At 72.2% G+C, this 115,343-nt stretch carries 95 protein-coding genes, 3 tRNA genes and 2 pseudogenes (1 of these 100 running past the window's edge); 54 read left to right on the forward strand and 46 right to left on the reverse strand.

The annotated features are described in order from the left end of the window. The 4 genes and pseudogenes from IE94_RS41700 to holA form a co-directional block, all read left to right on the forward strand. Positions 1-257: pseudogene (locus tag IE94_RS41700) on the forward strand (N-acetylmuramoyl-L-alanine amidase); the annotation flags it as partial. 721 nt (positions 258-978) lie between these two features. Next, a complete protein-coding gene (locus tag IE94_RS0109225) occupies positions 979-1,860 on the forward strand; it encodes a YceI family protein (protein ID WP_030180890.1) in 882 nt (293 codons plus the stop codon). A 25-nt stretch (positions 1,861-1,885) separates the two neighbouring features. After that, complete coding sequence (locus IE94_RS0109230) at positions 1,886-2,131, forward strand: hypothetical protein (protein ID WP_037922240.1); 246 nt, start codon at positions 1,886-1,888, stop codon at positions 2,129-2,131. 112 nt (positions 2,132-2,243) lie between these two features. Further along, positions 2,244-3,233, forward strand: a complete 990-nt coding sequence (gene holA, locus IE94_RS0109235) for a DNA polymerase III subunit delta (protein WP_209441050.1) — start codon at positions 2,244-2,246, stop codon at positions 3,231-3,233. Between the two features lie 258 nt (positions 3,234-3,491). Here holA and rpsT read toward each other — a convergent pair whose 3' ends face one another. Next, positions 3,492-3,758, reverse strand: a complete 267-nt coding sequence (gene rpsT / locus IE94_RS0109240; RefSeq protein ID WP_030180898.1) for a 30S ribosomal protein S20 — start codon at positions 3,756-3,758, stop codon at positions 3,492-3,494. A 237-nt stretch (positions 3,759-3,995) separates the two neighbouring features. Here rpsT and lepA point away from each other — a divergent pair, with 237 nt between their 5' ends. The 4 genes from lepA (at position 3,996) to hemW (ending at position 12,077) form a co-directional block, all read left to right on the forward strand. Continuing rightward, entirely contained in the window at positions 3,996-5,864 is a 1,869-nt protein-coding gene (lepA, locus tag IE94_RS0109245; protein WP_030180903.1) for a translation elongation factor 4, read from the forward strand. Between the two features lie 297 nt (positions 5,865-6,161). Next, positions 6,162-8,039 carry an AMP-dependent synthetase/ligase gene (locus IE94_RS0109250; protein WP_030180906.1) on the forward strand — a complete coding sequence of 626 codons (1,878 nt, stop codon included), beginning with the start codon at positions 6,162-6,164 and terminating at the stop codon, positions 8,037-8,039. Positions 8,040-8,225: 186 nt separating this feature from the next. Beyond that, a complete protein-coding gene (locus IE94_RS0109255) occupies positions 8,226-10,799 on the forward strand; it encodes an ATP-binding SpoIIE family protein phosphatase (protein WP_030180909.1) in 2,574 nt (857 codons plus the stop codon). 45 nt (positions 10,800-10,844) lie between these two features. Then, positions 10,845-12,077, forward strand: coding sequence for a radical SAM family heme chaperone HemW (hemW, locus tag IE94_RS0109260; protein WP_030180912.1), 1,233 nt, complete (start codon positions 10,845-10,847; stop codon positions 12,075-12,077). 115 nt (positions 12,078-12,192) lie between these two features. Here hemW and IE94_RS0109265 read toward each other — a convergent pair whose 3' ends face one another. Continuing rightward, positions 12,193-13,002, reverse strand: a complete 810-nt coding sequence (locus tag IE94_RS0109265) for a DUF3097 domain-containing protein (RefSeq protein WP_030180914.1) — start codon at positions 13,000-13,002, stop codon at positions 12,193-12,195. Positions 13,003-13,036: 34 nt separating this feature from the next. Beyond that, positions 13,037-13,771, reverse strand: coding sequence for an MBL fold metallo-hydrolase (locus tag IE94_RS0109270; protein ID WP_030180917.1), 735 nt, complete (start codon positions 13,769-13,771; stop codon positions 13,037-13,039). 149 nt (positions 13,772-13,920) lie between these two features. On the opposite strand from IE94_RS0109270, the gene hrcA reads away from it, so the two are divergent. The 4 genes from hrcA (at position 13,921) to IE94_RS0109290 (ending at position 18,035) form a co-directional block, all read left to right on the forward strand. Continuing rightward, the gene (gene hrcA / locus IE94_RS0109275; RefSeq protein ID WP_030180918.1) at positions 13,921-14,937 is read left to right on the forward strand and encodes a heat-inducible transcriptional repressor HrcA; all 1,017 of its coding nucleotides are present in this window, start codon (positions 13,921-13,923) and stop codon (positions 14,935-14,937) included. Next, complete coding sequence (dnaJ, locus tag IE94_RS0109280) at positions 14,938-16,074, forward strand: molecular chaperone DnaJ (protein WP_030180919.1); 1,137 nt, start codon at positions 14,938-14,940, stop codon at positions 16,072-16,074. Positions 16,075-16,209: 135 nt separating this feature from the next. Next, complete coding sequence (locus IE94_RS0109285) at positions 16,210-17,295, forward strand: nitronate monooxygenase (RefSeq protein ID WP_030180921.1); 1,086 nt, start codon at positions 16,210-16,212, stop codon at positions 17,293-17,295. Continuing rightward, positions 17,292-18,035: a 16S rRNA (uracil(1498)-N(3))-methyltransferase gene (locus tag IE94_RS0109290; protein ID WP_030180923.1), complete on the forward strand. Its 744-nt coding sequence runs from the start codon at positions 17,292-17,294 to the stop codon at positions 18,033-18,035. The genes IE94_RS0109285 and IE94_RS0109290 overlap by 4 nt, the downstream gene beginning before the upstream one ends. Positions 18,036-18,044: 9 nt before the next feature. Here IE94_RS0109290 and IE94_RS0109295 read toward each other — a convergent pair whose 3' ends face one another. Then, positions 18,045-18,422: a hypothetical protein gene (locus tag IE94_RS0109295; protein WP_030180927.1), complete on the reverse strand. Its 378-nt coding sequence runs from the start codon at positions 18,420-18,422 to the stop codon at positions 18,045-18,047. Positions 18,423-18,494: 72 nt separating this feature from the next. Here IE94_RS0109295 and IE94_RS0109300 point away from each other — a divergent pair, with 72 nt between their 5' ends. The 5 genes from IE94_RS0109300 to IE94_RS0109320 all read left to right on the forward strand — a co-directional run bounded on the left by IE94_RS0109300 (position 18,495) and on the right by IE94_RS0109320 (position 24,721). Then, positions 18,495-19,010, forward strand: a complete 516-nt coding sequence (locus IE94_RS0109300; RefSeq protein ID WP_030180928.1) for a hypothetical protein — start codon at positions 18,495-18,497, stop codon at positions 19,008-19,010. 90 nt (positions 19,011-19,100) lie between these two features. Continuing rightward, positions 19,101-22,304, forward strand: coding sequence for a S41 family peptidase (locus tag IE94_RS0109305; RefSeq protein WP_030180931.1), 3,204 nt, complete (start codon positions 19,101-19,103; stop codon positions 22,302-22,304). Positions 22,305-22,427: 123 nt separating this feature from the next. Then, the gene (locus tag IE94_RS0109310) at positions 22,428-22,781 is read left to right on the forward strand and encodes a histidine triad nucleotide-binding protein (RefSeq protein ID WP_030180934.1); all 354 of its coding nucleotides are present in this window, start codon (positions 22,428-22,430) and stop codon (positions 22,779-22,781) included. Between the two features lie 15 nt (positions 22,782-22,796). Then, on the forward strand, positions 22,797-23,702 hold the full coding sequence (locus IE94_RS0109315) for a ribonuclease Z (protein ID WP_030180936.1): 906 nt from the start codon (positions 22,797-22,799) through the stop codon (positions 23,700-23,702). Positions 23,703-23,722: 20 nt separating this feature from the next. Then, positions 23,723-24,721: an adenosine deaminase gene (locus IE94_RS0109320; RefSeq protein ID WP_030180939.1), complete on the forward strand. Its 999-nt coding sequence runs from the start codon at positions 23,723-23,725 to the stop codon at positions 24,719-24,721. Positions 24,722-24,737: 16 nt separating this feature from the next. Here IE94_RS0109320 and IE94_RS0109325 read toward each other — a convergent pair whose 3' ends face one another. Both IE94_RS0109325 and IE94_RS0109330 read right to left on the reverse strand, forming a co-directional pair. Further along, positions 24,738-26,087 (reverse strand): MFS transporter, encoded by a 1,350-nt coding sequence (locus IE94_RS0109325; protein ID WP_030180942.1) that lies wholly within the window; start codon positions 26,085-26,087, stop codon positions 24,738-24,740. Positions 26,088-26,260: 173 nt separating this feature from the next. Beyond that, positions 26,261-27,079 (reverse strand): IclR family transcriptional regulator, encoded by an 819-nt coding sequence (locus IE94_RS0109330; RefSeq protein ID WP_030180945.1) that lies wholly within the window; start codon positions 27,077-27,079, stop codon positions 26,261-26,263. A gap of 112 nt (positions 27,080-27,191) precedes the next feature. Between IE94_RS0109330 and IE94_RS0109335 the strand changes: the two genes are divergently transcribed. The 4 genes from IE94_RS0109335 (at position 27,192) to IE94_RS0109350 (ending at position 32,223) form a co-directional block, all read left to right on the forward strand. After that, complete coding sequence (locus tag IE94_RS0109335) at positions 27,192-28,169, forward strand: 5-dehydro-4-deoxyglucarate dehydratase (protein WP_030180948.1); 978 nt, start codon at positions 27,192-27,194, stop codon at positions 28,167-28,169. After that, positions 28,166-29,461 carry a glucarate dehydratase family protein gene (locus IE94_RS0109340; RefSeq protein ID WP_030180951.1) on the forward strand — a complete coding sequence of 432 codons (1,296 nt, stop codon included), beginning with the start codon at positions 28,166-28,168 and terminating at the stop codon, positions 29,459-29,461. Before IE94_RS0109335 ends, IE94_RS0109340 begins: the two co-directional genes overlap by 4 nt. Positions 29,462-29,552: 91 nt before the next feature. Further along, on the forward strand, positions 29,553-30,938 hold the full coding sequence (locus IE94_RS0109345) for an MFS transporter (protein WP_030180953.1): 1,386 nt from the start codon (positions 29,553-29,555) through the stop codon (positions 30,936-30,938). 142 nt (positions 30,939-31,080) lie between these two features. Next, positions 31,081-32,223 carry a carbohydrate kinase family protein gene (locus IE94_RS0109350; protein WP_030180956.1) on the forward strand — a complete coding sequence of 381 codons (1,143 nt, stop codon included), beginning with the start codon at positions 31,081-31,083 and terminating at the stop codon, positions 32,221-32,223. Between the two features lie 191 nt (positions 32,224-32,414). Here the strand turns inward: IE94_RS0109350 and era are convergent, their stop codons facing one another. Then, positions 32,415-33,368 carry a GTPase Era gene (gene era, locus IE94_RS0109355; RefSeq protein WP_030180959.1) on the reverse strand — a complete coding sequence of 318 codons (954 nt, stop codon included), beginning with the start codon at positions 33,366-33,368 and terminating at the stop codon, positions 32,415-32,417. Positions 33,369-33,815: 447 nt separating this feature from the next. Between era and IE94_RS0109360 the strand changes: the two genes are divergently transcribed. After that, positions 33,816-36,734, forward strand: a complete 2,919-nt coding sequence (locus tag IE94_RS0109360; RefSeq protein WP_030180966.1) for an SIR2 family protein — start codon at positions 33,816-33,818, stop codon at positions 36,732-36,734. 60 nt (positions 36,735-36,794) lie between these two features. On the opposite strand, the gene IE94_RS37815 is transcribed toward IE94_RS0109360, so the two are convergent. From IE94_RS37815 to IE94_RS0109375, 3 genes are read right to left on the reverse strand one after another with little or no spacing between them, the layout of a single operon-like run. Beyond that, on the reverse strand, positions 36,795-37,130 hold the full coding sequence (locus tag IE94_RS37815) for a PPC domain-containing DNA-binding protein (RefSeq protein ID WP_209441051.1): 336 nt from the start codon (positions 37,128-37,130) through the stop codon (positions 36,795-36,797). Between the two features lie 27 nt (positions 37,131-37,157). Further along, on the reverse strand, positions 37,158-37,910 hold the full coding sequence (locus tag IE94_RS39850) for a hypothetical protein (RefSeq protein ID WP_157849330.1): 753 nt from the start codon (positions 37,908-37,910) through the stop codon (positions 37,158-37,160). Positions 37,911-37,932: 22 nt separating this feature from the next. Continuing rightward, on the reverse strand, positions 37,933-38,907 hold the full coding sequence (locus IE94_RS0109375) for a fatty acid desaturase family protein (protein ID WP_030180981.1): 975 nt from the start codon (positions 38,905-38,907) through the stop codon (positions 37,933-37,935). Between the two features lie 980 nt (positions 38,908-39,887). Between IE94_RS0109375 and IE94_RS35340 the strand changes: the two genes are divergently transcribed. After that, complete coding sequence (locus IE94_RS35340; protein ID WP_342450750.1) at positions 39,888-40,184, forward strand: ATP-binding protein; 297 nt, start codon at positions 39,888-39,890, stop codon at positions 40,182-40,184. Here IE94_RS35340 and IE94_RS0109385 read toward each other — a convergent pair. Next, positions 40,171-40,527 carry a cytidine/deoxycytidylate deaminase family protein gene (locus tag IE94_RS0109385; RefSeq protein ID WP_030180982.1) on the reverse strand — a complete coding sequence of 119 codons (357 nt, stop codon included), beginning with the start codon at positions 40,525-40,527 and terminating at the stop codon, positions 40,171-40,173. The genes IE94_RS35340 and IE94_RS0109385 overlap by 14 nt on opposite strands. Positions 40,528-40,609: 82 nt before the next feature. Continuing rightward, positions 40,610-41,503 (reverse strand): helix-turn-helix transcriptional regulator, encoded by an 894-nt coding sequence (locus IE94_RS0109390; protein WP_030180985.1) that lies wholly within the window; start codon positions 41,501-41,503, stop codon positions 40,610-40,612. A 103-nt stretch (positions 41,504-41,606) separates the two neighbouring features. Between IE94_RS0109390 and IE94_RS0109395 the strand changes: the two genes are divergently transcribed. Next, positions 41,607-43,076, forward strand: coding sequence for an MFS transporter (locus IE94_RS0109395; protein ID WP_030180988.1), 1,470 nt, complete (start codon positions 41,607-41,609; stop codon positions 43,074-43,076). On the opposite strand, the gene IE94_RS0109400 is transcribed toward IE94_RS0109395, so the two are convergent. The 7 genes from IE94_RS0109400 to IE94_RS0109430 all read right to left on the reverse strand — a co-directional run bounded on the left by IE94_RS0109400 (position 43,038) and on the right by IE94_RS0109430 (position 49,137). Continuing rightward, a complete protein-coding gene (locus tag IE94_RS0109400; RefSeq protein WP_030180991.1) occupies positions 43,038-43,409 on the reverse strand; it encodes an MmcQ/YjbR family DNA-binding protein in 372 nt (123 codons plus the stop codon). The genes IE94_RS0109395 and IE94_RS0109400 overlap by 39 nt on opposite strands. Beyond that, positions 43,406-44,710 (reverse strand): hemolysin family protein, encoded by a 1,305-nt coding sequence (locus IE94_RS0109405; protein ID WP_030180994.1) that lies wholly within the window; start codon positions 44,708-44,710, stop codon positions 43,406-43,408. The genes IE94_RS0109400 and IE94_RS0109405 overlap by 4 nt, the downstream gene beginning before the upstream one ends. Continuing rightward, positions 44,707-45,204, reverse strand: coding sequence for an rRNA maturation RNase YbeY (gene ybeY / locus IE94_RS0109410; protein WP_030180995.1), 498 nt, complete (start codon positions 45,202-45,204; stop codon positions 44,707-44,709). The genes IE94_RS0109405 and ybeY overlap by 4 nt, the downstream gene beginning before the upstream one ends. 12 nt (positions 45,205-45,216) lie before the next feature. Further along, on the reverse strand, positions 45,217-46,296 hold the full coding sequence (locus tag IE94_RS0109415) for a PhoH family protein (RefSeq protein ID WP_063829708.1): 1,080 nt from the start codon (positions 46,294-46,296) through the stop codon (positions 45,217-45,219). 105 nt (positions 46,297-46,401) lie between these two features. Further along, positions 46,402-47,721 carry a GH1 family beta-glucosidase gene (locus tag IE94_RS0109420; RefSeq protein WP_030180998.1) on the reverse strand — a complete coding sequence of 440 codons (1,320 nt, stop codon included), beginning with the start codon at positions 47,719-47,721 and terminating at the stop codon, positions 46,402-46,404. Positions 47,722-47,778: 57 nt separating this feature from the next. Then, entirely contained in the window at positions 47,779-48,045 is a 267-nt protein-coding gene (locus tag IE94_RS0109425) for a protealysin inhibitor emfourin (protein WP_030181000.1), read from the reverse strand. A gap of 21 nt (positions 48,046-48,066) precedes the next feature. Continuing rightward, on the reverse strand, positions 48,067-49,137 hold the full coding sequence (locus IE94_RS0109430; protein ID WP_030181004.1) for a M4 family metallopeptidase: 1,071 nt from the start codon (positions 49,135-49,137) through the stop codon (positions 48,067-48,069). A gap of 351 nt (positions 49,138-49,488) precedes the next feature. Between IE94_RS0109430 and leuA the strand changes: the two genes are divergently transcribed. Next, positions 49,489-51,210, forward strand: a complete 1,722-nt coding sequence (gene leuA / locus IE94_RS0109435; protein WP_030181007.1) for a 2-isopropylmalate synthase — start codon at positions 49,489-49,491, stop codon at positions 51,208-51,210. Between the two features lie 184 nt (positions 51,211-51,394). Then, positions 51,395-52,090: a TerB family tellurite resistance protein gene (locus IE94_RS0109440; protein ID WP_030181010.1), complete on the forward strand. Its 696-nt coding sequence runs from the start codon at positions 51,395-51,397 to the stop codon at positions 52,088-52,090. Here IE94_RS0109440 and IE94_RS0109445 read toward each other — a convergent pair. Then, on the reverse strand, positions 52,087-52,632 hold the full coding sequence (locus IE94_RS0109445; RefSeq protein ID WP_030181013.1) for a GNAT family N-acetyltransferase: 546 nt from the start codon (positions 52,630-52,632) through the stop codon (positions 52,087-52,089). The genes IE94_RS0109440 and IE94_RS0109445 overlap by 4 nt on opposite strands. A 252-nt stretch (positions 52,633-52,884) precedes the next feature. On the opposite strand from IE94_RS0109445, the gene IE94_RS0109450 reads away from it, so the two are divergent. The 6 genes from IE94_RS0109450 (at position 52,885) to IE94_RS0109475 (ending at position 59,629) form a co-directional block, all read left to right on the forward strand. Then, positions 52,885-53,658, forward strand: coding sequence for an SCO2525 family SAM-dependent methyltransferase (locus IE94_RS0109450; protein WP_030181016.1), 774 nt, complete (start codon positions 52,885-52,887; stop codon positions 53,656-53,658). An 83-nt stretch (positions 53,659-53,741) separates the two neighbouring features. Then, positions 53,742-55,586: an SCO2524 family protein gene (locus IE94_RS0109455; RefSeq protein ID WP_030181018.1), complete on the forward strand. Its 1,845-nt coding sequence runs from the start codon at positions 53,742-53,744 to the stop codon at positions 55,584-55,586. A gap of 2 nt (positions 55,587-55,588) precedes the next feature. Beyond that, positions 55,589-56,506, forward strand: coding sequence for an SCO2523 family variant P-loop protein (locus IE94_RS0109460; protein WP_030181021.1), 918 nt, complete (start codon positions 55,589-55,591; stop codon positions 56,504-56,506). Continuing rightward, a complete protein-coding gene (locus IE94_RS0109465) occupies positions 56,503-57,468 on the forward strand; it encodes an SCO2522 family protein (protein ID WP_030181024.1) in 966 nt (321 codons plus the stop codon). The genes IE94_RS0109460 and IE94_RS0109465 overlap by 4 nt, the downstream gene beginning before the upstream one ends. A 1-nt stretch (position 57,469) precedes the next feature. Then, positions 57,470-58,450 (forward strand): SCO2521 family protein, encoded by a 981-nt coding sequence (locus IE94_RS0109470; RefSeq protein WP_030181027.1) that lies wholly within the window; start codon positions 57,470-57,472, stop codon positions 58,448-58,450. Positions 58,451-58,513: 63 nt separating this feature from the next. Next, the gene (locus tag IE94_RS0109475) at positions 58,514-59,629 is read left to right on the forward strand and encodes a hypothetical protein (protein ID WP_030181030.1); all 1,116 of its coding nucleotides are present in this window, start codon (positions 58,514-58,516) and stop codon (positions 59,627-59,629) included. A 31-nt stretch (positions 59,630-59,660) separates the two neighbouring features. Here IE94_RS0109475 and IE94_RS0109480 read toward each other — a convergent pair whose 3' ends face one another. From IE94_RS0109480 to IE94_RS0109490, 3 genes are all read right to left on the reverse strand, one after another. Continuing rightward, positions 59,661-61,160, reverse strand: a complete 1,500-nt coding sequence (locus IE94_RS0109480; protein WP_030181032.1) for an alpha/beta hydrolase — start codon at positions 61,158-61,160, stop codon at positions 59,661-59,663. A gap of 65 nt (positions 61,161-61,225) precedes the next feature. After that, positions 61,226-61,498: a DUF397 domain-containing protein gene (locus tag IE94_RS0109485; RefSeq protein WP_030181035.1), complete on the reverse strand. Its 273-nt coding sequence runs from the start codon at positions 61,496-61,498 to the stop codon at positions 61,226-61,228. Further along, positions 61,480-62,313 carry a helix-turn-helix domain-containing protein gene (locus IE94_RS0109490; protein ID WP_030181038.1) on the reverse strand — a complete coding sequence of 278 codons (834 nt, stop codon included), beginning with the start codon at positions 62,311-62,313 and terminating at the stop codon, positions 61,480-61,482. Before IE94_RS0109490 ends, IE94_RS0109485 begins: the two co-directional genes overlap by 19 nt. A gap of 114 nt (positions 62,314-62,427) precedes the next feature. Here IE94_RS0109490 and IE94_RS0109495 point away from each other — a divergent pair, with 114 nt between their 5' ends. Genes IE94_RS0109495 through IE94_RS0109510 form a run of 4 tightly spaced genes read left to right on the forward strand, consistent with a single transcriptional unit; the run spans position 62,428 to position 64,468 of the window. After that, positions 62,428-62,634, forward strand: coding sequence for a hypothetical protein (locus IE94_RS0109495; protein WP_030181040.1), 207 nt, complete (start codon positions 62,428-62,430; stop codon positions 62,632-62,634). Continuing rightward, positions 62,631-62,852 (forward strand): hypothetical protein, encoded by a 222-nt coding sequence (locus tag IE94_RS0109500; RefSeq protein ID WP_030181043.1) that lies wholly within the window; start codon positions 62,631-62,633, stop codon positions 62,850-62,852. Before IE94_RS0109495 ends, IE94_RS0109500 begins: the two co-directional genes overlap by 4 nt. A gap of 23 nt (positions 62,853-62,875) precedes the next feature. Then, the gene (recO, locus tag IE94_RS0109505; protein ID WP_030181046.1) at positions 62,876-63,622 is read left to right on the forward strand and encodes a DNA repair protein RecO; all 747 of its coding nucleotides are present in this window, start codon (positions 62,876-62,878) and stop codon (positions 63,620-63,622) included. Positions 63,623-63,634: 12 nt separating this feature from the next. Beyond that, positions 63,635-64,468 (forward strand): isoprenyl transferase, encoded by an 834-nt coding sequence (locus tag IE94_RS0109510; RefSeq protein WP_030181048.1) that lies wholly within the window; start codon positions 63,635-63,637, stop codon positions 64,466-64,468. A 112-nt stretch (positions 64,469-64,580) separates the two neighbouring features. Here the strand turns inward: IE94_RS0109510 and IE94_RS0109515 are convergent, their stop codons facing one another. The 4 genes from IE94_RS0109515 to IE94_RS0109530 form a co-directional block, all read right to left on the reverse strand. After that, on the reverse strand, positions 64,581-65,000 hold the full coding sequence (locus IE94_RS0109515; protein ID WP_030181050.1) for a Fur family transcriptional regulator: 420 nt from the start codon (positions 64,998-65,000) through the stop codon (positions 64,581-64,583). Between the two features lie 61 nt (positions 65,001-65,061). Then, complete coding sequence (locus tag IE94_RS0109520; RefSeq protein ID WP_030181053.1) at positions 65,062-65,964, reverse strand: metal ABC transporter permease; 903 nt, start codon at positions 65,962-65,964, stop codon at positions 65,062-65,064. Between the two features lie 13 nt (positions 65,965-65,977). Further along, on the reverse strand, positions 65,978-66,748 hold the full coding sequence (locus IE94_RS0109525; RefSeq protein WP_030181056.1) for a metal ABC transporter ATP-binding protein: 771 nt from the start codon (positions 66,746-66,748) through the stop codon (positions 65,978-65,980). A 39-nt stretch (positions 66,749-66,787) separates the two neighbouring features. Continuing rightward, on the reverse strand, positions 66,788-67,777 hold the full coding sequence (locus IE94_RS0109530) for a zinc ABC transporter substrate-binding protein (RefSeq protein ID WP_030181057.1): 990 nt from the start codon (positions 67,775-67,777) through the stop codon (positions 66,788-66,790). Between the two features lie 218 nt (positions 67,778-67,995). On the opposite strand from IE94_RS0109530, the gene IE94_RS0109535 reads away from it, so the two are divergent. Then, on the forward strand, positions 67,996-69,378 hold the full coding sequence (locus IE94_RS0109535) for a glycine--tRNA ligase (RefSeq protein WP_003976298.1): 1,383 nt from the start codon (positions 67,996-67,998) through the stop codon (positions 69,376-69,378). A gap of 159 nt (positions 69,379-69,537) precedes the next feature. On the opposite strand, the gene IE94_RS0109540 is transcribed toward IE94_RS0109535, so the two are convergent. Together IE94_RS0109540 and IE94_RS0109545 are read right to left on the reverse strand one after the other, a co-directional pair. Continuing rightward, the gene (locus IE94_RS0109540) at positions 69,538-70,611 is read right to left on the reverse strand and encodes a chitinase (RefSeq protein ID WP_030181061.1); all 1,074 of its coding nucleotides are present in this window, start codon (positions 70,609-70,611) and stop codon (positions 69,538-69,540) included. A gap of 123 nt (positions 70,612-70,734) precedes the next feature. After that, positions 70,735-72,180 (reverse strand): MFS transporter, encoded by a 1,446-nt coding sequence (locus tag IE94_RS0109545; protein WP_030181063.1) that lies wholly within the window; start codon positions 72,178-72,180, stop codon positions 70,735-70,737. Positions 72,181-72,290: 110 nt separating this feature from the next. On the opposite strand from IE94_RS0109545, the gene IE94_RS0109550 reads away from it, so the two are divergent. The 3 genes from IE94_RS0109550 (at position 72,291) to IE94_RS0109560 (ending at position 78,557) form a co-directional block, all read left to right on the forward strand. Then, a complete protein-coding gene (locus IE94_RS0109550) occupies positions 72,291-73,187 on the forward strand; it encodes an MmyB family transcriptional regulator (RefSeq protein WP_037922244.1) in 897 nt (298 codons plus the stop codon). Between the two features lie 108 nt (positions 73,188-73,295). Next, positions 73,296-74,141, forward strand: a complete 846-nt coding sequence (locus IE94_RS41705; RefSeq protein WP_209441052.1) for a hypothetical protein — start codon at positions 73,296-73,298, stop codon at positions 74,139-74,141. Between the two features lie 9 nt (positions 74,142-74,150). Continuing rightward, complete coding sequence (locus IE94_RS0109560) at positions 74,151-78,557, forward strand: cation-translocating P-type ATPase (protein ID WP_051777387.1); 4,407 nt, start codon at positions 74,151-74,153, stop codon at positions 78,555-78,557. Positions 78,558-78,906: 349 nt separating this feature from the next. Here the strand turns inward: IE94_RS0109560 and IE94_RS0109565 are convergent, their stop codons facing one another. Continuing rightward, positions 78,907-80,352 carry an MFS transporter gene (locus IE94_RS0109565; RefSeq protein ID WP_030181074.1) on the reverse strand — a complete coding sequence of 482 codons (1,446 nt, stop codon included), beginning with the start codon at positions 80,350-80,352 and terminating at the stop codon, positions 78,907-78,909. Between the two features lie 108 nt (positions 80,353-80,460). On the opposite strand from IE94_RS0109565, the gene dusB reads away from it, so the two are divergent. Then, complete coding sequence (dusB, locus tag IE94_RS0109570; RefSeq protein ID WP_030181077.1) at positions 80,461-81,627, forward strand: tRNA dihydrouridine synthase DusB; 1,167 nt, start codon at positions 80,461-80,463, stop codon at positions 81,625-81,627. Here dusB and IE94_RS0109575 read toward each other — a convergent pair whose 3' ends face one another. Then, complete coding sequence (locus tag IE94_RS0109575; protein ID WP_030181079.1) at positions 81,628-83,418, reverse strand: LTA synthase family protein; 1,791 nt, start codon at positions 83,416-83,418, stop codon at positions 81,628-81,630. Positions 83,419-83,900: 482 nt separating this feature from the next. Between IE94_RS0109575 and ppdK the strand changes: the two genes are divergently transcribed. Both ppdK and IE94_RS0109585 read left to right on the forward strand, forming a co-directional pair. After that, entirely contained in the window at positions 83,901-86,630 is a 2,730-nt protein-coding gene (gene ppdK, locus IE94_RS0109580) for a pyruvate, phosphate dikinase (protein WP_030181082.1), read from the forward strand. Positions 86,631-86,855: 225 nt separating this feature from the next. Then, a complete protein-coding gene (locus tag IE94_RS0109585; protein ID WP_030181084.1) occupies positions 86,856-88,064 on the forward strand; it encodes an acyltransferase family protein in 1,209 nt (402 codons plus the stop codon). Positions 88,065-88,095: 31 nt separating this feature from the next. Here the strand turns inward: IE94_RS0109585 and IE94_RS0109590 are convergent, their stop codons facing one another. After that, complete coding sequence (locus tag IE94_RS0109590) at positions 88,096-88,551, reverse strand: excalibur calcium-binding domain-containing protein (protein ID WP_030181087.1); 456 nt, start codon at positions 88,549-88,551, stop codon at positions 88,096-88,098. Positions 88,552-88,734: 183 nt separating this feature from the next. Here IE94_RS0109590 and IE94_RS0109595 point away from each other — a divergent pair, with 183 nt between their 5' ends. Then, complete coding sequence (locus IE94_RS0109595; protein WP_030181089.1) at positions 88,735-89,667, forward strand: oxidoreductase; 933 nt, start codon at positions 88,735-88,737, stop codon at positions 89,665-89,667. A 60-nt stretch (positions 89,668-89,727) separates the two neighbouring features. Here the strand turns inward: IE94_RS0109595 and nirD are convergent, their stop codons facing one another. Genes nirD through IE94_RS0109610 form a run of 3 tightly spaced genes read right to left on the reverse strand, consistent with a single transcriptional unit; the run spans position 89,728 to position 93,940 of the window. Next, positions 89,728-90,093 carry a nitrite reductase small subunit NirD gene (gene nirD, locus IE94_RS0109600; protein WP_030181092.1) on the reverse strand — a complete coding sequence of 122 codons (366 nt, stop codon included), beginning with the start codon at positions 90,091-90,093 and terminating at the stop codon, positions 89,728-89,730. Then, entirely contained in the window at positions 90,090-92,702 is a 2,613-nt protein-coding gene (gene nirB, locus IE94_RS0109605; RefSeq protein ID WP_030181094.1) for a nitrite reductase large subunit NirB, read from the reverse strand. Before nirB ends, nirD begins: the two co-directional genes overlap by 4 nt. Continuing rightward, a complete protein-coding gene (locus tag IE94_RS0109610; RefSeq protein ID WP_030181096.1) occupies positions 92,702-93,940 on the reverse strand; it encodes an NAD(P)/FAD-dependent oxidoreductase in 1,239 nt (412 codons plus the stop codon). Before IE94_RS0109610 ends, nirB begins: the two co-directional genes overlap by 1 nt. A 209-nt stretch (positions 93,941-94,149) precedes the next feature. Here IE94_RS0109610 and IE94_RS0109615 point away from each other — a divergent pair, with 209 nt between their 5' ends. Continuing rightward, on the forward strand, positions 94,150-94,932 hold the full coding sequence (locus IE94_RS0109615; protein ID WP_030181098.1) for a sulfite exporter TauE/SafE family protein: 783 nt from the start codon (positions 94,150-94,152) through the stop codon (positions 94,930-94,932). 53 nt (positions 94,933-94,985) lie between these two features. Here IE94_RS0109615 and IE94_RS0109620 read toward each other — a convergent pair whose 3' ends face one another. After that, a complete protein-coding gene (locus tag IE94_RS0109620) occupies positions 94,986-95,615 on the reverse strand; it encodes a class F sortase (RefSeq protein ID WP_030181100.1) in 630 nt (209 codons plus the stop codon). A 119-nt stretch (positions 95,616-95,734) separates the two neighbouring features. Beyond that, positions 95,735-96,283 (reverse strand): hypothetical protein, encoded by a 549-nt coding sequence (locus IE94_RS0109625; RefSeq protein WP_030181102.1) that lies wholly within the window; start codon positions 96,281-96,283, stop codon positions 95,735-95,737. A 164-nt stretch (positions 96,284-96,447) separates the two neighbouring features. Here IE94_RS0109625 and IE94_RS0109630 point away from each other — a divergent pair, with 164 nt between their 5' ends. Further along, on the forward strand, positions 96,448-97,035 hold the full coding sequence (locus IE94_RS0109630) for an NADPH-dependent FMN reductase (protein WP_030181105.1): 588 nt from the start codon (positions 96,448-96,450) through the stop codon (positions 97,033-97,035). Positions 97,036-97,164: 129 nt separating this feature from the next. Here IE94_RS0109630 and IE94_RS40945 read toward each other — a convergent pair. From IE94_RS40945 to IE94_RS0109640, 3 genes and pseudogenes are all read right to left on the reverse strand, one after another. Further along, a pseudogene (locus IE94_RS40945) lies at positions 97,165-97,365 on the reverse strand (sugar kinase); the annotation flags it as partial. Positions 97,366-97,539: 174 nt separating this feature from the next. Then, positions 97,540-99,720 (reverse strand): molybdopterin oxidoreductase family protein, encoded by a 2,181-nt coding sequence (locus IE94_RS0109635; protein WP_030181108.1) that lies wholly within the window; start codon positions 99,718-99,720, stop codon positions 97,540-97,542. 103 nt (positions 99,721-99,823) lie between these two features. After that, positions 99,824-100,510: a SanA/YdcF family protein gene (locus IE94_RS0109640; protein WP_030181111.1), complete on the reverse strand. Its 687-nt coding sequence runs from the start codon at positions 100,508-100,510 to the stop codon at positions 99,824-99,826. Positions 100,511-100,674: 164 nt separating this feature from the next. Here IE94_RS0109640 and IE94_RS0109645 point away from each other — a divergent pair, with 164 nt between their 5' ends. From IE94_RS0109645 to IE94_RS0109665, 5 genes are all read left to right on the forward strand, one after another. Then, positions 100,675-101,511 carry a sirohydrochlorin chelatase gene (locus IE94_RS0109645; protein WP_030181113.1) on the forward strand — a complete coding sequence of 279 codons (837 nt, stop codon included), beginning with the start codon at positions 100,675-100,677 and terminating at the stop codon, positions 101,509-101,511. Positions 101,512-101,547: 36 nt separating this feature from the next. Beyond that, the gene (locus tag IE94_RS0109650; protein ID WP_030181115.1) at positions 101,548-102,822 is read left to right on the forward strand and encodes a deoxyguanosinetriphosphate triphosphohydrolase; all 1,275 of its coding nucleotides are present in this window, start codon (positions 101,548-101,550) and stop codon (positions 102,820-102,822) included. Positions 102,823-102,992: 170 nt separating this feature from the next. Further along, on the forward strand, positions 102,993-104,258 hold the full coding sequence (locus IE94_RS0109655; protein ID WP_030181122.1) for an NAD(P)/FAD-dependent oxidoreductase: 1,266 nt from the start codon (positions 102,993-102,995) through the stop codon (positions 104,256-104,258). A 29-nt stretch (positions 104,259-104,287) separates the two neighbouring features. Beyond that, a complete protein-coding gene (dnaG, locus tag IE94_RS0109660; protein WP_030181124.1) occupies positions 104,288-106,213 on the forward strand; it encodes a DNA primase in 1,926 nt (641 codons plus the stop codon). Between the two features lie 323 nt (positions 106,214-106,536). Next, positions 106,537-107,727, forward strand: coding sequence for an RNA polymerase sigma factor (locus IE94_RS0109665; protein WP_030181126.1), 1,191 nt, complete (start codon positions 106,537-106,539; stop codon positions 107,725-107,727). A gap of 11 nt (positions 107,728-107,738) precedes the next feature. Here IE94_RS0109665 and IE94_RS0109670 read toward each other — a convergent pair whose 3' ends face one another. The 4 genes from IE94_RS0109670 to IE94_RS0109685 all read right to left on the reverse strand — a co-directional run bounded on the left by IE94_RS0109670 (position 107,739) and on the right by IE94_RS0109685 (position 113,344). Continuing rightward, a complete protein-coding gene (locus tag IE94_RS0109670; protein WP_030181127.1) occupies positions 107,739-109,667 on the reverse strand; it encodes an ABC transporter ATP-binding protein in 1,929 nt (642 codons plus the stop codon). Next, the gene (locus IE94_RS0109675; RefSeq protein WP_030181129.1) at positions 109,667-111,400 is read right to left on the reverse strand and encodes an ABC transporter ATP-binding protein; all 1,734 of its coding nucleotides are present in this window, start codon (positions 111,398-111,400) and stop codon (positions 109,667-109,669) included. The genes IE94_RS0109670 and IE94_RS0109675 overlap by 1 nt, the downstream gene beginning before the upstream one ends. Positions 111,401-111,546: 146 nt before the next feature. Continuing rightward, positions 111,547-112,995 carry a xylulokinase gene (locus IE94_RS0109680; RefSeq protein ID WP_030181131.1) on the reverse strand — a complete coding sequence of 483 codons (1,449 nt, stop codon included), beginning with the start codon at positions 112,993-112,995 and terminating at the stop codon, positions 111,547-111,549. A 43-nt stretch (positions 112,996-113,038) separates the two neighbouring features. Then, on the reverse strand, positions 113,039-113,344 hold the full coding sequence (locus IE94_RS0109685) for a YtxH domain-containing protein (protein ID WP_030181133.1): 306 nt from the start codon (positions 113,342-113,344) through the stop codon (positions 113,039-113,041). Between the two features lie 149 nt (positions 113,345-113,493). Here IE94_RS0109685 and IE94_RS0109690 point away from each other — a divergent pair. From IE94_RS0109690 to IE94_RS0109700, 3 genes are all read left to right on the forward strand, one after another. Continuing rightward, positions 113,494-113,566 (forward strand) — tRNA-Asn (locus IE94_RS0109690). A 5-nt stretch (positions 113,567-113,571) separates the two neighbouring features. Beyond that, a tRNA-Asn gene (locus IE94_RS0109695) sits at positions 113,572-113,644 on the forward strand. A 199-nt stretch (positions 113,645-113,843) separates the two neighbouring features. Beyond that, a tRNA-Ile gene (locus IE94_RS0109700) sits at positions 113,844-113,917 on the forward strand. Between the two features lie 47 nt (positions 113,918-113,964). Here IE94_RS0109700 and IE94_RS40315 read toward each other — a convergent pair. Then, a complete protein-coding gene (locus IE94_RS40315; protein WP_167343949.1) occupies positions 113,965-114,120 on the reverse strand; it encodes a hypothetical protein in 156 nt (51 codons plus the stop codon). Between the two features lie 68 nt (positions 114,121-114,188). Next, positions 114,189-115,343: the 3' portion of a sensor histidine kinase gene (locus IE94_RS0109710; protein WP_030181134.1), read on the reverse strand. 297 nt of this gene lie beyond the right edge of the window; the window shows 1,155 of its 1,452 coding nt (coding positions 298-1,452); its start codon lies off the right edge, out of view; its stop codon occupies positions 114,189-114,191.

The following is a 115,343-nucleotide window of genomic DNA, read 5'->3' on the forward strand; positions in this document are numbered from 1 at the left end:
CGCTGCCCCGGGACAACGAGGCGAACACCGACGGCAACCGGCACTTCTACGGCTTCGAGTGCGAGAACCTCGGCGACGGCGAGGACCCCTGGCCGGCGGTGCAGCTGGACGCGATCGAGCGGGCCGCCGCGGCCGTGTGCCGCCACCACGGCTGGAGCGAGCGCTCGGTGATCGGCCACCTGGAGTGGCAGCCCGGAAAGGTCGACCCGCGCGGGTTCACGATGGCCTCGATGCGCGCCCGGGTCGAAGAACGCCTCACCCACCCCGCCGGCTGGACACCCGGCGATCTCGAGGAGGAAGACATGCCGCGAGCGATCAGCCGATCGGACGGCGACGACCAGCGGATCACGCCCCGGCAGTGGACGACGCTCAGCGTGGACGGCGTGGACCTGCTGACCGGCGCGTCCCACTACCAGGCCACGGCCTACCTCCGGGCCGTCGTGCCACCCGGCTCCACGCTCCAGGGCCGCTTCTACCACCTCCGCCGGGACGGAAGCCGATGGACCGGCCCGATCGTCGAACGGGTGGGCACCGACGGCAGCAGCTTCCCGGACTTCGGGAACAGCGGCTCCATCGTCGCCGACGAACGGCTGCGCTTCGAGCTCATCTACTACCCGCCCGACTCCGGCGACGAGACCCCGGTCACGGTCACGGGCGCAAAGGTCCGCGGCCTGTACTGGGAGCGGTGACGCGACGGGGAACGCGAGGGGAAGGCGACGGGGAACGCGAGGGGGAAGGCGAGGGGGAACGCGACGGGGAACGCGACGGGGAACGCGACGGGGAACGCGAGGGGGAAGCGACGGCTACGGTGAAATCGGGTCACACATGATCACACGTGATCACACGGGGCCTCTCGTGCCCACTCCCAGCACATGTGATCGTTTCCCGCGATGTGGTCCCGTGTTGCCTCGAAAGCCACATCGGTGATCGAATGTTTCTCCGTCAACTAGTTTCGATGTCGTGCAGAGGGTGTCGCAAATGATCGGCCGCTTGCTGGGAAGCCGAACGAAGCGGATGCAACGGACGGGTCCCCTGGCGGCGGTGCGTACCCCGCCGGACGCCGGAGTGCTGAGCTGCCGCGTCCTCGACCCCGTCAACGACCCGGTGCCGGGCGCGGAGTTCACGGTCAGCGACGCCATGGGGCGCAAGGTGGTCGGCGGCGGTACGGACCCCTTCGGATCGTTCGTGGCGGCGGTGCCCGCGGGCGAGTACCGGCTCGCCGTGTCCGCCGAGGGGTACACCCCGTACCGCGCCTCCGTGACGGTCGTCGAGGACTCGCTGGCCTCGCTCGGCGACGTCACGCTCCAGGTGGCCCAGCCGCCGGAGCTCCCCGCGGCGGGCGACTGGGAGATCGAGCCGGCGCACTCCTCGATCGCGTTCACCGCGCGGCACATCGGGCTGGCCCGGATCCACGGCCGGTTCAACTCCTTCGCGGGCGCGGTGCGGATCGCCGACGACATGGAGCACTCCGCGATGCACGTCGTGATCGACGCGGCGTCCATCGACACCAACGTGAAGATGCGCGACGACCACCTGCGCTCGGCCGACTTCCTGGACGTGGCGAGGTTCCCGACCCTGGAGTTCTACAGCGACCGGTTCACGCACCGCGGCGGCAACCGGTGGGCCGTCACCGGGGCGCTGTCCCTGCACGGGGTGACGCGCACGGTCACGCTGGACACTGAGTACCTCGGACTCGGCAACGGCATGGAGGGCGAGACGCGGGCGGCCTGCCGCGCCACCACCGAGCTGCACCGCGACGACTTCACGGTGAGCTGGCAGACGATGCTGGCCCGCGGCATCGCCGTGGTCGGCCCCAGCATCCGCATCGAACTCGACGTGCAGACCGTGCCCAAGGGCTGACCGGAGCTGACCGACAATGGCACCCGTGAGCGACGTGAGACATGTACTGGTGCTGCCCGACCGCGACGCCGCCGAGGAGGCCGCCCAGGAGCTGGGGGAGCGGTTCGGCATCGACGAGGAACCGCGGATCCTGAGGGACGCCCTGGCAGGCGAGGACGACGCCGAGGACGCCCAGTGGCTCGTCGTCCTGCGGGACGAGCGGGAAGCGCTGGACCCCGGTGAGCTGGACGCGTTCGCCGGGGAGTGGGAGGGCTGGCGCGAGGAGCCGTAGCCCCGCCCCCTTCCGGCAGCCCCCGGCAGGGGCCGTCCAGCACACCGTGCAGCAGCATCCGTCCAGCAGCACCCGTCCGGCGTTGTCAGTGGTGCGTGCGATGCTTGTCGCGATGGCCAGGAAGACTGCGAACGACGACCCTCTCGCCCCGGTGACCCTTGCCGTGGGCCAGGAGGACCTCCTGCTCGACCGTGCCGTGCAGGAAGTGGTGGCCGCCGCCAAGGCCGCCGACGTCGACACGGACGTACGCGACCTCACCCCCGACCAGTTGCAGCCCGGCACCCTCGCCGAGCTCACCAGCCCCTCGCTCTTCGCCGAGCGCAAAGTCGTGGTCGTACGCAATGCGCAGGACCTGTCCGCCGACACGGTCAAGGACGTCAAGGCCTACCTCGCCGCCCCCGCCGAGGAGATCACCCTCGTCCTGCTGCACGCGGGCGGAGCCAAGGGCAAGGGCGTGCTCGACGCCGGCCGCAAGGCGGGCGCGCGCGAGGTGGCCTGTCCGAAGATGACGAAGCCCGCCGACCGGCTGGCCTTCGTGCGCTCGGAGTTCCGTACGGCCGGGCGGTCCGCCACCCCCGAGGCGTGCCAGGCCCTGGTCGACGCGATCGGCAGCGACCTGCGGGAGCTGGCCTCGGCGGTGTCCCAGTTGACCGCGGACGTCGAGGGGACCATCGACGAGGCGGTCGTCGGGCGGTACTACACCGGGCGGGCGGAGGCCTCCAGCTTCACGGTCGCCGACCGCGCGGTCGAGGGGCGCGCGGCGGAGGCCCTGGAGGCGCTGCGCTGGTCGCTGGCGACCGGAGTGGCACCGGTGCTGATCACCAGCGCGCTGGCGCAGGGCGTGCGGGCCATCGGCAAGCTGTCCTCCGCCCGCGGCGGACGCCCCGCCGACCTCGCCCGCGAGCTGGGCATGCCGCCGTGGAAGATCGACCGCGTCCGGCAGCAGATGCGCGGCTGGACCCCGGACGGCGTCTCCGTGGCGCTGCGCGCGGTGGCCGAGGCGGACGCGGGGGTGAAGGGCGGTGGGGACGATCCCGAGTACGCCCTGGAGAAGGCCGTGGTGACCGTCGCCCGGGCGGCGCGTTCACGCGGACGGTCGTAGACCCAGCCGCTCGGCCTCGGTCTCGGTCTAAGGTCTCGGCCTCGGTCTAAGGTCTCGGCCTCGGTCTCGCACGCGCCGCAGACCGAAGGCCCCGGTGGCCGTCCTGGGGAAGGACGGCCACCGGGGCCTTCGGATCAAGCTCGCGGATCCATGCCCGCGTGGCGAACGCAGGCCGCGCATGGATCCTGGGTGCCGGACGGGAGCGGATGAGAGAGGGCCCGCTCTGGGTCCTTCCGGCGATCAGACCAGATAAGGGGTTCAGCCCTTGAGAGCGCCGACCTTCTGCGCCAGCGCCGACTTCTTGTTGGCGGCCTGGTTCTTGTGGATGACGCCCTTGGAGACGGCCTTGTCGAGCTGGCGCGAAGCGACGCGCTGGTACTCGGTGGCCTTCTCGACGTCACCCGCGGCAGCGGCCTCACGGGCCTTGCGGATCGCGGTCTTCAGAGAGGACTTGACGGCCTTGTTGCGCAGCCGGGCCTTCTCGTTGGTCTTGTTCCGCTTGATCTGGGACTTGATGTTCGCCACGAATGAGCCTTTGCAGGTTCAGGCACGAGGCCGCGAGGGTCCCGTGCCGATGATTTCTTGAAGGAGTGCCTCGCGCTGAGAGGGCAAGAGACACAGCCACCCACACTACCAGCGGGTCGTGAAGGGTCCCAAACCCATACCGGCTCCCCACCCGTGGGACCATGGAGGCTACGTATCGATCCGACCCGAGACCCGAGACCGCAGACACTGCGGACGCCTCAAGAATCAGGACCCTGCGTGCCCGCGATCCCCAGCCATGTGCCCGAGCCGAGCCGTACCGACCCGGCGCTGATCCGCAACTTCTGCATCATCGCGCACATCGACCACGGCAAGTCCACGCTCGCCGACCGGATGCTCCAGCTGACCGGTGTGGTCGAGCAGCGGCAGATGCGCGCCCAGTACCTCGACCGCATGGACATCGAGCGCGAGCGCGGCATCACGATCAAGTCCCAGGCGGTGCGGTTGCCGTGGGCCCCCACCCACGACAAGAGCTCCACGCACATCCTCAACATGATCGACACCCCGGGGCACGTCGACTTCACCTACGAGGTGTCGCGGTCGCTGGCCGCGTGCGAGGGCACCATCCTCCTCGTCGACGCCGCCCAGGGCATCGAGGCCCAGACCCTCGCCAACCTCTACCTGGCGATGGAGAACGACCTCACGATCATCCCCGTGCTGAACAAGATCGACCTGCCGGCCGCGCAGCCCGAGAAGTTCGCCGAGGAGCTGGCCAACCTGGTCGGCTGCGACCCCGACGACGTGCTCAAGGTCTCCGCCAAGACCGGCCTCGGCGTCGACGCGCTGCTGGACAAGGTCGTCGCCGAGATCCCGGCCCCGGTCGGCGTCAAGGACGCCCCCGCCCGCGCGATGATCTTCGACTCCGTCTACGACTCCTACCGCGGCGTCGTGACGTACGTCCGTGTCATCGACGGCCAGCTCAACAAGCGCGAGCGGATCCGGATGATGTCCACCGGCGCCACCCACGAGCTGCTGGAGATCGGCACCAATTCGCCGGAGATGCTCTCCGCGGACGGCCTCGGCGTCGGCGAGGTGGGTTACCTGATCACCGGTGTGAAGGACGTTCGCCAGTCCAAGGTCGGCGACACCGTCACCAGCCAGCACAAGGGCGCCGAGGACGCCCTCGGCGGCTACAAGGACCCCAGGCCCATGGTGTTCTCCGGCCTGTACCCGCTCGACGGCTCCGACTACCCCGAGCTGCGCGAGGCGCTGGACAAGCTCCAGCTCAACGACGCCGCCCTGGTCTACGAGCCGGAGACCTCCGCCGCCCTCGGTTTCGGCTTCCGCGTCGGTTTCCTCGGTCTGCTCCACCTCGACGTGATCCGCGAGCGGCTGGAGCGCGAGTTCGGCCTCGACCTCATCGCCACCGCGCCCAACGTGGTCTACCGGGTGGTCATGGAGGACGGCACCGAGCACACCGTCACCAACCCGAGCGAGTTCCCCGAGGGCAAGATCAACGAGGTGTACGAGCCGGTCGTGCGGGCCACGATCCTCGCGCCGACCGAGTTCATCGGCTCGATCATGGAGCTGTGCCAGACCCGGCGCGGCACCCTGCTCGGCATGGACTACCTCTCCGAGGACCGGGTGGAGATCCGCTACACCCTCCCCCTCGCGGAGATCGTCTTCGACTTCTTCGACCAGCTGAAGTCGAAGACCCGCGGCTACGCCTCGCTGGACTACGAGCCCACCGGCGAGCAGACCTCCAGCCTGGTCAAGGTCGACATCCTGCTGCACGGCGACAAGGTGGACGCCTTCTCGGCGATCACCCACAAGGACGCGGCGTACGCGTACGGCGTACGGCTCGTCGCCAAGCTGCGCGAGCTGATCCCGCGGCAGGCCTTCGAGGTGCCCATCCAGGCCGCCGTCGGCTCCCGGGTCATCGCCCGCGAGACCATCCGCGCCATCCGCAAGGACGTCCTCGCCAAGTGCTACGGCGGTGACATCTCCCGCAAGCGGAAGCTGCTGGAGAAGCAGAAGGAAGGCAAGAAGCGGATGAAGATGGTGGGTTCCGTGGAGGTTCCGCAGGAGGCCTTCATCGCGGTCCTGTCCAGCGATGACAGCGCGGGGTCGGCCAAGGGCAAGAAGTAACCGCCACGCCGCACGCCGAGTCCGGGCGAAACGGACACCGAGGGGCCCGTCGTACGAAAGTGCGGCGGGTCCCTTCGCATGTCACGGGCGCGCATCTGTAGGAAGTGACAGGGTGCGGACTCTTACGCGGGGGCCGGTCGCCCTTTACCCTGATGCCTGCCCCGTAGTTACTCGTGAGTTAAACAAGTGATCGGACAACGGTCCGCGTCACGCCCCGAACACCGCCCGAGAGTGAACCAGCCGCACCTGAGCCAGCCGCAACGAGCCAGCCGCAACGTCGCGGGCCCGGAGGATGTCGTGAGCGACACACAGACACTGATCGAGAACCGTCCGCCTTCCGTGGCGGGACTCTTCCTGGAGCGGGTGGCCGCCACGCCGGACGCCGAGGCGTACCGCTACCCGGTGCCGCCGGCCGCGGGCGAGGGCCCCGACGACTGGAAGTCGCTGACCTGGGCGCAGGCCGCCGAGCGGGTCTACGCGATCGCGGCCGGCCTCGTCGAGCTGGGCGTGCAGCCCGAGCAGCGCGTGGCCCTCGCCTCCTCCACCCGCCTGGAGTGGATCCTCGCCGACCTCGGCATCATGTGCGCCGGCGCGGCGACGACCACCGTCTACCCGCAGACCAACGCCGACGAGTCGGCGTACATCCTCTCCGACTCCGAGAGCCGGGTGCTGATCGCGGAGGACGCCGCACAGCTCGCCAAGGCGAAGGAGAAGAAGGCGGAGCTGCCCGACCTCACCCACGTGGTCGTGATCGACGCGGCCGGCGCGGACACCGCCGAGGAGTGGGTCCTCACCCTCGACGACCTGGAGCGCAGGGGCGCGGCCCGGCTGGAGGAGGACGCCCAGCTGATCAAGGAGCGGGTCGGCGCGCTCACCAAGGATCAGCTCGCCACCCTCATCTACACCTCCGGCACCACCGGCCGGCCCAAGGGCGTCCGGCTCCCGCACGACTGCTGGTCCTACATGGCCAAGGCGATCGCCGCGACCGGCCTGGTCTCCAAGGACGACGTGCAGTACCTGTGGCTGCCGCTCGCGCACGTCTTCGGCAAGGTGCTGACCTCCGGGCAGATCGAGGCCGGTCACGTCACCGCCGTCGACGGCCGGGTCGACAAGATCATCGAGAACCTGCCGGTCGTGCAGCCGACCTACATGGCGGCCGTGCCCCGCATCTTCGAGAAGGTCTACAACGGCGTCGCCGCCAAGGCCCGCGCGGGCGGCGGGGCGAAGTACAAGATCTTCCAGTGGGCCGCCGGCATCGCCCGCGAGTACGCCAAGGTCACCCAGGACAACTTCAAGCGCACCGGCACCGCGAGCGCCCCCGCGGGGCTGCGCACCAAGCACGCCGTCGCCGACCGGCTTGTCTACGCCAAGATCCGCGAGGCCTTCGGCGGCCGCCTGCGCGCCTGCGTGTCCGGTTCGGCCGCCCTCGCCCCCGAGATCGGCTTCTTCTTCGCCGGGGCCGGCATCCACATCCTGGAGGGCTACGGCCTCACCGAGTCCTCCGCCGCCTCCTTCGTCAACCCCGGCGAGGCCTACCGCACCGGCACCGTCGGCAAGCCGCTGCCCGGCACCGAGGTGCGCATCGCGGACGACGGCGAGATCCTGCTGCGCGGCCCCGGCATCATGGAGGGCTACCACAAGCTGCCCGAGAAGACCGCCGAGGTGCTGGAGGCCGACGGCTGGTTCCACACCGGCGACATCGGCGAGCTGTCGCCCGACGGCTACCTGCGCATTACCGACCGCAAGAAGGACCTGATCAAGACGTCCGGCGGCAAGTACATCGCGCCGGCCGAGGTCGAGGGCCAGTTCAAGGCGGTCTGCCCCTACGTCTCCAACATCCTGGTGCACGGCGCCGACCGGAACTTCTGCACCGCGCTCATCGCCCTCGACGAGATCGCGATCACCGAGTGGGCGAAGGAGAACGGCCTGGAGGGCAAGCCGTACGCGGAGATCGTCGCGGCGCCGGCGACCGTCGAGATGGTCGACGGCTACGTCAAGCAGCTCAACGAGGGCCTGCAGCGCTGGCAGACCATCAAGAAGTTCCGCCTCCTGCCCCGCGACCTCGACGTGGAGCACGGCGAGATCACTCCGAGCCTGAAGCTGAAGCGGCCGGTGGTGGAGCGGCAGTACAAGAACCTGATCGAGGAGATGTACGAGGGCTCGCGCGAGGCGTAGGCCGGGGCGCGGTGTTCGAAGACGTCCGGTTTCGGGTCGGGTTCCGGCCGTCTTCGAACGTTCGCCTAGCACGGTCCTCACTCATCGCGGCCCACTTCGGTAACTCCGTGCTTATGTGCGGGATCGGTCTGTCACTCTGTCGGCATCGACTGCGAGGACTCGCACGAACTGCCCGGGGAGACGTCCATGGGGGCTATTCCGACGCAGCGGGAGACCGTCTCCCGTGCCGGCGCGGCGCCGGCGCACGCCGTTGAGGCATCCGGCGAGGGCTTCGAGGAGTGCGCGCGGGAGCGCGTGACCCTGCTCGGGAGCTCCCTCGCGCCGGGCGCCGCCCGCGCGATGGTGCGGGCCGCGCTGGCCGACTGGTCCGCGCTCGGTCTGCGCGGCACGGACCGGCTGACCGAGCACCGTGCCGCCGATGCCCTGGTCGTCGTCAGCGAGCTGGTCACCAACGCCGTGGTGCACGCCGGCACCGACGTCGAGGTGAGCCTGCGGATGGAGCACACGGGCACCCTCGTCGTCGAGGCCACGGACCGGCACCCGTCCCGTGCGCCGAGGAGCACCGACCCCGAGATGCCGCACGATCCCGCCGAGTACGGGCGCGGCCTGCGACTGGTCGCCGCGCTGGCGGAGGCCTGGGGCATCACGTACCGCCCGGGCACCAAGACGGTGTGGGCGCGGTTGCCCGCCGCGGGCACCGACCCCGCCGGACAGACCGAGGCGTACGCCGGAGCGTGCGGGGCGCGGCACGCCGAGCCGCCGGGCACATGGCGGCCGGGGGAGGGGGCAGGCACCGCGCACGGCGAGACCGCCGGTGCCGGTCGGGACGCCGGGGGCGGCGAGCCCGGCGAGTCCGACGAGTCCGACGAGCCTGGCGAGGACACGCAGGTCGGCCGGGTCGGCCACGTGGCCCAGGGTGACGCCGGAGGCCAAGGCGGCCCCCGGGGTGCCCGGCGCGGGCGTGGCGGTGGCCGAGGTGGGCGTGGCGGTGGCCGAGGTGGCGGCCGGGACGGCCGGGGCACCCAGGCCGGCCGCCGGGACGGCTCGGGGACCGCGGACGGACCGGCAGAGCCGGACGTGCCGGTCGGGCCGGACGTGCCGGTCGGGCCGGACGTGGGCCGCCCCCGGAGGGCGGACGGCCCCGTGTCGGGCCCTGACCGTCGGTCGGGCGGCGGCCCCCGCCGTGCAGCCGAGCGGGACGGGGACCAGCAGGCGGGCCAGGACGCGGACACGGACGCGCACACGGCGATGGACGCGCACACGGCGATGGATACGGACACGGACGCGGCCCGTGACCCGGGGGAGTGCCCCGGCCGTCGGTCGGACCCCCCGCGGTGGCCCGGCCCGTGGGGCGGCACGGCGGGGACCCCCCGGCGCGGTGTCCGAGACCGCGAGTGGCTGGGACGCGGCGCGCTGTCCTTCCTCGCCGAGGCCTCCGACCTTCTGGCCGGGCAGCTCGACGAGGACCTGGTCGCCTCCCTCACCGGTCAGCTGATCGTGCCCCGGCTCGCCGACTGGTGCGGGGTGTGGCTGGAGGACGAGTCCCTGGGCCGGGGCGCCTGGAGCGACGACACCGGAGCGGCCGTGGGCGCCCGGCTGGCCCGCGTGTGGCACGCGGGCGAAGGGCACCTGGACGAGTTGCGCGCCGCTCTCGAGAAGGACCCGCCCCGCCCGCGCGACCCGTGGCGCTCCGGTCCCGTCGGCCACCCCTGGCCCGGCGAGGCGCTCGGCACGCACGGCACCGCGCTCGCGTACCGCCTGGTCGCCGGCGGCAGGCCGCTGGGCACCCTGGTCATCGGCCGGGCCGACGGTCCAGGTTCGCCCGACTCGCCCGACTCGCCCGGCTCTCCCGGCTCTCCCGGCTCTCCCGGCTCTCCCGGTTTCCCCGACGAGATCACCGGTCTGGTCGAGGATCTCAGCCGCCGGGTGGCGCTCGCCATCGGCGCCGCCCGCCAGTACGCCCGGCAGGCCACCATCAGCGCCGTCCTCCAGCGCGGCCTGCTGCCCGGCGCCGTCGCGGAGATCCCCGGTGTGCGCAGCGCCCTCGTCTACGAACCGCGCGACAAGGGCGGCCCCAGCGGCGACTTCTACGACCTCTTCCCGGCCGGTGACGGCCGCTGGTGCTTCGCCGTGGGCGACGTGCAGGGCAAGGGCCCCGAGGCCGCCGTGGTGATCGGGCTCGCCCGGCCCTGGCTGCGTCTGCTGGCCCGCGAGCAGTACGGCGTCCCCGACGTGCTCGACCGCCTCAACCAGCTCCTCCTCGACGACGCCACCGAGGCCGCCGACGCCGCCGCCCGCGCACTGGTCGCCGCGGGCGGCCCACCGGTTGCCCCGGGCGACGGACCGCAGACCCGGTTCCTCTCCCTCCTCTACGGCGAGCTGGTCCCCTTCGACGGCGGCGTCCGCTGCACCCTCGCGTCCGCCGGACACCCGCTGCCGCTGCTCCTCGGGCCCGACGGCACGGTGTCCGCCGTCGCGTGTCCGCAGACCCTGCTGGGTGTCGTCGAGGACGCGACGTACGCCAGCGAGACCTTCGTGCTGCGGTCCGGCGACACCCTGCTGTGCGTCACGGACGGGATCACGGAGCGGCGCAGCGGCTCCCGCCAGTTCGACGACGGCGACGGGCTGGCCGCGGCGCTGGCCGGGTGTACGGGCCTGGAGGCCGAGTTGGTCGCCGAGCGCATCCGGCGGCTGGTGCACGAGTTCGGGCCCCGGCCACCGGAGGACGACCTGGCGCTGCTGGTGCTCCAGGCGGAGTGAACCGGGCGGGCGGGGGATCCGGCCGGGTGCGGGACAATGGAACGCATGCCCTCCGCACTCCCCGACGGCGAGCCCGTCCCCGCCGACGGCGCCCTGCCCGCGTCCGCGCTCGCCGGGGCCGCCGACCGCCCCCTCGGTTTCTACCTGCACGTTCCGTACTGCGCGACCCGCTGCGGCTACTGCGACTTCAACACCTACACCGCGACCGAGCTGCGCGGCACCGGCGGCGTCCTCGCCTCCCGGGACAACTACGCCGACACGCTCGTCGACGAGGTGCGACTGGCCCGCAAGGTGCTCGGCGACGACCCCCGCGAGGTCCGCACGGTCTTCGTCGGCGGCGGTACCCCCACCCTGCTGGCCGCCGATGACCTGGTGCGGATGCTGCGCGCCGTCCGCGAGGAGTTCGGCCTGGCGCCGGACGCGGAGATCACGACGGAGGCCAACCCCGAGTCGGTCGACCCGGCCTACCTCGCGGCGCTCCGCGAGGGCGGCTTCAACCGGATCTCCTTCGGCATGCAGAGCGCGAAGCAGCACGTCCTGAGGATCCTGGACCGCACCCACACCCCGGGTCGCCCCGAGGCCTGTGTCGCCGAGGCCCGCGCGGCCGGCTTCGACCACGTCAACCTCGACCTGATCTACGGCACCCCCGGCGAGTCCGACGACGACTGGCGGGCCTCCCTGGACGCCGCGCTCGGCGCCGGACCCGACCACGTCTCGGCGTACGCCCTGATCGTCGAGGAGGGCACCCGGCTGGCCTGGCGCATCCGGCGCGGCGAGGTCCCGATGACCGACGACGACGTGCACGCCGACCGGTACCTGATCGCCGAGGAGACCCTGTCGGCGGCGGGCTACGACTGGTACGAGGTGTCGAACTGGGCCACCTCCGACGCGGGGCGCTGCCTGCACAACGAGCTGTACTGGCGGGGCGCCGACTGGTGGGGCGCGGGACCAGGCGCGCACTCCCACGTGGGGGGCGTGCGGTGGTGGAACGTGAAGCATCCGGGGGCGTACGCGGCGGCACTGGCGGCGGGGAAGTCCCCGGGGGCCGGGCGCGAGATCCTGAGGGACGAGGACCGGCGGGTCGAACGCATCCTGCTGGAGCTGCGCCTGCGGGAGGGCGTTCCGCTGTCGCTGCTGCGGGAGGCGGGGCTCGCGGCATCGCGGCGGGCGCTGACCGAGGGACTGCTGGAGGAGGGGCCCTACGGGGAGGGGCGGGCCGTGCTCACGCTGCGCGGGCGGCTGCTGGCGGACGCGGTGGTGCGGGACCTGGTGGACTGACGGCAGGTTTCCTCGCCCCCGCCGCCCCTTCCCGTCCCGACCCCGGGGGCGCTGCCCCCGGACCCCTGCTCCTCAAACGCCGGAGGGGCTGGATTTCACTGGCTGGGTGAGCACGTCACGCCGTCACGAAGTCGATCAGTTCCTCCACCCGTCCCAGCAGCTCCGGCTCCAGGTCCTTGTAGGACCCCACCCGGGCGAGGATCGCCTGCCACACCGCGCCCGTGTTCTCCGGCGGCCACCCCAGCGCCCGGCACACCCCCGTCTTCCAGTCCTGGCCGTGCGGGACCCGGGGCCAGGCGTCGATGCCGACCGACGACGGCTTCACGGCTTCCCAGATGTCGATGTACGGGTGCCCCACGACCAGCGCGTGCTCGCTCGTCACCGCCTCCGCGATCCGCCACTCCTTCGAACCCGGCACCAGGTGGTCCACCAGGACGCCCAGCCGTGCGTCCGGGCCCGGGGCGAAGTCGGCGACGATCGACGGCAGGTCGTCCACGCCGCCCAGGTACTCCACGACCACGCCCTCGATGCGCAGGTCGTCGCCCCAGACCTTCTCGACCAGTTCGGCGTCGTGCCGCCCCTCGACGTAGATGCGCCCGGCGCGCGCCACCCGTGCGCGGGCGCCGGGGACGGCGACCGAACCGGAGGCCGTGCGGGAGGGGGCGGACCGCGCCGGACCGGGGGAGGACGGGCGGACCAGGGTCACCACCCGCCCCTCGAGGAGGAAGCCGCGCGGTTCCAACGGGAACACCCGGTGCTTGCCGAAGCGGTCCTCCAGGGTCACCGTGCCCGCCTCGCAGCCGATGACGGCGCCGCAGAAACCGGTGCCGGGCTCCTCGACCACCAGGCCGGGCTCGGCCGGTACCTCGGGAACGGGCTGCGGTTTCTTCCACGGAGGGGTCAGGTCGGCGGAGTACTGGCGCATTCTGATGACGATACGAGGAGCGGGCGCGCCGTGATCAGCGCGACACGCCGAACCGGGCGGCCAGCGCGTCGCGTTGGGCCCGGACGAACGCCGCGTCCACGGCCGCTCCGTGACCGGGGACGTACAGCGCGTCGTCGCCGCCCAGGCGCAGCAGCCGGTCCAGGGCGGCCGGCCAGCACGCCGGTACGGCGTCGGGGCCCGCCTGCGGCTCGCCGGACTGCTCGACCAGGTCGCCGCAGAACAGGACGTCGGGGGAGCCCGGCACCAGCACCGCCAGGTCGTGTCCGGTGTGCCCCGGGCCCACGTCGGCCAGCAGGACCCGCCGCCCGCCGCCCAGTCCGAGCCAACGCTCGCCCCGGACCTCGTGCCGGACGGCCACGAGCGCCTCGGCCGCCTCCCGCGCCGCCCGCGCGTCCAGGCCCTCCGCCACCGCGTCCGCGCGCAGCGCCTCCCGTCCCTGTCCGCCCGGCGCGAACAGCGCGTCCGTGCCCACCGCGCCGTACACCTCCGCGTCCGGGAAGGCCGCGGCGCCGAAGACGTGGTCGAAGTGCGGGTGGGTGAGCGCGAGATGCGTCACACGGCGGCCGGTGAGGCGCCGCGCCGCCTCGCGCAACCGGGCGCCCTCCGCCAGGCTCGACCCCGTGTCCACCGTCAGTGCCGCGTCCGCGCCGAGCACCAGCCCCGCCGTGCAGTCCCACCCCGGCAGCCGGCAGCGCCCCACTCCGTCCGCCAGCCGCTCCCAGCCCAGCTCTTCCCAAGTCACCGTCACGGCGACGACGCTAACGGCTTGGTCCCGGCCTTGCCGGGGGCGTACCCCACGGCCGTACACTGGGCCGGGGAAGTCTGGCACTCGCGAGCCATGAGTGCCAGGACAGACAGGCCGGAAACGGGCGGACGGACAGCTGGAGGTGCGCGCCGATGCTCAGTGAACGCAGGCTGAAGGTGCTGCGCGCCATCGTCCAGGACTACGTCGGCACCGAGGAACCGGTCGGTTCCAAGGCCCTCACCGAGCGGCACAACCTCGGCGTCTCCCCGGCCACCGTGCGCAACGACATGGCGGCCCTGGAGGACGAGGGGTTCATCGCCCAGCCGCACACCAGCGCGGGGCGCATCCCGACCGACAAGGGCTACCGGCTCTTCGTCGACAAGCTGGCCGGCGTCAAGCCGATGACCGCGCCCGAGCGGCGTGCCATCCAGAACTTCCTGGAGGGCGCCGTCGACCTCGACGACGTGGTGGCCCGCACGGTGCGGCTGCTCGCGCAGCTCACCCGGCAGGTCGCCGTGGTGCAGTACCCGTCGCTGACCCGCTCGACCGTGCGGCACGTGGAGCTGCTCTCGCTCGCTCCCGCGCGCCTGATGCTGGTGCTGATCACGGACACCGGCCGGGTCGAGCAGCGGATGGTCGACTGTCCGGCGCCGTTCGGCGAGGCGTCGCTGGCCGATCTGCGGGCGCGGCTCAACAGCCGGGTCGCGGGGCGCCGTTTCACGGATGTGCCGTCTCTGGTGGAAGATCTGGCGGAGGCCTTCGAGGCCGAGGATCGCGGTACGGTCTCCACCGTGCTCTCCACCCTCCTGGAGACGCTGGTCGAGGAGAACGAGGAGCGGCTGATGATCGGCGGCACCGCCAATCTGACCCGCTTCGGGCACGACTTCCCCTTGGTGATCCGGCCGGTGCTGGAGGCACTGGAGGAGCAGGTCGTGCTCCTCAAGCTGCTCGGCGAGGCGAAGGATCCGGGCGTGACCGTACGGATCGGTCATGAGAACGCCCACGAGGGACTCAACTCAACGTCCGTCGTGTCGGTCGGCTACGGTTCGGGCGGCGAGGCGGTTGCCAAGCTCGGCGTGGTCGGACCGACCCGCATGGACTACCCGGGAACGATGGGAGCGGTACGCGCAGTGGCACGGTACGTCGGACAGATCCTGGCGGAGTCGTAGGTGGCCACGGACTACTACGCCGTACTCGGCGTGCGCCGCGACGCTTCCCAGGACGAGATCAAGAAGGCGTTCCGGAGGCTCGCCCGCGAGCTCCACCCGGACGTCAACCCCGATCCGAAGACCCAGGAGCGGTTCAAGGAGATCAACGCCGCCTACGAGGTGCTGTCGGACCCGCAGAAGAAGCAGGTCTACGACCTTGGCGGCGACCCCCTCTCGCAGGCCGCCGGCGGTGGCGCGGGCGGCTTCGGCGCGGGGGGCTTCGGGAACTTCTCGGACATCATGGACGCGTTCTTCGGCACGGCGTCGCAGCGCGGGCCGCGCTCGCGCACCCGCCGCGGCCAGGACGCGATGATCCGCATCGAGGTCGAGCTGGACGAGGCCGCGTTCGGCACGACCAAGGACATCCAGGTCGACACCGCGGTCGTCTGCAACACCTGCAACGGCGAGGGCGCGGCGCCGGGCACCAGTGCCCAGACGTGCGACATGTGCCGAGGCCGCGGCGAGGTCTCGCAGGTCACCCGGTCCTTCCTGGGCCAGGTCATGACCTCGCGTCCCTGCCCGCAGTGCCAGGGCTTCGGCACCGTGGTCCCGACCCCGTGCCCCGAGTGCGCGGGCGACGGCCGGGTCCGCTCCCGGCGCACCCTGACGGTGAAGATCCCGGCCGGTGTCGACAACGGCACCCGGATCCAGCTCGCGGGCGAGGGCGAGGTCGGCCCCGGCGGCGGCCCCGCCGGCGACCTGTACGTCGAGATCCACGAGCTGCCCCACTCGACCTTCCAGCGCCGCGGCGACGACCTGCACTGCACGGTCACCATCCCGATGACGGCGGCGGCCCTCGGCACCAAGGTGCCGCTGGAGACCCTCGACGGCATGGAGGAGGTCGACATCCGCCCGGGCACCCAGTCCGGCCAGTCGATCCCCAAGCACGGCCGCGGCGTGACCCACCTGCGCGGCGGCGGCCGCGGCGACCTCATCGTCCACGTCGAGGTCACCACCCCGGGCAAGCTCGACCCCGAGCAGGAGCGCCTCCTGCGCGAGCTGGCCAAGCTCCGCGGCGAGGAACGCCCGCAGGGGCAGTTCCAGCCGGGGCAGCAGGGGTTGTTCTCGCGGTTGAAGGACGCGTTCAACGGGCGTTGACGTAGGGCTCGGTGGCGGGTGTCGACGTCAGGTTCCGGGCGGGGTGAACGCCCCCTCGGGGATGCGGATGCTCCTGGCGTATGCCAACACAAGCCCGGATTCGGACTTGTGTGGAGGACGTGACAACATGCCGTCATGTCCTCCGCACTGACCGATCTCTTCCCCTACCCGATCGTGCAGGCGCCCATGGCGGGCGGCGTCTCCGTGCCCGGGCTCGCGGCCGCGGTCTCCGAGGCGGGCGGGCTGGGCTTCCTGGCCGCCGGGTACAAGACCGCGGACGGCATGTACCAGGAGATCAAGCATCTGCGGGGACTGACGAACAGGCCCTTCGGCGTCAACCTCTTCCTCCCCCAGCCGGAGACGGCCGACCCCGCCGCCGTCGACGTCTACGCCCACCAGCTGGCCGGCGAGGCCGCCTGGTACGAGACGGAGCTGGGCGACCCCGACTGCGGCCGGGACGACGGCTACGACACCAAGCTCGCCGTCCTGCTGGACAACCCCGTACCGGTGGTGTCCTTCCACTTCGGCGTCCCGAGCCGCGAGGTCGTCGACTCCCTGCACCGCGTGGGCACCTTCGCCCTGGTCGGCGCGACCACCGCGGACGAGGCCCGGGCCGTCGAGCAGTCCGGCGCCGACGCGGTGATCGCCCAGGGCGTCGAGGCCGGCGGCCACCAGGGCACCCACCGGGACAACCCGGAGACCGGCGGCACCGGCACCGGCCTGCTCTCGCTGGTCGCCCAGGTCCGGGAGGCGGTGAGCCTGCCTATCGTCGCCGCCGGCGGCATCATGCGCGGCAGCCAGATCGCCGCGGTCCTGGCGGCCGGCGCGAGCGCGGCCCAGCTGGGCACCGCCTTCCTCGCCACCCCGGAGTCCGGCGCGCACGACCTGCACAAGCAGGCGCTGACCAACCCGCTGTTCGTCCGCACCGAACTCACCCGCGCCTTCTCCGGCCGCCCCGCCCGCGCCCTGGTCAACCGCTTCCTGCGCGAACACGGCCCCTACGCCCCCGCCGCCTACCCCGAGGTGCACCACCTCACCGCGCCGGTGCGCGGGGCGGCGGCGAGGGCGGGCGACGCGCAGGGCATGGCCCTGTGGGCGGGACAGGGCCACCGGATGGCCCGGGACCTGCCCGCCGGGCAGCTGGTGGAGGTGCTGGCGGCCGAACTCGCCGCCGCCGGGACAGCGTTGTCGGGCTACACGGCGGGAGGTACGGGCCGATGACGGCACCGGTGTTCGTGGTCGACTCCCTCGACGACCTGCCCGGCGGGCAGTACGTCCTCGACGGCCCCGAGGGGCGGCACGCGGTCTCCGTGAAGCGGTTGCACGCGGGCGAGGACGTCGTCCTCACCGACGGGCGCGGACGCTGGGCCGAGGGCGTGGTGAAGGCCGCCGAGGGCAAGGACCGGCTGGTCGTCATGGACCTGGAGAGCGTCCACGAGGAACCCGCCGAGCAGCCCCGCATCACCGTCGTCCAGGCCCTGCCCAAGGGCGACCGCGGTGAGCTGGCCGTCGAGACGATGACCGAGGTCGGGGTCGACGCCGTCGTGCCCTGGGCGGCGTCCCGGTGCATCACGCAGTGGAAGGGCGAGCGCGGCCTGAAGGCGCTCGGCAAGTGGCGGGCGACGGCCCGCGAGGCGGGCAAGCAGTCCCGCCGGGTCCGCTTCCCCGACGTCGCGGACGCGGCGACGAGCAAGCAGGTTGCCTCACTTCTGGCCGAGGCCGACTTCGCCGCCGTACTCCACGAGAGCGGCGAGGAACCCCTGTCCGCCGTGGAACTCCCCACCACCGGCGACATCGTGCTCGTCGTCGGGCCCGAAGGGGGCGTCTCCCCCGAGGAGTTGGCCCTGTTCGCCGAGGCCGGCGCGGCGCCCTACCGGCTGGGCCGCAGCGTCCTGCGCACCTCCACCGCGGGCACCGCCGCGACCGCCGTGCTGCTGGCCCGCACCGGCCGCTGGTCCTGACCGGCCCGGTCAGCCGTCGACGGCGGCGACCACGGCCGGGAACAGGTCCCAGCCGTCCAGGTCCACCGGCCGGCCCCCGCGCCCGGGCAGCAGCCCGCGCCGCCCGGCCTCCTCGACCAGCGCCCGTACGACACCGGGTTCGCGCAGGTTGAGCAGGTGGCCCCGGCCGTCGCCCACGCAGCCCTCGTACCAGTGGTCGCCCTCGCTGGTGTACCGGCCGGAGTCCGGGCCGCCCGGCCGGAAGACGAACCGCACCCGCACACCGTCGCGGTACAGCGTCAGCGCGTCCCGCCACCCGCCGTCGCGGCCCCGTCTGTGCCGGTGGCTCCACAGCCAGGTGGTGTGTTCGTCCACCACGAGACTGCGCTGCCTGCGGTCGTCGCCCATGGCGCCCACGGTAGTGAGGAGTGGCCGTATGCGCCCTACCGCCGGTCCCGGTGCGGTGGCAGGCTGCCCTCCATGGGGGCTTTGAGACGGATTCGGCGTACGGCTCCGGTGATCGTCGCCTCGGCCGTCGCCGTCGGCGGTCTCGTCGCGTGCGAACCGGGCGGGATCAGCTCCGCGTCGGTGGCCTACACGACCGACCAGACCATGACCCGTGAACTGCAGCGGCACAAGGCGGAGGTGCGCTGGCTCACCTGCACCGCCTCCTTCGGCGACCGGGGCACCACCGCCTCGGCGACCGGGAACACCGTCGCCTCCGTCCACTGCGAGGGCAGGACGGACGCCGGCCAGGACGTCACCGTCGACGGCAAGGTCACCCGGGTGGTCAACGGCGCCTGCGTGCGCGGGGACCTGACCGCGAAGGTGGACGGCAAGGTGCGGTTGCGGGTGAAGGGGCTGGGCGACTGCGACGCCACGAGCGCCCCGCCCGCCCACCGGCCCTCCCCGAACGGGCCCGGGCCCACCGTGACCGTCACCCGGACCATCTGGTGCCCGGACGACCCGCACTGCCGGCCGGTGGAGGGCAAGTAGCCCACCGCCCACCGCCGGTCGCCCCGTAGGTGGCCGGCGGCCGGGAAGTGATCCAAACCTCTGTCGGCGGACGGCGCCCCTGCATAGGGTATGGGGGTGACTCAGCCCGCAGCGCCTGCCTACCTCCGCTTTCCGCACCCGCACGGCGAGTTGGTCGCCTTCACCGCCGAGGACGACGTGTGGCTCGCCCCGCTCGACGGCGGCCGCGCCTGGCGGGTCAGCGCCGACAACGTGCCGGTGAACCACCCGCGCATCTCGCCCGACGGCACCAGGGTCGCCTGGACCTCCACCCGCGACGGCGCCCCCGAGGTGCACGTCGCGCCCGTCGACGGCGGCCCCGCCGAGCGGCTCACCCACTGGGGCAGCACCAGGACGCAGGTACGCGGCTGGACCGCCGACGGCCGCGTCCTCGCCCTCAGCACCTACGGCGAGGCGAGTCTGCGCCGCAGCTGGGCCCGCGCCGTCCCGCTCGACGGCGGCCCGGCGGACACCCTGCCGTACGGGCCCGTCGGCGACGTCGCCCACGGCCCGCACACCGTGCTGCTCTCCGCGCCGATGGGCCGCGAGGCCGCCTGGTGGAAGCGCTACCGGGGCGGCACGGCGGGCAAGCTGTGGATCGACCGCGAGGACGACGGCGAGTTCGTGCGCCTGCACGCCGACCTCGACGGCAACATCGAGTACCCCTTCTGGGTCGGTGACCGGATCGCCTTCCTCTGCGACCACGAGGGCACCGGCGCCCTCTACTCCTCCCTCGCCGACGGCTCCGACATGCGCCGGCACACCCCCCTCGCCGGCTTCTACGCCCGGCACGCCGCCACCGACGGCACCCGCGTCGTCTACTCGTCCGCCGGTGAACTGTGGACGCTGGACGACCTCGACGGCGCCGAGCCGCGCCGCCTGGACATCCGGCTCGGCGGTGCCCGCGTCGACCTCCAGCCGTACCCGGTCAACGCCGCCCGCTGGTTCGGCTCCGCGTCCCCCGACCACACCGCGCGCGGCAGCGCCGTCGCCGTACGCGGCGGCGTGCACTGGGTCACCCACCGCTCCGGACCGGCGCGCGCGCTCGCGGCCACCCCCGGTGTGCGCAACCGGCTGCCGCGCACCTTCCGCGCCGAGGGCGAGGAGTGGGTGGTGTGGGTGACGGACGCCGAGGGCGACGACGCCCTGGAGTTCGCCCCCGCCACCGGCCTCGTCCCCGGCGCCACCGCGCGGCGCCTGGCCGCCGGACAGCTCGGCCGGGTGCTGAACCTCGCCGTGGCCCCCGACGGCAGCCGCGTCGCCGTCGCCTCGCACGACGGGCGGGTCCTGCTCGTCGAGCGCGAGAGCGGCGAGGTCCGCGAGGTCGACCGCAGCGAGGACGGCGACGCGTCCGGTCTGGTCTTCTCCCCGGACTCCGCCTGGCTCGCCTGGTCCCACCCCGGCCCCGACCCGCTGCGCCAGCTCAAGCTCGCCAACACCACCGACCTGTCGGTGAGCGAGGCGACCCCGCTGCGCTTCAAGGACTACTCGCCGGCCTTCACCCTGGACGGCAAGCACCTCGCCTTCCTCTCCACCCGCTCCTTCGACCCGGTCTACGACGAGCACGTCTTCGACCTGGCCTTCGTCGAGGGCGCCCGGCCCTACCTGATCACGCTGGCCGCGACCACGCCCTCGCCCTTCGGACCGCAGCGCCACGGCCGCCCCTTCGAGACCCCGGACCGCGAGGAGACCCCCGACAGCGAGGGCACCCCCACCACCCGGATCGACATCGAGGGCCTCGCCGACCGCATCGTGCCCTTCCCGGTGGAGGCCGCCCGCTACTCCCGGCTGCGCGCCGCCAAGGACGGCGTGCTGTGGCTGCGCCACCCGCTCACCGGCGTCCTCGGCGCCTCCCGCGCCACCCCGGAGGACCCCGACCCCAACACCGAGCTGGAGCGCTACGACCTCGCCCAGCAGCGCGTCGAGCACCTCGGCGGCGACGCCGACCACTACGAGGTCAGCGGTGACGGCAAGCGGGTGCTGCTGTGGACCGACGGACGGCTGAAGGTCGTGCCCAGCGACCGGCGGGCCTCCGGCGACGAGGACAGCGACACCAACGTCACCGTCGACCTGGGCCGGGTCCGCCAGAGGGTCGAACCGGCCGCGGAGTGGCGGCAGATGTTCGAGGAGACCGGCCGCATCATGCGGGACCACTTCTGGCGGGCCGACATGAACGGCGTCGACTGGGACGGCGTCCTGGACCGCTACCGGCCCGTCCTCGACCGCGTCGCCACCCACGACGACCTGGTCGACCTCCTGTGGGAGGTGCACGGCGAACTGGGCACCTCGCACGCCTACGTCACCCCGCGCGGCGGCCACGGCTCCGGCGCCCGGCAGGGCCTGCTCGGCGCCGACCTCTCCCGCCACGAGGACGGCGCCTGGCGCGTCGACCGCGTCCTGCCCTCGGAGACCTCCGACCCCGACGCCCGCTCCCCGCTCGCCGCGCCCGGGGTGGCCGTGCGCGCCGGGGACGCGATCGTCGCGGTCGCCGGACAGGCCGTCGACCCGGTCACCGGACCCGGCCCACTGCTCGTCGGCACGGCCGGCAAGCCGGTCGAGCTGACCGTCTCCCCGGCCGGCGGCGGAGAGGTGCGGCACGCCGTCGTCGTCCCGCTCGCCGACGAGGAGCCGCTGCGCTACCACGCCTGGGTCGCCGACCGGCGCGCCTACGTCCACGAGAAGTCCGGCGGCCGGCTCGGCTACCTGCACGTCCCCGACATGCAGGCCCCCGGCTGGGCCCAGATCCACCGCGACCTGCGCGTCGAGGTGGCCAGGGAGGGCCTGGTCGTCGACGTCCGCGAGAACCGCGGCGGGCACACCTCCCAGCTGGTCGTGGAGAAGCTGGCCCGGCGCATCGTCGGCTGGGACCTGCCGCGCGGCATGCGTCCGACCAGCTACCCGCAGGACGCGCCCCGCGGGCCGGTCGTCGCCGTCGCCAACGAGTTCTCCGGCTCGGACGGCGACATCGTCAACGCGGCGATCAAGGCGCTGGGGATCGGTCCGGTGGTCGGCGTGCGCACGTGGGGCGGCGTCATCGGCATCGACAGCCGCTACCGGCTGGTCGACGGCACGCTGATCACGCAGCCGAAGTACGCCTTCTGGCTGGAGGGGTACGGGTGGGGCGTGGAGAACCACGGCGTCGATCCGGACGTGGAGGTGCCGCAGCGTCCGCAGGATCACGCGGCGGGCCGCGATCCCCAGCTGGACGAGGCGATCGCGCTGGCGCTGGCGGCACTGGAGGAGACCCCGGCGAAGACGCCGCCCACGCTGCCCTGAGCACGGGCAGTGCCTCCCCCAGTGCCCGAACGGCCTGGGAGGAGCCCTCGGGCGGCACGACGGCCCGCTGCTGCGGCGGCGGATACGATGCCCACAGAAGATCACCGGCGTGAGGAGAGCCAAGTGGCTGGCGAACCCCAGGACGACTGCCTGTTCTGCAAGATCGTCGCAGGGCAGATTCCCGCGACGATCGTCCGCGAGACGGAGACGACCGTCGCGTTCAGGGACATCAACCCCCAGGCCCCCACCCACGTCCTGGTGATCCCCAAGGCCCACCACAAGGACGCCGGCGCCCTCGCCGCCGAGGCCCCGCAGCTCGCCGCCGACGTCCTGCGCGAGACCCGGGCCGTCGCCGACGACGAGAAGCTGGACAGCTACCGCACCGTCTTCAACACCGGCGGCGGCGCCGGGCAGACCGTCTGGCACGCGCACGCCCACGTGCTGGGCGGACGCGGCCTCGAATGGCCCCCCGGATAGGCCGGGACCGGCACCGTGTCCGTACGTGAACTCGTCGTCCTGGGCACCGCCAGCCAGGTCCCGACCCGGCACCGCAACCACAACGGCTACCTGCTGCGCTGGGACGGCGAGGGCATCCTGTTCGACCCCGGCGAGGGCACCCAGCGCCAGATGCTGCGCGCCGGGGTCGCCGCCCACGACCTGAACCGGATCTGCGTCACCCACTTCCACGGCGACCACAGCCTGGGCCTGGCCGGGGTGATCCAGCGCATCAACCTGGACCAGGTCCCGCACGAGATCACCGCCCACTACCCGCGCTCGGGGCAGCGCTTCTTCGAGCGCCTGCGGTACGCCACCGCCTACCGCGAGACCGTCGCCCTCACCGAGGCCCCGGTCGACACCGACGGCGCCCTCGCGCTCACCCCCGCCTACACCCTGGACGCCCGCAGGCTCTCCCACCCCGTCGAGTCCTACGGCTACCGGCTCACCGAGCCCGACGGCCGCCGCATGCTGCCCGACCGCCTCGCCGCGCACGGCATCAAGGGCCCCGACGTCGGCCGCGTCCAGCGCGAGGGCTCGCTGAACGGCGTCCCGCTCGACGAGGTCAGCGAGGTCCGGCGCGGCCAGCGGTTCGCGTTCGTCATGGACACCCGGCTCTGCGAGGGCGTGCACGCGCTCGCGGAGGGCTGCGACCTGCTGGTGATCGAGTCCACCTTCCTCGACGAGGACGAGACCCTCGCCACCGACCACGGCCACCTCACCGCGGGCCAGGCCGCGCGGGTGGCCCGGGACGCGGGCGTGCGGCACCTCGTCCTCACCCACTTCAGCCAGCGCTACTCCGACCCCGAGGAGTTCGAACGGCAGGCGCGCGCGGCCGGTTACGCGGGCGAGCTGACCGTGGCCCGCGACCTCACCCGCGTCCCGGTTCCGAAACGTCGGTGAAACGGCCGTATCATGCTCTGATGCCCCTGCCCATAGCGGAACTGCACCTCCACATCGAAGGCACCCTGGAACCCGAGCTGGCCTTCGCGCTGGCCGCCCGCAACGGCGTTTCCCTGCCGTACGCGGACGAGGACGCGCTGCGCGAGGCCTACCGCTTCGAGGATCTCCAGTCCTTCCTGAACCTGTACTACGAGCTGATGGCCGTCCTGCGCACCGAGCGGGACTTCGAGGACCTGGTCAACGCCTACCTCGCCCGCGCCGCGGCCCAGGGCGTCCGGCACGCCGAGATCTTCTTCGACCCCCAGGCCCACCTCGCCCGGGGCGTGGAGATGGGCACGGTCGTGGAGGGGCTGTGGCGGGCGCTGGGTCCCAGCAGGGAGAACCACGGTGTCTCCACCCGGCTGATCCTCTGCTTCCTGCGCGACGAGTCCGCCGAGTCGGCCCTTGCCACGCTGGAGGCCGCGGGGCCGTACCTCGACCGCATCACCGGCGTCGGCCTGGACTCCGCCGAGGTCGGCCACCCGCCGGTCACGTTCCGCGAGGTGTACGAGGCCGCCGCCGCCCTCGGGCTGCACCGGGTCGCGCACGCGGGCGAGGAGGGGCCGCCGGAGTACGTCACCGAGGCCCTGGACGTCCTCGGCGTGGAGCGCGTCGACCACGGCCTGCGCTCGATGGAGGACCCGGCGCTGGTCGAGCGGCTGGTGCGCGAACGCGTCCCGCTCACCCTGTGCCCGCTCTCCAACGTCCGGCTGCGCACGGTCGACACCCTCGCCGACCACCCGCTGCCCGCGATGCTCGACGCGGGCCTGATGTGCACGGTGAACTCCGACGACCCGGCCTACTTCGGCGGCTACGCGGGCGACAACCTCGACGCCGTGCGCCAGGCCCTCGGGCTGACCGGGGAGCGGCTGCGGGAGCTGGCCCGCAACTCGTTCCTCGCCTCCTTCCTGGAGGACGACGAGGAGCTGCGGGCGCGGTATCTCGCGGAGGTCGAGGCGTACGAGTTCCCCGTCGCGTAGCGCCCCCGCGCCGGGCTCAGCCCGTCCCGGACCCCGGTGTGGCCGCCGCCTGCCGGGGTCCCGCCGTGTCGTAGGCACCCTGGACGGCCACCGCCGGGGCCTCCACGTCGATCTCCACGACCGGCTGCTCCACGGCACCGACCTCGGGCACCGCACCGCTCGGCGTACCCGTGGCGGCGGCGACCAGCGCGGCCGGGGTGCCCCCGCGGCGGCGGATCGCGCCGGGCAGCAGCGGGCGGCCCGCGGTGTGCAGGGCGACGGCGGTCATCGGCGCCGCGACCAGCAGCAGTCCGGCGGCCAGGACCAGCCCCATGCCCGCGAAACCGGCCTGCGCCGACAGGACACTGCCGGTCAGCGGCCCGGCCGCCGTGCCCAGTGAGGACGCGGAGCCGACGAGCACCGCCCACCGTCCGCGCGCGTCGAGCGAGGCGGCGAGGCCGATCAGGTACGACAGGACGACCGGGTAGACGGTGTTCCAGGCGATCTCGCCGGTCGCGAAGGCCGTCGGGGTGGTCGCCGACGCGCTCACCGCGATGCAGCCCGCGATGAGCACCGTACCGGCGCCGACGGGCATCGCCCGCCCGAGCCGCGGCCCGAGGGCACCGGCCGCCAGCACGCCCACCAGGCCCGCGCCCAGCGCGACGGCGAAGACGACTCCGAGGGTGGCGTCACCGAGACCGGCCTGCGTCAGCCCGATCCGGCCGCTGACGCCCCACAGGGAGTTCTGCGCGAGGGACCAGCACAGCACGGTGACGGCCAGGACCAGTCCCGAACGGCGGTGGGGGAGCGGGGCGGTGGCGTCGGTGCCGGGCGCGCCCGGGGAGGAGGCCGTCGGGCCCGGCAGAGCGCCGGTCAGCGGCCACACCGCCAGCGCGGTCAGGGCGATCGCGGCCAGCGGCAGACCGTGCGCCCGGCCGAGGTGGGGCACCGTCAGGTACACCGCGCCGGCCAGCGCGGACACGCTCAGCAGGCCCATCGTGGAGGCGCGGTGGGGATCCTTCTCGGCGGCGATCCGGGTGGCGGCGACCGTGGTGGCGGTCCCCGACCCGAAACCGCCCACGACCGCGCCGAGGACGACGGCCGGGACGGCGGTGGTGAGGGCGGCGGCGCCGTAGCCGAGGACGGCCAGGGCGAGGCCGAGGCGGGCCAGCGCCCGGGGGCCGACGTGCTGCACCCGGGAGGCCAGCAGGAAGCCCGCGGTCGCCGAACTCAGCAGCAGCGTGCTGCCGACGGCGCCCGCCTGCGTGGTGGACAGCGGCAGTCCGGTGTCGAGTCTGCCGACGGTGGTGGGCAGCAGGTAGGGAGGCAGATACCCGGCCGTGAAAAGGGCGACGAGGGGCCAGGGGGTGGTGCGGGGGGCGAGCACGGGCGTTCCCAGGGCAGGCGAAAGGACGGTGGGAGGGGAGGGAGCGACGACCGTCGACCGAGAGGGGCGCGCGGGCAATTTGTATCAAGCGGGAGGAGCCTCGAAACAGGCGGACTGGTGTGATCTAGGTCACATATCCGTTTGGGGGTTTCGGGGCTGGGTAGCAGCGGGCGCTAACGCCAGTGGACCGAGCCGCCTCCGGCCGGAACCGTCGCCTCCAGTCCGGCCCTGATCTCCCGCATCACCGCCACGATCCGCGCCTCGTGATCCGGCGTCAGCCGGGCCACCGGCACCGAGCAGCTGATCGCGTCCAGCGCCGGCACCTCGTAGCGCAGCGCGAAGCCGAAGCCGACGATGCCGGGGACGCCCTCCTCGCGGTCGACGGAGTAGCCGCGCTCCCTGGTCCGGGCGAGATCGGCGGCCAGGGCCTCCCTGCTGGTGCGGGTGTTCGGGGTGAAGGCCTCGTACGGCCCCTCGGGCAGTTCCGCGTCCGGCCGCTCCGCCAGCAGCGCCTTGCCCAGCGCGCCCACGTGGGCGGGCAGCCGACGCCCCACCCGGCTGATGGTGCGCAGGTATGCGTGCGACTCCCGGGTCGCCAGGTACGCCACGTCGCGCCCGTCCAGCCGCCCCAGGTGGATGGTCTCGCCCAGCGCCTCGGAGGCCTCGTCGAGGTACGGCCGCACCGCCCGCACCCGGGGGTCGGAGTCCAGGTAGCTGGTGCCGGTGAGCAGGGCGTGGATGCCGATGCCGTAGAGCGAGCCGGTGACGTCGGTGCGGACCCAGCCGCGCGAGATCAGGGTCTGCAACAGGGCGTACATGGAGCTGCGCGGTACGCCCAGCCCGTCCGCCAGCTCCTGGAGCCGGGCCGGGCGGTCCCCGCGGGCGGCCAGCACCTCCAGCAGTTCCACCGTGCGCGCAGCGGACTTCACCTCGCGGACGCCACCCGGCGCCCCACCCGCCGCGCCCTCCACCGCGCCACCTGTCTCCGACATGCCGCCGATCGTAATCCGGTGCCGCCGGCCCATTGACGCCCCAGGGCCACGTATCTAATCTCCATCTCCATACGTGGATGACATCTACATACGGAGACAGGAGAGGGTTGAGATGACGAGCGTGGGCACGAACGGGGGCCCCGACACCGGTGCCGCGGACCGGGCGGCCGTGGTCCGACGGCTGCGCGAGGGGATGGCCCGGAGCGTGCTGTCCTTCCCACTGACCAGCTTCCGCGACGACGGTTCGCTCGACCCCGAGGGCTACCGCGCCCACGTCGCCGAACGGCTCGCCACCGCCCCCGGCGCCGTCTTCCCCGCCTGCGGCACCGGCGAGTTCTTCTCCCTCGACGAGGACGAGTACCGCCAGGTCGTCACCATCACCGTCGAGGAGAGCGCGGCCCGGGTGCCGGTCGTCGCCGGGACCGGCTACGGCTGGGCGCAGGCCCTGCGGTTCGCCCGCATCGCCGAGGACGCCGGGGCCGACGCCCTCCTCGTCCTGCCGCACTACCTCACCGCGGCCCCGCAGGACGGCCTGGTCGCGCAGGTGGAGCGGATCGCCGCCGGCACCCGGCTCCCGCTCATCGCCTACCAGCGCGGCCAGGTCGCCTACACCGCCGAGTCCGTCCGGCGCCTCGCCCGCGTCCCCGGCGTGATCGGCCTCAAGGACGGACACAGCGACCTCGACCGACTCCAGCGCTCGGTCCTCGCCGCCCCCGAGGACTTCCTCTTCTTCAACGGCGCCGCCACCGCCGAGATCCAGGCCCGCGCCTACGCCGCCGTCGGCGTCCCCGCCTACTCCTCCGCCGTGCACGCCTTCGCGCCCGAGATCGCGAACGCCTTCCTCGCCGCCCTGCGCGGCGGCGACACCGGCACGGTCGACAAGCTGCTGCGCGACTTCTACGTCCCGCTCGTCGAACTGCGCGACCGCGTCCCCGGATACGCCGTGTCCCTCGTGAAGGCGGCGGCCCGGCTGCGCGGCTGCCCCGTGGGCCCCGTCCGCGCCCCCCTCACCGACCCCGCGCCCGCCGACCTCGCCGCCCTCAAGACCCTGCTCAGCACCGGACTCGACCTCGTAGGAGCCGCCCTGTGACCCGCGACCTCACCATCACGGCCGTCCACCTGACGCCGATCCTGGTCGCCGACCCGCCCCTGCTCAACACCCAGGGCGTGCACCAGCCGTACACTCCCCGCCTGATCGTCGAGGTGGAGACCGCCGACGGCACCACCGGCGTCGGCGAGACCTACGGCGACGCCAAGTACCTGGAGCTGGCCCGCCCGTTCGCCGACAAGTTGATCGGCCGTCAGGTCTCGGACCTCAACGGCCTGTTCACCCTCGCCGACGAGGTCGCCGTCGACTCCTCCCGGGTCTCCGGGCAGGTGGACGTCGGCGGGCTGCGCGGTGTCCAGACCGCCGACAAGCTGCGCCTGTCCGTCGTCTCCGGCTTCGAGGTCGCCTGCCTCGACGCCCTCGGCAAGGCGCTCGGGCTGCCCGTGCACGCCCTGCTCGGCGGCAAGGTCCGCGACGCCGTGGAGTACAGCGCCTACCTGTTCTACAAGTGGGCCGACCATCCCGACGGCGTGCCGTGCGAGCAGGACGACTGGGGCGCCGCCCTCGACCCGGCCGGCGTGGTCGAGCAGGCCCGCGCCTTCACCGAGCGGTACGGCTTCACCTCCTTCAAGCTCAAGGGCGGCGTCTTCCCGCCCGAGGAGGAGATCGCCGCGATCAGGGCCCTCGCCGAGGCGTTCCCCGGGCACCCCCTGCGCCTGGACCCCAACGGCGCCTGGTCCGTGGCGACCTCCCTCAAGGTCGCGGAGGAACTCGGGGACGTCCTGGAGTACCTGGAGGACCCCGCGCTCGGCACCCCGGCGATGGCCGAGGTCGCCGCGAGGACCGGGGTGCCGCTCGCGACCAACATGTGCGTGACGACGTTCGCCGAGATCCGGGAGGCGTTCACCAAGGGCGCCGTGCAGGTCGTGCTCTCCGACCACCACTACTGGGGCGGACTGCGCAACACCCAGCAACTGGCCGCCGTCTGCCGCACCTTCGGCGTCGGCGTCTCCATGCACTCCAACACCCACCTGGGCATCAGCCTCGCCGCCATGACCCACGTCGCGGCCACCGTGCCGAACCTCCACCACGCCTGCGACTCCCACTACCCCTGGCAGTCCGAGGACGTGCTCACCGAACGGCTCACCTTCGACGGCGGCAAGGTCGCCGTCTCCGACGCCCCCGGCCTCGGCGTCGAACTCGACCGCGAGCGCCTGGCGTTCCTGCACCGGCGCTGGCTCGACGACGACGGCACGCTCCGCGACCGCGACGACGCGGCGGCGATGCGGGTCGCCGACCCGGGATGGGCCACCCCGTCCGTCCCCCGTTGGTGAACAGGCCCCTTCGCCGACAGCCCCCTCCCCGTCCCCTCCCCGTCCCCTGCCACGACCGGAGCCGCTCGTGTCCGCAGCAGTAAGTCCCGAGGTGCATTCCCCCGCCGTACAGTCCGCCGTACGCAAGATCTTCCGCCGTGTGGTCCCGCTCTTCTTCGTCATGTTCGTGGCGAACTACATGGACCGCGTCAACCTGGGCTTCGCCCAGGACGAACTCCGCGCCGACGTCGGCCTGTCGGCCGCCGCCTTCGGCCTCGGCGCCGGTGTCTTCTTCATCGCCTACGCCCTCTTCGAGATCCCCTCCAACATGCTGATGGAGCGGTTCGGGGCCAAGGTGTGGCTCACCCGCATCATGATCAGCTGGGGGATCGTCGCCACCGCGATGGCCTTCGTCAACAGCGTGGAGATGTTCTACGCCCTGCGCTTCCTGCTCGGCGTCGCCGAGGCGGGCTTCTTCCCGGCCGTCATCTACTACTTCAGCCGGTGGCTCCCCGACTCCCACCGGGGCCGGGCCACCTCGATCTTCCTGATGGGTTCCGGAACCGCCACCGTCATCGTCGGCCCCGTCTCGGGGGCGCTGATGGAGATGCACGGGATCTGGGGCCACGCCGGCTGGCAGTGGATGTTCTTCATCGAGGGCGTCTTCTCCGTCGTCCTCGGCTTCGTTGTCTACCGCTTCCTCGACTCGGGCGTCGAGCAGGCGACGTGGCTGACCGACGAGGAGAAGGCCCACCTCGTCGCGGCCATCGACGCCGAGCAGGAGGAACGGGACGCGCGACGCGGCGAGAAGGCGGCCAGGGTCTCCCGCTGGAAACTGCTGGCCGACCCCCAGATGCTGCTCTTCCTCTGGATCTACTTCGCGATCAACGTCGCCCTGTACGCGGTCACGTTCTGGCTGCCGTCGATCGTGGACGACATCGGCGGGGTGAGCGACTTCCAGGTGGGGCTGCTGACCGCCGTGCCGTGGCTGTGCGCGCTGGTCGCCCTGTTCGTCAGCGGCCGGGTCTCCGACAGCATCGGCAAGCGCCGGCCCGTGCTGGTGGTCCTGCTCCTGCTCGGCGGCTGCGGCACCCTGCTGGCCGTGTTCGTCTCGCCCTGGATCGGGCTCGGCGCGCTGTGCCTGGCCGCGATGGGCTTCAAGCCGGCCTCCCCGGTCTTCTGGACCATCCCGCAGAGCTACCTCGACGCCCGCGCCGCGGCACCCGGCATCGCGCTGATCAACTCCATCGGCAACCTCGGCGGGTTCGTCGCCCCCACCGCCTTCGGCATCATCGAGGACACCACCGGCTCGACCAAGGGCGGCCTGGTCGGTCTGACCGTCGTCGGCTTCCTGGCCGCGCTGAGCGTGCTGCTGGTGCGCGGCGGCGGACGCAACGACCGGGTCCGCACCCGGCCGGCCGGGGCGGCGGCGGCCCCGGCACCGGAGACCACCCCCGGCGCCGCCCGGACAGCGCACCCGGGACCGGCCACGGCCTGACGCCACGCGGCCGGCACCACCGCACCGTCGGTGGCGTGGTGCACACTGGCGGGGTCCGCACCATGCCAGGGAGCGCACCGTGACAGCGTCCACCGTGTCCACCGTGTTGACCGACGTGCCCGACGCGACCGACGTGCCCGTCATGCCGGCCGACGAGAGAACGCACCGCCACGTCCCGCCCGAGGGATCGCACCGCCACCCCCGGGCCGATCCCCTCGCCGGTCTGCGCACACCGCAGGACCCGCCCTGGGACGTGTTCCTGACCGGGACCGTCTTCCTCGACGTGATCTTCACCGGGCTCGACTCCGCCCCGGTGCGCGGGACCGAGTCCTGGGCCCGGGGGATGGGGTCGAGCCCGGGCGGCATCGCCAACATGGCGACCGCGCTGGCCCGCCTGGGCCTGCGCACCTCGCTGGCCGCCGCGTTCGGCGACGACCACTACGGCGACTACTGCTGGGACGCCCTGTCCCGGGGCGAGGGCATCGACCTGGCCTCCTCGCGCACCGTGCCCGGCTGGCACTCGCCGGTGACGGTCTCCATGGCGTACGAGGGGGAGCGCACGATGGTCTCGCACGGCCACGAGCCGCCGCCCGAGGAACCGTCCCCCGACTGCCCGCCCGGCGCCCGCGCCGCCGTCGCCTCCCTCACCCCCGGCGTCAGCGCCCCCTGGATCGCCCGCGCCGCCGCCCGCGGCACCCGCGTCTTCGCCGACGTCGGCTGGGACGACACCGGCGCCTGGGACCTGGCCGCGCTGCCCGACCTGGCGCACTGCGAGGCGTTCCTGCCGAACGCGGAGGAGGCCATGCGCTACTCCGGCGCCACCTGCCCCCGCGCCGCCGCGCACGCCCTGACCGAGCACGTGCCGCTCGCCGTGGTCACCCTCGGCGCGGACGGCGCCTACGCCGTGGACCGGCGCACGGGGGAGAGCGCCGAGGTCCCGGCCATCGAGGTCGAGGCCCTGGACCCGACCGGCGCCGGGGACGTCTTCGTCGCCGGGTTCGTCACCGGCACCCTGGCCGGCTGGCCGCTCGCCGACCGTCTGGCCTTCGCCGGACTGACCGCGGCCCTCTCCGTCCAGGAGTTCGGGGGCTCGCTGTCGGCGCCGGGCTGGCGCGAGATCGCCACCTGGTGGCGCAAGGTCCAGTCCCTGGAGGACCAGGACCCGGCGGCCCTCAGCCGCTACGCGTTCCTGGCCGACCTGGTCCCCGACGACCTGGTGACACCCGCCCCCTGGCCCCTGCGCCGCGCGGTCCCCACCATCGGCTTCCGCCCCCCGACCCCCTGACCGCTCCCGTCCCGGGCGCGGGCTCAGAACCCGAGACGCCGCAGCTGCTTCGGGTCGCGCTGCCAGTCCTTGGCGACCTTGACGTGCAGGTCCAGGCTGTATCGATGTGCGGCTGCCGCCGCGTGGCCGGAGTGTCGGGTGTTGCGTCGGCGTGGGGGCGGGTCGGGCGGTCGCTCGGTGGTCCCGGGTGTTCAGAACCCGAGGCGCCGCAGCTGCTTCGGGTCGCGCTGCCAGTCCTTGGCGACCTTGACGTGCAGGTCCAGGAAGACCGGGGTCCCCAGCAGCGCCTCGATCTGCTTGCGGGACTTGATGCCGACGTCCTTCAGGCGCTTGCCCTTGGGGCCGATGATGATGCCCTTCTGGCTGGGGCGCTCGATGTACACGTTGGCGTGGATGTCCAGGAGCGGCTTGTCGGCCGGGCGGTCCTCGCGCGGGAGCATCTCCTCGACGACCACCGCGATGGAGTGCGGCAGCTCGTCGCGTACGCCCTCCAGCGCGGCCTCCCGGATCAGCTCGGCGACCATGACCTGCTCCGGCTCGTCGGTCAGATCGCCCTCGGGGTAGAGCGCCGGGCCCTCGGGCAGCAGAGGGGTGAGGAGGTCGGCGAGCAGGTCCACCTGCTGGTTCCCCGTGGCGGAAACCGGGACGATCTCCGCCCAGGTGATCCCCAGCTCCTTGCCCAGCTGGTCGATCGCGATCAGCTGCTCGGCCAGCGTCTTGGAGTCCACCAGGTCGGTCTTGGTGACGATCGCGACCTTCGGGGTCTTCCTGATCCCGGCCAGCTCCTTGGCGATGAAGCGGTCACCGGGGCCCAGCTTCTCGTTCGCCGGCAGGCAGAAGCCGATGACGTCCACCTCGGCCCACGTGGTGCGCACCACGTCGTTCAGCCGCTCGCCCAGCAGCGTACGCGGCTTGTGCAGCCCCGGGGTGTCCACCAGGATCAGCTGGGCGTCCTCGCGGTGCACGATGCCCCGCACCGTGTGCCGGGTGGTCTGCGGGCGGTTCGAGGTGATCGCCACCTTCTGCCCGACCAGAGCGTTCGTGAGGGTGGACTTGCCCGCGTTGGGACGGCCCACGAAGCAGGCGAAGCCGGCCCGGTGAACAGCCTCGGCCGGTTCTTCGGATGACTGGGTACGAACGCTCATGGCGCCCATTGTCCCTGATCCCGAAGCCGCACCCTACCCGCCCGCCCATACCTTCCGCGGTGACCTGGGAAACACTCTGCGATGGTCGTCACCGGCACTGGGCCGACACACACCGGCCGACCGGTGGCCGCCGAGCTCTCCCACCATGTCCGTACGACCGCCTTGGATGAAGTCGGAGTGGAGCAGTGGCCGTCGGACGGACCGGTCGGAAGTGACGTCGGTTGGCACGGTCCACGAATGAACGACCACGAAGGCGATCACCCCTTTCCCGGAACGCAGCGCCTGGCTACCCTGAGCCACGGAACGGACACAATGCGAGGCGGAGGCATGTTGCAGGAGCATCCGACGGCGGACCGAGATGGCTGAGGCCTAGATCTTCACTCGCGCTGCGCCTCCCGTGTCGCGGGCCACGTTCACCTTCACGTCGATTCCGATCCGGAGAATGCGATGAGTGCCTACGACATGCCACTCGAGCTGGTCGAACAGTTCAGCCACGGAAACGGTGTGGTGTTCGCCGGCGCGGGCTTGTCGAAAGACGCCGGTCTGCCCGACTGGCAGGGACTCATCGGCCGACTTGCCGCCGAGTTACCGGGCTGCCCGTCCGGCGCAGACCATCGGGATGTTGCCGCGTACTACGAACTGGAGCACGGTCGGAACCGGTTGGTGCAGCGCATCAGAGACCAGTTGGACACGCTGAGTCTGCAGCCCACGAGGGTCCACCACGCACTGACTGAGCTTCCGGTGCCGCTCGTTGTGACGACGAACTTCGACGATCTGATCGAGCAGGCGTACAGAGGAGCGCGCAAACCCTTCAGTACGGTGACACGGGCCGTGGACGCGGGATTCTGGTCGAACGAACGCACCCAGGTGGTGAAGATCCACGGAGATCTGTCCATTCCCGAGTCAATTGTCATCACTGCGGGGGATTACGAGCGCATCACTACGGACCGGCCCGCTCTGATTCGGTTGCTGGGTGCCACTTTGCAGACCCGCACCGTTCTGTTCCTGGGATACAGCGTGACGGACCCGGATCTGCGGACACTCCTGACGCAGCTCCGTCAGGAGACCGGAGATTATCAGCGCAATCTCTACTCCGTGCAGTTCGACGCCCCCGCGCTTGCGGTCAAGGACCTGGAGCAGAGAGGTGTGAAGGTAATCAACTTGTCACTCGGCAGGCGGTCGCCGGGGGACGTCCTGCTGACTTGGCTGACAGAGTTGCGGGAGCGGGCGGCACACCACGGGCAGCCGACGGCGTCGGAGGAGCCTGGGCGCAAGCTCGATCCGGGGATGGACGACAGGCTGTCTGCAGAAGTGATGGGCCTGCTCAAGGCCATGGGATACACCGTTTCTCGACCCCGCCGCAGCCCGGGGGTGGTGGACTTCCGGGCGAGCAAGTACAGCGAAGGCACACAGATCGTGCGGTGGATTCGTTGCGTGGAAGGGAGCGTGGGATCCGGGCACATCGACGGGGCGCATGCTTTGCGGGGAGGGGAGGAGGCAGCGAGCGAGGTCTGGGTGATCGGCTACCGCAGTGGCGTTTTCACCTCCCAGGCCAGGGCCAGGGCCGAGGACACCCGCATCATGTCGATAGCTCAGTTCTACCGGACGATGCTCAACATCGACGCCTACCTTGCGCGGATGCTTCAAGAGTACGAAGAAGAGGGCATCGATAAGCTGTGGGTGGAACTCGCCTGCGAAGTACCGCAGTACGACAGGATGCGGTCGGTGCCGCTCAGTACTGACAGTTTCGACGATGTCGAGGCATTTCTGGATGTCTGGATCGACACTCCGGGGCGTAATCACATCTCTATTCTCGGTGATTTCGGTACTGGTAAAACGTGGCTGTCTCGTCACTATGCGGCACGGCTGGCCCGTCGCTATTTGGAGGACTGCGAACACAACCGGGTGCCGATCCTGATTTCTCTGAGAGATCGGTCGCATGGTGATTCGGTCAACATCAAGGAATTGATTACTGACACGCTGGTCAATGCGTACGGGATGCACCTGCCAGGTGGTTATGAGACATTTCAATTCCTCAATCGACACGACAGTTTGGTGTTGATTCTTGACGGCTTCGACGAGATGCAGGCCCGCCTGGACGACCTGGCAACAGTCCGAAACTTCGACGAACTGGCCAAGGTTGTGGAACCGGATGCCAACTGCAAGGCGATTCTCACATGTCGTACGAGCTACTTTCGTACGGATCTCGAGGAGCGAGAAGTCCTGGCAGGAGAGGGCTTGCAGCGCATCAATTTGAAGGGGCGACCCAATTTCGAGATCCTGCATCTTGTTCAATTCGACGACGAGCGCATTCGGAAGTCGCTGCGGCGTCAGGTCGGCGACCGGGCCGAGGGGTACTACCAGGATATTCATCGCATCTACGACCTCGGAAACCTGGCGCAACGACCCATTCTTCTGTCCATGATCGCTGCCACCCTGCCGCGGCTCGTGCAGCAGAACACGGTCAACCCTGCGACTCTGTACGAGACCTACACTGACGAATGGATGCGTAAGAACCTCGTCGAGCAGCGCTCCATCATGGAATCGCGAGAAAAGCGCACCGTGATGCAGGACTTGGCGTGGGAGATGTTCCGGAGAGAGACCGCTTCGATTCACTACTCGGAGCTCCCGCGCGCCCTCCAGGATTCGCTGACCTCCAGGTCCACGGCGCTGATGCACAACTACGAGCACGATGTACGCACACAGTCATTTCTGCAGCGGGACAATGCAGGTTTCTATGGTTTTGCGCACAAGTCGTTCATGGAATTCTTCATTGCGCAGCGCATCTTCACGGATATCTGCCAGAACTATAGTGGCAGACTGATGGACGCTCAGACATCCTACGAGACAGACCAGTTCGTCAAGGATCTGCTCCTACGAGAGCCGTCGTACATGGACACGCTGATTGGATGGCTGAACGAGGGGGAATCGGCGGTCCTCCGGGTCAACTCGGCCGGGATTCTGGCGAAAGTGGGAGAGAGGGGGCTGGTCGGCGATGTGATCCGACTGCTCGATCGAGACAAAGCCGTCCGGCATCTGTACCTGACTGCCGTCATCTTCCGAGTGCTGGAGATCAGATGGGAGGCCGCTCAGCGACTGGCTTCCGAGCCGAACGGAAAGAGGCTTCCCCAGTTGTTGACGCTTACCTCTGATCAGCTGACCACGGTTGCGACGCGATTCTGCGCGGAGGCGCTCAATCCAAGGGACGCAGTGGCCCGGTGGCTGTCGTTTCGGCTTCTGGAGCAGGTGCGCGACGTGGCAGCGGAGGAAGTGGAACGTACTTTGGAGGCCGCGTGGGTCAGTGAGGACACAGAAGAGACGCGCGTACTGATCTCGCAGATGCGTCTGTCTGCCGAACCGAGATGATCTGCCGCGGGCCACAGAGCGTGCGGAGTGCAGCTGTCACGCCCTGCAGCACCTTGTGCTTCAGTTCGCCGGCAGGACGTACACCCGCACGAACCAGTGCTGCGGCCGGCCCATGTGCAGATGCCCGGCCACGGCAGTGCCGTCCTCGGTACCGCAGACGGCATGGATGTGCGGTACGCCGTCCCTCACCTCTCCCGTCCCGAACAGCTCCAAGGGTTCGGTGTACGTCCGGACGATGTCCTGAGATGCGTCACCGCGTGGCATGGTGCTCAAGGTGCACTCATCCACGGCACCAATGACGGAAGCGATCGCCCCCTGGCGAACCCCGTGATTGGTCAGCTCCTTGGTCAGGTGGCTGATGATGTCCGCACCGGTAGGGATTTCAACGATCAGCAAGGTTATCTCCTGCGAGGTGAAGGCACGTCACACGCGGCGGGCGGACTGCCAAATATGTTCGAACTGATTGACCCAGTATCCATACCAGCGTGCGCTGTCGGCTTTGGTCAACTCTATATGGGCTCTGGAAGCCGCCGTTTCGTTGTGGAACCCGTGGAACTCGACGATCACCGTGCCGTGGCGTTCCAAGGGGTCGATGGCTACGAGGCTGAACCCAGGGCTGTACGGCAGCTTTCCGTACGACAGTTCACCCGGTGTTTGCCACGAACTCATCAGCGCAAGTTGTGAAAGAGTGGCGCTGATCCCGTCTGCCAGTCGTTGCAGAGGATAGTCCTCCGAGTCCAGCTGTTGCGCGGCCACTTCGACGGCTGCCTGCTCGGAGGGATCGAGCACGACCACTCGGAGCCTTCCGCCCGTTCGGCTGAGCACTGTGGCGCGCAAGGCCTGGCATGTCTGAGGAGAAAGGATGCCAACGGCAGACGGAGCAAAGATCCATACGTCCTTTGCTTCCTGAAGGCGCGCGGAAATCGGGATCGAGTCAAAGGCAGAGCGATCGGCGATCAGAGCGTCTGCCGAATCCTGCGTTATTGGCTCCGGAAGAGTCACCCGATAAACAAGAAGTCCGATCCCGGCCAAAACCACACTCCACCGGAGACCGGCGGGCACTATGTCGCTGACTGCCGAACAGAGCGCGACACCGAATGCCACAAGTGCCACCACATACGAGTCGAGGTTGCGTCTTTCCAGAATGTCGCGGCCGATCTCGCGTAACCTTCCCAAGGAGTCTTCCGTCCCTTACGGTTCACGTGCCGGTGGCTCTCGGCAGGTCTGCCAACTGGTCAAAGTTCCGCGTGATGGCTTCGCTCAGACTCCAAGTGTGCCAGAAGTTCTCCTGGGCTCGCGGGGAGTTGGCCATCATTTCCGAGCGGGCATAGGCCGCGTCGCACCAGTTGAAGGTGCGACCTTTCGGATCGGCGTGGTGAGCGTCGTGACAACCGTTGTCGGTGAAGCCGACGACCAGGACACGGGCGACCAAGAGGTGCCAGAACAAGAGGCGAAACCACCAGAAGCACCATGCCCGCAGGGCCCTGGGCCCCCTGAGTGACCGGGCAGGACAGGGGTCGGCGAAGAATCTGGCCCCCGTTTTCTCGGCGAATCCCTCCCATCCGGAACGTGACGAGTCCCTGAACCACGAATGGAGCCCCAGCGCGTAGAGGACCATGCTGACGTGCCATCCGAGGGTCAGAGGCAGCAGCCATGCGACGCTCCACGCCACCAGGGGCTTCCAATATTCTGTTCCGTACCACCAGCACATGGCGGCCACTGGCCCGAACTGGGCCACCAGGAAAGCTGTTGTGCGTAGCGGTTGCCGCCGGAGTGACACGTTGATGCCGACTCGGCCGCTCACTGTACGCAGGACGCAGGCGGGTGCCAGCAGGGTCCGGCACAGAAGCCGGGGGTAGGCACAGCGCGGTAGTCCCGGCCGCAGCCCCAGCGCTGCCAGTGCCGCTTGATCGGGATCGAGCCGACTGGTCAGGGCGGAATGGTGCACCAAGTGGTCCCGGCGATAGTCGTCGTAGCTCTGCGTCATGCCTATTGCGCCGGCCAGGACCCCGATGAGAGGGCTGTGTCGGCCGAAGTCGCCGTGGCTGGCGTGGTGCAGCACGAACGTGTGCATGGCCCGGAAGGCTCCGGCCGACACCATGACCGTCAGCAGTATCAGCGGGGCGGTCCAGGCCCAGACGGTGAGGGACGAGTCTGTGCTCGCGTTCAGCATCAGGCATGTCGTGACACCTGAGGACAGCGGTGGGACCAGGAAGCTCCCGGCAACGCAGAGTCCTGGATTCTTGCGCAACAGGGGCTGCTGCCCTGGATGGGGCGCTCCGCTGACACTGGTCAGGAAGGCCTGGAAGACGCGAACCCGCGGCAGTGAGTCATGCGCCGTACAGCGACTGCATGTCTTGCCTTCCGCGGTGCACAAGGAGCACGGTACCGTCGCTTCAATGCCGATCACTTGTCCTCCAGTCGGCTGGAAGGTGCGGGCGATCGAATCCGGTGGAGTGCTGTTGCGGACTCGCAGACGGCCGGGCAGGCCCGGGGAGTGCTGACCGGTCAGGGCTCGTGTCCGCAGCATCGCATATGTGGACCTCATGGTGGACACCCCTGTTGGGCTGAAGACTCAAACGGCTGCCGGCTGGGGCTCCTGCCTGTGGTGGTTGTGCTGTCCGATGAGAGGGAGCGGGCGGTGACGCGGGCTCGGCAAGGTGGTTTGGTCCAGGTCCACAGTCCGGCCGCAGGGGTCCTACCAGTCAATGCCCGTCAGCCCGCGCTGACCGACGCCAGCACGGTGCCGTCGGGCCCCGGCCACCGGCACCGGCATCCCGGCCCCGCCAGGCCCCGTACCGCGCGGCTCGATCCTTCGCAGGTGTGGACTACCACCTCAGTCACCACGGCCGCTGCCGCAGCGAGGGCGGACCATGCGTCGAGGTGGCCACCTGCCCCCGCGCCCTCCACGTCCGCGACTCCCGCGCGCGACCACCGCGAACCCGCCAAAAATCCGTACGGTTCATCGGGTGATCAACGGGAGTGACTCCATGTGACCTTCGTTCGTGAATGAGACGCTCCGCATCCCGCCGTTGCGGGAGAGGTTGTTCCGCGTGAACGCCGTGCTGTGTCGGATGCCAGGCGGTACGCCCACGAGACCCTGCCGGCTGGGGTCTCGCCGACACCGAACGTGGCGAGGACGTGCTGCTGTGCGTGAGGGAGCTGGTGACCAACGCGCTGCTGCACGGCGTACCGCCGGGACGGCTCTTCCTGCTCTTCCTGCGCTACGACGGCAGGGTGCTGCGGGTCAAGGTGCACGACAGAGGGGGCGGGGTACCGCGCATCATGGCCAGGCGGGACGCGGGCGGGCGCGGACTGCTGCTCGTGGCCGTGCTGTCCGACGCGTGGGGTGTGCGGGAGCGTGAACCCGGCAAGGCGGTCTGGTGCGAGTCCACGCTCCGGCCGAGGGCGGAGACCTGGGGACCCGGGTCCGTTGTCAGCCCGCGCTGACTGTCGCCCGCACCGTCCCGTCGGGCGAAGCCACCAGCACCGGCGTCCCGGGCCCGCCCAGGTCCCGCACCGCCGCCCGGTCCTCCTGCGACGCCGACTCCGACTCGGTCACCACCGCCGCCGCCTCCAGTGACTTCGCACCGGACGCCACCGCCATCGCCACCGCCGTGCGCAGCGCGCTGAGCTTCAGGGAGTCCAGGGCGACCGTGCCGGCGACATAGGTGCGGCCGGTCTCGTCGCGGACGGCCGCGCCCTCGGGCACGCCGTTGCGGGCGCGGGCCGAGCGGGCCAGGGTGACGATCTTGCGGTCCTCGGGATCGAGGCCGGGAGTCTCGGTGGTCATGGGGTGAGCATACGTAGCCCCGCCGGGCCCCGGCCCGCTCACCCCGTCACCGGTCCGCGCCCACCCGGGAACCGGTCCGCTCTCACCCCGCCACCGGGTACATCGCCCCGCGCCGGCCCTCCGGCGAGGCCAGCCACTCCAGCTTCGCCGCGGTGTTCGCCTCGTCCAGCGGCGTGTGCAGCACGATCGTCAGATCCGGCCGCGCGGGCACCTGGAGCGCCGTCGACTCCAGGCTGAGCAGACCGACCAGCGGGTGGTCCAGCTCCTTGCGGATCTGCCCCGCGTCCTCGATGTCCCGTTCCTCCCACAGCGCCGCGAACTCGGCACTGGCCTCCTTCAGGTCCGCCAGGACCTGCTGGAAACCCTCGTCGTCCGGGTTGGCTGCGCAGGTGGCGCGGAACTGGGCGACGACCGTACGCGCGTTGCGCTCCCAGTTGCGGGCGCGGGAGCGGTACAGCGGGTCGGTGAAGTAGTCGACGATGCAGTTCCACGTCGTTTCGAGCCGCATGCCCAGCACCATCGCCGCCGCGTCGTTGTACATCACGCAGTTGTAGTACCGGTCCATGATGTGCGCCGGATACGGCATCCACGTGTCGATCAGCCGCCGCAGCCCCTCGCACATGTCCCGCTTCGCCGGCTCCACCTCGGCGGCGGGCGGGTTCAGCCCCGCCAGTACGTACAGGTGGCGGCGCTCGGCGTTGCTGAGCCGCGGCACCCGCCCGACCGCGTCCAGGACCTGCGGGGAGACCGAGATGTCGCGGCCCTGCTCCAGCCACTGGTACCAGGAGGCGCCCACCCCGGCGAGCACGGCCACCTCCTCGCGGCGCAGCCCCGGCGTCCGGCGCCGCGCCCCGCCGTCGGGCAGACCGACCTCGGCCGGGGACACCCGTGCCCGGCGGCTCATCAGGAACTCCCGCAGCTCACTGCGGCGCCGGTCCCGGCCCGCGCCCTGGGCCCTCGTGATCACGTCCGGCACGTCCGTACTCCCCCCGTAGCCAATCCGCCGGTGCCTGGTGGTGGCACCACCAGGACAATCGGCGTCTCCCCACAACTATTCCGGGGGTCCGAGGCTCATGTCCATGGCGATCGACACCACCCCGACTCCCACCCCGACTCCCACCCCGGCCCCCGCGGCGGCGGAATCCTCCGCCCCACGGCTCTCCTCCCGCGACCGGCTCGTCCTGTTCGTGCTCTGCGCGGCCCAGTTCATGGTCGCGCTCGACTTCTCCGTCCTGAACGTCGCCCTGCCCGTGCTCGGCACGGACCTCGGCATGAGCACCTCCGCCCTGCAGTGGGCGGTCACGGCGTTCGCGCTGCCGTCCGGCGGGTTCCTGCTGCTCTTCGGACGCATGGGCGACCTCTACGGCCGCCGCCGGCTCTTCCTCGCCGGGCTCGCGCTCTTCGGCGCCGCCTCCCTGCTGGCCACCTTCGCCCGGGACCCGGCTTCGTTCCTCGCCGGACGCGCCCTGCAGGGCCTCGGCGCGGCGGCCATCGTCCCGACCGGCATGTCCCTGCTGACCACGACCTTCCCGGAGGGCCCCGCCCGCGACCGCGCCCTCGGCATCTCCGGCACCCTGCTCTCGCTCGGCTTCACCGTCGGCATGGTGGCCGGCGGCGTCCTGACCGACCTGCTGAGCTGGCGCTCCACGATGGGCCTGCTCGCCCTGTTCGCGCTGATCGTGCTGCCGCTGGCCCCGCGTCTGCTGCCCGAGTCGCGGACCCCGGAGCGGCCCCGCCTCGACGTGCCCGGCGCGGTCACCGTCACCGGCGGCCTGCTCTGCCTGATCTACGCCCTCACCACGGCCGCCGAGCACGGCTTCGGCCGCACCGACGTCCTCGTCACCCTCGGCGCGGGCCTGCTGCTCCTGGCCGCCTTCGTGGCCGTCGAGTCCCGCACCCCGGCGCCGCTGGTCTCGCTGCCGATGCTGCGCCGCCGCACGGTGGCGTGGGGCAACCTGGGCGGGCTGGTCACCTTCTCGATGATGTCGACGGTGGTCTTCGTCCTCACCCTGTACCTCCAGGAGATCCTGCACCTGAACGCCTTCGAGACCGGCCTGGTCTTCGGCGTGCAGGGGGTGCTCTCGGTGGTGGCCGGTTCCTGCGCCCCGCGCGTCATCGGCCGCTTCGGCGCCCGCCGCACCCTGGCGGGCGCGCTCGCCGGGCAGGGCCTGCTGGGGCTGTCGCTGCTGGCGCTGGGGGAGGGAAGCGGGTCCGTGGTCCTCGCCACCGCCGCCGTCTCGCTGGCCAGCATGTGCCACCTGGGCGCGATCATCTCCTACGGCCTGACCGTCACCTCCGGCGTCCCCGACGAGGAGCAGGGCCTGGCGACCGGCCTGGTCACCTCGACCCAGCAGGTCGGTATCACCGTCGGCATCCCGCTGCTCGGCGTGCTGGCCACCACCGCCGGCGACCTGCGCTCCGGCGTCCACACGGTGCTGGTCCTGGACGCGGCGATCGTGCTGGCCGCCGCCGTCCTGGTCGCGGTGGGGCTGCGGGTGGCCCGGGCGGGCTCAGGGACGGTCGAGGCGGAGCCGGTCGGCGCGCGGTAGACCGGCGACGACCAGGTCGTACGAGTCCTCGACGAGCTCCCGGACGACGCGGTCCGGGAGCTCGCCGCCGGTCCCGCCGCTCACGGTCACCGTGTTCCAGTGCCGCTTGTTCATGTGCCAGCCGGGGGCCACCAGGCCCGGGTGCTCGCGTCGCAGCCGGATCGCGTCGTCCGGGTCGCACTTGAGGTTGACGGTGAGCGGACGCCCCTCCAACGAGGTCAGCGCGAACATCTTCCCCAGCACCTTGAAGACGGAGGTCTCCGGGTTGAAGGGGAAGTCCTCCACCGCCGCGTTGAAGGACAGGCAGAGGTCGCGCAGCTGCCCGGGGGTCATTCCGGCACCGCCTCCTCGGCCGGCTTCGCCGCGGCGACCGGCTCCACCAGCACCGTCACGATCTTGTTCCGGCGGCCCGCCGCGGCCTCCGCCGTCAGCCGCAGCTCACGGCCGTCGGGCAGCTCCACGATCGAGGAGGCCCCGGCGATCGGGACGCGGCCCAGCGCCTTGGCGAGCAGACCGCCCACCGTCTCCACGTCCTCGTCGTCGTACTCGTCCAGGCCGTACAGCTCGCCCAGGTCGCCGATGTCCAGGCGCGCGGTGACCCGGAACCGGTCCCCGCCCAGCTCCTCCACCGGCGGCAGCTCCCGGTCGTACTCGTCGGTGATCTCGCCGACGATCTCCTCCAGGATGTCCTCGATGGTGACGATGCCGGCCGTGCCGCCGTACTCGTCGATGACGACGGCGACGTGGTTGCGCTCCTTCTGCATCTCGCGCAGCAGGTCACCGGCGTTCTTGGTGTCCGGCACGAAGGACGCCGGGCGCATCGCGGTGGAGACCAGGTCGCTCTCCGCGTCCCGGCTGATGTGCGTCCGACGGACCAGGTCCTTCAGGTACACGATGCCGACGATGTCGTCCTCGCTGTCGCCGGTGACCGGTATCCGGGAGAAACCGGAGCGCAGGGCGAGAGTGAGGGCCTGCCGGATGGTCTTGTAGCGCTCGATGACGACGAGGTCGGTGCGCGGCACCATGACCTCCCGCACGAGCGTGTCGCCCAGCTCGAACACCGAGTGCACCATGCGGCGCTCCTCGGCCTCGATCAGGGACTCCTTCTCGGCGTAGTCCACCAGCGCCCGCAGCTCCGCCTCCGAGGCGAAGGGGCCCCGGCGGAAGCCCTTGCCGGGGGTGAGCGCGTTGCCGATGAGGATGAGCAGCGACGGGATCGGGCCCATGACGCGGGCCAGCGGCAGCAGCACGTACGCCGCCGCGGTCGCCGTGTTCAGCGGGTGCTGGCGCCCGATGGTGCGCGGGGAGACCCCGACGGCGACGTAGGAGAGCAGCACCATCAGCGCGATGGCGATGACCAGCGCCTCGCCGGTGCCGTCGAACTCCCTCAGGCAGGCGTACGTGACCAGCGCGGCGGCCGCCATCTCGCAGGCGACCCGGACCAGCAGCGCCACGTTGAGGTAGCGCGTCGGGTCCGCGGCGACCTGGGCGAGCTTCTCGCCGCCCCGGCGCCCGGACCGTACCGCCTCCTCGGCGCGGAAGCTGGAGACCCTCGCGAGCCCCGCCTCCGCGCACGCGGCCAGCCAGGCGACCACCACCAGGGCGACGGCGCCGGCGACGAGCGGGAAGCTCATGAGACCGTCGGGGCCGGGGACGGGCCGGTCAGGCCCTTCTCCGCGCGCCAGCCGTCCACGATCGCGGCCTGCAGACCGAACATCTCGGCCTTCTCGTCCGGCTCCTCGTGGTCGTACCCGAGCAGGTGCAGCACCCCGTGGACGGTCAGGAGCTGGAGCTCCTCGTCCATGGAGTGCTGCGTCGGCGCCTCGGTGCCCTGCTTGGCGGCGACCTCCGGGCAGAGCACGATGTCGCCGAGCAGCCCCTGCGGCGGCTCCTCCTCGTCCTTGGACGGCGGGCGCAGCTCGTCCATCGGGAAGGACATCACGTCGGTGGGACCGGGCAGGTCCATCCACTGGATGTGCAACTGCTCCATGGCCCCGGCGTCCACGACGATCACCGAGAGCTCGGAGAGCGGGTGGATGCGCATCCGCGCGAGGGCGTAGCGGGCGATGTCGAGGATCGCCTGCTCGTCGACCTCGGTTCCGGACTCGTTGTTGACGTCGATCGACATGGTCGTGCTGGTCTACTTCCCCTTGGCCTTGGCACCGTGTCTCGGTGTCCGGCCGCCGTTGTGGCCGCCGTTCTCGGTGCCGTTCCTGCTGTCGTACTGCTCGTAGGCGTCGACGATACGGCCCACCAGCTTGTGCCGGACGACGTCCTGCGACGTCAGCCGGGAGAAGTGGACGTCCTCGACACCCTCCAGGATGTCCTGCACCTGCCGCAGACCCGACTTCGTGCCGCCGGGCAGGTCGACCTGGGTCACGTCACCCGTGATCACGATCTTCGAGTCGAAGCCGAGGCGGGTGAGGAACATCTTCATCTGCTCGGGGCTGGTGTTCTGGGCCTCGTCCAGGATGATGAAGGCGTCATTGAGCGTGCGGCCGCGCATGTAGGCCAGCGGTGCGACCTCGATCGTGCCCGCCGCCATCAGCCGCGGGATCGAGTCGGGGTCGAGCATGTCGTGCAGCGCGTCGTACAGCGGGCGCAGGTACGGGTCGATCTTCTCGTACAGCGTGCCCGGCAGGAAGCCGAGCCGCTCGCCGGCCTCGACCGCCGGGCGGGTCAGGATGATGCGGTTGACCTGCTTGGACTGCAGGGCCTGCACCGCCTTGGCCATCGCCAGATAGGTCTTGCCGGTGCCCGCGGGGCCGATGCCGAAGACGATGGTGTGCTTGTCGATCGCGTCGACGTACCGCTTCTGGTTCAGCGTCTTGGGGCGGATCGTGCGGCCGCGCGAGGACAGGATGTTCTGCGTGAGCACCTCGGCCGGGGTCTCCCGGCCGTCGCTCTCCCCGTTCTCGCTCGCCTTGAGCATGGCGATCGAGCGTTCCACTGCGTCCTCCGTCATCGGCTGCCCGGTGCGCAGCACCAGCATCATCTCGTCGAACACGCGCTGTACGAGGGCGACCTCATGGGTGTCGCCGACGGCGCTGATCTCATTGCCCCGGACGTGGATGTCGGCCGCCGGGAAGGCCTTCTCGATCACGCGCAGGAGGGAGTCTCCGGAGCCCAGTACGGTCACCATGGGGTGCTGGGCGGGGACGGTGATCTGTGCTCTCGCCCGCCCCTGCGCGGGGGCGTGGCCTGAGGGTGTCTGAGTCATGGGCCGGCGCTCTAGGCCTGCTCGTCCTCCTCTGCGGCGTGCGCCGCGTGACGGGTGTGTCTGCTGACTCCAGCGTACGACTCCCCGCCGACAGCACCGAGGGGTTTATCCGACCGGTGCCCGCCGCTGCTCGGCGAGCAGCTCCCGGAACCAGCCGTAGGACGCCTTGGGCGTGCGCGCCAGCGTCTCGAAGTCCACGTGGACCAGTCCGAAGCGGCGGGCGTACCCCTCGGCCCACTCGAAGTTGTCCAGGAGCGACCACACGAAGTACCCGCGCACGTCCACGCCCGCCTCCACCGCCCGGTGCAGGGCGCGGACGTGTCCGTCGAGGTAGGCGATGCGGTCCTGGTCGTCCAGGCCCTCGTAGGAGCAGCCGTTCTCCGTGATCACGACCGGTGGGAGCCGGCCCGCGTAGCGCTCGCGGAAGCCGGTGAGCAGCTCCGTCAGCCCCTCCGGGACCACGGGCCAGCCGAAGTCCGTCCGCGGCCGGCCCTCGATCTCGCGCACCGAGAAGGGCAGTTCGGCCGGGAGCGTCACCCCGCCGAACTCGATCTCCGCGCCCTGCGGGGCACCCACCCGGGTCGGCGCGTAGTAGTTCACCCCGTACCAGTCCAGCGGCTCGGCGATGACCTCCAGGTCGGCCGCCACGTCGCCGGGCATCAGCTCGCCGACGCCCTCCGGGTACCGGCCGGTGAGGAGCGGGTCGGCGAACAGGCGGTTCAGCAGGAGGTCGTAGAAGTCCGCCGCCTCCCGGTCGGCCGGGGCGTTCGAGGCGGGCCAGGTCGGGCCGTGCGAGTTGGCGATCCCGATGTCCGTGGCGCCCTCGGCGCGCAGCGCCCGTACGGCCAGGCCGTGGGCCAGGAGCTGGTGGTGGGCGGCCGGCAGGGCGTCGAACAGCAGCTCGCGGCCGGGGGCGTGGATGCCCAGGGCGTGGCCGAGCAGGGTGTGCTCGGCGGGCTCGTTCAGGGTGATCCACTTGCCGACCCGGTCGCCGAGGCGCCCCGCGACGGCCGACACGTACTGCGCGAACCGGGCGGCCGTGTCCCGCTCCAGCCAGTCCAGGCCGGCCGGCAGGTCCCAGTGGAAGAGCGTCGGGACCGGGCGCACCCCCGCCGCGCAGAGTTCGTCCACCAGGCGGTCGTAGAAGTCCAGGCCGCCCGGGGAGCCCACCCGGGGCCAGGAGACCGAGAAGCGGTACGCGTCCACGCCGAGGTCCGCGAGCAGGGCGACGTCCTCGCGGTAGCGGTGGTAGTGGTCGCAGGCCACCGCCGCGGTGGAGCCGTCCCGCACCCGGCCGGGCTCGGCCGTGAAGGCGTCCCACACCGACGGTCCCCGCAGCGCTGCCGCACCCTCGATCTGGTGCGCGGACGTGGACACGCCCCACAGGAAGCCGTCCGGGAACCGGGGCATCGCGTCAGTCGCCATGCGCGGATCATCCGTACCGCCGGTAAGGGAAGTCAACGCCCTTGCACGCGCGCGGTGTTACGCGCCCTCCTTCAGCACCCGCGAGATCAGCCTGCGCTGCTCGTCGGTGAGCCGGGGATCGGCGGCGTACACCGTCCTGCCGTCCACCGTGAGCTGGTAGCTGAACCCGTCCGGGACCCCGACCGGCGGGGTGCTGCGGCCGTCGGCGACCGCCCGCTCGGCCAGGGCGTGCCACTCGTCCGCGTCGGGGCGTCCCGCGGTCTCGACCTCCGCGTGGCGTTCGATGCCCGCGAAGCCTCCTGTGCGCCTCACCTGAATCCGCATGGACCCGTGTCTAGTACGGAACTACGGCGTCCGCACCCCGACCTGCTCCCAGGCCTTGCCGACCGCCTCCAGCTCGTCCCCGTCGCCGTAGCGCTCCCGGGCGGCCTGAACGGTCAGCGTCGCGAAGTCCGCGAACAGCGCGTCCTCGGCCAGCTCGCCGCCGGTCAGCACGTCGTACCAGATCTGCCCGGCCCGCTCCCAGGCGTGGCCGCCGAGCGCGGTGGCGAGCAGGTAGAAGGCGTGGTTGGGGATGCCGGAGTTGATGTGCACGCCGCCGTTGTCGCGGCCGGTGCGCACGAAGTCGTCCATCGTGGCGGGCTGCGGGTCCTTGCCGAGCACGTCGTCGTCGTAGGCCGTGCCCGGCGCCTTCATGGAGCGCAGCGCCTCGCCCGTCACGCGCGGGGCGAGCAGCCCGGCGCCGATCAGCCAGTCCGCCTCGGCGGCGGTCTGGCCCAGCGAGTACTGCTTGATGAGGGAGCCGAAGACGTCCGACACCGACTCGTTGAGGGCGCCGGGCTGGCCGTAGTAGGTCAGGTTGGCGGTGTGCTGGGTGACGCCGTGGGTCAGCTCGTGACCGATCACGTCCAGGGCGATGGTGAAGTCGAGGAAGATCTCCCCGTCCCCGTCGCCGAAGACCATCTGCTCGCCGTTCCAGAACGCGTTGTTGTACTCGCGGTCGTAGTGCACGGTCGCGTCCAGCGCCAGGCCCGCGCCGTCGATGGAGTCGCGCCGGTACACCTTGAGGTAGTGCTCGAAGGTCGCGCCCAGGCCCGCGTAGGCGCGGTTCACGGTGGCGTCCTGGCCGGGCTCCTCGCCCTCGCCGCGCACCTTGCGGCCCGGCAGGTCGGTGCCGTGCCGGGCGTCGTAGACGGTGCGCTGCGGCTTCTCGGCCTCGGCGTCCGCGCGCGGGGCCACGGAGGGGGCGCCGATGACGGTGGTCAGGCCGCGGCGGGTGCGTTCGAGGGCGTCGCGCTGGAGGGTGCGGCGGGCGGGCCCGGCGAGCACCGGGTCCGTGTTCCGGGCGAGCCGGTCCAGGACGTGGGGCGGCACGATGGTGCAGAAGACGGGCTGGAAGCCCCCGTATGTCGTCATGTCCGGCACTTTCGCACTGTGTGACCGCGCTGTCACTACCCGCAACCACGATCGGTGCACAGGGGCGCCAAGGTGTCCCGTGATCAGGCCGGAAGTGGTATGCCGCACTTTTTGTCCCGGTCGCCCCTCCGGTCCCGCATACTGATACGGACCCGCGTGACCCGCGTGACTCGGCTAAGGTGCTGGGCATCATGCGATTCGGGCTGCTTCTCCTTAGCTGCCGCGGCGAGGGCCTGTAGAGGCCGACTCCCTCCCCGCGGAGCTTGGTGGTGCCGTCGGCCGTCCTTCCGGACACGCGGACGACGCGGACACCGCCGAGATCCGCGGACATCACGAGGAGCCCACGCCATCATGGCCAACCGCCAGCAGCCCAGCCCCATGCCGACCGCCAAGTACCGCGGCTACGAGCAGGTCGACATCGCCGACCGCACCTGGCCGAACCAGCGCATCACCACCGCTCCCCGCTGGCTCTCCACCGACCTGCGCGACGGCAACCAGGCCCTGATCGACCCCATGTCGCCGGTCCGCAAGCGCGCCATGTTCGACCTGCTGGTCAAGATGGGCTACAAGGAGATCGAGGTCGGCTTCCCGGCCTCCGGGCAGACCGACTTCGACTTCGTGCGGTCCATCATCGAGGACCCGGACGCCATCCCGGACGACGTCACCATCTCCGTACTGACCCAGGCCCGCGAGGACCTGATCGAGCGCACGGTGGAGTCCCTGAAGGGCGCCAGGCGGGCCACCGTCCACCTGTACAACGCCACCGCCCCCGTCTTCCGCCGGGTCGTCTTCCGCGGCTCGCGCGAGGACATCAAGCAGATCGCGGTCGACGGCACCCGTCTGGTGACGGAGTACGCCGAGAAACTGCTGGGCCCCGAGACGGAGTTCGGCTACCAGTACAGCCCCGAGATCTTCACCGACACCGAGCTGGACTTCGCCCTGGAGGTCTGCGAGGCGGTGATGGACACCTACCAGCCCGGTCCCGGCCGCGAGATCATCCTCAACCTGCCCGCCACCGTGGAGCGTTCCACGCCCTCCACGCACGCCGACCGCTTCGAGTGGATGGGCCGCAACCTGTCCCGCCGCGAGCACGTCTGCCTGTCCGTCCACCCGCACAACGACCGCGGTACGGCGGTGGCGGCGGCCGAGCTGGCGCTGATGGCCGGCGCCGACCGCATCGAGGGCTGCCTGTTCGGGCAGGGCGAGCGCACCGGCAACGTCGACCTGGTCACCCTGGGCATGAACCTGTTCTCCCAGGGCGTCGACCCGCAGATCGACTTCTCCGACATCGACGAGATCCGTCGCACGTGGGAGTACTGCAACCAGATGGAGGTCCACCCGCGCCACCCGTACGTGGGCGACCTGGTCTACACGTCCTTCTCCGGCTCCCACCAGGACGCCATCAAGAAGGGCTTCGACGCCATGGAGGCCGACGCGAAGGCCAAGGGCGTCACCGTCGACGACATCGAGTGGGCGGTCCCCTACCTGCCGATCGACCCCAAGGACGTCGGCCGCTCCTACGAGGCGGTCATCCGCGTCAACTCGCAGTCCGGCAAGGGCGGCATCGCCTACGTCCTGAAGAACGACCACAGCCTGGACCTGCCGCGCCGGATGCAGATCGAGTTCTCGAAGATCATCCAGGCCAAGACCGACGCCGAGGGCGGCGAGATCACGCCGGCCGCGATCTGGGACGTCTTCCAGGACGAGTACCTGCCCAACCCGGACAACCCCTGGGGCCGCATCCAGGTGGCCAACGGGCAGACCACGACCGACCGCGACGGCGTCGACACCCTCACCGTCGAGGCCACGGTCGACGGCACGGAGACCACCCTGGTCGGCACCGGCAACGGCCCGATCTCGGCGTTCTTCCACGCGCTGCAGGGCGTCGGCATCGACGTACGGCTGCTGGACTACCAGGAGCACACGATGAGCGAGGGCGCCTCCGCGCAGGCCGCCTCCTACATCGAGTGCGCCATCGGCGACAAGGTGCTGTGGGGCATCGGAATCGACGCGAACACCACGCGCGCCTCGCTGAAGGCCGTCGTCTCCGCCGTCAACCGCGCGGCTCGCTGACCAGCCGAATCAGCGGTTTGAGGTCCCGCCCGCCGGACACCGGTGGGCGGGACCCCGTCATATACCGGCCATATATCTGTGATGGTCACGGAAAGGTCTCGTCCTGGGTACTGACTCCACGTCGGTGATGTGGCTAACATCACGCCAGCGCGACGATGCTGTCGCGCCGTTATGGAGGTGCGACGTGCTGCCTGGACGGGGACGAACCAGCCGAGCTGCCCGGCTGCCACGCATCCTGGGCACCCGCACCGCGTGGACGCCCGTCGGCGACGGCGAGTTCTTCTGCCCCGGCTGCGGCGGCGACCGCAACTACACGCGGCTCACCGGCCGCCGCCGCTTCACCCTGCTCGGCGTGCCCGTGCTGCCCCGCGGGGAGTCCGCGCCGACCGTGGAGTGCACGGCCTGCCGCCGCCACTACGGCACCGACGTCCTCGACCACCCGACCACCACCCGCTTCTCCGCGATGCTCCGCGACGCCGTCCACACCGTCGCCCTGGCGGTCCTGACCGCGGGCGGCACCTGCTCCCGCACCTCGCTGGAGACCGCGACCGTCGCGGTGCGCGCGGCCGGCTTCGAGGACTGCACCGAGGACCAGTTGAACGCGCTCGTCGAGGCGCTGGAGGCGGACACCGGCCGGGTCCGCGGCGAGCCCTGCGTACCGGGCCTGGCGATAGAGCTGCACGAGGCGCTGGACCCGCTCGCGCCGCATCTGGCCACCGTCGGACGCGAGTCGATCCTGTTGCAGGGAGCCCGCATCGCCCTGGCCGACGGTCCCTACACCCCCGCCGAACGCGACGCCCTGGCCACCGTCGGCGCGGCCCTGACCCTCTGCTCCGACGACGTGACCCGCCTCCTGGAGTCGGCCGGCACGCCGTCCTAGTCCGGCACGAGGTCCAGCCGCATGATCTGGCGGTGCATGCCCGGGCCGAAGTAGTCCGGGCGCAGGCCGCCGTCGGGCTCCTCGGGGCGGAAGCCCAGGGAGCGGTAGAGGAAGATCGCGGCGAGGTTGGCGGGCTCCACGGTGAGGCGGACCACCTGGATGCCGTCCCGGCGCAACCGGCTCAGGACCTCCCGCATCAGCTCCCGGCCCAGCCCGTGGCGGCGCCGGTCCTGGGTCACGCACAGCCCGAGTATCCAGCTGTCCGCGCCGAGCGTCCGGGTGGCGGCCAGCACGTAGCCGCGCAGCCGGCCGGTGCCGTCGTCGAGGACCAGGAAGTGCTCCTCGTACATGTCGAAGAGCTGGCGCAGCAGGAAACCGGGATAGGCGAATTCCTGGAAGACCTCCTCGTCCAGCCGCCGCAGCTCCGGCAGATCGGGCTCCCGCGCCGTGCGCAGCTCCAGTGGCAGGTCGTCCGGTGGCGCACCGGGGCGGGTGAGCTGGTCGCGGTGGTCGAGGGAACGTTCCAGCGGTTCGGCGGTCATGCAACCCCCTGGTCAGACTGCGTCAACTCGTGGACACGCGCGCCGCTCCCGATCGAGTGATGGACTCGTGTGGCGGCCGGTGTCTGCTTCTGGCTAGAGTGAGCGTCCAACTTCCCTCATGCAAGGGCGAGTTCGGGTGTGCGACCATGCGCCCGACGTGCGCCGGGCGGATGAGGATGGCGTATTCCTCCACTGTTTCGTAGTGGCCGGGTCACTTACCGTGAACGGTAATGGGGGTTTGTCCAAAATCGAATGGAACGTGGCAGGGTGACTATGGATCGCAACGCCGACGCGCCGTGGTCGAAGTTCGATCCAGAGGTGTACGTCGACAACAACTACCGGACACCACTCGAAGTGGACCTGCTGATCGTCCGGTTGATGCGCGACTACTTCACCCGCTGCTTCGAGGGAGCGCCCCCGCGCTCCGCACGCGGCATCGACGTCGGCGCCGGGGCGAACCTGTACCCCGCCCTGTCCATGCTGCCCTGGTGCCAGGACATGCTCCTGCTGGAGTACGCCCACCCGAACGTCGAGTACCTGGAGAAGCAGGTCTCCCCGGCCGGGTACGACATCGCCTGGGACCCCTTCTGGGACGTGCTGCGCGAGGTTCCCGCCTACGCCGCCGTGGAGCCCAGACCGCGGGTCAGCGAGATCGTCGACGTGGAGCGCGGCAACCTGTTCGACCTGGAGGGCGGGGACCGGCGCTGGTCGCTGGGGACCATGTTCTTCGTCGCCGACTCCATGTCCGAGGCGCCCGAGGAGTTCCACCGGGGGGTGCGCTGCTTCATGAGCGCGCTCGGCGAGGGAGCGCCGTTCGCCGCCGCCTTCATGAAGGAGTCCGTCGGCTACCGCGTCGGCGCCCACGACTACCCGGCCTACCGGGTGAACGAGGAGACGGTCGGACAGAGCCTGGCGCCGTTCACCGGGGAGCTGGAGATCCACGATCTGCACCACTCGGTGCGGCCGGGGCACGAGGGAATGCTCCTCGCCCTGGGACGGCGCAATTCGGCGATTGCCGCCCCGTAGGAACGGGGACATGCTCAACGGGGACCATCGCAACGGGGACATGCCGAACACAGGGCAACGAGATCTGTACGAGGGGTGCGGGGATGCAGATCAAGCCACGCCAGCACCTGCTGGACATCTGGCAGGCCATGGCCCGTCATTCGTTCGACGACGGCAAGCTCGTCCGGGGGGACACCGACGGACTGAGCAGTGTCGCGGACGCCGAGCGCCTGCTCTGCCTGCTGTATCCGGCCACCGAGGTCCCCGCCTTCCGTCTCGACCAGCCGGACACCACCGAACGTGACGTCCTGCGCGCGCTCGAACGGGTCGGCAGCAGGCTGGAGATCCCGCCCAACCTGATCGCCGCGCTGACCCAGTTCATGCGCACCCACACCGGCACGGACGACAGCCCCACCTTCTCCGGCGGGCACTACTTCCGCCCCTCCGGGCCCGGCAGCACGGTCAGCCACGAGCAGCGCCAACTGGGCGTCGTCGACTCCTACTCCATGTCCGTCACGCTCTGCCTCGCCACTCTCGGCTTCCTCAAGGTCTACGAGGGCACCACCACCCGGCCCGAGGTCCTGAGGGCCATCGCCGAGCTGCGGGAGGCCACCAACGCCCGGCTGACCTCCGCGATGGTCAGCCTGCTGCGGTCCTTCTCCGTGAACGTCTTCGACGCCGAGTCGGAGCAGGGCAAGCGGCTGATCCAGGTCATCGGCCAGGGCGGGCAGTCCGACCGGATCGTCCTCCAGCAGTTCTCCCGCCGCTTACGCCCGCTGCGCGCCACCATCATCGAGAGCCTGTCGCGCGGCATCCAGGTCGACGAGGGCATCCGCGACGAGAGCCAGCTCTTCGAGTGCGGCTGGGCCTGGGGCATCGTCAAGGACGCCCCGAAGATCACCGACCTGACCGTCGACGTCCCCGGCCAGCCCGACGGCGTCGCCGACCGGCTGCCCTACGTGTACTTCACCGTCGTCGCCCTCGACGGCATCCAGGACCTGTTCTCCGACCGCACCCTCACCCTCGGCCTGCTCGACGAGGACCAGCAGAAGCTCGCCGAGATGCTGCGCCTGCGCTGGGAGCTGAGCCAGCAGTACTGGTCCGCGATCGCCCGCTTCGGCGGAGAGCGCTGGCCCCTGGAGGACCTGCCCTGGCAGACCACCGGCCTGCGCCTGGAGTCCGAGTACTTCTCCCTGACCGTCGCGGCCATCGTGGTCCACGACCTGGTCCGCCGGAAGGCGACGGACGACGACCTCACCCGCACCGTCGCCATCATGGAGCGCCTCGCCGACCGGGGCCGGGTCACCAGCCGCATGACCAAGAACGACCCGACCCTCCGGCTGCACACCCCCGGCGTCACCATGCCGCTCGCCGGGTCCGAGCGCACCGGCGACCCACTCCTGTGGCGGATGACCGACTTCTCCGCCCAGCTCCTCAAGCGGATCATCCAACTCGCCGAACTCTCCCGGAACATCGGCGCCCAGGACCGCCTGCTCCGCCTCGCCGAGCAGTCCTTCGAGCACCTGTGGAGACGGCGCATCGACGAGGAGGAAGGGGCCGGCCTCTGGGACAACATCCAGGCCGTCTACCCCGAGGCCCAGGACGCCGGACTGCGCCTGTCCTGGAGCATCACCGAGCGCGTCACCGAATGCCTCGTCGCCGCCCGCATCCTGTACGAGCAGGAGCCCATCCGCAGCCCCGAACTCGCCGAACTGGCCCGGGAACTGCTCAGTGAGGCCACCCACCTGTTCGGCAGGGAGCAGCTGGAGGCGTCCGCCGCCGCCGACGGAGCCAGAGCCAGGGCCATGCGGAGCATCGAGAGCCGCCTCGACCACGCCCGCAGCCTGGTCGACGACCGGCCCGCGACCGCCTTCGCGCTGGCCCTGCCCGTCCTCCAGGAACTCGACACCCTGGCCCAGGCCAGGGGCGCGGCCGCCCAGGAGGTGTGAGCGTGCTGGTCTTCGCCGCCTCCGACAAGGGAGGCACCGGACGCTCGGTGACCAGCGCCAACCTGGCCTACCAGCGCGCCCTCACCGGTGACCACGTGGCCTACGTCGACTTCGACTTCGGCTCGCCCACCGCCGCCGCCGTCTTCGACGTGCCCAGCGCCATGCGGGGCACCGAGGAGCGGGGCCTGCACTCCTACCTGGAGGGCGAGACCGCGGAACCGGTCCGCATCGACGTCTGGCGGGAGACCGAGCACCCCCTGCTGCGCGCCCGCCCCAACCAGTCCGGCCGCCTGGTGCTGTTCCCCGGCGACGCGGGCGGCGGCGAGTTCGCCACCGGCGAGGAGGCCCTGGAGCGCTGCGTCGACCTGCTGCTCAAGCTCAACGGCGAGTTCGACGTCACCTTCGTCGACCTCAGCGCCGGCCGCAGCTACGCCGTCGACATGGTCCTCGACGCCACCGCCCACCCCCGGATGCGCAACATCCCCTTCCGCTGGCTGGTCTTCCACCGCTGGACCCGCCAGCACGTGATCGCCGCCTCCGGACTCGTCCACGGCGAGCACGGCATCATCGGCGGCGGCGTCGAACGCGGCCACGACGAGGACGCCCTGCGCGCCGCGATCCGCTTCGTGCGGGCGGCGGTGCCCGACCCCGAGTCGCCCCTGTGGTCCCAGGGCTCGACCGCCCAGGCCACCTGGATGCAGGCGTGCGACGAGGCGCTGCGCCGGCTCGCCGCCGAACAGCGCATCGGCGACAGCGTCGTCCTCGGCATCGTGCCGCTGGAACCCATCCTCCAGTGGCAGGAGCAGCTGATCACCGAGGAAGACGTCCTCTCCACCCAGATAGCGAACAAGGAGACCCTGGAGGCGCTGGAGGAGATCGCCCGGCGCCTGACGGACGACACCCACTGGGGGCGGCTGTGACGGAGCCCGTGTTCCGCGAGACCGCCGCCGAGCCGCGCACCCAGTCCGTGCCGCTGGCCCACCTCTCCGTGGAGCTGGGCCACCTCTACATGGAGGACTTCGAGGCCGGGCCGCAGCGGCTGCGCGCGCACTTCGCCGAAGTACGGCCCTGGGTGGAGGCGGCCCGCGCGGCCGCCACCGTCCGGGCCGGCGGCAAGCGGCCCCGGATCAGCACCTGCTTCCTCATCGACGACTACTTCACCCGCTTCTCCACCCCCGCCGAGGTCGTCCCGATGCTCCTCGCGGAGGCCGAGCGGGCCGGGCTGACCGTCGACTACCTGGCCCGCGAGTCCGGGTGCGCCGTCACCGGCAAGGTGCCCGTCGCCGAAGCGGTCGCCGCCCGCATCGTGGAGTCCCCGCCGCCCGGCAGCTACGGTCTGCGCCCGCCCGCCGCGCAGACCGGCTGGCTCGCCAACGGCGAACGCAGCCCCGTCGCCCGCGCCCCGCAGGCCATGAAGCGGGCCGTGACCTGGCAGCCCCCGCACGAGACCGCGGCCCGCCGCCACTCCGTCTTCCTCGACGTCGAGCTGTGGAGCGACGACGCCGACGGGCAGCGCCTGTGGTCCTGCCCCTTCCTCGCCGCCGTGTGGCAGCTCGCCCGCCTCGGACTCCTGCGCAACGAGGGCGAGGCCGTCCTCGTCCCCCAGCCGCACTCCGCCGCCGGCTTCCCCGACAAGTGGGACGAGCTGCCCACCCTGCTGAAGCTCAACGAGCGCGCCGACCCCTTCGCCGCCTACCGCACCTGCTCCGTCCTGCCCACCCGCTTCCTCCCCGTCGAACACGCCGTCCGCGTGATCCTCGACCAGATCGAGGTCGACCCGGGGGCACTGGCACAGGTCGCCGACCGCTCCGGGAAGGAACGCGTGCCCGTCCCCGCATCGGTCGCCGACCGCATCTCCTACGTGTACTACGCGGGGCTCTGACATGGCGCCGCGGCAGAGCACCCCGCCCGCCGTCCTCGCCTGCGGTGAGATCCGCACCTGCCTGCTGCCCGCCCGGCAGGCCCTCGACATCCGTTCCGCCGCCCAGCTCCTCGGCCTGCGCGCCGACGAACGCGTCCTGCTCTCCGAGCGTCCCGGCCTCTACGCGCGTTCCCCCGACACCCTCACCGGCGTCGACTGCCCCCTGCCCAGCGCCAACGGCGCCCGGGTCCGCGCCGTGGGCACCGTCACCGCGCACGCCGCGCTCACCGAGGGCCGCGTCCTGCAGACCTCCGCGTACTGCCGCCTGCCCGGCGCCGGCCCCGACCAGCGGCGGCCCTGGGGCGAGTACCTGGTGCGGCCCGGAGTCGTCGAGCCGCTCGGAAGACTGCCGTACGAGGCGGTCGCGCAGGGCGTCCTCGGCGGCCCGTGCCACGGCGACCTCGACGTCGGACTCATCGCCGACGGCCTGCTCACCCGGGTGCTGCGCCACCCCCTGCTCGACCAGCGCCCGCCCTTCCGCTCCCGCCCCACCCGGCTGCGCTGGGCGGCCCTGCCCGCGGCCCCGGGTGAAGGCCCCTCGCTGGAACGGTTCACCCTCGCCGAGGACGAGCTGCGCACCGTACGCCTGCGCGTGCCCGAGGGCACCACCGGCACCGAACTCGCCGCGCTCTGCGACGACCTGGCCCTGCACGACTGGCTGCTCACCACCGTCGTCCGCATGCTCGACGGCCTCCGCCTGGGCGCCTCGGCCGCCCACGACGCTGGTGCCGTGGTGCGGACGCTGCGCCCGGCCGTCGACCACCTGCTCCACCTGTGGATGCCCGGCGCCCGGGTCGGCCGCGAACTGGCCGCCCTGTGGGACCCGCTGGAGGAGCGGCCCGGCTTCACCCGGCAGTGGCAGGCCCTGGTGCAGCGCATCCGCGACCAGCTCACCCTGCACGCCATTCCCGCAGCCCACCGGGAGGTGGAACCGGCTCCCTGACCGAGCCCCGCCGTCCGGCACGCCCGTCACCGCACGCACATCCCAACGGGGGGAGAGAGCGAGATGAGCACGGCACAGTCACCCCGACCCGACGACACGCCCCGCACGACCAACCCGATCGACCCGAGGGGGGAGTCCGCCTGGCCCCGCATGGTGCTGGTCGCCCTGGTCGTCGGCGGCCTCTTCTGGAGCGTCGCGGCCCTGCTGGACCCGGACGACGGCACCCCGCGGCAGTTCGTGGCCGCCGTGCTCTGCGCCGCCGCGGCCCTCGCCGTCCAGTACGTCCTCGGCCTGGCCCCGCGCCCGGGACCCGACCGGCTGGAGGAGCACACCCGGCGGGTGGAGGACGCGCTGGCCGGGAACACCGCCGCCGTGCGCGACGGACTCAGCCGGTACGACACCGAGCTGAAGTCGGGGCTGACCCGGCACACCGAGGACGTCAAGCAGCTGGTCGAGACCCATGTGGCCCAGGCCGACCACCGGTCCGCCGAGGCCGCGCGCACGCTGGACCCGGTCCGTATCGACAGCGTGCCCGACCTGGCCAAGGGCTTCGCCGACGTCCTGCTGCCCAGCCCCTCCATCCTGCACACCTTCGTGCACCTGGAGATGTCCCGGGTGGTCGGCCACATGGCGGACCTCACCAACCTGAGCGCCGAGTGCCCCGGCGAGAACCACGACTGGATGCTCACCCTCACCCGCGCCGCCGAGCAGTCCATCCTCGCCACCAGCACCTCCGTCGACCGGCAGTTCTGGAACAGCGAGCCGGCCGGGCGCTACCTCGACGCGCAGCAGGCGGCCATCGACGAACAGGGCGTCGCCGTGCGCCGCCTGTTCCTGCTGGAGAGCGCCCGCGAACTCGACGACCGGCTGCTGCGCCTGTGCGAGGAGCAGGAGCTGCGCCGCATCGACGTCCGCGTCGCGGTCCTGCCCGAGCTGCCCCCGCACCTCCAGCGCGGCACCACCAACGACTTCATCCTCTACGACGAGGAGGTGTCGTTCGAGATCGAGCAGGACCTGCGCGACGTCAACGTCCGCACCCGGCTCACCGCCCGCCAGGACTACGTGCGGGACCGGCTCAAGCGCTTCCGGGAACTCTGGGACGCGGGCATGGGCCTGCGCGAGCTGGAGGTGCGCGTCGACGACGAGGAGGACGGCAACTGGATGGTCGACCGGGCCTGACGCCGGGCGCGGGTCGGTCGCGGCAGACGTCTCAGTCGCAGTGGACGTCCGAGCCCGGCCGCTGTCCGGTCGCCAGGAACCGGGAGACCGTGGCGTCCCCGCAGGCGTTGCCGTTGGCCAGGTAGGCGTCGTGCCCGGTGGAGTCCACGGTCACCATGACCGCGCGCCGGCCGAGGGCCTCACGCAGCTTGCGTGCGCCGGTGAGCGGGGTGGCCACGTCCCGCTCGTTCTGGACGAGCAGCACGTTGGAGGGACCGCGGTCGGTGATCCGCACGGGGGCCTCCCGCGGCGGGTAGGGCCACGCCGCGCACAGCATCGCGTTGCGCGGCATGCCCGCGGTGAGCGGGTACTCGGCGCGGCTGTCGGCGACGTCCTTCTCGTACGAGCCCGCCGAGCCGGGCCAGGCGACGTCGTTGCACAGCACTCCGGCCCCGACGGCGGCGACGTTCTGCAACACGGCCTCGGGCGGCGCCTGGGGGGCGGGCGGCACGGTGCCCCGCTCGGCGGCCAGCATCAGCTTGGCGAGCGTCGGGAACCTGCTGGGGGAGTAGAGGCTGTCCAGCATGGTCTGCCGCAGCACGTTGCCGTTCAGCTCCGCCGGATTGGCGCCGGGCCACGGGATCGGCTCCCGGTCCAGCCGGGCGGCCAGCCGCAGGAACAGCGGCCGTACGTCGGCGGCCCGTTGCGCCACCCGGTCGGGGTTCCCGGGCCGGGAGGCCCATGCGGCGAACTCCGGGAAGGTGTCCTCCACGCCCTGCTCGTGCCCGGCGAGCCAGGCGCGTGCCACGCGGGTGGGGTCGGGGTCGTCGTTGCTGTCCAGCACGATCCGGTCGGTGCGGTCGGGGAACAACTGCGCGTACACGGCCCCGACATACGTCCCGTACGACACGCCCCACGCGGAGATCCTCCGCTCGCCCAGCGCGGCCCGCAGGCGGTCGATGTCGCGGGCCTCGTTGGCGGTGCTGAGGTGTTTGATCAGCTCGCCGCCGTTGTGCGCGCAGGCGTCGGCCATGCGGCGGGCGGTGTCGAGGTTCGCGTCGATCGAGCCGTCGGGAGCCGGCCAGGGGCGGAGCTTGGAGGTGGCGAGGTCGCCGTACTCCAGCCCGCAGTCGACGGACGTGGACGGGGCGAGCCCGCGCGGCGCGAACCCGATGAGGTCGTGGCCGTCCCGGACGTCCTGGGGGAGCTTCTGCCCCTTGCCCGAGGGGTCGTTGAGGCTGGACCCGCCCGGCCCGCCGGGGATCAGGAGCAGAGCCCCGCGCCGGGACCCCGGCTTCTCGGCGGGGATGCGGGAGACGGCCATCTCGATGCGGGGGCCGTCGGGATCGGCGTAGTCCATCGGCACGTCGAGGGTGGCGCACTCCTGCCGCGGATCGAGACCGGTGCCCTCGCAGGCCGACCAGGTGAGGGCTTCGGGCCCACTCCCCGTCGTCGCGGAGGCGGCCACCGGCGCGGTGACGCCCAGGAGGGCGGTGGACACGCCGACGATGGCGGCGTTGCGGATGCATCTGCTTCGCTTGCGCTGCGTCATGCAAGGAGCCTCGCGGAAGCGCGGGGGTCGCCCCATCCGGGCAACAGCCTGAAAGATCCTGGGGTTTACCCCACCAGACCCCTGACGAAGACCTCCCAGGCCGCCGATCCGACGACGACCACGGGACCGCCGTCCACCTTGCTGTCCCGCACGGGGACGACGCCGGGGACTCCGTCGGCGACTTCGAGGCAGTCGCCGCCCTCGCCGTTGCTGTACGTGCTCTTGCGCCAGCGGGCGGCCCCGGGGAAGTCTCGCGCGGCCTCGACGCAGTCGCCGCCTTGGCCGTTGCTGTAGCTGCTCTTCGCCCAGTGGGCGTTGCTCAGGTCGAACTCGCGCATCGTCTGAAGTCCTCCGCCGCCGAGTCGATCAGGGCCAGGGACGCCTCCGGCGACAGCGCGGCGACCCTGAGCAGATCGTATGCGCGCTGCGCCCGCTTCACCACGGTCGGAGCGTCGACCAGGGTTCCCGAAAACGACGTCTCTGTATAGGCGACCTGTGGCGCGTCCTCGAACTCCATCAGCTTCAAAGATCCGTTCATGGCCGCATGCGCCCCCGCCTCGAACGGCAGCACCGTCACCACCGCCGCACGCTCCCGCATCAGCCGCGCCACGTGCTCCAGCTGTGCCGCCATCGCCTGCGGGCCGCCCACCGGGATCCTCAGCACGTTCTCGTGCAGCGTCACCCAATACTCGGGCCGTGTAGCGTCGTCCAGGATCAGCGACCGCTCCAGGCGGGCCGCGACGATCTCCTCCACGTAGGAGTCCGGCTTGAAGGGATTCGCGGCGATCGTGACCGCGCGGGCGTAGTCCGCGGTCTGGAGCAGGCCCGGCACGACCGTCGGGGCGAACTCGCAGATCCGCGTGGCCAGTCGCTCCAGCTCGACCACCCCGGCGAAGTAATCCGCATACCGGGGGTCATCAATCAGCTTCCTGCACAGGCGCTCGAAAATACCGTCGGTTTGTAGCGCCTCGTCGATCCGCTGAGCCACGTCCAACTGTGGTTTCCGAATTGCCTGTTCGAACTGACCAATGTAGCCACCGGAGACGAATACCCGTGCCCCCAGCTCCACTTGTGTGATTCCGGCGTCCTCCCGTCGACGTTTGAGTTCTGTTCCGAAGAACTCCCACGCGGCCTGCCGTGAACCATTGGCCATAACCAACCCCCATGCGCTGACCCGCACTTGTAGTGCATCTACTCCTGTCGAGTGTAGGCACATCGCGGCATTCTGGGGACACGAAGAGTGAAACCGTAAAGGGAAGGGGAAACGGTGGAGGTACGGCACTCGGCGGTCTGCGTCGAAGGAGCGGAGGACACGGTGAAAGAATTGCGCGCGGCGCTCGCGGAGGCGGGAATTACCCTGCCCTCGCTCGGGCTCGACCCGGTGAGTCTCGCGCGGGAGGCGCCCTGTCCGCTCGTCGAATTGGGCCGGTGTTCCGTGGAGACCGCGCGGCGCCTCGCGGCGGTGCTGCGATGACGACGACGCCGCCCGTGGGGGTCTACGCCGTGGACACCCGCAGTGGCCGGGTCGGGATCGTCATGGGGCACGAGGGGCCGTACGTGCAGATGCGGCCGTACGGCGGAGGGCGGGAGTGGGACGCCGAGCCGGGTGACGTACGCCACGCCACCGCGTCGGAGCGGCTCAGCGCGGCGACGGCCTACACCAACGCCCGAAGCCGTGGCGAGGTGCCTTGAAGGCATGCGCGAGAATGGGCGGCATGAGTCTGTTCCGCGACGACGGCATCGTGCTGCGCACCCAGAAGCTGGGTGAGGCGGACCGGATCATCACGTTGCTCACGCGCGGTCACGGGCGTGTACGCGCCGTGGCCCGCGGGGTGCGGCGCACGAAGTCGAAGTTCGGCGCCCGGCTGGAGCCGTTCTCCCACGTGGACGTGCAGTTCTTCTCGAAGAACAGCGAGCTGGTCGGGCGCGGGCTGCCGCTGTGCACGCAGAGCGAGACGATCGCGCCCTACGGTGGCGGGATCGTCACCGACTACGCGCGGTACACCGCGGGGACCGCCATGCTGGAGACGGCCGAGCGCTTCACCGACCACGAGGGCGAGCCCGCGGTGCAGCAGTACCTGCTGCTGGTCGGCGCGCTCAGGACCCTCGCCCGGGGCGAGCACGCGCCGAACCTGGTGCTCGACGCGTTCCTGCTGCGCTCCCTCGCCGTGAACGGGTACGCCCCGACCTTCGGGGACTGCGCGAAGTGCGGCCTGCCCGGTCCGAACCGGTTCTTCTCGGTGGGCTCCGGCGGCTCCGTCTGCGTCGACTGCCGGGTGCCCGGCAGCGTCGTACCCTCGCCGCAGGCCCTGGAACTGCTCGGGGCGCTGCTTGCGGGAGACTGGGGCACGGCGGACGCGGCCGAGCCGCGGTACGTGCGGGAGGGGAGCGGACTGGTCTCCGCCTATCTGCACTGGCACCTTGAGCGGGGACTGCGCTCCCTGCGGTACGTCGAGAAGTAGGAGAGAACTGAGATGGCCGTACGCGGGATCCTGGGGCGGCAGAGCCGGGAGTACAGGACGCCGGAGCCGCACCCGTCCGGAGCGCGGCCCCCCAAGCTCGGCGAGCTGGTCCCGGAGCACGTGGCGATCGTCATGGACGGCAACGGCCGCTGGGCCAAGGAGCGCGGGCTGCCGCGCACCGAGGGGCACAAGGTCGGTGCCGAGCAGGTCATGGACGTGTTGCAGGGCGGGATCGAGATGGGCGTGGCGAACATCTCGCTGTACGCCTTCTCCACCGAGAACTGGAAGCGCTCGCCGGACGAGGTGCGCTTCCTGATGAACTTCAACCGCGACTTCATCCGCAAGTCCCGCGACACCCTCGACGAGCTGGGGGTGCGGGTGCGCTGGGCGGGGCGGATGCCCAGACTGTGGAAGTCGGTGGCCAAGGAGCTCCAGGTCGCACAGGAGCAGACCAAGGACAACGACCGGCTCACGCTGTACTTCTGCATGAACTACGGCGGGCGGGCCGAGATCGCCGACGCGGCGCAGGCGCTCGCCGAGGACGTGCGGGCCGGGAAGCTCGACCCGTCGAAGGTGAACGAGAAGACGCTCGCGAAGTACCTGTACTACCCGGACATGCCGGACGTGGACCTGTTCCTGCGGCCGAGCGGGGAGCAGCGGACGTCGAACTACCTGATCTGGCAGAGCGCGTACGCCGAGATGGTCTTCCAGGACGTGCTGTGGCCCGACTTCGACCGGCGCGACCTGTGGCGGGCGTGCCTGGAGTTCGCCTCCCGCGACCGCCGCTTCGGCGGCGCCATCCCCAACGAGGAGCTCCTGGCCATGGAGGGCCGCAGTATCCAGTAAGCCCCGGGCGGCGACATCAGCCCGTCCGGGAGCATCCCCTCCGGGGGAGTTCGAGGGCGAGGCCGTTCAGGCCGGTACAGGGGCCCGGGGCGCCGTCCCGGCCCCATCCCGCTCAGCCGCTGCAGGCCTCCGCGCAGTCGGCGCAGGTGCCGAAGATCTCCACCGTGTGCGCCACGTTGACGTAGCCGTGCTCCGCGGCGATGGCCTCGGCCCACTTCTCGACCGCGGGGCCCTCCACCTCGACCGCCTTGCCGCAGGCGCGGCAGACCAGGTGGTGGTGGTGGTCGCCGGTGGAGCAGCGCCGGTAGACGGACTCGCCCTCGGCGGTGCGCAGGACGTCGACCTCGCCGGCGTCGGCGAGGGACTGAAGGGTGCGGTAGACCGTGGTGAGCCCGACCGCGTCGCCCTTGTGCTTGAGCATGTCGTGAAGTTCCTGCGCGCTGCGGAACTCCTCGACCTCCTGAAGGGCGGCCGACACGGCAGCCCGCTGCCGGGTGGCGCGGCCCTTCACGGGCGGTCCAGCGGTGGTCACTGGTTCCTCCTCACGTCTTCGCGGCTTGCCGGGCCATTGTGCCAGCCCGGTTCGCCCGCGGTCAGACGCCGACCTCGTCGGCGACCCCCCTGGTGGCCGGAATCTTGCACTCCGCCGGATCCGCGGTGGACTGCGCGGCGGCGAGCGCCCGCGCGCGTCGCCGGGCCAGCGGGGCGGCCAGCACGCTCAGCAGGATGAACGCGCCGATGGTGAGCAGCACGATCGTCGCGCCGGGCGGCACGTCCTGGTAGTACGAGGTGACCGTGCCGCCGATGGTCACGCTCACGCCGAGCGCGACGGAGATCGCGAAGGTGGCGGCGAAGCTGCGGGTGAGCTGCTGCGCGGCGGCCACCGGGACCACCATCAGCGCCGACACCAGCAGCAGCCCGACCACGCGCATCGCGACCGTCACCGTGACCGCCGCCGTGACGGCCGTCAGCAGGTTCAGCGCGCGCACCGGCAGCCCGGTGACCCGGGCGAACTCCTCGTCCTGGCTGACGGCGAACAGCTGGCGGCGCAGGCCGACGGTGACGAGGACGACGAAGGCGGCCAGCAGGCAGATCGCGGTCACGTCGGACTCGGAGACGGTCGACAGGGAGCCGAAGAGGTACGAGGTGAGGTTGGCGTTGGAGCCGCCCGGCGAGAGGTTGATGAACATCACGCCGCCCGCCATGCCGCCGTAGAAGAGCATGGCGAGGGCGATGTCGCCCCGGGTCCTGCCGTACCAGCGGATCAGCTCCATGAGGACCGCGCCGAGGACGGAGACCACGGTCGCCATCCACACCGGGGACCAGGAGAGCAGGAAGCCGAGGCCGACGCCGGTCATCGCCACGTGGCCGATGCCGTCGCCCATGAGGGCCTGGCGGCGCTGGACCAGGTAGATGCCGATGGCGGGGGCGGTGATGCCGACCAGGACGGCGGCGAGCAGGGCCCGCTGCATGAAGGCGTAGTTCAGGATTTCCATGGTCGTCGCCTTCTCAGCTCAGCAGGCCGGTGCGGATCGGTTCGGCGCCGGCGGGTGCGTGCGGGTGGACGTGGTCGTGGCCGGGCAGGGCGTGCTGGCCGACCGCCTCGGGCGGCGGGCCGTCGTGCAGGACGCAGCCTTCGCGGAGCACCACCGCCCGGTCGATCAGGGGCTCCAGCGGGCCCAGCTCGTGCAGGACGAGGAGGACGGTGGCGCCGGCCGCGACCTGCCCCCGCAGGGTCGCCGCCAGGACCTCCTGGCTGGCCAGGTCGACGCCCGCCATCGGCTCGTCCATGATCAGCAGTTCGGGCTCGGCGGCGAGCGCGCGGGCGATCAGCACGCGCTGGTGCTGGCCGCCGGAGAGGGCGTTCACCGAGTCCCTGGCGCGGTCCGCCATGCCGACCAGGTCCAGGGCGCGGCGTACGGCCTCGTGGTCGGCCTTGCGCAGGACGCCGAAGCGGGCGCGGGAGAGCCGGCCCGAGGCGACCACCTCGGTCACCGTGGCGGGGACGCCGCCCGCGGCGGTGGTGCGCTGCGGGACGTAGCCCACCCGGGCCCAGTCGCGGAAGCGGCGCCTCGGGGTGCCGAACAGCTCGATCTCCCCGGCGGACACCGGCACCTGGCCGATGACCGTGCGCACGGCCGTGGACTTGCCCGAGCCGTTGGCGCCGAGCAGCGCGACCACCTGGCCGCGCCGCACGGTGAGGTCGATGCCGCGCAGGACGGGGCGCGAGCCCAGCTCGGCGCGCACGCCGCGCAGGGATATGACGGACTCGTCGCTCACGATGTCCTCCGTAACGATCGAACTGCCGGGTGGTACTGCTTACTTGGCGCCGAGGGCGGTTTCGAGCGCCTTGAGGTTGGCCTCCATGACCCCGACGTAGTCCTCGCCCCTGGACTTGTCGGTGATGCCCTCCAGCGGATCGAGGACGTCCGTCTTCAGGCCCGCGTCCTTGGCGAGGGTCTTCGCGGTCTTGTCGGACACCAGTGTCTCGTAGAAGACGGTGGTGACGCCGTCGGCCCTGGCCTCCTCCTGGAGCTCCTTGATCCGGGCGGGGCTGGGCTCGCTCTCCGGGTCGAGGCCGTTGATGGCCTCCTGGGTGAGTCCGTAGCGCTCGGCGAGGTAGCCGAAGGCGGCGTGGTTGGTGAAGAAGACCTTGCTGCCGGTCTTCGCCAGGCCGTTCTTGAACGCCGTGTCCAGGCCGCTCAGCTTCTTCGCCAGCGCCTCGGCGTTCTCGCGGTAGTCGTCGGCGTGGTCCGGGTCGGCCTTCTCGAAGGCCCGGGCGACGCCCTGGGCGATCTCGGCGTACTTCACGGGGTCCAGCCAGACGTGCGGGTCGAGCGCGTGCCCACCGCCCTCGGAGTGCTCCTCCTCGGCGTGCTCGTCGGCGTGCTCCTCGCCGCCGTGGTCGTGCTCCACGTCCCCGTGGTCCTCGAGCTTCGTCAGCGTGGCGGCGTCGATCTTGGTCTTCACGCCGGACTGGTCGACGGCCTTGTCCACGGCGGGCTGGAGGGACTTGAGGTAGAGCACCGCGTCGGCCTCGCCCATCCCGGCCGTCTGCCGGGCGCTCAGCTCCAGGTCGTGCGGCTCCTGGCCGGGCTCGGTGAGCGTGGTGACGTTCACGTGGTCCCCGCCGATCTGCTCGGCCAGGTACTCCATGGGGTAGAACGACGCGACGACGTCGAACTTGTCCGTATTGCCCGCGGTGCCCGCCGCCGAGCTGTCGCTGGAGCAGGCGGAGAGGGTCCCCAGGCCGAGCGCGGTGGCCGCGGTGACTGCTATGCCGGATATGCGGCGTCGTCGTGCGTTCATGACACTCATTTTCAACAAATATGGAAACCGTTGTCAACAAGCGGGTGATTCCGCAGATGGGAGGCCCCGATTTGGCCGTGGGGCGGCCCACGCCGGTAACCTGAAGCATTCTCTGGAAGCACCTCGCTTCGCCCGTCCGTCCCCCGACCACCACCCCCCTCATCGAGGCGCTTCGCGCCGCACCAGTCAGTCACCGTCGTCGTAATGAAGAGAGCACCGTGGCCGCCGACAAGATCGACACCATCGTCAGCCTGAGCAAGCGCCGTGGCTTCGTATTCCCCTGCAGTGAGATCTACGGCGGTCAGCGCGCCGCCTGGGACTACGGGCCGCTGGGTGTCGAGCTCAAGGAGAACCTCAAGCGCCAGTGGTGGCGCTACATGGTCACCTCGCGCGAGGACGTCGTCGGTCTCGACTCCTCCGTGATCCTGGCTCCCGAGGTCTGGGTGGCGTCCGGTCACGTCGCCACCTTCACCGACCCGCTGACCGAGTGCACCTCCTGCCACAAGCGGTTCCGCGCGGACCACCTGGAGGAGGCGTACGAGGAGAAGAAGGGGCACGCCCCGGAGAACGGCCTCGCCGACCTCAACTGCCCCAACTGCGGCAACAAGGGCACCTTCACCGAGCCCAAGCAGTTCTCCGGTCTGCTCTCCACCCACCTCGGCCCGACCCAGGACAGCGGCTCCGTCGCCTACCTGCGGCCCGAGACCGCCCAGGGCATCTTCACCAACTTCGCCCAGGTGCAGACCACTTCGCGCCGCAAGCCGCCGTTCGGTATCGCCCAGATGGGCAAGTCCTTCCGCAACGAGATCACGCCCGGCAACTTCATCTTCCGCACCCGCGAGTTCGAGCAGATGGAGATGGAGTTCTTCGTCAAGCCGGGCGAGGACGAGAAGTGGCAGGAGTACTGGATGGAGCAGCGCTGGAACTGGTACACCGGCCTCGGTCTCCGCGAGGAGAACATGCGCTGGTACGAGCACCCGGCCGAGAAGCTCTCCCACTACTCCAAGCGCACCGCCGACATCGAGTACCGCTTCTCCTTCGGCGGCAGCGAGTGGGGCGAGCTGGAGGGTGTCGCCAACCGGACCGACTACGACCTCTCCTCGCACGCCAAGGCCTCCGGCCAGGACCTCTCCTACTACGACCAGGAGGCCCAGGAGCGCTGGACGCCGTACGTCATCGAGCCGGCGGCCGGTGTCGGTCGGGCGATGCTCGCCTTCCTGCTCGACGCGTACATCGAGGACGAGGCGCCGAACGCCAAGGGCAAGCTGGAGAAGCGCACGGTGCTGCGCCTCGACCCGCGGCTGTCGCCGGTGAAGGTCGCCGTGCTGCCGCTGTCCCGCAACCCGGAGCTGTCGCCGAAGGCGAAGGGGCTCGCGCAGGCGCTGCGGCAGAACTGGAACATCGAGTTCGACGACGCGGGCGCGATCGGGCGGCGGTACCGGCGTCAGGACGAGATCGGCACGCCGTTCTGTGTGACCGTGGACTTCGACACGCTGGACGACAACGCGGTGACCGTGCGGGAGCGGGACACGATGAAGCAGGAGCGCGTGTCGCTGGACCAGATCGAGGGGTACCTCGCGTCTCGGCTGGTTGGCTGCTGAACGTCCGTTCCGGTTGCTGTACCAGGGGGCTCCGCCCCCTGGACCCCGGCCTGTGCCCACCCCCACCCGACTCGGTCGGGAGGGGGGTGGGCGTTTCGGGTTTCGGGGGCCCGGGGCCCCGGGGGCTCGGTTCGGGCTTCCCGGCTCGCCCCTCCCGGCTCAGCGGCCCTGCAGGGACTTCACGTTGTCGCCGAAGGTCCAGTTCTTCGAGCCGTCCCAGTTGAGGGACCAGGTCATCAGGCCCTTGAGGGCGCCGTTGTAGTGGTTCCAGGCCTGGGAGACCAGGGACGGGGACATGTGGCCGCCGCCCGCGCCGGGCTGGGCGGGCAGGCCCGGGACCTGCTTGTCGTAGGGCACCTTGATCGTCGTGCCCTGGACGACCAGGCCCTTGTTCAGGCAGTCGGTCTGGGCGGTGAAGCCCTGCACGGTGCCGGCCGCGTAGGAGTCGCCGGAACAGCCGTACATGCTGCCGTTGTAGTACTGCATGTTCAGCCACCACAGGCGGCCGTTGTCCGCGTACTTCTTGACGATCGGCAGGTACGCGCCCCAGATCGAGCCGTAGACGATGCTGCCGCCGGTGACGTACGCCGTCTCCGGAGCCATCGTGAGGCCGAAGTTCGAGGGCATGCGGGCCAGGACGCCGTCGATGATCCGGACCAGGTTGGACTGGGACGTGGAGAGCTGGTTGACGTTGCCGCTGCCGGTCAGGCCGGTCTCGATGTCGATGTCGATGCCGTCGAAGTTGTACTTCTTCAGGATCGGCACGATCGTGTCGACGAAACGGTCCGCGACCGCCGTCGAGTTGAGGTCGATGCCGGCCGCCGCGCCGCCGATGGAGAGCAGCAGCGTCTGCCCGGACGCCTTGGCCGCGCACATCTCGGCGGGCGTCGCCACCTTCACGCCCGCGTCCATGCCGTCCTCCCACAGGGCCGTCCCGTCGGAGCGGATGACCGGGAAGGCCGCGTTCAGGACGTTGTAGCCGTGGGCGGCGATCTGGGGGTTGGTGACGGGGGTCCAGCCGAAGGGCGGGTGGACGCCGTTGGCGGCGCCGTCCCAGTTCTCCCAGTAGCCCTGGAGGACCTTGCCCGCGGGCTTGGACTTCACGGCGCAGGTGTCGGCGGCCGGGGCCGGGGCGGTGCCGGTGGGGGCGGCGGACGCGGTGGCCGCGCCCAGGGGGACCAGAACGGTGCCCGCCAGTGCGGCGGCCAGTAGACGGAACGTGCGGCGGATCATGCCGGGCCTCCCGGTGGGGGATCGGTGAGGGAGAGTCGACTTGTGTCGTAGGCATGACAGTGGTTTGGTCCAGACCTTTCGTCAAGAGGTCTGGACCAAGTGCGGGTGTGGACTGAGTGAGTGTCAGGCGATCGTCCAGGGCAGGCGCAGGCTCAGCAGGCCGGTCAGCACCACCCCGGCGAACTGGACCAGCAGCGTCGTCACCAGGGCGTCCCGCATGCCCATGCCCGGGATCAGCGACAGGAACAGCGTGCCCAGGGTGGCCACGCCCAGGGCCAGGGACGACTGCTGGGTGGTGATCATGACGCCGCTGCCCACGCCGGCGCGTACGGCAGGCACCTCCGACAGGACAACCCGGAAGATCACCGGGAGTTGGAGCGCCTGGCCCGCGCCGGCGACCACCGCGCCCGGCAGCAGTTCGACCAGGCCCAGGTCGGGCCAGGAACGCCACGCGGCCAGCGTCATCAGGGCCAGGCCCACCCCCTGGAGGACGGCGCCGACGGGCACGACGCGGGTGCCGTAGCGGGCGACCAGGCGGGGGCCGGCGAGGGAGAAGAGGAAGAACACCACCGCGAGTGGGGCCAGCGCCAGGCCCGCGGCCACCGGGCCCAGGCCCGCGCCCTGCTGCAACGCCACGGCGATGACGAACATGAAGCCGCTGAAGCCGATCGAGAACGGCACGATGAGCAGCAGGCCGCGGCGCAGCGAGACGATCGCGAACAGGCTCGGCGGGACCAGCGGGGTGCGGCCCGCGCGGTCCGCCCGGCGCTCCACCGCGTAGAACGCCGCCGCCGCGAACGGGAACGCCGCCAGCGACAGCCAGGTCCACAGCGGCCAGCCCGCCGCCCGGCCCTCGGTCAGCGGGACCAGCAGGGTCAGGATCGAGGCGGCCAGCAGGAAGGTGCCGGGGACGTCCACCGGCTCGGGACGCGCGGAGCGGGTCTCCGGGACCGCGCGGGCGGCGAGGAACAGGCCCACGAGGACGACCGGGACGTTCACCAGGAAGACGGAACGCCAGCCGGTGCCCGCGATGTCCGCCGCCACCAGGACGCCGCCCAGGATCTGGCCGGCCACCATCGACAGGCCGGCCGTCGCCCCGTACAGGCCCATGGCCTTCGCGCGCCGGGGACCGGCCGTGGTCGCCTGGATGGTCGCCAGCACCTGCGGCAGCATCGCGGCGGCCGAGGCGCCCTGCGCCGCCCGCGCCGCCACCAGGGACCAGGCGTCCGGCGCGAGACCGCAGGCCAGCGAGGTCAGCCCGAAGGCCGCCATGCCGCCCAGGAACAGGCGGCGCCGGCCGAAGAGGTCGCCGAGCCGGCCCCCGAGGACCAGCAGGACGGCGTACGCCACCCCGTACCCGGCGACGACGAGTTCCAGGACCGCCTCGCTCGCGGACAGGTCCGCGCCGATGGTGGGCAGGGCGACGTTGACGATGAAGAAGTCGACGAGCGGGAGTGCCGCACCCAGCAGCACCGTGAAGAGTCCGAGGCCGCCGAGCGCGGGTGACGCCGAGGGGGCCGTACCCGAGGGGCCCGTACGGACGGGACGTGAAGTGATGGTTTCGGTCACGTGGTCGAGCCTGCGACCGTTTCCAGGGTGGTACCAGAGTCTTCTTATCCTGGTAGGACCAGTACCTGGCAACAGGTTACCCGGCGCGGCATCCTGGAGGCATGACGACGATGACGGGTCGGGAGACGGCGGTCCAGTCGCCGCCCCGGGACACCGGCTCGGAGATCCGGCGGCACGAACTCGCCGCCTTCCTGCGCAGCCGCCGCGAGCGCATCGCGCCGGAGCAGGTGGGGCTGCCCCGCGGACGCCGGCGCCGGACCCCGGGGCTGCGGCGCGAGGAGGTCGCCCAGCTCTCGGCCGTCGGCGTCACCTGGTACACCTGGCTGGAGCAGTCCCGGGACATCCAGGTCTCCGTCCAGGTCCTCGACGCCCTCGCCCGCGCCCTGCTGCTCGACCCCTCCGAGCGTGCCCACCTCTTCCAGCTGGCGGGGGCCGTCGACCCGACGCCCGCGCGGGTGTGCCCGGCCATCACCCCGGCGGTGCGCGCCCTGCTGGAGCAGTTCGAGCCGTACCCCGCCTGTGTGCAGAACAGCCGGTACGACATCCTCGCCCACAACCGGACGTACGGGCTGCTGCTGTGCGACCTGGAGGCGGTGCCGCCCGAGGACCGCAACTGCATGATCCTCTCCTTCACCCACGAGGACTGGCGGGCCTCGATCGTGCACCTGGAGGAGACCCAGCGGCTGATGGCGGCGCGGTTCCGCGCGACCATGGCCGGTCATCTCGCCGAGCCCGCCTGGAAGATGCTCCTCAAGCGGCTGCGCACCCAGTCGCCGGAGTTCCGCGAGGTCTGGGAGCGGCACGAGGTCGTCGCGCACCGCAGCAAGCGCAAGGAGTTCCTCAACCGGTACGTCGGGCGGATCCGCCTCGACCACACCGACCTGTGGCTCGGACCGGAGGCCGGGCCCCGGATGGTGACGTACGCACCGGCCGACGAGGTGTCCCGTCAGCGGCTGGAGAAACTGCACGCGATCGCTCTGGAGCGCGGGCCGGCTTCCTCCGGGTGAGTGCCCGAAGTGCGGGAACCCGCAGATATGCGGAAGGTGATGTTCCCAGGGTTTCCACGGCCCGGCGCCGGGGTTCCCACAGCACGGACAGGGCGAGGACGAAGAGTCATGGCTGAGCAGAAGTCGGCGCGGACACTCCCGCGGCCGTTGCACGCGGCCGCTTCGGCGGTGCGGAAGGTGCCGGGTGCCGGGACGGTGGGCAGGGCCGCCGAGGGCGCGCTGGACAGGATCGGGGCGGTGTCGCCGCGCGGGCGGCGCGTGCTCGTCTACACGGGCGCCGGGGTGCTGGGCGTCGCCGGGCTGGTGGAGTGGCCGGTGGCGGCCACCGGAGCGGCGGTGGCCTGGCTGACGCAGCCGCGCGGGCAGGACCGGAACGGGAGCGCGGGCAAGGCCGGTGCCGCCGGGGAGGCCCGGGGCACCGCGGACAGCAGGGCCGACCGGACGCAGGCCCGGAAGACCACCGCCCGGGCGGCCACGGCGAAGACGGGCACGGCCAAGACGGGCACGGCCAAGGCGGGCACGGGCGGGACGGCCGCGGCGAAGCGGATCACCGGGGCCAAGAAGGCCACGGCGGCCAAGTCCACGGCGAGCAAGTCCACCGCGGCCAAGTCCTCGGCGAGCAAGGCCACGTCAGCCAGGTCCACGGCAAGCAAGGCCACGGCAGCCAGGTCCACGGCAAGCAAGGCCACGGCAAGCAGGGCCACGGCAAGCAGGGCCACGGCAGCCAAGTCCGCCGCCGCGAAGAAGTCCGCCGCGAAGGAGTCCGCCGCGAAGGAGTCCGCGGCGAAGAAGTCGGCTGCGAAGAAGACCTCCGCGAAGAAGACCGCGTCCCCCACCCGGGCCAAGAGCCAGTCGGGGACCAAGGCGTCTTCGAGCAGGCCCTCCGCCTCGGGCGGAAGCCGCGGCCGCGGACGCAGGACGGCCGCCGCGTCGCGCACCCGCACGTCCGGCTGAGGGAGCGCCATGGTCGGTGGACTGCTGACGCGTTCCCAGGACGCCGTCACGGGACTGGTCCTGGCCGGGCCCCGGCTGCTCGCGCGCGGCACCGCGCCCGCCGTGGGCGCCGCGGCCGGAGCGGCGGCGGGCACCGCGCGGGCCGGTGTGCGCGGCGCCGACTTCGCGGCCCGGGCGGCCCGGGTGGCCCGCGCGGCACTGCCCGGCGGACCGCGGGAGTGGCGGGCCGGGGCGCGGGCGCACCTCGCCCTGCGGCCGGCCGTGACGGACGAGGTGCGCCGGGCGGGCGGTACGGAGCAGGTGGCGCGGCGGGTGGCGGCGGCCCTGGCCGAGCACCCGGACGTCCTGCTCGCCTACTGGGACACCGGTCTCGCCAGACTGGTGGTCACCGCGACCGAGGACACGCTCACCGACCGCGTCGTGGACCACGCCACCGAACTGGCCGAACGCCACGGACTCACCCGGGCGGACCAGACCGCCCCCGCCGCCTCGGACGACCCGGTGGACGAGCCGGACCACCCCGGAGACCCGGCCCCGGTGCGGGTCGCGGCGACCGCGCTCGGCGCGGACGTGCTGGGCATCGCCGCCGCCGTGACCGGCGCACGGCTGCGGCTGCCCCCCTCGCCCCGCCTGGTCACCGCCGTGGCGACGCTGCTGCGCGAGAACCCGGCCTTCCGCGCCTGGCTGGGCGAGCGGCTCGGCGAGCACCGCATGGACGTCGCGCTGGCCGCCGCCAACGCGGCCGTCCACGGCGCCGGGCAGAGCCCCACCTCGCTGGTGCTCGACGGGGCGCTGCGCGTCTGCCAGTTGACGGAGGCGGTGGCGCGCGGGGCCGCCTTCGAGGTCGTGCACGACCAGCTGTGCGTCCCCGGCCGGGGCAGCCTGCCCGCCGCGCCCGCCCTGCGTCCGCCGCCGCGCACCTCGCCCGCCCAGGACTACGCCGCCCACGCCTCGGCGGGGAGCGTGGCGGGCGCCGCCGCGACCCTGCTGGTCAAGCACGACGTGGCCGAGGCGGCCGAGGCGGTGCTCGCCGGTTCGCCCAAGGCCGCGCGCTACGGACCCGCCGCCTTCCACGCCGTACTGAGCGCCGCGCTGTCCCGCACGGGCGTGCTGGTGCGCGATCCCGGGCGGCTGCGGCAGCTGGAGATGGCCCGCACGGTCGTGCTGCACCCCAGCGCGCTGCGGGTGCCGGACGCGGGCGCCGACCCGTGGACCGAGGACGTGCTGGACGCGGCGCGCCGCGCGGGACTGCGCGTGGTCATGGTCGAGGACCCGGCGCTGGCCGACTTCACCGGCCTCGCCGACCAGGTCGTCGGCGCCCGGCGCCCGCTCGCGGACGTCGTGGCCGAACTGCGCGCCGAGGGCGGCGTCATCACCGTCGTACGGCCGCTGCCCGGCGACGACGGGTCGGTGTCGGCCGGGCTGCTCGCCGGGGACGTGGCCGTCGCCCTGGCGGACGCCGACTGCCCGGTGGCCTGGGGCGCGGACGTGCTGGCCCCGCAGGGGCTCGCCGACGTGTGGCGGGTGCTGCGGGCGGTGCCGGTCGCGCGTGCCGTCGGGCGCCGGTCGCAGACCCTGGCCCGGTCCGGGGCCGCGCTGTCCGGACTGCTGGTGGCGGTCGGCGAGGCGCGCGGCAGGAGCCGGGGCGGCGTGTCGTCGCTGCTGGGGATGCGGCACGCGCCGGTGGACGCGAGCGCGGCGCTGGCCCTGCTGTCGGGATCCCGGGCAGCGCTCGGCGTGGCGACGGCCCGCGCCCCGCACCCCCGCGCCCGGGTGGCCTGGCACGCACTGGACCCGGACGACGTACGGGAGCGGCTGGAGCGGGAGCGCGAACCCGAGCCGACCGCCGTGGAGCAGGCCACCGCCCGGGTGCGCGCCGCCGCCGACCGGGCGGGCCGGGTGCCCGTGCTGGCCCCGGTCCGCTGGTCGTGGCAGCTGGCCCGTGCCGTGCGCGGAGAGCTGGACGACCCGCTCACCCCGGTCCTCGCGGTCGGCTCGGCGGCCTCCGCGATCCTCGGGTCGGTCGTCGACGCCCTGCTCGTCGTCGGCGCCCTCGACCTGAACGCGCTGGTCGGCGGCTTCCAGCGGCTGCGCGCCGAGCGGGCGCTGTCCGGGCTGCTGGCGGAGCAGAAGCAGAAGGCCCGGGTCACCGAGGAGCAGTTCGGGCCGGACAGCGCGCGGTCCGCCGCGGAGGGCGAGCCGCGGATCGTGGACGCGGCCAAGCTGCACCCCGGTCATGTGATCGAGCTGAAGGCGGACGACGTGGTGCCCGCCGACGCCCGGCTGCTGTGGGAGGACGGCCTGGAGGTGGACGAGTCCGCGCTCACCGGTGAGTCGCTGCCGGTGGACAAGTCGGTGGACCCGGCGCCCCGCGCCCCCGTGGCGGAGCGGTACTGCATGGTCTTCGAGGGCACGACCGTGGTGGCCGGGCGGGCCCGCGCCGTCGTCGTCGACACCGGCGACCACACCGAGGCGGCGCGGGCGGTCGCGCTGGCGGCCCGTACGCCGTCGGCGGCCGGGGTGCAGGCCAGGCTCCAGGAGCTGACCCGCAAGGCGCTGCCGCTCACCCTGGCGGGCGGGGCCGCGGTCACCGGGCTCTCGCTGCTGCGCGGGGCGCCGATCCGGCAGGCGGTCGCCGGTGGGGTGTCGGTGGCGGTGGCCGCCGTGCCCGAGGGGCTGCCGCTGGTGGCGACGGTGGCCCAGCTCGCGGCGGCCCGCCGGCTCAGCCGCCGGGGCGTCCTGGTGCGCACCCCGCGCACACTGGAGGCGCTCGGCCGGATGGACACCGTCTGCTTCGACAAGACGGGCACCCTCACCGAGAACAGGCTGCGGCTGTCGCGGGTCGCGGGCACCGACGGCACGGTCCGCCGGGTGGGCGAGGCGGAGACCGCCGGCACCGTACGGGTCGCGGCGCGCGCCTGCCCCCGGCTGGACGGCGACGGCGCCCGGCCCACGCACGCCACCGACGAGGCCGTCCTGGACGCGGCGGGGGAGGACCCCGACTGGACGCAGGAGGAGGGCCTGCCCTTCGAGACCTCCCGCGGCTACGCCGCCGCCGTCGGACGCGAGGGCGCGGCGGGCCCCGCCGTGCTGGTGGTCAAGGGCGCCCCGGAGACGGTCCTGCCCGCCTGCGCCGACCTGCCGGCGCACGCCCTGGAGGTGGCCCAGCGGCTGGCGGGCGACGGACTGCGCATCATCGCGGTGGCGCGGCGGACCCTGGCCAGGGGAGAGAAGGCGGCCGACGTCCTCGAACGGCAGCCGTCCAAGCTGGAGTTCACCGGACTGCTCGCGCTGGCCGACGTGCCCCGCGAGACCTCCCCGGCGCTGGTGCGCGGGCTGCGCGAGGCGGGCGTACGGCCCGTGGTGCTGACCGGCGACCACCCGCGGACCGCGCACGCCATCGCCGTCGACCTGGGCTGGCCCGAGGACGCGGTCGTGGTCACCGGCGACGAACTCGCCGCCGCCGACCGCACCGCGCGCTCCCGGATGCTGCGCGACGCGGACGTGGTGGCCCGGGTGGCGCCCGAGCAGAAGCTCCAGGTCGTCGAGTCGCTGCGGGACGCCGGACGGGTCGTCGGCATGGTCGGCGACGGCGCCAACGACGCCGCCGCGATCCGGGCCGCCGACATCGGCGTCGGCATCAGCGCCCGCGGTTCGGCCGCCGCCCGCAACGCCGCCGACCTGGTGGTCACGGGCGAGGACCTGCTGGTCCTGGTGGAGGCGGTGCGGGAGGGCCGGGCGCTGTGGCACAGCGTCGCCGACGCCATCGCCATCCTGATCGGCGGCAACGCGGGCGAGGTCGGCTTCGGCATCCTCGGCACGGTGCTGGGCGGTGCCGCCCCGCTGTCCACCCGCCAGATGCTGCTGGTCAACCTCTTCACCGACCTGTTCCCGGCGATGGCGGTCGCGGTGACGAAGACCGGCGACCCGGAGCAGGAGGCCGCCGACGCGGGCGCGCCGCTCGGGACGGCCGTGCTGGGCGAGCCCCTCATCCGGCAGATCCGGCACCGGGCGATGACCACGGCGCTGGGGGCGACCGCGGCCTGGCTGCTGGGCCGCTTCACGGTGGGCACGGAGCGCCGCTCGACGACCATGGCCCTGTGCGCGGTCGTCGGCACCCAGCTCGCCCAGACCCTCGCCGACCGCCGCGACAGCCGCCTGGTCCAGGTCACCTCCCTCGGCTCCGCCGCCGCCCTGATCGCCCTCGTCCAGACCCCGGGCGTCAGCCGCCTCTTCGGCTGCACCCCACTGGGACCGGTCGCCTGGACGGGCGTGGCCGCGGCGATCACGCTAGCGCTGGCCGGGCAGCGGGCGCTGCCGGGCCTGGAGGACGCGATCGTGAAGTACTGGCCGAAGGTGACCGAGCGGTTGCCGGTGAAGAGTTCCGGTGCGGTGGAGCAGGGCGCGAGCGGGTGATTGCGCGGGTCCGCCGTCGCCGTCCGCAGGGCGGGTGGATGCTGCGCGCCGGAGCGGGCGCTCCGGGCCGTCCGGCAGCGTCGGCCTCCCACATCGGACGCCCGGGGGTACGGACGGTTCCCGGTCCCCGACGGCGCCGGGCCCGCCGGGCGGTGCCGGGTTCGCCGGGCGGTGCCGGGTTCGCCGGGCGGTGCCGGGCTCGCCGGATGGTGCCGGGCTCGCCGGGAGGCTGCGGGGCGAGCAGAGCGACTTCGGCTGGAGGACGGCGAGGACGGCGAGGTCACCGCGGACGGCGAAGAAGTGCCGCGGATCCGGGCCGACCGGCGCTTCGAGTACGTCCGAGCCGCCGTCACACCCCCGTCCGCGCGGCCTCCCGCACCTCCGGCGAGCGCAGGCGCTCGGCCGTCCGCTCCGCCGTGCGGTGGGCCCAGCGGCCGCTGGTGACGGCGCCCAGGACGAGGACCGCGAGGCCGCAGGCGGCCAGGATCCACCAGCCGGGGCGGGCGGCGGTGACGAAGGTGTCGCGGTACGAGGAGGCGCTCACGCCCGACGCCAGCACCGCGCCGATCACCGCCACGCCGAGTGCCTGGCCCAGCTGGCGGCTGGTGGAGGCGACGGCCGCGGCGACCCCGGCCTGGGCGCGGGGCATGCCGGAGACCGCGGTGTTGGTGATGGGCGCGTTGACGAAGCCGAAGCCGACGCCGAACAGGACGTAGCCGATGAAGAGCGTGACGTTCGAGGTCTCGGCCTCGAAGGCGGCGAACAGCGTCCCGCTCGCGGTCAGCGCGCCGCCCGCGATCAGCAGGGGCAGACGCGGCCCCCGGCTGCCGACCAGCCGCCCGGAGAGCGGGGCGCACAGGAAGGTCGGGACGGCCATCGGCAGCATCCACAGACCGGCGTCGAGGGCGCCCAGTCCGCGCACGTTCTGGAGATACAGCGTGGACAGGAACAGGAAGCCGCCCAGCGCGGCGAAGGCGCTGACCGCGATCACGGTGGCTCCGCTGAACGGCGCCGACCGGAAGAAGCGCAGCTCGATGAGCGGGTCGGTGCGACGGGGCTCGTGGAGGAGCAGGCCGAGCAGGGCGGCCAGCGCCAGGACGGCGAAGGGCAGCACGCTGGTGAACCCGGCGTTCGGCGCCTCGATGATCGCGTAGGTCAGCGAGCCGAACAGCACGATCACCAGCAGTTGGCCGAGCGGGTCGGGGCGGCGCGCCTTCGGCGCGCGGGACTCGGGGACGAAGCGGAGGGTGAGGAGGAGGGCGGCCAGGCCCACGGGGAGGTTGACCCAGAAGATCGAGCGCCAGCCGACCGACTCCACCAGCACCCCGCCCACCAGCGGACCTGCGGCCAGGGAGATGCCGACCACCGCGCCCCAGACGCCGATCGCGCGGGCGCGCTCGCGCGGGTCGGTGAAGGTGTTGGTGATGATGGACATCGCGACCGGGTTGAGCATCGAACCGCCCACCGCCTGCATCATCCTGAAGACGATCAGCGAGGACAGGTCCGGGGCCAGCGAGCACAGCAGCGAGCCGAGGGTGAAGATCACCAGGCCGGTCATGAAGACCCGCTTGCGGCCGATCCGGTCGGCGGTGGAGCCGGACAGCATCAGCAGCGCGGCCAGCACCAGGGTGTACGCGTCCACGGCCCACTGGAGGCCCGACGTGCTCGCGTGCAGGTCCCGCTGCACGGAGGGGAGGGCGACGTTGAGGATCGTGTTGTCGATACTCACGATCAGCAGGCTCATGCAGCAGATGGCGAGCACGAGCATGCGGCGGCGACGGGTCAGCTCGGGCATGGACTCCAGCCTACGCCTACTTCGATAGTGCGTCTAACTAATGACCGATGCACGGTCTTCGTCCACAGGGCGCGGCGGGCACGGCCCCGGGTGCGTGACAATGGGGGAATGTCCACGCTCACCTCGCCCGCCCCCGACGCCACCGCCGCGCCCCTGCCGATCGGCCCGCACACCGTCGCACCGCCCGTGGTGCTGGCGCCGATGGCCGGCATCACCAACGCGCCGTTCCGCACGCTGTGCCGTGAGTTCAGCGGAGGCAAGGGGCTGTTCGTGAGCGAGATGATCACCACCCGGGCGCTGGTCGAGCGCAACGAGAAGACCATGCAGCTGATCCACTTCGACGCGACCGAGACCCCGCGCTCGATCCAGCTGTACGGCGTCGACCCGGTGACCGTCGGCAAGGCCGTCCGCATGATCGCGGAGGAGGACCTCGCCGACCACATCGACCTGAACTTCGGCTGCCCGGTGCCGAAGGTGACCCGCAAGGGCGGCGGCTCGGCGCTGCCGTACAAGCGGAACCTGCTGCGCGCCATCGTCCGCGAGGCCGTCACCGGCGCCGGCGACCTGCCCGTCACCATGAAGATGCGCAAGGGCATCGACGACGACCACCTCACCTACCTCGACGCCGGCCGGATCGCCGTCGAGGAGGGCGTCACCGCCATCGCCCTGCACGGCCGCACCACCGCCCAGCACTACGGCGGCACCGCCGACTGGGAGGCCATCGCCCGCCTCAAGGAGCACGTCCCGGAGATCCCGGTCCTCGGCAACGGCGACATCTGGTCCGCCGAGGACGCGCTGCGCATGGTGCGCGAGACCGGCTGCGACGGCGTCGTGGTCGGGCGCGGCTGCCTCGGGCGCCCATGGCTCTTCGCCGACCTGGTCGCCGCCTTCGAGGGGCGCACCGACGCCTTCGTGCGGCCCACCCTGCGCGAGGTCGCCGACGTGATGGTCCGCCACGCCACCCTGCTGGGGGAGTGGATCGGCGACGAGGCCAGGGGCGTCATCGACTTCCGCAAGCACGTCGCCTGGTACCTCAAGGGCTTCGCCGTCGGCTCCGAGATGCGCAAGCGGCTCGCGATCACCTCCTCGCTGGAGGCGCTGCGCGCCGGGCTCGACGAACTCGACCTCGACCAGCCCTGGCCCAGCGGAGCCGACGGCCCCCGCGGTCGCACCTCCGGCAACAACCGGGTGGTGCTGCCGGACGGCTGGCTGAAGGACCCCTACGACTGCGCGGGCGTCGGCGAGGACGCGGAGCTGGACACCTCCGGCGGCTGATCAGCCCTGGGTGGGGTGCGGCGTCGAGCCGTACGCCGTCAGGAAGCGGTCGCGGAAGGAGCTCATCCGCCACACCGGGGCGTCGTGGGCCGGTTTCAGCCCCCGCGTCCAGTTCCAGTCGTCGAGCGCGTCGAGCACCTCGGGGTCCTTGGCGACGATCGACACCGGCACGTCCCTGGAGGCCTCGTTCCCGCTCACGCGGGCGAGCGGCTGGTGGTCGCCGAGGAAGACGAGGACGGTGTCGTCGGTGCCGTAGCGTTCCAGCCACCGGGTGAGGCTGGTGACCGAGTACTGGACCGACCTGCCGTACTCCTCCTTCGAGCGGGCCGAGTCGGTGATGACCTCCGACGCCTTCACGCCGGACGCCTCGATCCGGTCGTACACCGACCCGTCGCCGACCTCGTCCCAGCCGACCATCCTCGGGACCGGCGCCCAGGGCTGGTGGCTGGAGGTGAGGACGACCTCCGCCATCAGCGGCCTGTCGCGCCTCCTGCCGTGCTCCAGGCGCTGGAAGGCCTCCAGCGCGTACTGGTCGGGCATCGTCGACCAGCTGAACTTCGGCCCCCGGTAGCCCAGGTCGAAGGCGTCGTACACCTTGTCCAGGCCGTACCAGTCCGCCTCCGGCCAGGCCTTCCGCACGCCCGGCATGATCCCGACCGTGTCCCAGTCGCCGGTCTTCTCGAACGCCTTGGTGAGCGTGAGGCGGTCGCCCGCGGTGACGGTGCGGTAGCGCTGCTGGCTGTCCACCCACAGGCCGGACAGGAAGGTGGAGTGGCCGAGCCAGCTGCTGCCGCCGTACGTCGCCGAGGTCAGCCAGCCGCTGCGGGCGTGGAAGCCCGCCCTGGCCAGTGCCGCGGTGCTCGCGTCCAGCGTCCGGCCGACACCCGGTGCCATCACCGGGTCCTCGACGGCGCTGCGGCCGTAGCTCTCGATGAACGTGAAGAGCATGTCCTTGCCGCGCAGGTCCGGCACCAGCTGGGCGCCGGGCGTGGCGCCGAAGCGGTCCGCCTCCGCCTCCTTCGCGAAGGCCGCCTCGTCCCGCAGCGTGTCCACGACCCGGTGCGCCTGCGCCTCGGCGGCCCGGGAGGCGCTCGTGGTGGCGACCGGCACCCCGAAGGTCTGCACGCCCAGCGCCACGCAGGTCATCCACACGGTGGCCGCCGTCAGCGCGCCCCGTGCCGCCCGCTCCCGGTGCGCGGCGAGCAGCTCGCCGAGCCGGAGGGCCGCCAGCGCCATGACCACCAGCAGCGAGGCGGCCAGCGCCACGGCGCCCACCGCGGCCCAGGTCGCCGCCGCCCCGCCCATCGAGTCCGCCACGAACGACTGCGCGTCGTCGAGCAGGGCCCAGTCCAGGACCAGGTTGAAGCTCCGGCCCAGGTACTCGGTGAAGCCCATGTCGAGCAGGTTCAGCACGGTCAGCGCCCCGAGGGCGGTCCCGAACAGCGCCGCGGCCACCAGGCGGGGCACGCGGGGCAGGCACAGCAGCAGCACCGCCGCGACGACCGCCTCCCCCGGGATCCGCGCGAAGCGGCTGGGCTCCACGGCGACGAGGGTGTTCGGCAGCAGCAGCGCTCCGAGGACCAGAAGGGCCGAAAGAGCCGTGGTGACCCGGCGGACGACGCGGGCGGCGCGCGGGTGCCGGGTGCGCCACGCACGCAGGCGGGCGAGGCGGGTCCGAAGGGACGTGAGGGCGTCGAGCGGGGCGGGGCCCGGTGCGCCGGGGGTGTCGGGGCCGTCGGGAGCGTCGTCGGCGGGCCGCGGCGACCGGCGGAAAGGCGTGATGACGGGCACGCGAAGGTCCTTCCGTACGAAACCCGGTGGACGGCGGGCCCCGGCGAGGGGGCCGGGACCCGCCGGACTCTCGTACGTCCGGCAGGAGCGGTCCGTTCACCGGTCCGCATGGTGAAATCCGGCGGCCTGTGGCAGCGTGATTCTCGCCACCTCTGATAGGAGCAGTGCTCAGATGAGCGGATCATGGGCGACTCTACTTCTCCAAGTTGTGGCACTGAGTGCCATGCCCTGATCGTTCATCGAGCGAACTCAGACGTGGAGAATGTCGCTCACATGAGCAGGAAATCGAGCGTTCGAGAGTTCCTTCGTTCAAGAAGTGAAAACACAGGCAGTCGGTCGCTTGCCAAGCCTTGACTTTCGATCCGCTGGCGGATGGGTGGTTACGGGCGCATGACGCGCAAGTGGACGTACCCAGGTGCCTTTGATCTGGGTACATTCCTCGCCGTCAGGGCAGCCACCGCGTCCTCGAGGAGTCGAGACCCGTGTCGGAAAACAAAGATCCCCAGGTAGCGAACGCGCCGAAGTTCGTTTACGACTTCACCGAGGGCAACAAGGACCTCAAGGACCTCCTCGGCGGCAAGGGCGCCAACCTCGCCGAGATGACCAACCTGGGTCTCCCGGTCCCTCCGGGCTTCACGATCACCACCGAGGCCTGCAAGACCTACCTCGACAGCGGCGAGGAGCCCGCGGCCCTGCGTGACGAGGTGAGTGCGCACCTCGACGCCCTCGAAGCGAAGATGGGCAAGAAGCTCGGCCAGGCCGACGACCCCCTCCTCGTGTCGGTGCGGTCCGGGGCCAAGTTCTCCATGCCCGGCATGATGGACACCGTCCTCAACATCGGCCTCTCCGACAAGTCGGTGCAGGGACTGGCCCAGCAGGCCGGCGACGACCGCTTCGCGTGGGACTCCTACCGCCGCCTGATCCAGATGTTCGGCAAGACCGTCCTCGGCGTCGACGGCGACCTCTTCGAGGAGGCGCTGGAGGCGGCGAAGGCGGCCAAGAAGGTCGCGGTCGACACCGAGCTGGAGGCCGCCGACCTCAAGAAGCTCGTCACCAAGTTCAAGAAGATCGTCAAGACCGAGGCCGGCCGGGACTTCCCGCAGGACCCCCGCGAGCAGATGGACCTCGCCATCAAGGCGGTCTTCGACTCCTGGAACGGCGAGCGCGCCAAGCTCTACCGCCGCCAGGAGCGCATCCCGCACGACCTCGGCACCGCCGTCAACGTCTGCTCCATGGTCTTCGGCAACCTCGGCCCCGACTCCGGCACCGGCGTCGCCTTCACCCGCGACCCCGCCTCCGGCCACCAGGGCGTCTACGGCGACTACCTCCAGAACGCCCAGGGCGAGGACGTCGTCGCCGGCATCCGCAACACCGTCGCGCTGGCGGAGCTGGAGCAGATCGACAAGAAGTCGTACGACCAGCTGATGCAGATCATGGAGACGCTGGAGAACCACTACCTGGACCTGTGCGACATCGAGTTCACCATCGAGCGCGGCCAGCTGTGGATGCTCCAGACCCGCGTCGGCAAGCGCACGGCGGGCGCCGCCTTCCGCATCGCCACCCAGCTCGTCGACCAGGGCCTGATCGACGAGGCCGAGGCCCTCCAGCGGGTCAACGGCGCCCAGCTCGCCCAGCTGATGTTCCCCCGCTTCGACGAGGAGGCGAGGGTCGAGAAGGTCGGCCGGGGCATCGCCGCCTCGCCCGGCGCGGCGGTCGGCAAGGCGGTCTTCGACTCGTACACCGCCGTCAAGTGGTCCCGGTCCGGCGAGAAGGTCATCCTGGTCCGCCGCGAGACCAACCCCGACGACCTGGACGGCATGATCGCCGCCGAGGGCATCCTGACCTCGCGCGGCGGCAAGACCTCCCACGCGGCGGTCGTCGCGCGCGGCATGGGCAAGACCTGTGTCTGCGGCGCCGAGGAGCTGGAGGTCGACACCAAGCGCCGCCGGATGACCGTGCCCGGCGGGCACGTCGTCGAGGAGGGCGACGTCATCTCCATCGACGGCTCCTCCGGCAAGGTCTACCTCGGCGAGGTACCGGTCGTGCCCTCCCCGGTCGTCGAGTACTTCGAGGGCCGCATGCACGCGGGCGCCGAGGACGCCGACGAGCTGGTCGAGGCCGTGCACCGCATCATGGCCTTCGCCGACCGCAAGCGGCGGCTGCGGGTGCGCGCCAACGCCGACAACGCCGAGGACGCGCTGCGCGCCCGCCGGTTCGGCGCCCAGGGCATCGGCCTGTGCCGCACCGAGCACATGTTCCTGGGCGACCGGCGCGAGCTGGTCGAGCGGCTGATCCTGGCCGACACCGAGGCCGAGCGCGAGGAGTCCCTCAAGGAGCTGCTCCCGCTCCAGAAGCAGGACTTCGTCGAGCTGTTCGAGGCGATGGACGGACTGCCGGTCACCGTCCGCCTCCTCGACCCGCCGCTGCACGAGTTCCTGCCCGACATCACCGAGCTGTCGGTGCGCGTGGCGCTCGCCGAGTCCCGCCAGGAGCCGCACGAGAACGAGCTGCGCCTGCTCCAGGCCGTGCACCGGCTGCACGAGCAGAACCCGATGCTGGGCCTGCGCGGCGTCCGCCTCGGCCTGGTCATCCCCGGCCTGTTCACCATGCAGGTCCGCGCCATCGCCGAGGCCGCGGCCGAGCGCAAGGCGCACAAGGGCGACCCGCGTGCCGAGATCATGATCCCGCTGGTCGGCACCGTCCAGGAGCTGGAGATCGTCCGCGAGGAGGCCGACCAGGTCATCGCCGAGGTCGAGGCGGCCACCGGCGCCCGGCTCAAGCTGTCGATCGGCACGATGATCGAGCTGCCGCGCGCCGCGCTGACCGCCGGTCAGATCGCCGAGGCCGCGGAGTTCTTCTCCTTCGGCACCAACGACCTGACCCAGACCGTGTGGGGCTTCAGCCGCGACGACGTCGAGGCCAGCTTCTTCACCGCCTACCTGGAGAAGGGCATCTTCGGCGTCTCCCCGTTCGAGACCATCGACAAGGACGGTGTCGGCTCCCTGGTCGCCGCCGCCGCGCAGGCGGGCCGCGCCACGCGTCCCGACCTGAAGCTCGGCGTGTGCGGCGAGCACGGCGGTGACCCGGAGTCGGTGCACTTCTTCCACGAGGTGGGTCTGGACTACGTCTCCTGCTCCCCGTTCCGGATCCCGGTGGCCCGCCTGGAGGCGGGCCGGGCGGCGTCGCGGTCGAAGGGCAGCGACCACCGGTAGGCCCGCGCGGGACCGAAGACCCCGGAGCCGCCGTCTGTCACCCGACCACCCTCACCGATCGGCGGCGGCTCCGGTCCACGAAGAAAGGCGGCACCCGTGCGGGGGTGCCGCCTTTTGTGACGCGTTCAACGGTGTGAATTCCTCCGTGCTGAGCAGCAGCAAGCTGTCAGCAGAGTTGGAGGGCCCTGGCAGCGGACAGCGGCCGACACCCGGAACGGTGGTTGGATGACGCAGACGGAGCACAGGGAACCGGCCGGCCCGACCGCCCGGGACGGGACCGGGGACAGAGCCGCCGACGCGGTGCCCAGCCCCCGGACCGGCGCGCGGGAGCGGGTCCCCGGGGCCGGGCCACCCGTCCGCCGGAACCGGCTCGCGGCCCTGGACGGGCTGCGTTTCCTGGCCGCCCTGGCCGTGGTCTTCTTCCACTTCGTCGGCCAGGTGCCCTCCACCATGCGGACCATCTGGGGCCGCCCGGTCGAGGACGTCTTCCCCGAGGCCCACGGCTACTTCGCCTACGGCCGCCTCGGTGTCGAACTCTTCTTCCTGATCAGCGGTTTCGTCATCTGCATGAGCGCGTGGGGCCGCACCCCGCGCGACTTCTTCATCTCCCGTGTCACCCGGCTGTACCCGATGTACTGGGCGGCGATCCTGATCAGCGGGTGTGTGATCTTCTTCGCCGACAACCCCTTCGGGCACCCGTCGCCGCGCGTGCTCTTCGCCAACCTGACGATGCTCCAGACCCCGCTCGGGGTGGAGCACCTCGACTCCGTCTACTGGACGCTCTGGCCCGAGCTGTGCTTCTACCTCACCTTCGCGGTCGTGGTGTGGAAGGGCCTGACCTACCAGCGCGTGGTGATCTACTGCGGCCTGTGGACGGTCGCCGCCGTGCTGGCCCCGAGCGCCGACATCCACCTGCTCACGCTGCTGGCGAACCCGCCGTCCGCGCCGTACTTCATCGCGGGCATGGCCTTCCACCTGATGTACCGCTACCGGCCGACCCCGCTGCTGTGGGGCATCGTCGCCATGTCGTGGCTGGTGGCGCTGCACTACCTGCTGACGCCCGACGGGGGCCGCCTCAACTGGGACTCCTGGCAGCCGGACCGCGCCTGGCTGGTCCTGGTGATCACGGTGTTCTTCCTGCTGATCGCCGCCGTCGCGCTCGGCTGGACCAGCCGCGTCCGCTGGCGCGGGCTGACCGTCGCGGGCACGCTGACCTTCCCGCTGTACCTGCTGCACGACGCCATCGGCGTCAACATCCTGCACCGCTTCGGCGACCGGGCCCACCCGTGGGTCGTGGTGGGCGTCACCGTCGTCGCCCTGGTCGCGCTCTCCTACGTCGTGCAGCGGTTCGTGGAGCGCCCGGTGGCCCGGGCCGCCCGGCGCTGGCTGAGCAGTGCCGCCTTCAGCCTCAAGCCGCCGGAGCCCCGCCGCTGAACCGACGGGGCTCCGCGCGCCGCGGGCGGGGTCAGGCCGTGCCGTCGCCCCGGCGCCGGCGCGCGGCCAGCATCAGTGCGCCGCCCGCGAGCACGACGAGGCCGCCGCCCGCCGCGAGGTAGGGCGTGCTGTCGTCGCCGCCGGTCTCGGCCAGGTTGGTGCCCTGCTGCCCGGCGGCCTCGTCCCCGCCGCCCTGCTCGCTCCCGGAGTCCTCGCCGCTGCCGGCGCCCGCCGCGTCGTCGGTGTCCTTGTCGTCGGCGGGCACGAAGCCGGCCGGCGGCCTGTCGCAGCCGACGCCGTCCTTGTCGCGGTCCAGGTGCTCGCCGTAGTGCTCGTCGTCCTTCTGGATGTTGGAGTACCCGGCGTCGTACGCCTCGGTGCAGTTCTTGAACGGGTGGGCGCCGTCGTGCGCCTGGGCGGCGGCCGGCAGGGCGGCCAGGGCCAGCGCGGCGACGGTCACGGCGGCGGGCTTGCGGAGCAGCTTCATCGAGAGTCCCGGGAATGGTGTGGAAGTGCGGATATGAGGTGACGAAGCTATTGAGGTGACCGGGATGTGGTGGAGATATGAAGGACTCGTGATGGGAACGTGACGTGACCGGACGGTAGCTCTCCGCTCGGGGCCGCCGGACGCGTACGGTGAGAGGGGTCCGGACCAGCGAAGGAGCCGCGGATGACCGGCTGGAGCACGGGCGACATCCCCGACCTGGACGGGCGCGTCGCCGTCGTCACCGGGGCCAACGGCGGCCTCGGCCACGTGATCTCCCGGGAGCTGGCGCGCAAGGGGGCGTCCGTCGTGCTCGCCTGCCGCAGCGAGGAGCGGGGGCGCGCGGCCGTGGAGCGCATCCTCGGCGAGGTGCCCTCCGCCGCGGTGCGACCGGCTCGGCTGGACCTCGGGGACCTCGCCTCGGTCCGGGAGTTCGCCTACGGGCTGCCCTACGAGCGGGTGGATCTCCTGGTCAACAACGCCGGGGTGATGGCCCTGCCGTACAGCACGACGGTGGACGGCTTCGAGACCCAGTTCGGCGTCAACCACCTGGGGCACTTCGCGCTCACCGGGCTGCTGCTGCCCTCGCTGCTGGCCGCGCCCGGCGCCCGGATCGTGACCGTCTCCAGCTTCCTGCACGTGCTGGCCAACGTCGATCCGCGCGACCTCAACAGCGTGCGCCGCTACGGGCGCTGGACCGCCTACGCCCGCTCCAAGTCCGCCAACCTGCTCTTCACCCACGAACTGGCGCGCCGGCTCGCGGGCCGGGAGGGCGCCTGGGACGTCCGCGCGGTCGCCGCCCACCCCGGGTACGCGGAGACCGGACTGTCGACCGCCGGGCCCCGGGCCGAGGGGCGCCGGCTCGCCGAGCGGCTGGCACGGCTCGGGAACCGGGTCGTCGCCCAGTCCCCGGAGGCAGGCGCGCTGCCCGTCCTGTACGCGGCGACCGCGCCCGGTGTGCCCTCCGACTCCTTCACCGGCCCGTCCTTCGCGATGTGGCGCGGGGCGCCCGCACCGTCCTGGCGGGCGTCCTGGACCACCGACGACGCGATGGGGGAGCGGCTGTGGGCCGCCTCCGAGCGGCTGACGGGCGTCGTCTACGAGCCGCTGCTGCCCTGAACGGCGGGGTCCGGGCCGGCGGGCCGGCGGGCCGGCCCCCGCCCGCCGGGCGAGGAACCGTCAGGCCGCCTTCACCTCGTACGTCTCCACGCGCATCGCCGCGTCGTCCAGGCACTCCCCGGTCGTGAGGTCGAAGCGCTGCTTGAGCAGCGGGGAGGCGACGAACGGGCGGCCCTGGTGGGTGCCGGTCAGGCCGCGGGAGAGGACCGCCGCGCCGGTGAAGGGGTCCCGGTTGTCGATCGCGTACAGCCCGCCGTCCCGGTCGCGGAACAGGGCGACCTGGCCGCCGTCCGGGAGCAGGGCCGCCACGCCCCGGCCCGGGAGCAGGGTGCCGAGGTCGCAGGCAGTGAACCAGTCGTCGGTCAGCCGGAGCCGCACCTTCAGGTCGGTCGTCTCGGGTGCCAGGGACTCGGGTGCCAGGGTCATCGCCGGGTGCTTCCTTCCAGGAGGTCGTCTTCCGAGGGGCGCCGCAGGCCGATGTCCAGCAGCGGCAGGTCGGGCTTCATCTGGTCGCGCTCGGGCACGAAGCCCACGACCGGGTCGGGGGTGTCGGGCGCGTTCACGAAGGACACGAACCGGGCCAGCTTCTCGGGGTCGTTGACGGTCTCGGCCCACTCGTCGCGGTAGTGCGCGACATGGGCCCGCATCAGGGACTCCAGCTCGTCGCAGATGCCGAGCGAGTCGTGCACGACGACGTCCCGTACGTGGTCCAGGCCGCCGGGGATGCGCTCCAGCCAGGTGGAGGTGCGCTCCAGCTTGTCGGCGGTGCGGATGTAGAACATCAGGAACCGGTCGATCAGCCGGACCAGTTCGGCGTCGGAGAGGTCCTGCGCGAGCAGGTCCGCGTGGCGCGGGGTGGCGCCGCCGTTGCCGCCGACGTACAGGTTCCAGCCGTTGGAGGTGGCGATCACCCCGAAGTCCTTGGACTGGGCCTCCGCGCACTCGCGGGCGCACCCGGAGACCGCCGACTTCAGCTTGTGCGGGGACCTCAGACCCCGGTAGCGCAGCTCCAGGTCGATCGCCATCCGCACCGAGTCCTGGACGCCGTAGCGGCACCAGGTCCGCCCCACGCAGGACTTCACCGTGCGCAGCGACTTCCCGTACGCGTGCCCCGACTCGAAACCCGCGTCCACCAGCCGGGCCCAGATCAGCGGCAGCTGCTCGACGCGGGCGCCGAACATGTCGATCCGCTGACCACCGGTGATCTTCGTGTAGAGCCCGAAGTCCCGGGCGATCTCGCCGATGACGATCAGCTTCTCCGGGGCGATCTCGCCACCGGGGATGCGCGGGACGACGGAGTACGAGCCGTTGCGCTGGAGGTTGGCGAGGAAGTGGTCGTTGGTGTCCTGGAGCGCGGCCTGCTCGCCCTCCAGGACGTAGCCGCTCGCGCCGATCGCCGGGGCCAGGGAGGCGATGATCGAGCCGACCGCCGGCTTGCACACCTCGCAGCCCTCACCGCCCCGCGCCCCCTCCCGGCCGTGCCGGTCCAGCAGCTCCCGGTAGGAGGTGATCCGCAGGGCGCCGACGATCTCGTACAGCTCCTCGCGGGTCTGGGAGAAGCAGCCGCACAGGCCCTTGTCCACCTCGACGCCGCTCGCCTCCAGCTCGGCGGTGACCAGCTGGCCCAGCACCTTGACGCAGGACCCGCAGCCGGTGCCGGCCCTGGTGCACTTCTTCACCTCGGGCACGGTCGCGCAGGAGTGCTCCGTCACCGCGCCCCGGATGGTGCCCTTGGTGACGCTGTGGCAGGAGCAGATCACCGCGTCGTCGGGCAGCGCGGCCGGGCCCAGCTGGGCCGGGGCCCCGGCACCGGCGGGCAGCACCAGGGACTCGGGCGAGACCGGCGGGACCGAGCCGGTGAAGGCGCGCAGCGTGCCGTAGGCCTCCGCGTCGCCGACCAGGATGCCGCCGAGCAGCGTGCCGTCGCGGCCCACGACCAGCTTCTTGTACAGGCCCGCGCGGGAGTCGGAGTAGACGACGTCCAGGCAGTCCTCGGCGGTGCCGTGCGCGTCGCCGAAGGACGCCACGTCCACGCCGAGCAGCTTCAGCTTGGTGGACAGGTCGGCGCCTGTGAAGGACGCCTCGTCGTCGGCGATCGTCGCGGCGGCCGTCTCGGCCTGCTCGTACCCGGGCGCCACCAGCCCGTACACCCGGCCGTCGGACGCCAGCGCGCACTCGCCGATCGCGAACACGTGCGGGTCGGTGACCGTGCGGCACTGCTCGTCGACGCTGATCCCACCGCGCTCGCCGACCGCGAGCCCGCACTCCCGGGCCAGCTGGTCGCGGGGCCGGACACCGGCGCTGAACACCACCAGGTCGGTGGCGAGTTCGGAGCCGTCGGACAGCTTCATGCCGGTGACGGCGCCCGCGTCGTCGACCACGATCTCCTGGGTGCCGACGCCCGTGTGGACGGACAGGCCCATCTCCTCGATGGTGCGCAGCAGCGCCGCGCCGCCGCCCTCGTCGACCTGCACCGGCATCAGGCGGGGCGCGAACTCCACGATGTGCGAGGTGAGGCCGAGCCCCTTGAGCGCGCCGGCGGCCTCCAGGCCGAGCAGCCCGCCGCCGACCACCGCGCCGGTCGTCGCCTTCTTCGCGTACTCCTCGATGGCGAGGAGGTCCTCGATCGTCCGGTAGACGAAGCAGCCCTCCGCGTCCTTGCCGGGCACCGGCGGGACGAACGGGTAGGAGCCGGTGGCCAGGACCAGGACGTCGTAGGCGACGACCAGCCCCGAGCGGGCGGTCACCGTGCGCGCCTCCCGGTCGACGCTCTCGGCCGGGTCCCCGACGCGCAGCTCGATGCCGTGCTCCTCGATGAAGGCGAGGTCGGTCATCGACAGGTCCTCGGGGGTCTTCCCCGAGAAGTACGAGGTGAGCTGGACGCGGTCGTAGGCGGGGCGCGGCTCCTCGCACAGGACGACCACGCGGTGCGTGCCGGTCAGGCCGCGCTCGGCGAGGGCCTCCAGGAAGCGCTGGCCGACCATGCCGTGGCCGACCAGCACGATCGTCGGGGTGTGCCCCGGGGTGGCGGTCATCAGGAGCCTCCGTCTTGGGTGAGCAGGTGGAGCAGGGGGCCGCCGTCGGAGGGGAGCGGCTCTGCTCCCTCCCAGGCGCGCGCCAGCGCGCCGACGGTGCCGAGTTCGCCGACCAGGACCCCGCCGACCAGCCGGTCGTCACGGACGACGACCTTGCGGTAGGTGCCCCGGGTGGCGTCGGCGAGTTGTACGACGTCGTCGCCGGGGCGGGGGTCGGTCTCGCCGAACGCGGCGAGGTCGAAGGGGCTGTCCGGCCCGTCGAAGGGGCCCTCGGGCCCGGTGAGGGTGAGCCGGGTCAGCGAGCGGGTGCCGGTGTAGCGGGCGGTGCCGTCGCCGGTGAGCAGGTCGGCCAGCACCCCGGCCTGTTCGAGGGCGGGCGCGGCCAGCCCGTACACGCGGTCCGCGTGCTGGGCGCAGTCGCCGACGGCGCGGATGTGCGGGTCCGAGGTGCGCAGCTCGTCGTCGACGAGGACGCCCCTGCCGACCTCCAGCCCCGCCTCCCGCGCGAGCCCGACCCGGGGCCGCACCCCGCACGCGAGCACCACCAGGTCGGCGCCGAGGGCGTACCCGTCGCCCATCTCCACGGACCGCACCGCCCCGCCGACCCCGCGCACGTCCCGTACCCGGCACTCGGTGTGCACCTCGACGCCGAGGCCCTCCAGGTGCCGCCGCACCAGCGCCGAGGCCGCCGGGTCGAGCTGGCGCTCCATCAGCCGCTCGGACTGCTGGGCGAGGACGACCTGGGCGCCGCGCACGGCCAGCGCACGGGCGGCGGACACGCCGAGCAGCCCGCCGCCGATGACGACCGCCCGGGCCCCGGGCCGCACCGCCTTGGACAGGCCCAGGCAGTCGTCCATGGTCCGGAACGCGTGCACGCCCTCGGGCAGCTCGCGGTCCGGGGTGAACAGGCCGCGCAGGGGCGGCAGCACGGCGTTGGAGCCGGTGGCCAGGACCAGCGTGTCGTAGGCGAGGACGGACCCGTCGGCGCACCGCACGGTCCGCCCGGCCCGGTCGATGCCGGTGACCCGGCCGCGCAGCAGCCCGGCGGGCGCCGGCAGGGCGATCACCTCGGGGCTGTACCGTCCGGCCAGCACCTCGGCGAGCAGCACCCGGTTGTACGGGCGGTGCTCCTCCTCGCCGACCAGCAGCGCGGGCGTGCCCAGCTCACCGAGCCGCCGGGCGAGCGTCACGCCCGCGAGCCCGGCGCCGATCACCACCACACGCGTTTTCGAGGTCATGCCGTCGAGCGTGCGGGGCGGGTGTTACCCGGTGGCATCCCTTCTGTTTCCCACGGGGAACGCTGCCCTCAGCGGCAGCGGGGGAGGGATGTGAGGGACATGTCCGGCCACCGGGGAGGGCGGTGAGGGGCCCGGCCGGGTGCGCGCCTACCTCAGAAGTCCCTCAGCTCGATGGACGGCACATCCATCCCGTCCATAGGGTCGCGATCATGCCCGACATATCGCTGACCACGGTCGTCCTGCTCTGCCTCGCCGCACTCGCGGCCGGCTGGATCGACGCCGTGGTCGGCGGCGGCGGCCTCCTGCTGCTGCCCGCCCTGCTGCTCGGCCTGCCCTCCGGCACCCCGGCCGCGCACGCGCTGGGCACCAACAAGGCGGTCGCCATCGTCGGCACCACGGGCGCCGCGGTGACCTACGCCCGCAAGGCGCCGGTGGACGTGCGCACCGCCGTGCGCATCGGTCTGGCGGCGCTGGCCGGATCGTCCGGCGGGGCGTTCTTCGCGGCGGGGATGAGCACCGAGGTGCTCAAGCCGGTGATCATGGTGGTGCTGCTCGCGGTGGCGGCCTTCGTGATCCTGCGCCCCGCCTTCGGCACCGCGCCCGCCACCGGACCGGCCACCCGCCGCCAGATCCTCGCCGCGATCGGTCTCGCGGGCCTCGGCATCGGCTTCTACGACGGCCTCGTCGGCCCCGGCACCGGAACCTTCCTGGTCCTGGCCCTCACCGCGCTGCTCCACCTGGACCTGGTCACGGCGTCCGCCACCGCCAAGATCGTCAACTGCTGCACCAACGCGGGCGCCCTCGCCACCTTCGCCTGGCAGGGGGCGGTGCTGTGGCAGCTGGCCGTCCTGATGGCCGTCTTCAACCTGGCCGGCGGCATGTTCGGCGCCCACACCGCCCTCAAGAAGGGCAGCGGCTTCGTCCGCGTCGTCCTGCTGACGGTGGTCTTCGCCCTGGTGGCGAACCTGGCCTGGGAGCAGTGGGTGGCGTAGCCGGGGCCGGTGAAGCGGCACGGCCGGACCGTCCGGCGTACGTCCCGAACGGCTCACCGGCTCCCGGTCAGGTGGGCGAAGACGACCACGTTGCCCTGGTAGCCGGTACTGCGTGAGTAGGGGCCGCCGCAGGTGATGACGCGCAGTTCGGGGCGGTCGGCGGCGCCGTAGACCTTCTCGTCGGGGAAGGCGTCGGCGGCGTAGACCTCCACCGCGTCCACCGTGAACACCGCGACGCCGCCGTCGCGCCGGTCGACCTCGATCGCCGCGCCCTTCTCCAGGGCGCCGAGCCGGTAGAAGACGGCGGGGCCCTCCGCGTTGTCGACGTGCCCGGCGACGATCGCGGTGCCCGTCTCGCCGGGGGTGGTGCCCGCCTCGTACCAGCCCGCGAGGTTCTTCTTCTCGGCCGGCGGCACGTCCAGGCTGCCCGTACCGGTCAGGCCCAGGCCGGTCAGCGGGGCGTCCACGCCGATCGCCGGGACGCGGATCCGGTCCGGCGGGGAGGGCGGCAGCGCCGGTGCCGCGGCGCCCCGGTCGGCCTGCCCGGCCCGGTCGGTGCGGGCCTGCGCGGCCGAGGGCTGGGGCGGGGCGTCGGGATGGTCGCCGCCGACCAGCAGCCACGCCCCCGAGCAGAGGGCGACGGCGGTGACGGCGGCTATCGCGGTGTCCTTGACCCTGCGCATGACGTCCCCTCTCCCTCGCGTCCCTGGGGATCCCCTGCCCCCTCCGGGCCGCGAGGGGCGTCGGACCCGGAGGGGGTGGGGAAGTGCGGTACCGGTGGACGGGCAGCGGAGGGTGCCCGTCAGATCCCGTCGCCTCTCGCCCGGCGATGCAGGAGCCAGGTACCGCCCGCGGCGGCGACGGCGAGAGCCGCCACACCGGCCGCGGTCTGCACGGGGCCGGGGCCAAGAGCGCCGCCGACCCCCGTCTTCACGCTTCCTCTGGGGTACACCTGCTCGGCGGCCGGGTGCCCGGCGGCCGAGGTCAGCGTGACCACCAGGTCACCCGTCACCCGCCGGTCGCCGTCCCCACAGGTCGCGACGATCTCGTACGTTCCCGGCTGCGCGCTCGGCGGCACCTCGAAGTGCCCCGTCGCCCCGGCCTCGCCCGTGCCCGGCGCCAGCGGGAACGCGCCCGCGCCGACCGCGCTGGCGTCACCCGCCGCCGAGCCGCCCTTCCCGCACACCGCGGTCGTCACCACGGCCCGGTCGCCCGGTACGACCGAGGACGGATACACCGTCAGGCCGCCGGTGGCGACGGTCTCCCCGGCGGACACCGGGGCCGCGGTGGTCAGACCGACGGCCGCGGCGGCGAGCGCGGTACCGGTCAGCAGGCGGGCGGTACGTCGCATCGGTGCTCCTTTGAGCTCTTCGGTGGCCCTGCCCTACCGAGGAAAGTGGCACCGCGCCCGGCCCGCCCCCCGAGCGGGTGTGAACGGGTGACCGGTGCCTCCGAACGAGCCCGGGGAGGAGGCGGCTTGACCTCGACCAAACTTGAGGTAGCAGGCTCTGCCGCATGGACACCACGATCGCACCGCTCCGCGTCACCCTGCTCGTCGGCAGCAACCGCCACGGCCGCTTCGGCCCCGTCGTCGCCGACTGGCTCCTGGACCACCTCCGGGCCCACGACGACCTGCTCCCCGAGGTGGTGGACGTCGCCGCGACCGACCTGCCCACCACCTTCGCCCCGACCCCACAGGCGACCGCCGCGCTGGCGGAGATCACCCCGAAACTGGCGGGCGCCGACGCGTTCGTCGTCCTGACCCCCGAGTACAACCACTCGTTCCCGGCGGCCCTGAAGAACGTCGTCGACTGGCACTTCACCGAGTGGCGGGCCAAGCCCGTCGGCCTGGTCTCCTACGGCGGCCTGGCCGGCGGCCTGCGGGCCGCGGAGCACCTGCGCCAGGTCTTCGCCGAACTGCACGCCGTCACCGTCCGCGACACCGTCTCCTTCCACAACGCGGGCGCGGCCTTCGACGACCGGGGCAGGCTCAGGGACCCCTCCGGTCCGGACGCGGCGGCCAAGACGATGCTCGACCAGCTGGTCTGGTGGGGACGGGCCCTGCGGGAGGCGAAGGAGAGGCGGCCCTACGACGGAGCGTGAGGCGCCGCGGGCGCCCGCGCAGCCGGTGGAGTCGAACGCGGGGAGCTCGTCACCCCGAGCCCGAGGAGTACACCGCGCCGGCCAGGCCGGAGGGATACGTGCCGGGCGTCCTCCACGACCGGGTGGCGGGATCGCCGTTCGCGTCGCCGACGGGGCGCCGGTCCGCGTCCGGGGGTACGGCGGGGCCCGGCGGCGCAGCTTCGTCCTGGGCTGCCCGGCCTGCGGCACCGAGCCCACGGGCTGCGCCCAGGCCTCGCGCCCGCCGAGCGCGTTGATCAGGTCGGTCGCCGAGTCCGGGGAGCGCTTGGCGCCGCCGATCATGGCCCGCCGCGCCGGACCGCTGGGAGGGATACGTGCCGGGCGACCCGTGTGGCCTGGTCCGCCGTACCTTCGGCCGCCGACGCCGCGCCCGTCCGCGTCCGGGGGCCCGGCGGCGACGGTGCGGCCCGGGGCGCGCCGATCCGCCGCGGCGAGGGAGGAACCGGCCGGTGGGACGGCGGTCGGTCAGCGGGCCACCTCCACGCGTACCGCGCACACCTTGAACTCCGGCATCCGCGAGGTCGGGTCCAGGGCCGGGTTGGTCAGCGTGTTGGCGCGGCCCTCGCCCGGCCAGTGGAAGGGCATGAACACCGTGTCGGGCCGGATGCCGGTGGTGATGCGGGCCGGTGCCACCGCCCGCCCGCGCCGGGACACGACCGCCAGCGGGTCGCCCTCGGCCGCGCCCAGCCGCGCCGCCAGCCGCGGGTGCAGCTCCACGAACGGGCCCGGCGCGGCGGCGTTCAGCTCGGCCACCCGCCGGGTCTGGGCACCGGACTGGTACTGCGCCACGACCCGGCCCGTGGTCAGCAGCACGGGGTACTCGTCGTCCGGTTCCTCGGCGCTCGGCCGGTGCGCCACGGGCACGAAGCGGGCCCGGCCGTCGTCGGTGGCGAACCGGTCGAGGAACAGGCGCGGGGTGCCCGGGTGGGGCACGGAACCGGCGCCGGGGACATCGGTGGTGCCGTCCGTGCCGTCCGTGCCGTCCGTGCCGTCGGGCGCGGGCGGTGCCGGGCAGGGCCAGAACACGCCGTTCTCCCGCGCCAGCCGCCGGTAGTCGATCCCGGAGTAGTCCGCCGGACCGCCCGCGCTCGCCCGGCGCAGCTCCTCGAAGACCTCCTCGGGCTCGGTCGGGAACCCCTTCTCCACGCCGAGCCGCCCGGCCAGCGAGTGCAGCACCTCCAGGTCGCCGCGCACCCCGTCCGGCGGCGTGATCGCGCGCCGCCGCAGCAGCACCCGCCCCTCCAGGTTCGTCGTGGTCCCCGTCTCCTCCGCCCACTGCGTCACCGGCAGCACCACGTCCGCCAGCGCGGCCGTCTCGGAGAGCACCACGTCGCAGACGGCGAGGAAGTCCAGCGAGCGCAGCCGCCCCTCGACGTGCGCGGCGCGGGGCGCCGAGACGACCGGGTTGGACCCCATCACCAGCAGCGACCTGACGTCCGTGCCCAGCGCGTCCAGCAGCTCGTACGCGCTGCGCCCCGGGCCCGGCAGCGAGTCGGGGTCCACGCCCCACACCCCGGCGACGTGCCGCCGCGCCGCCGGGTCGGTCAGCTTGCGGTAGCCCGGCAACTGGTCGGCCTTCTGGCCGTGCTCGCGCCCGCCCTGCCCGTTGCCCTGCCCGGTCAGACAGCCGTACCCGGACAGCGGTCGCCCGGCCCGCCCGGTCGCCAGGCACAGGTTGATCCACGCGCCCACCGTGTCCGTGCCCTTGGCCTGCTGCTCGGGTCCGCGCGCGGTCAGCACCATCGCCGTGTCGGGCGCGCAGAACATCCGCACCGCCTCCCGCAGCTCGGGAACGGACACCCCCGTGATCCGCTCGACGTACTCCGGCCAGTGCGCCATCGCCGCCGCCCGCGCCTCCTCCCAGCCGGACGTGCGCTCCTCGACGTACGCCCGGTCGACCCGGCCCTCGGCGACGACCAGGTGCAGCATGCCCAGCGCCAGGGCGAGGTCGGTGCCGGGCCGGGGCGCGAGGTGCAGGTCGGCCTGCTCGGCGGTCTTCGTCCGGCGCGGATCGACGACGATCAGCGTGCCGCCGTTCTCCCGCAGTTCGGTGAGGTAGCGCAGGAACGGCGGCATCGTCTCCGCCGGGTTCGACCCGACGAGGATCACGCAGCCGGTCCTCGGGATGTCCTCCAGCGGGAACGGCAGCCCCCGGTCGAGCCCGAAGGCCCGCGTCCCGGCCGCCGCGGCCGACGACATGCAGAACCGCCCGTTGTAGTCGATCTGCGAGGTGCCCAGCACCACCCGGGCGAACTTGCCCAGCGCGTACGCCTTCTCGTTGGTCAGCCCGCCCCCGCCGAACACCCCGAGCGCGTCCGCGCCGTACCGCGCCCGCGTACGCTCCAGGTTCCCGGCGATCCGGTCCAGCGCCTCGTCCCAGCCGGCCGGCACCAGCGCGCCGTCGCCCGACCGCACCAGCGGCGAGGTCAGCCGCGCCCCCGGCGCGAGCACCTGCGGCGCGGTGCGCCCCTTGCCGCACAGCGCGCCCCGGTTCACCGGGAAGTCCGTCCGCTCGAAGACCTCGACGGTCCCGCCCTCGACGGGCGCCAGACTCATCCCGCACTGCAGGGCGCAGTACGGGCAGTGCGTGGGCGTGGGCGTGGCGGTGCCCGGGGCGGCGGTGCGGTGCGTGCCGGTGTTCTGCATGCCGCCCAGCCTGCGGCTTGCGTGTTACGCGACCGGGCGGCGCTCTGTTACACGGCAGGGACGGCGACCTCCCCGCCGCCGCGGGACCGCGGTGAGGGACGCCTCACCCGCCGCCGGCCAGGGCCCGCGCCACCCCCGGCTCCCTCGGGCCGAGGAAGTGCGGGTCCGGCTCGAAGACCGCGTCCCACGCCGCCTTGCCCGCCGCGAGGATCTCCCGGGCGCCCCCGTAGTACCAGGTCACGTCGTGCGCGTCGTCCACCCCGACGCCGTACGACGCCACCCCCGCCTGCCGGCACAGGGCGACCGCCCGCCGGATGTGGAAGCCCTGGCTGATCAGCACCGCCCGGTCGACGCCGAAGATCCGCTTCGCCCGGACGCAGGAGTCCCAGGTGTCGAAGCCCGCGTAGTCGCCGACGATCCGACCGTCGGGCACACCGTGCCGGACCAGGTAGGCGCGCATGGCGTCCGGCTCGTCGTACTCCTCGCGGCTGTTGTCCCCGCTCACCAGCACCACCTCGATCCGCCCGGCCCGGTACAGCTGTGCCGCCGCGTCCAGCCGGCGCGCCAGGTACGGCGAGGGCTCCCCGTCCCACAGCCCGGCCCCGAAGACCACCGCGACCTCGGTGCGCGGCACGTCGGCGACGGTGCGCAGCCGGTCGTCCGTGACCAGGCGCAGCCACGCGGCGGGCAGCAGCGCCAGCACGCACCCGGCCACCACGGCCCGCACCAGCCGCCGCCGCCCCTTCCGGGTGCGCGGCAGGCGCGGTCTGCGAAGTCTCGGGCGGCGCATCGGGCGGTCCCCTCCCCGGTCGGTTCCTGCCACCAGGGACGCCCGGGCGGGCCGTCCGGTTCACCGCCCGCTCACACGGCGTGCCCGGCGCCGTGTGAACCGACGGAAAACCCCCGTGACACCCACGCAACGGGACGGCAACGTCCGGCGGCCACCCTCGGTGCATGACGGCGATGACAGTGACGAGCAACGGGACCACCACGGCCACCGGCGGCACCCCCGCCCTGGTCGTCGTCGCCCACGGCAGCCGCGACCCGGGCGCGCTGAGCACCGTACGGGCCCTCCTCGACCGGGTCCGCGCCCTGCGCCCCGCCGTGCCGGTGCACCTCGGCCACGTCGAGCTGAACGAGCCCCTGCTGCCCGACACGCTCACCGCCCTCGGCGACGGGGCGGCGGTCCTCGTGCCCCTCCTGCTCAGCCGCGGCCACCACGTCAAACGGGACATCCCGGAGATGGCCGCGGCCTCCTTGGCCCGCACCCGGGTGGCCGACCCGCTCGGCCCGCACCCGCTCCTGGTGGACGCGCTCCAGGCCCGCCTCACGGAGGCCGGCTGGCCCACCCACGCGGGCCCGGACCACGCCGTCGTCCTCGCCTCCGCCGGCTCCCGGGACCCGGAGTCCCGGGCCGACACCGCCCGCACCGCGACCGCCCTCTCCGCCCGCCTCGGCGTCCCGGTCGTCCCGGCGTACGCCTCGGCGGCGGCCCCGACGGTCCCGGAGGCCGTACGCACCCTGACGGCTCGGGGCCACCGCCGGGTGGCCGTCGCCGCCTGCTTCACCGCCCCGGGCCGCTTCGCGACCGAGTGCGCGGCGGCGGCCCCGTGGATCGCCTCCGACCCCCTGGGCACCCACCCGTCGATGGCCCGCCTCCTGCTCCACCGCTACGACCGCGCACGCGGGGCAGGCGGCGGGACCGACGTCCTCGAAGGGGCGCGGGGAGCGGCGCGATGCGCCACGACGAACGCCGCGCTCGCCCGGCAACCGCACCCGGCACCCGCGTAGGCGCACCTGTCACACCTTCCGCATACTGTTCACGGCATGGAAGGCACCCGCACCGCACCCCCCTACGACCCGGCGTCGGCCGCCCGCTACGCCCCCGAGCCGGACAAGCGCCCCGGCCGCACCGCCTTCCAACGCGACCGCGCCCGCATCCTGCACTCCGCCGCGCTGCGCCGCCTCGCCGGGAAGACGCAGGTCGTCGCGCCGGGGGAGGGCAGCCCCGGCTGGGACGCCAGCCCCCGCACCCGCCTCACGCACTCCCTGGAGTGCGCCCAGGTCGGCCGGGAGCTGGGCGCCGCCCTCGGCTGCGACCCGGACCTCGTGGAGGCGGCCTGCCTCGCGCACGACCTGGGCCACCCGCCCTTCGGGCACAACGGCGAACAGGCCCTCAACGCCTTCGCCGAGGACTGCGGCGGCTTCGAGGGCAACGCCCAGTCGCTCAGGCTCCTCACCCGCATCGAGCCCAAGCGCTTCACCGAGGACGGCTCCGTCGGGCTCAACCTCACCCGCGCAACGCTCGACGCCGCGACCAAGTACCCGTGGCCGCGCGGCGCCCACCCCCGTGACCCGCTCTCGCCGAAGTTCGGGGTGTACGACGACGACCGGCCCGTCTTCGCGTGGCTCCGCGAGGACGCCCCCGGCGCCCGCACCTGCTTCGAGGCGCAGGTCATGGACTGGGCCGACGACGTGGCGTACTCGGTGCACGACGTCGAGGACGGCCTGCACGCCGGGCACATCGACCCGAACTGCCTGCTCGCCGACCCCGAGCGCGAGGCCGTGTTCGACGTGGCCGTCGGGCGCTACGTCCCCGCCGGCACCGACCACGCCGAACTCGCCGCCGCCCTCGACCGGCTCCTCGCCCAGGACTGGTGGCCGCACGGCTACGACGGCTCCGCGGTCGCCCAGGCCCGGCTGAAGGACGCCACCAGCCAGCTCATCGGCCGCTTCTGCCTGTCCGCCGAGGCCGCCACCCGGGCCGCGTACGGCGGCGGCCGGCTCACCCGGTACACCGCCGAACTGGTCGTGCCCCGCGCGACCCGCATGGAGTGCGCCGTTCTCAAGGCGGTCGCCGTCCGCTACGTCATGCAGCGCACCGAGCAGGAGCGGCTCCGCGCCGCCCAGCGGATCGTCGTCGCGGAGCTGGCCGAGGCGCTGACCGCCCGCGCACCCGACGGGCTCGACCCCCAGTTCCGGGCCCTGTTCGACGCGGCCGACGACGACCGGGCCCGCAAACGGGTGATCGTGGACCAGATCGCCTCCCTCACCGACGCCTCGGCCCGCTCGCTTCACGCCCGGCTGACGGGGCATCCATGACACTGGCGGCGGGACAGGCGTGACCCGGCGGGCCCCGGGGCGCCCCGGACGAGACAGCCGGGCGCCCCAATCGCGGCACTCCGTGGCCTGATCGGGTCACTCCCCCTTCCCGCACCACGCCGCGTGCGGGACGCTCGCATGTGGCGGCACCCTGACGAGGAGGCAAACAAGTGGTCGACGCGGATCAGACATTCGTCATCGTCGGAGGCGGCCTGGCGGGCGCGAAGGCGGCCGAGACGCTCCGTACGGAGGGCTTCACCGGCCGGGTGATCCTCGTCTGCGACGAACGCGACCACCCCTACGAGCGCCCGCCGCTGTCCAAGGGCTACCTCCTCGGCAAGGAGGAGCGCGACAGCGTCTTCGTGCACGAGCCCGCCTGGTACGCGCGGCACGACATCGAACTGCACCTCGGCCAGACCGTCGTCGCGATCGACCGGGCCGCCAAGACCGTCCACTACGGCGACGACGGCACCCACGTCAGGTACGACAAGCTGCTCATCGCCACCGGCGCCGAGCCCCGTCGCCTCGACGTCCCCGGCACCGACCTCGCGGGCGTCCACCACCTGCGCCGCCTGGCCCACGCCGAGCGCCTCAAGGGCGTCCTGACCTCCCTCGGCCGGGACAACGGACACCTCGTGATCGCCGGCGCGGGCTGGATCGGCCTGGAGGTCGCGGCCGCGGCCCGCGCGTACGGGGCGGAGGTCACCGTCATCGAGCCCTCCCCGACCCCGCTGCACGGCGTCCTCGGTCCCGAGCTGGGCGCCGTCTTCGCCGAACTGCACGAGGCGCACGGCGTCCGCTTCCGCTTCGGGGTGAAGCTGACGGAGATCGTCGGCCAGGACGGCGTGGTGCTGGCCGCCCGTACCGACGACGGCGAGGAGCACCCCGCGCACGACGTGCTCGCCGCGATCGGCGCCGCCCCGCGCACCGCGCTCGCCCAGGCCGCAGGGCTGGAGATCGCCGACCGTGCCCACGGCGGCGGCATCGTCGTCGACGACCACCTGCGCACCTCCGACCCCGACGTCTACGCGGCCGGTGACGTCGCCTCCTTCCACCACGCCCTCTTCGACACCAGCCTGCGCGTGGAGCACTGGGCCAACGCCCTCAACGGCGGCCCGGCCGCCGCCCGCGCGATGCTCGGCAAGGGCCTCGCCCACGACCGCGTGCCCTACTTCTTCACCGACCAGTACGACCTGGGCATGGAGTACTCCGGCTGGGCGCCGGCCGGGTCCTACGACCAGGTGGTGATCCGCGGGGACGCGGCGAAGCGCGAGTTCATCGCCTTCTGGGTGAAGGAGGGCCGGGTGCTGGCCGGGATGAACGTCAACGTGTGGGACGTCACGGAGCCGATCCAGCAGCTGATCCGCTCGAAGACCCGGGTGGACACGGAGGCGCTGGCGAACCCGCACGTATCCCTCGAAAGCCTCGTCGCATAGCTGTCGGTGCTCCCCCGTAGACTTCACGCGTGGCAGGACGGATCAACGACGAGGACGTGAAGGCGGTACGGGACGCGGTCCCGATCGACGCCGTCGTCTCGGAGTACCTCCAGCTGCGCAACGCGGGGGGCGGCAATCTGAAGGGGCTGTGCCCCTTCCACGACGAGAAGTCGCCGTCCTTCCAGGTCAGTCCGAGCAAGGGGTTCTTCCACTGCTTCGGCTGCCAGGAGGGCGGCGACACCATCACGTTCGTGATGAAGATCGACCACCTCACCTTCTCGGAGGCGGTCGAGCGCCTGGCCGGCCAGGCCGGCATCACCCTGCGCTACGAGGAGGGCGGCTACAACCCCTCCCACCAGCGCGGGGAGCGCATCCGCCTGGTCGAGGCCCACAAGATCGCCGCACAGTGGTACGCGGAGCAGCTGGCGACCGGCCCCGAGGCGGAGACCGGGCGAGCCTTCCTCGCCGACCGCGGTTTCGACCAGGCCGCCGCCGAGCACTTCGGCGTCGGCTACAGCCCCCAGGGCTGGGACCACCTCACCCGCTTCCTGCGTGGCAAGGGCTTCAGCGACAAGGAGCTGCTGCTCTCCGGCCTCTCCCAGGAGGGCCGCCGCGGCCCCATCGACCGCTTCCGCGGCCGGCTGATGTGGCCCATCCGCGACATCGGCGGCGACGTCGTCGGCTTCGGCGCCCGCAAGCTGTACGAGGCGGACAACGGCCCGAAGTACCTGAACACGCCCGAGACCGCGATCTACAAGAAGTCCCAGGTCCTCTACGGCATCGACCTCGCCAAGAAGGACATCGCCAAGGCGTCCCGCGCCGTGGTCGTCGAGGGCTACACGGACGTCATGGCCTGCCACCTCGCCGGTGTCACCACGGCCATCGCCACCTGCGGCACCGCCTTCGGCGGCGACCACATCAAGATCCTGCGCCGTCTCCTGATGGACAACGGCTCGGCCCGCGTCATCTTCACCTTCGACGGCGACGCGGCCGGCCAGAAGGCGGCCCTGCGCGCCTTCGAGGACGACCAGAAGTTCGCCGCCGAGACCTACATCGCCATCGCCCCCGACGGCATGGACCCCTGCGACCTGCGCCTGGCCAAGGGCGACGACGCGGTCACCGACCTGGTCGAGCCGCGCACCCCGCTCTTCGAGTTCGCCCTGCGCCAGATCGTCTCCCGCTACGACCTGGACACCCCGGCCGGCCGCGCCTCGGCCCTCGACGAGGCCGCTCCCGTGGTCGCCCGGATCAAGAACAGCGGCGCCCAGCACGAGGTCGCCGTGCAGCTCGCCGGGATGCTCGGCATCCTCGACACCCAGTTCGTGGTCAAGCGGATCGCCCAGCTCGCCCGCTGGGCCCGCGACCGCGGCGGCAAGGGCCCCGCCCCCGACCAGCGGCAGCGCGGCGCCGGCCCGCAGCAGCAGGCCGGACCGGCCCGGGCCGTCCCCCGGGGCCCCGCCCTCAACCTCCGCAACCCGGTCTTCGCCACCGAGCGTGAGCTGCTCAAGCTCGCCCTGCAACGCCCCGAGCTGGTCTCCCCGGCCTTCGACGCGTACGGCGTCGACGAGTTCACCGCCCCGCCCTACGCCGCCGTACGCGAGGCGATCATGGAGGCGGGCGGCGCCGAGTTCGGCGTCCAGGACCCGCAGGACTACCTGGTCCGGGTCCGCGAGGCCGCCCCCGACGACACGGTCCGCGCCATGGTCACCGAACTCGCGGTCGAGGCGATCCTGCTGCACCGCGGCGTGAAGGGCGTCGACGAGGTCTACGCGGGCGCCCAGCTCGTCACGGTCCGCCGCCGCGCCGTCGAGCGCCGCATCCGCGACATCACCGGCCGCCTCACCCGCCTCTCCGGCCACGCCGGCCCCGCCGAACTGGCCGCCGTGCAGAACGAGCTGTGGGTCCTCCAGCAGTACGACCAGAACCTGCGCGAACACGGCGCCGCCGCGCTCTGAGGCCCCTCTGACGACTCGCGTCTGCCGCTCGACGCCATGCACGCACTCTCGCCGCACCGGCCCCGGACCCGAGTACGGCCAGTACGCGGGCCCTGGGGCCGACACTCCCCAGCCTCCGGCCGGGAGACCCCCAGAGCCCGCACCCGGCGCCGCGCGGCCGGCCTTCGGGCGGCGACGCGAAGGGTCGGACAGGCCCCACAGGCCGGACCCGGGGGCGCCCGCGGGCAATCCCTCGGTCACGGACCGGACGCAAAAAGTCACCGCACGCCCCTCGTGGCGGCGATGTGCCGTAGCCCACACTGGGGGCGTGCCCGAGCGCACGCGTGCGAGGCGGACAGCGGCGAGCGAGCCGGCTCCGCCCCCGACGTACCGCCGCCGGTTCCCCGCCGGCCGCGTCCCTCCTGGAGGTCGCCCCCGTGCAGACCCGGACCCTCACCCAGACCGACACCGGTACCGGCGGCGCGGAGCCGGACGCGGAGCGCGGTGTGCTCGTCGCGCTGCCCGCGCAGCCCCGTGCCGGGGCGGCCGGGGACCACTTCGGTGCCCCCGCGGACGTGCCCGAGCCGCCGGAACCGCCGCCGCCCACCCGTACCGAGTCCGGCGGACCCTCCTCCGACCTGTTCCGGCAGTACCTGCGCGAGATCGGGCGGATCCCGCTGCTGTCCGCGGCCGAGGAGGTCGACCTCGCCCGGCGCGTGGAGGCCGGGCTGTTCGCCGAGGAGAAGCTGCGGCGCACGCCCGGCCTGGACGACCGCCTCGCCCTCGACCTCGACCGGCTCGTCGTCATGGGCCGCCTCGCCAAGCGCCGCCTGATCGAGGCCAACCTGCGGCTCGTGGTGTCGGTGGCCAAGCGGTACGTCGGCCGCGGGCTGACCATGCTGGACCTGGTCCAGGAGGGCAACCCGGGCCTGATCCGGGCCGTCGAGAAGTTCGACTACGCCCGGGGCTACAAGTTCTCCACCTACGCCACCTGGTGGATCCGCCAGGCCATGTCCCGCGCCCTGGCCGACCAGGCCCGCACCATCCGCGTCCCCGTCCACGTCGTGGAGCTGATCAACCGGGTCGTCCGCGTCCAGCGCCGGATGCTCCAGGAACGCGGCTACGAGCCGACCCCGCAGGAGGTCGCCGCCCACCTGGACCTGGCCCCCGAGCGCGTCGGCGAGGTGCTGCGCCTGGCCCAGGAGCCGGTGTCCCTGTACGCGCCGGTCGGCGAGGAGGACGACGTCGCCCTCGGCGACCTCATCGAGGACGGCGACGCCGCCAGCCCCGTCGAGACGGCCGCCTTCCTGCTGCTGCGCCAGCACCTGGAGGCGGTGCTCTCCACCCTCGGTGAACGCGAACGCAAGGTCGTCCAGCTCCGCTACGGCCTGGTCGACGGCCGCCCCCGCACCCTGGAGGAGATAGGCCGCCTCTTCGGCGTCACCCGCGAACGCATCCGCCAGATCGAGTCCAAGACCCTCAACAAACTCCGCGACCACGCCTACGCGGACCAACTGAGGGGCTACCTGGACTGATCCCCAACGGCTCACCCCACCTCGGCCACCGCCTGTGCGAACTGAGCCTTGTAGAGGCGCGCGTACGCGCCCCCCGCCGCGAGCAGTTCGGAGTGCGCCCCCTGCTCCACGATCGCCCCGTCCTCCATCACCAGGATCGTGTCCGCGTCCCGGATCGTCGACAGCCGGTGCGCGATCACGAACGACGTCCTGCCGTGCGCCAGCTTCGCCATCGCCTTCTGGATCAGCACCTCCGTCCGCGTGTCCACGGACGACGTCGCCTCGTCGAGCACCAGGATCACCGGGTCGGACAGGAACGCCCGCGCGATGGTGATCAGCTGCTTCTCGCCCGCGCTCACCCCCGTGCCCTCGTCGTCGATCACCGTGTCGTAGCCCTCGGGCAGCGTCCGTACGAACCGGTCGGCGTGCGCGGCCCGCGCGGCCTCCTCGATCTCCCCGCGGGTGACCTCCCGCGCCGCCCCGTACGCGATGTTCTCCGCGATGGTGCCGCCGAACAGCCAGGTGTCCTGGAGCACCATGCCGATCCCGGCGCGCAGCTCGTCCCGGGACATCTTCGCGATGTCGACGCCGTCCAGGGTGATCCGGCCGCCGGACACCTCGTAGAACCGCATCAGCAGGTTGACCAGCGTGGTCTTGCCGGCCCCGGTCGGCCCGACGACGGCGACCGTGTGACCCGGCTCCACCTTCAGCGAGAGGTCCTCGATCAGCGGCTTGTCGGGGTCGTAGCGGAAGGACACGTGCTCCAGTTCCACCCGGCCGCGCAGATCCTCGGGCCGCACGCCCGCGATGGGGTCCGCCGACTGCTCCTCCCCGTCCAGCAGTTCGAAGATCCGCTCCGCCGAGGCCACGCCCGACTGCACCAGGTTCGCCATCGACGCGACCTGCGTCAGCGGCATCGAGAACTGCCGGGAGTACTGGATGAAGGCCTGCACGTCGCCGATCGACAGCTGGCCCGAGGCCACCCGCAGGCCGCCGACCACCGCGACCAGCACGTAGTTCAGGTTGGACACGCACATCATCAGCGGCTGCATGATCCCGCTGTTGAACTGCGCCCGGAACCCGGCCTCGTACAGCGCGTCGTTCTGCTCGGCGAACTGCCGCGCCGACTCCTCCTGCCGTCCGAACACCTTCACCAGCGCGTGCCCGGTGTACATCTCCTCGATGTGGGCGTTCAGCTGCCCCGTCGAGCGCCACTGCTGCACGAACTGCGGCTGCGACCGCTTGCCCACCCGCGTGGCCACCACGAAGGACAGCGGCACGGTCACCAGCGCGACCAGCGCCAGGATCCAGGAGACGTAGAACATCACCGCCAGCACGCCGATGATGGTGAGCAGCGAGTTGATCAGCTGGCCCAGCGACTGCTGGAGCGTCTGCCCGATGTTGTCGATGTCGTTGGTGGCGCGGCTGAGCACCTCGCCGCGTTGGCGCTTGTCGAAGTACGACAGCGGCAGCCGGGACAGCTTGGTCTGCACGTCCTCGCGCAGCCGGAACATCGTCCGGTTCACCGCGCGGTTCACCAGCCGCGTGGCCACCGCCATCAGCAGACCCGCGACGGCGAACGTCGCCAGCGCGATCAGCAGCACCTTGCCGACCGCGTCGAAGTCGATGCCCTGCCCCGGGGTGAAGTCCGTGCTGCGGAGCATGTCGGCGACCTTGCCGTCACCGCGCTCGCGCATGGATTCAAGGACCTGCTCCTTCGTGGCCCCGGACGGCATGTCCCGCCCCACGATGCCCGCGAAGACCAGGTCGGTGGCCCGGCCGAGGATCTTCGGCCCGATGACGTTGAGGCCGACGCTGACCACCACGCAGGCCAGCAGCGTGAACAGCGTCCCCCGCTCCGGCCGGAACTGGGCGAGGAGCCGCTTGCTCGACCCCTTGAAGTCCATCGAACGCTGGTCGGGGCCGCCCCCGGCCATCATGCGACCCGCAGGCCCGGCCATCAGGCAGCCTCCGCTTCCGTCAGCTGGGAGAGCACGATCTCCCGGTAGGTCTCGTTGTCCGCCATCAGTTCCTGGTGCCGGCCCACGCCGACCACCCGCCCCTCGTCCAGCACGACGATCCGGTCCGCGTCCCGGATGGTCGCCACCCGCTGCGCCACGATCACCACGGTCGCCTCGGCGGTCTCCTCGGCCAGCTCGGCCCGCAGCGCCGCGTCGGTGGCGTAGTCGAGGGCGGAGAAGGAGTCGTCGAAGAGGTAGATCTCCGGGCGCTGGACCAGCGTCCGGGCGATGGCGAGCCGCTGCCGCTGACCGCCGGACACGTTGGTGCCGCCCTGCGCGATCGGCGCGTCGAGCCCGCCCTCCAGCTCGGAGACGAAGTCCTTGGCCTGCGCCACCTTCAGTGCGTGCCACAGCTCCTCGTCGGTGGCCTCCGGATTGCCGTAGCGCAGATTGGTCGCGACGGTGCCGGCGAAGAGGTACGGCTTCTGCGGCACCAGGCTCACCACCTTGGCCAGCGTCTTCGGGTCGACGGTGCGCACGTCCACCCCGTTGACCAGGACCTCGCCGTCGGTGGCGTCGAAGAGACGGGGGACCAGGCCCAGCAGGGTCGACTTGCCGCTGCCGGTCGAGCCGATGACGGCGGTCGTCTCGCCCGGCTTCGCCACCAGAACGATGTCCTTGAGCACCGGCTCCTCGGCCCCGGGGTAGCGGAAGCCCGCCTCCCGGATCTCCAGGTGCCCGTGCCGGCGCAGCTCGGCGACCGGGGCCGCCGGCGGCACCACGCTGCTCTCGGTCCCCAGGACCTCCTGGATGCGCTCGGCGCACACCTCGGCGCGCGGCACCATCATGAACATGAAGGTGGCCATCATCACGGACATGACGATCTGCATGAGGTAGGCGAGGAACGCTGTCAGGTCGCCGATCTGCATCCCGCCGCTGTCGATGCGGTGGGCGCCGAACCAGACCACCGCGATCGACGACAGGTTCACCACGGTCATGACGACCGGGAACATCAGCGCGAGCAGGTTGCCGGTGCCGAGGGCCACCTCGGTCAGCTCGGTGTTGGCCTTCTTGAAGCGCTGCTGCTCGTGGTCGTCGCGCACGAAGGCGCGGATGACGCGGTTGCCGGTGATCTGCTCGCGCAGCACCCGGTTCACCGTGTCCAGCCGCACCTGCATGGCCCGGAACAGCGGGCGCAGCTTCCGCACGATCAGCGTGACGCAGATCGCCAGCACCGGCACGACCCCGAGCAGCACCCCGGACAGCGGCACGTCCAGGCCGAGTGCCAGCACGATGCCGCCCACGCACATGATCGGCGCCGACACCATCAGGGTGAACGTCAGCAGGGCCAGCATCTGGACCTGCTGCACGTCGTTGGTGGTCCGCGTGATCAGCGAGGGCGCGCCGAAGTGACCCACCTCGCGTGCCGAGAAGGACTGCACCCGGTCGAAGACGGCACCGCGCACGTCCCGGCCGAGGGCGGCGGCGGTGCGCGCCCCGTAGTAGACGGCACCGATGTTGCAGACCACCTGGGCCAGCGAGATGCCGATCATCAGGGCGCCGTAGCTCAGGATGTAGCCCGAGTCCCCCTTCACGACACCGTCGTCGATGATGCCCGCGTTCAGCGTCGGCAGGTAGAGGGAGGCACAGGTCTGCAGGAACTGCAGCGCCACCAGCAGGGTGAGGGGTTTCTTGTAGGGCCTGAGATAGGTCCGCAGTAGTCGTATGAGCACACTGAGTCTCTCGGAGTCGGCGACAGGGGCCGCGGTTGGTTGCCCCTGGCCCCTATCGTCGAACACTCCACCCGCGTTACCTCAACCGATTAACCCAGGAGCGCGGCACATTCCGGCCTACGAGCGGCAGATCGCCGACCCGCGCGTCACAGGGCCCCCGGGTGGGTCTGCTCGCGCACCGAGACGAACTGCTGGCGCACGGCCTGCCCCACCGGCAGCTCCTCGCCCGGTTCGAGCACCTGCGCCACCGCGCCCTGCCAGACCGGGGGAGTGCGCGGGTCGAGCGTGCCCCGGGAGACGCCCAGCGCCCAGGCGGCCTGGCGGGCCGAGCCGATCGCCGCGTAGTCCGCCGGCTGCGGCACCACGACCTGCGTCCCGAACAGCGCGGGCGCCGCCGCCTGTACGGCCGGCAGCTCGGCCGCCGCGCCGAGCAGGAACACCCGCCGCACCTCCACTCCCCGCCCCCGCAGCACGTCCAGGGCATCGGCGAGACCGCACAGCATCCCCTCGAACGCCGCCCGCGCCAGGTGCTCCGGCCGCATCGACTCGCGCCTGAGACCGGCCAGGGTGCCCGCGGTGTGCGGCAGGTTCGGCGTGCGCTCGCCCTCCAGATAGGGGAGCAGCACCAGCCCGTGCGCTCCGGGCGTCGACTTCATCGCCAGCTCGGACAGGCTCTCCAGGTCCGGCAGACCGAGCAGTTCGGCGGTGCCGCGCAGGGCCCGCACCGCGTTCAGGGTGGTGACGACCGGCAGGTGCATGCCGGTGGCGTCGGCGAGCGCGGTGATCATTCCGGACTGGTCGACGAGCGGCTCGGTGTGCACGGCCATCACGGACCCGGAGGCGCCCAGCGACACCACCGCGTCGCCGAGCCCGATCCCGAGTCCGAAGGCGGCGGCCTGGGTCTCGCCGGTCCCCGCGGAGATCAGCAGTCCCTCCGGCGTGGTGCCGGCCGCCTCGGCCGGGCCGATCACCTCCGGCAGCATCGCCTGGTGCCCGAGCGCCAGCTCGACCAGATCCGGCCGGTAACCGCCGGTCGCCGCCGACCAGTACCCGGTGCCCGAGGCCCCGCCCCGGTCGGTGGTCCGCCGGACCGGCCGCCCGAGCAACTGCCACACCAGCCAGTCGTGGGCCTGGAGCAGTACGGCGGTGCGCGCGGCGGCCTCCGGCTCGCTCCGCGCCAGCCAGCGCAGCTTCGTCACGGGCTGCCCGGCCTGCGGCACCGAGCCCACGGCCTGCGCCCAGGCCTCGCGCCCGCCGAGCGCGTCGATCAGGTCGGCCGCCGCGACCTGGGAGCGCTTGTCGCCGCCGACCATGGCCGGGCGCACGGTGTTGCCCTGCGCGTCCAGCGGCACGACCGAGTTGGCCTGCGCCGACACGCCGATGGCCTGCACGCCCTCCAGGAGCCCGCCGCCGGCCGCCTCCCCGAGGGACAGCAGCCAGGCCTGCGGATCGACGTCCGCGGGCCGGCCCCCGCCCTCGGGGCTTTCCAACGGGTGCGGCGCGTAACCCTGGCGCAGCACGGCACCCGTGTCCGCATCACAGACGACGATACGAGTGAAATCGGGCGAACTGTCCAACCCGGCGACTATCCCCATACCCGAAATTCTGCCGCACCGGCCGAGGTGCCCGTACCGGGCCTCAGGTGTTGCTGGTGCCCCAGTCGTCGGGACCGCTGCCGTTGCTGCCGCGTCCGCGCAGCGAGCGGACCCGGTGGGCCACCGAGTCGGGCATCCGGTCGCCGACCTTGTCGCTCACCACGTGGTACGCCTTGTCGGCGAAGTGCTTGCCCTGCTGGGCCGCGGACTCCGCGGTGTTGCGCACGGCCGGGTTCTGCGCGACCTGCTGCGCGGACTTCCGCAACTGCTCGTAACGCTCCCGCCCGGCCTTCGTGCCGAGCACGTAACCCACCGCTAGTCCGACGACGAATGTGAGCCGGTAACGCATGGCGGCCACCCTTCCCTTCACTGGCTCCGGGGTGCTGGCGAGTACCGATTGGCGGAGCACCCCCCTGCTTGCGCTAATGTATGTGTCGCAGCGAGCGCGCGCCCCCTGGCGAATACCCAGGCCGAGGCGTTCGATGCGATACGAGACCTTCCTCGGTAGCTCAATTGGCAGAGCAGCCGGCTGTTAACCGGCAGGTTACTGGTTCGAGTCCAGTCCGGGGAGCTCGGTCCTCCGTAGCTCAATTGGCAGAGCAGCCGGCTGTTAACCGGCAGGTTACTGGTTCGAGTCCAGTCGGGGGAGCAGCGTGATCGAGGACCCTTCGGGGTCCTTTTTCATGTGCCCCCTCACGGGTTCTCACGTCCCGGGAACCGCGCGGCACGCTGCGGAGTCTTCAAGGTCATGAAGGCAGCCGTGGAAGCCGACCATCCGAGGCAGGAGATCGTATGAGCGGCTATGCTGCGGCAGACGGCGCGCACACATGTACGCGACACGCCGCTATGGGGCGGTAGCTCAGCCGGTTAGAGCAGCGGACTCATAATCCGTCGGCCGTGGGTTCGAGTCCCACCCGCCCCACTCCGCGTCACCTCTGCAGAAACCTTCTGGCCCGCGGTGGCGCCGCGTCACCCGGATTCCGGTTCCTTCCCCGCGGGCTCGGCTTCGTCCTCGCGTTCGCCCTCGGCCTGGGAGGGAGTGGTGTGCGGCACGTCCGGGGTGTCCGGTTCGTCGTCGCGTTCGCCCTCGGCCTGGGACGGGGTCGGCTCGCTCGGCTCGCTCATCGTGGTACCTCCTCCTGCCGGGCGGGTTCACCGGCCGGGTACCCCGCCCCGCGGGCCGGCACCCTCCGCTAGAGCGGCGCCCACCACGTGACCGTCGTCCCCCGTGCCCCGACCCCGCCGTCCCCGTCACGCCCGTCGTGCCCCTCGCGCTCGCCGTCGTCGACGACCCGCAGGCGTACCCCGTCCCGGCCCCGGGGCGAGGGGGCGGGCGTCTCGACGGTGACCTCGACGCGGGAGACGCCCGGGCGCGCGGACGCGTCGGCCAGGGCGTCGCGGAGGGCGGTCAGGAGGCGGTCGGCGACCGGGTCGGGCACCCGGGTGTCGACGGCGCCCCTGAACTGCGTGGACGGTGCGACACCGAGCCGGGCGGCGGCGGTCGCGGTCTCGCGCAGGACCCGGCCGCGCAGGCCCGTCGGAGGGCCCGCCGGGGGCTGCTGGAGGGTGAGGATCGCCGTGCGGACCTCACCGACCGTGGAGCGCAGCTCGTCCACCGCACGGCCGAGGATGTCGCGGACGTCGTCGGCGCCCGGCCGGCGCCGGGTGGACTCCAGCATCATGCCGGTGGCGAACAGCCGCTGCACCACCAGGTCGTGCAGGTCACGGGCGATGCGGTCGCGGTCCTCGTAGACCGCCAGCCGCTCCCTGCCGCGCCGGGCGTCGGCCAGGACGAGGGCGAGCGCCGCCTGCGAGGCGAACTGCGTCGCGAGCAGCCGTTCCAGGTCCGTGTACGGGAGTCCACCGCGCCGGCGGGGCAGGGCGAGGGTGCCGATCAGCCGGCCGCCCGCCCGCAGGGGCAGCATCATGCTCGGCCCGAACCGGTGCCGCACGTGGGTCGTCATACGGGGATCGGTCGCCGAGTCGTCGATGAACACCGGCTCCCCGCCCAGCAGTTGCTCCAGCACGGGGCTGCCCGGCGTGATGGTCGCGCCGACCATGCCGTCCGGGTCGTCGGGGGAGGAGGCGGCCACGATCTCCATGCCGCCCTCGGCCGTCGGGTGCAGGATGACGCCCGCGGAGGCGCCGGCCAGCAGCCGGGCCCGCTCGGCCACCGTGGTCAGCGCGTCGTCGGCGCCCTCCTCGGTGAGCAGCGCGGTGGTGACGGCCGCCGCGCCCTCGATCCAGCGCTCGCGCTGCCGGGCCGTCTCGTACAGCCGGGCGTTGCCGATCGAGACGGCGGCCTGCGTGGCCAGGATCCGCAGCAGCTGCTCGTCCTCGACGGTGAA

Origin of the sequence: Streptomyces violaceorubidus, from assembly GCF_000717995.1 — a bacterium.
Classification (GTDB): Bacteria; Actinomycetota; Actinomycetes; order Streptomycetales; family Streptomycetaceae; genus Streptomyces; species Streptomyces violaceorubidus.

What these genes read in the sequence shown, in the direction of transcription:
- IE94_RS0109225 (WP_030180890.1), top strand. Translation starts at nt 979, where the DNA reads ATGATCGGCCGCTTGCTGGGAAGCCGAACGAAGCGGATGCAACGGACG.
- holA (WP_209441050.1), top strand. Translation starts at nt 2,244, where the DNA reads ATGGCCAGGAAGACTGCGAACGACGACCCTCTCGCCCCGGTGACCCTT.
- IE94_RS0109255 (WP_030180909.1), top strand. Translation starts at nt 8,226, where the DNA reads ATGGGGGCTATTCCGACGCAGCGGGAGACCGTCTCCCGTGCCGGCGCG.
- hemW (WP_030180912.1), top strand. Translation starts at nt 10,845, where the DNA reads ATGCCCTCCGCACTCCCCGACGGCGAGCCCGTCCCCGCCGACGGCGCC.
- IE94_RS0109265 (WP_030180914.1), bottom strand. Translation starts at nt 13,002, where the DNA reads ATGCGCCAGTACTCCGCCGACCTGACCCCTCCGTGGAAGAAACCGCAG.
- hrcA (WP_030180918.1), top strand. Translation starts at nt 13,921, where the DNA reads ATGCTCAGTGAACGCAGGCTGAAGGTGCTGCGCGCCATCGTCCAGGAC.
- IE94_RS0109285 (WP_030180921.1), top strand. Translation starts at nt 16,210, where the DNA reads ATGTCCTCCGCACTGACCGATCTCTTCCCCTACCCGATCGTGCAGGCG.
- IE94_RS0109290 (WP_030180923.1), top strand. Translation starts at nt 17,292, where the DNA reads ATGACGGCACCGGTGTTCGTGGTCGACTCCCTCGACGACCTGCCCGGC.
- IE94_RS0109295 (WP_030180927.1), bottom strand. Translation starts at nt 18,422, where the DNA reads ATGGGCGACGACCGCAGGCAGCGCAGTCTCGTGGTGGACGAACACACC.
- IE94_RS0109300 (WP_030180928.1), top strand. Translation starts at nt 18,495, where the DNA reads ATGGGGGCTTTGAGACGGATTCGGCGTACGGCTCCGGTGATCGTCGCC.
- IE94_RS0109305 (WP_030180931.1), top strand. Translation starts at nt 19,101, where the DNA reads ATGGGGGTGACTCAGCCCGCAGCGCCTGCCTACCTCCGCTTTCCGCAC.
- IE94_RS0109320 (WP_030180939.1), top strand. Translation starts at nt 23,723, where the DNA reads ATGCCCCTGCCCATAGCGGAACTGCACCTCCACATCGAAGGCACCCTG.
- IE94_RS0109330 (WP_030180945.1), bottom strand. Translation starts at nt 27,079, where the DNA reads ATGTCGGAGACAGGTGGCGCGGTGGAGGGCGCGGCGGGTGGGGCGCCG.
- IE94_RS0109335 (WP_030180948.1), top strand. Translation starts at nt 27,192, where the DNA reads ATGACGAGCGTGGGCACGAACGGGGGCCCCGACACCGGTGCCGCGGAC.
- IE94_RS0109350 (WP_030180956.1), top strand. Translation starts at nt 31,081, where the DNA reads ATGCCGGCCGACGAGAGAACGCACCGCCACGTCCCGCCCGAGGGATCG.
- era (WP_030180959.1), bottom strand. Translation starts at nt 33,368, where the DNA reads ATGAGCGTTCGTACCCAGTCATCCGAAGAACCGGCCGAGGCTGTTCAC.
- IE94_RS0109360 (WP_030180966.1), top strand. Translation starts at nt 33,816, where the DNA reads ATGAGTGCCTACGACATGCCACTCGAGCTGGTCGAACAGTTCAGCCAC.
- IE94_RS0109375 (WP_030180981.1), bottom strand. Translation starts at nt 38,907, where the DNA reads ATGCTGAACGCGAGCACAGACTCGTCCCTCACCGTCTGGGCCTGGACC.
- IE94_RS0109385 (WP_030180982.1), bottom strand. Translation starts at nt 40,527, where the DNA reads ATGACCACCGAGACTCCCGGCCTCGATCCCGAGGACCGCAAGATCGTC.
- IE94_RS0109395 (WP_030180988.1), top strand. Translation starts at nt 41,607, where the DNA reads ATGGCGATCGACACCACCCCGACTCCCACCCCGACTCCCACCCCGGCC.
- IE94_RS0109400 (WP_030180991.1), bottom strand. Translation starts at nt 43,409, where the DNA reads ATGACCCCCGGGCAGCTGCGCGACCTCTGCCTGTCCTTCAACGCGGCG.
- IE94_RS0109405 (WP_030180994.1), bottom strand. Translation starts at nt 44,710, where the DNA reads ATGAGCTTCCCGCTCGTCGCCGGCGCCGTCGCCCTGGTGGTGGTCGCC.
- ybeY (WP_030180995.1), bottom strand. Translation starts at nt 45,204, where the DNA reads ATGTCGATCGACGTCAACAACGAGTCCGGAACCGAGGTCGACGAGCAG.
- IE94_RS0109415 (WP_063829708.1), bottom strand. Translation starts at nt 46,296, where the DNA reads ATGACTCAGACACCCTCAGGCCACGCCCCCGCGCAGGGGCGGGCGAGA.
- IE94_RS0109420 (WP_030180998.1), bottom strand. Translation starts at nt 47,721, where the DNA reads ATGGCGACTGACGCGATGCCCCGGTTCCCGGACGGCTTCCTGTGGGGC.
- IE94_RS0109425 (WP_030181000.1), bottom strand. Translation starts at nt 48,045, where the DNA reads ATGCGGATTCAGGTGAGGCGCACAGGAGGCTTCGCGGGCATCGAACGC.
- IE94_RS0109430 (WP_030181004.1), bottom strand. Translation starts at nt 49,137, where the DNA reads ATGACGACATACGGGGGCTTCCAGCCCGTCTTCTGCACCATCGTGCCG.
- leuA (WP_030181007.1), top strand. Translation starts at nt 49,489, where the DNA reads ATGGCCAACCGCCAGCAGCCCAGCCCCATGCCGACCGCCAAGTACCGC.
- IE94_RS0109445 (WP_030181013.1), bottom strand. Translation starts at nt 52,632, where the DNA reads ATGACCGCCGAACCGCTGGAACGTTCCCTCGACCACCGCGACCAGCTC.
- IE94_RS0109450 (WP_030181016.1), top strand. Translation starts at nt 52,885, where the DNA reads ATGGAACGTGGCAGGGTGACTATGGATCGCAACGCCGACGCGCCGTGG.
- IE94_RS0109455 (WP_030181018.1), top strand. Translation starts at nt 53,742, where the DNA reads ATGCAGATCAAGCCACGCCAGCACCTGCTGGACATCTGGCAGGCCATG.
- IE94_RS0109470 (WP_030181027.1), top strand. Translation starts at nt 57,470, where the DNA reads ATGGCGCCGCGGCAGAGCACCCCGCCCGCCGTCCTCGCCTGCGGTGAG.
- IE94_RS0109475 (WP_030181030.1), top strand. Translation starts at nt 58,514, where the DNA reads ATGAGCACGGCACAGTCACCCCGACCCGACGACACGCCCCGCACGACC.
- IE94_RS0109480 (WP_030181032.1), bottom strand. Translation starts at nt 61,160, where the DNA reads ATGACGCAGCGCAAGCGAAGCAGATGCATCCGCAACGCCGCCATCGTC.
- IE94_RS0109485 (WP_030181035.1), bottom strand. Translation starts at nt 61,498, where the DNA reads ATGCGCGAGTTCGACCTGAGCAACGCCCACTGGGCGAAGAGCAGCTAC.
- IE94_RS0109490 (WP_030181038.1), bottom strand. Translation starts at nt 62,313, where the DNA reads ATGGCCAATGGTTCACGGCAGGCCGCGTGGGAGTTCTTCGGAACAGAA.
- IE94_RS0109500 (WP_030181043.1), top strand. Translation starts at nt 62,631, where the DNA reads ATGACGACGACGCCGCCCGTGGGGGTCTACGCCGTGGACACCCGCAGT.
- recO (WP_030181046.1), top strand. Translation starts at nt 62,876, where the DNA reads ATGAGTCTGTTCCGCGACGACGGCATCGTGCTGCGCACCCAGAAGCTG.
- IE94_RS0109510 (WP_030181048.1), top strand. Translation starts at nt 63,635, where the DNA reads ATGGCCGTACGCGGGATCCTGGGGCGGCAGAGCCGGGAGTACAGGACG.
- IE94_RS0109520 (WP_030181053.1), bottom strand. Translation starts at nt 65,964, where the DNA reads ATGGAAATCCTGAACTACGCCTTCATGCAGCGGGCCCTGCTCGCCGCC.
- IE94_RS0109530 (WP_030181057.1), bottom strand. Translation starts at nt 67,777, where the DNA reads ATGAACGCACGACGACGCCGCATATCCGGCATAGCAGTCACCGCGGCC.
- IE94_RS0109540 (WP_030181061.1), bottom strand. Translation starts at nt 70,611, where the DNA reads ATGATCCGCCGCACGTTCCGTCTACTGGCCGCCGCACTGGCGGGCACC.
- IE94_RS0109550 (WP_037922244.1), top strand. Translation starts at nt 72,291, where the DNA reads ATGACGGGTCGGGAGACGGCGGTCCAGTCGCCGCCCCGGGACACCGGC.
- IE94_RS41705 (WP_209441052.1), top strand. Translation starts at nt 73,296, where the DNA reads ATGGCTGAGCAGAAGTCGGCGCGGACACTCCCGCGGCCGTTGCACGCG.
- IE94_RS0109560 (WP_051777387.1), top strand. Translation starts at nt 74,151, where the DNA reads ATGGTCGGTGGACTGCTGACGCGTTCCCAGGACGCCGTCACGGGACTG.
- IE94_RS0109565 (WP_030181074.1), bottom strand. Translation starts at nt 80,352, where the DNA reads ATGCCCGAGCTGACCCGTCGCCGCCGCATGCTCGTGCTCGCCATCTGC.
- dusB (WP_030181077.1), top strand. Translation starts at nt 80,461, where the DNA reads ATGTCCACGCTCACCTCGCCCGCCCCCGACGCCACCGCCGCGCCCCTG.
- IE94_RS0109585 (WP_030181084.1), top strand. Translation starts at nt 86,856, where the DNA reads ATGACGCAGACGGAGCACAGGGAACCGGCCGGCCCGACCGCCCGGGAC.
- IE94_RS0109590 (WP_030181087.1), bottom strand. Translation starts at nt 88,551, where the DNA reads ATGAAGCTGCTCCGCAAGCCCGCCGCCGTGACCGTCGCCGCGCTGGCC.
- IE94_RS0109595 (WP_030181089.1), top strand. Translation starts at nt 88,735, where the DNA reads ATGACCGGCTGGAGCACGGGCGACATCCCCGACCTGGACGGGCGCGTC.
- nirD (WP_030181092.1), bottom strand. Translation starts at nt 90,093, where the DNA reads ATGACCCTGGCACCCGAGTCCCTGGCACCCGAGACGACCGACCTGAAG.
- nirB (WP_030181094.1), bottom strand. Translation starts at nt 92,702, where the DNA reads ATGACCGCCACCCCGGGGCACACCCCGACGATCGTGCTGGTCGGCCAC.
- IE94_RS0109610 (WP_030181096.1), bottom strand. Translation starts at nt 93,940, where the DNA reads ATGACCTCGAAAACGCGTGTGGTGGTGATCGGCGCCGGGCTCGCGGGC.
- IE94_RS0109615 (WP_030181098.1), top strand. Translation starts at nt 94,150, where the DNA reads ATGCCCGACATATCGCTGACCACGGTCGTCCTGCTCTGCCTCGCCGCA.
- IE94_RS0109620 (WP_030181100.1), bottom strand. Translation starts at nt 95,615, where the DNA reads ATGCGCAGGGTCAAGGACACCGCGATAGCCGCCGTCACCGCCGTCGCC.
- IE94_RS0109625 (WP_030181102.1), bottom strand. Translation starts at nt 96,283, where the DNA reads ATGCGACGTACCGCCCGCCTGCTGACCGGTACCGCGCTCGCCGCCGCG.
- IE94_RS0109630 (WP_030181105.1), top strand. Translation starts at nt 96,448, where the DNA reads ATGGACACCACGATCGCACCGCTCCGCGTCACCCTGCTCGTCGGCAGC.
- IE94_RS0109635 (WP_030181108.1), bottom strand. Translation starts at nt 99,720, where the DNA reads ATGCAGAACACCGGCACGCACCGCACCGCCGCCCCGGGCACCGCCACG.
- IE94_RS0109640 (WP_030181111.1), bottom strand. Translation starts at nt 100,510, where the DNA reads ATGCGCCGCCCGAGACTTCGCAGACCGCGCCTGCCGCGCACCCGGAAG.
- IE94_RS0109645 (WP_030181113.1), top strand. Translation starts at nt 100,675, where the DNA reads ATGACGGCGATGACAGTGACGAGCAACGGGACCACCACGGCCACCGGC.
- IE94_RS0109650 (WP_030181115.1), top strand. Translation starts at nt 101,548, where the DNA reads ATGGAAGGCACCCGCACCGCACCCCCCTACGACCCGGCGTCGGCCGCC.
- IE94_RS0109670 (WP_030181127.1), bottom strand. Translation starts at nt 109,667, where the DNA reads ATGGCCGGGCCTGCGGGTCGCATGATGGCCGGGGGCGGCCCCGACCAG.
- IE94_RS0109680 (WP_030181131.1), bottom strand. Translation starts at nt 112,995, where the DNA reads ATGGGGATAGTCGCCGGGTTGGACAGTTCGCCCGATTTCACTCGTATC.
- IE94_RS0109685 (WP_030181133.1), bottom strand. Translation starts at nt 113,344, where the DNA reads ATGCGTTACCGGCTCACATTCGTCGTCGGACTAGCGGTGGGTTACGTG.
- IE94_RS40315 (WP_167343949.1), bottom strand. Translation starts at nt 114,120, where the DNA reads ATGAGCGAGCCGAGCGAGCCGACCCCGTCCCAGGCCGAGGGCGAACGC.